Consider the following 115,343-nt stretch of genomic DNA (forward strand, 5'->3'; position numbering starts at 1 on the left):
AACGCGGCGTCGAAAAGCAGGTACAACGGCGCGCTACTCCGACGGCTTCTGCGCCTCGGGCGACTCCTGCGGCTGCGTCATGCGCACGTACAGGAGGCGATCGCCCGGCTCGACAGTCTCCGCCTCCGGCACATCGATGCGGTACAGCTCGCCGGAGCGCACCACGCCGAGCACGATGTCGGCGAGGTGGCGCGGGTTGGAGCCAACCTCATCGTCCGCGATCGGACGCTCGGCCACGGCGAAGCCTTCATCGGGGCTGAGCAGGTCCTCCATCATCTCCACCACGGGTGGGGTCACCGTGGCCAGGCCGAGCAGGCGACCGGTCGTTTCGGCGGACACCACGACGGAGTCCGCGCCCGACTGCATCAGCAGGTGCTGGTTCTCGCTCTCGCGGGCGCTGGCCACGATCATCGCGCGCGGTGCCATCTCGCGCACCGACAGGGTGACCAGGACGGCCGTATCGTCCGAGCTCGGAGCCACTACAACGGAACGGGCGCGGGTGATACCGGCAACCCGCAGCACGCCCGATTTCGTGCCGTCGCCGTGGACGGTGACCAGCCCGCGCTTCTCGGCGTGGCCCAGCGCGACCGGGTCCGTATCAATGACGACGATGCTGCTCGGCGCGGTATCGCCCGCGAGCAGGGCGTCGACCGCGGAACGGCCTTTCGTGCCGTAGCCGACCACAATGGTGTGATTGCGCACAGTTCTCCTCCACTGCTGAATCTGAAGTGTCTTGCGGGAATCCTCCGTCAGCACCGACAGGGTCGTGCCGACGAGGAGCATCAGGAACGCCACACGTGCCGGGGTAATCACGAAGATGTTGACCAGCCGGGCCCCCTGGGTGACCGGGGTGATGTCGCCGTAGCCCGTGGTAGACAGCGACACCGCCGAGTAGTAGAGCGCGTCGATAAACGTCAAAGGCTCGGTGTAGCCATCCGTGTCGAGGTACACGATCAGCGCCACGATGACCATGAGCATCGTGGCATAGGCGAAGCGCCGGGCGATGAGCGCCCACGGGGTGGTGCGTTCCTCGGTGGGGATGGTGATGACATCAAGGAGCGTATGCACCGGAATATCCGAGCGGTCCACGTCGTCGCGGACGCGGTCCCGCCAGGCAAAGGGGTAGCGCAGTCTCATCGCCTTGTGCTCCCTTCTACTCATGAGTGGCTTAACCCCGAAACACTAGCATCGCCCGCATCGAGCAGCGCTGCGAGACGGTCAGCATCGGGCAGCTGCGTCGGGGCATAGTCCTCGCCGGTGCGCACGTAGAAGAACACGGCCCGCACCGGTTTGCCGTCTGCCGCTATTCGACGCCACGCCTCTGCGTACACGGCGAGCTGCAGCTTTGCCGCTTCCATCTGCGCGGGCGCGGGTTTTTCCCCGGTCTTCCAGTCCACTACGACCCAGCCGCCATCCGGGTCACGGAACACTGCATCCATCCTGCCGCGCACGACCGATTCGCCCAGCGCGAGCTCGAAGGGGTGCTCCACATGCACCGGGCTGCGGCGAGCCCAGTGGCTGCGCTCGAAAGCACGCTTCAGGCGCTTGAGCGTCGCCGCGTCTACCTCCGCTTCGTCGCCGCCGGGCAGCTCGTCCTCGGTGAGCAACGGCTGCTGGCCGTAAAACTCTTCCAGCCACTCGTGGAAGGCAGTGCCGCGCTTGGCGTAGGTGTTCGGCTTGAACGGCACCGGCCGGCGGGCCCGGCGCGCGAACTGCTCCGGGTCGGCTCTGAACGCCACCACGTCGGAGGCGGTCAGCTCGGCGGGCATCACCACTGGCGTCGCCGGCGCAGCCGCGCGCTCGTGCTCTTCGATCAGCGCGGTGACGTCGCGCTCCCACAGCTCGAACAGCTCCCCTTCGGTCAGCGCCGGCAAATGGCTGCGTGCTTGCGTGACCCGCTCGGCGGCTGCCAGTGTTGCTGCTTCTGGTTCGAAGTGTGGCCAGGTGCCGGACGGTGCCGCGTCGGGCACCGCGGCAGGGTCTGTATCGGGTGTGCGTGTAGCGTCTCCCGCGCCGCTCGCCCACGCCACTGGTGCTTCGACGAGGTCGCGCATGGTGGCGAAGTGCGCGTAGGGTTCCGCCTCCCGCGCCACCTCGGGCTTCTTCCGCGACCCGGTAATCAATAGCTTGCGCTCGGCGCGTGTGACCGCGACGTAGAAGAGGCGGGCGGACTCTTCCGCCAGCTCGGCGCGCACCTGCTTGAGCCAGGCGGCGCCCGCTTTTTCAAACTGTGTCCGGTTTTCCACCTCGGCGAAATCCGGTAGGTACTCCGGGTCGCCGAAGGACGCGTCCGGCAGGTTGCGCACCCAGGTGAGGAAGGTTTCCGCCTTCGCCGCGTAGGTGGCGTTGTCGGCGTGTAGGACTGCCACGGTGTCCCACTCAAGGCCCTTCGCCTTGTGCGCGGTAAGGATTTGCACCCGGTCGGTGCGTGACACCACCGCCCCCGGTGCCAAACCGTCTTCGTGTTCGCGGGCGAGCGCGAAGTAGTCGAGCAAGCCTTCGAGGCTCGTGCCGGGGTACGACGCCACCGCGTGGAGGAGGCGCTCGAGGTGGACGGTGCCGGAATTGGAGCTGCGGGCGAGCACCTCGGTGCGGATGCCGAAGACGTCAATGATGTCGGTGACAAGGTCCACGAGCCGCTTACCAAGGCTCTGCGTACGCAAGAACCGCAGCTTCGCGGCAAGCTCACGCAGGCGACGCAGCCCCTCCTCGCTGTAGCGCTCCGGTTCGCCTAAATCCGCCACCGCATCAGCAAGCCCCGCAGGCGCTTCGGCTCCTGCGCTCAGGGCGGCGGCGCGGGCGCTAAGCTCCTCGAGCTGCGCAGCAAGTCGGGCAGCGGGATCCCCGCTCGCTGCCGTTTCCTCCGGCGCGGTGCCGCGCAGGTTGTTTGCCCGCGCGGCGAGCGCGGCGAGATCGGCAAGGCCAAGTCCTACCGCGGGGCCAGCGAGGATGCGCAGCGCGGCCGAAGAGTCCGCCGGGCGCACGAGCATGGTGGCCAAGGCCAGCGTGTCGGCCACTTCGGGGATGTCGAGCAAGCCGCCGACGCCGACGATTTCATAGGGCACGCCACGGGCAGCAAGGTACTCCGCAATCTCGGCGGAATGCTTGTTCTTGCGCACCAGCACCGCGGCGGAAAAGGGCGCGTCGTGCGCTTGCGCCTCCCGGTATTGCTCGGCGAGGTTGCCGGCCACAAACGCGAGCTCTTCCTCGTTCGTCTGGAAAAACCCGAGGGCGACTTCCCCGCTGTTCGCGCCCGGGCGAGCCGCAAGCGGTGCCACCGCCCGCTGCTTACCCGTGCCCAGCACCGCGTCGGAGACGCTGTTGGCCAGCGCGAGGATCTCTGGTGGGTTGCGCCAGGAGGTGGTGAGCTGCTTTTTCGGGGCGGGTCCGTCGCCCACGGGAAAGTCTTCGACGAAGGCGGCGAGGTTTGCTGCCGTGGCACCCCGCCACCCGTAGATGGCTTGCATGGGATCACCCACCGCGGTGACCGTCAGTGCTGGGTCCGCGCCCTGGCCAAACAAACTGCGCAAAAGGACGCGCTGGGCGTGGGAGGTGTCCTGGTATTCGTCCAGCATCACGACCCGGAAGCGCTGCCGCTGGGCGCGCCCGACCTGTTCGTGGTCGCGTGCCAGCGCCGCTGCGGTCGACATCTGCTCGTTGAAGGTCACCACCCCGCGTCGGCGCAGCTCCTCGTCGAGCTCGCGCGCCAGCGGTAGGTACGCCCGGCGTTCCTCCTGCGTATTACGCCACTGCCGCAGCTTCTGGGTGAACTCGGTGCGCGCACGCGGTGCCATGGGCAGCGCATCGGTCTCCGCCAAAAACGCCGCGGCCTGCTCGTCCACCTCCTGAGGTGTGGCCAGTTCGTTGCCCATCGAAGTCACCAGTGCAAGGACCTCCGAGACCACAGTGCCGACCGCCGGGTTCTTCCCCTCATGTGCGATGACCGGCCCCGGGTAATCGGTGACCACCTCGGTGGCGATCGCGTGGAGTTCCGCGTCGGTGATCAGCCGGGAGTCCGGCTCGACCGGCACCAACAGGCCGTATTCGCGCACGAGGTCGCCGGCGTACGCATCGTAGGTGGACACCGTCGGGGCGATGACCTGCAGCGCGTCCGCGAGCTCGCCGGAGGGATCCAAACGACGCACCAGGTCCGGGTTGCCCGCCAGGGTTGCCAGCCGGTCGCGGATGCGTTTGCCCAGCTCCTGGGCGGCCTTGCGGGTAAACGTCAGCCCGAGGATCTCGTCCGGGCGCGCATAGCCGTTAGCCACCAGCCACACCACGCGCGCGGCCATGGTCTCCGTCTTGCCGGCACCGGCACCGGCCACCACGAGCAGGGGCCCGGGCTCGGCCCCGATGACCGCGGCCTGCTGCTCGGTGGGTGGGAACTTCTGCCCAAGGTAGCGTGACAGAAGCGTCGGCGACATGGGCTGCGCACTCGTCTTAGGCACGGTAGATCACCTGTCCTTCCGGTTGTGTGGGGCACAGTGCGCGCACCGCGCAGTGCTCGCAGTGCGGCCCAGGGGTAGCGAGCAGCTGCGGGCCTGCCGTCCTTTCAGGCAGTGGGATCAAGAGTTCCGCAAGCTCCGCGAGCTCGTCCGGTGTCTTCGGCGCCTGCTCCCGTGTCGCCAACTTGGATTTGCTCGCGTTGGGGTACACCAGCACTGCCCCGCCGACGCGCAAGGGTGTTTCCCCATCGCGTGCAGTCACGACCGCCTCGCCGTCGAAGGTGCCCGCGGCAAGCGCGAGCTGGTAGGCGGCGAGCTGCATGTTCTCGGCCGTCGCGGCCTTGGTCGGCGGGGTAGCCCCGGTTTTCAAATCCACAATGTGGACCGCGCCGCTTTCCTCGCGCTCCAGCCGGTCAAGTCGCCCGGCGATACGCACGCCGCTGTCCAGCTCCACCCGCACCGGGACCTCCGCACCAAGCAGCGCAAACGTCCCGCGCGTCGCGGCCACCCAGTCGCTCAGCCGCTCGAGCAGGGCGGCGAAATCTTCCACATCGCGCGCCGTCTTCCAGCCCGGGCCATATGCCGCGTCACGCCGTGCCGCCGCAGTCGCTGCCAGGGCGTCCTCGGCGTCCATCCCAGCCCCGATAGCCTCCAGGTAAGCGTGCGCCATCGACCCATAGATCATCGCCAGGTTCTCTTCGAGCCCCACCATGCGCCCGAGCGTTTCGCGCATGGGGCACGCCAACAGTCCCTCGATGCGCGATGGCGACAGCGTCGTCGCGTGGCGCAGGGGCTCGCTTATCGACGCCCCCGTCGTCCCCCACCACTGCTCCGGCGCTGCCCCGGCGACCCCGGCCTCAGACAGCCGAGCCAGCTGCCGAGCCGCCTGGTTCCGAGTCGCCTCGTCCGAGGTTTCTGCAACGAGTGCTCGCCGCAACTCCGCGATCACCTCGTCGCGCGCCAGGAGGCGGACGCGGACGTGCTCGTCGTCATCCGCACCGCTGCGGGTTGTCTCGCCCGGTGGAGCAACCACGGTGTCCGGCTCGATGCCGAAATCCTCGCAGTACTCCTGGATGAACCTAGAGGGCACGATGAGTTCGTCACCGTCCTGGTCATCCACCGTGGTCACCAGCACGGCATCGCGCGCACGAGTCACCGCCACCCAAAACAGGCGACGTTCCTCGGCCAGCCGCTCCGCGGTGTGCGACACCGGCACCTTCGGGTCCACCCCGTTGTCTATCAGGTCCACCAGGTCCTCCTGACGGAACAGGGAGCCGGTCTCCCCCAGACTCGGCCACGAGTTTTCCTGGACGCCAGCAACGACAACGCGGGCGAATTCCTGGCCAGCCACACCGTGCGCGGTCAGAAGTGCCACCGCGTCCGGTGTCGCCGCCCTGCGATCGCGCACACCCGTGGGCAGCTCCTGGGCAGAAATCTCTGCAATGAAGCTCTCGACTCCGGCGGCGGCCCGGCGCTCTGTGAAGTCGCCGGCGGCGTCGAACAGCGCCATCGCCGCGTCGAGGTCGCGGTCGGCCTGGGACCCGCTCGCCCCGCCACGAAGCGCAACGGCGAGCAAGTGCTCAGAGAGGCCGGTGGCGTGCCACACCGCCCACAACACATCCTCCACGCTGCCGCCGTCGCGCTCGGCCTGCCGCCCCGCGTCCAACACCGCGCGGACACGTTCAAGTAACCCCCGCTCGCGGTCGGTGAGCACACTGCCGAAGTCTGGCAGCTCCTGCGTGCTGACCAGCAGCGCCTGCAGCGTCTCCTCAGCACGCGCGTCCGGCGCCCACCGGCGCAGCCCCCGCAGCAGTCGTCGCAGCGTGACCGGGTCAGTGCCGCCAACTGGCCCCAACAAGAGGTCTCGCCACTGAGCCGGGCTCAGCGCTTCGTGCAGCGCCCGCATACCGAGGAGCAACGCGGCCACAATGCGCTGCTCGCTCAAGACCACATCGGTGGGGTTGAGCATCACCGGCACTCCGGCTTGCAGCAGGCTTCGACGCACAGGTTCGATCAGCGACGTGGAACGCACCACGACAGCCATGTCGCGATAGGCCACGTCCTCCTCCAGGTGCGCGCGGCGCAACGCGTCGCACACTGCCGACAACTGGGTTGCTTCATCCTGCGCAATCGCTACCGTGCGGCGCGGCTGCCGGCGTGATTCCCCCAAGTCGATCACGTCGTGTGCCAACCCGCCGAGGTCACGGAAGAACCGCGGCGAGGCGCCGCGGAAGTGGTAGATGGACTGCGCCTCGTCACCGCCAACGACCCCGAGCTCCGCACACTCAAGCAAGCGGCGGATGAATGCTGCCGGGGCTGGGGCGAGATGCTGCGCATCATCGACGATCACGGTGTGCCACTGCGCGGGGATCTCCCCGCGGAGCACTTCGGACACAAGCTCTGAAGCCGAGAAGCGCTTTCCCCCGGTCAGCGCCATGACCTGCTGGTACTCGTGGAGGAACTCCGCAGCCGCACTCCAAATTTCGACCCCGTGGCGCTTACCAAGGGCAGCAAGCTGCGCGGGGTCGAGGCCACGCTCGACGGCGCGCAGCAACACGTCGCGAAGCTGGCGGGCAAAGCCCACCATCCCCATCGCGGGACGCAACTCCACCGGCCAATTCCCGCGGCCGTCTTCGACTTGGCCACGCAGGAGCTCGCGAATGACCGCATCCTGTTCCGCACCCGAAATGAGCCGGATCTCCTGCTCGTAGCGCTGGCGAAGCACGGCGAACGCCAGGGAATGCACCGAGCGCACCAGCGGCGCGCTGCTGACAAAACCGCTCGCTGCGAGGCGGTCCGAGATCTCCGCGCGCATCCGCGCGGCCGCCTCCTTGGAGGAGGCAAGCACGACGATGCCGCTTGCGTCTTCTCCGTTTTTTGCGGCACGGCCGGCGGCGGCCACCGCAGTATCGACGAGGAAGCTCGTCACGCCAGCGCCGGCCTCACCGACAACTTTCCACAGCCCGGCATCGGGCAGCGCTGTCGGCCACGTGCGCGCGGAAGTCTCACGCGTGCGCGGAACCAGGTAGGCCCGTGGGGTAAACGGAATCTGTGGTGCATTCATGAGCGCTAGTGTGCCAGGCTAGGCCGACATGAGGAGCTCACGCACCCGCCCCACACTCGAACCTATGTTCGTACGCGTCGCCTCACCTGTGATTTCACGATATTTCAGTGCGCGCTCGGCGAGTGCAAGCAAATCAGGAACGTGCGCCCACCGCCCGACCACGCCTGGGTCTACGGCCCGCAGCAGCAGCCCGTCGACCATCACCTGCGCGGCCGTGTAACCGCGCGGCCGCGGCTCCACCGAAGGCACCAACGTGCTCAGCACCGGAGCGTGCTTGTCCGAAAAAAGGCAGCACGCCAAGAAATCCATGTGCGCAGTGACGAGGCCACCGGCTGCCGTGTGCGCGTCAAAGTCCCGCCACGCGGCGCGCTCCGCGTCCGCCCACATCCCCGTGCGCGCAGCTGGGGAGGGCGGGGTGAATGGGGCCAACGCCTCGTCGAGAAGCAGGGCCCCAGCCATCGCCTCATCCACTCGCGCTGTGGGGGCTCCGGGTGAGAACTCATTGGCACAGAAACCGCCGACCACCAGGCGGCCGTCGGTGGCACGCACCGGGCGCGCGACGTGCAAACCGGTCACGGTATCTGCGAGCTTCTCGCGGGTCTTACCCGACCACGCGGCGGTCGCAGACGCGGGCGCGACGACGATGTTGCCGAATTTGCGGCCGAAATCCCATGGCGCGCCCACGGGGCTTCCCGAGCCCTCGAGCTGGAACGCGGCAACAACGTGCCCCGGAATCATGCAGATGCCCCCTTACTTCGATGCTGGGCGCGGGTACGGCCACGGATTCGTGCGGCAGCGCTTGTGGTCGTCCGGGTACGCCCCTTCCGAATCCAATGCGTGCAGCTGGGAGTTATCCAAGCTCAGCGTCTGCTGCATCATCACCGGAGCGAGCGCCCCGTCCTCGCGGCAGGCTTCGTGGGTGGCAAACCCGAGTGCATGGCCCACCTCGTGGTTGATCACGTACTGGCGGTAGCGCCCCAGATCGCCCTCGAAAGGCACGGCACCCCGCACCCAGCGGGCCTCGTTCAACAGCACCGTGTCCTCGCCGGTGATTGTCGTGCGGCAGCTGGTCTCCATATCCAGGTTTACCCCGCACAGCTCCTTCGTCGTCGCCTGCGACGTCAACCGGATCTTCACATCCGGCTCTTGGTCCAGCGTGACATGCTCGAAGCCGAAGCGCGGGTCGTTCGTCCAGCTGCGAGGATCGGCCAGCGTGGCGTCGATCATCTTGGCGAACGCACCGTCACCGCCATAGGAGGTGGTGTCCACGCCGTTTTCAATCTCCACGACGTAGCGCAACTTCAGCTCTTTGCCCTCCCCCACGTTCAAGCCAGGTTCGCCAACAGTGCGGTACGTGCCGTCACCTGCCTGGGTAAACGGACCGCCGGGCGGAAGCTCGTCCTCCCCGTGTTCGCCCTCCGGCAACACCGCGGGCGCTCGGCCCGCCTCATCGCCACTGTCTCCGCCGCCCGGGGCCGTTGCGGTGTGCGCGTCAGCCTCGCCGGCCGCTTCCACTACGGAAGAGCCGGGGTTTTGGAACATATTGACGAGCACAAACACGGTCAACACGGCAAGCACAGGCAGGGCGTACGCGCGCCACCCGTATTCACGGGCAAAGCGCACGAGACGACCCTCGCCGTCGTCGTCGCCCTCCCAGTCTCCGAAGAAATCCTCCGCATCATCTGCGCCCCAGTCCCCTGCCGGGTCCGCGGGCGCAGATGCTGCGGCACGCCTGTGCCTACTCGTCATAACCTCACAATCTATCGCATGAAGCCGACACTGCGTGCGGTGGTCGAGCCCTGCTCCACGTACGCGACTCGATCGGTGCGGATGAGGTAGGTCCGCTCCTTCTCATCGACGACCTTGACCGTGGCCTGGCCGGCATCGATCGCCTGCTCAATGGTGGAGATGAAATCGTTCTGGCCCTCCGGCAGCTTAATGACGAGCTCGCGCGGGGTATCGGCCAAACCAATCTTGATGTCCATGAGTTACGCTCACGTTCCTTTAAAACTTGAAGTGACTTCGTTGTATATGCATTAACGCTCATGACCGAGCAGTGGCCCCATTGTAACGGCCCCGGGCTAAGATGAGCGTGTGCGTAGATCAGCTGAGAGTGAACACCACGACGCGCCCACCTTCGCGGCACTGGGCGTGGCCGCCGAACTGCTCGACGCGCTCGCCGAGCAGTCCATCACCAACACGTTTTCCATCCAAGAGCTCGCGGTACCGCTGGCGTTGGAAGGCCGGGATCTCATCGGCCAGGCCCGCACGGGGATGGGCAAAACCTATGCCTTCGGCGTTCCCCTGCTCGACCGGGTCTTCGACGATGCCCGGATCGCGGAACTCGACGGCACGCCACGCGCCCTCGTCGTCGTCCCCACCCGAGAGCTGGCCGTGCAGGTCGGCGAGGATCTCCACCGAACAGCGAAATACACGCCGGTACGCTGCGCCACCATCTACGGCGGCACCCCCTACGATGAGCAGCTTAGCGAGCTTGAGCGTGGCGTGGACGTAGTGATTGGCACCCCGGGCCGACTGATCGACCTCCACGACCGGGGCGACCTCGATTTGGGGCATGTGGCGATCCTCGTGCTCGATGAGGCCGACGAGATGCTGGATATGGGCTTTTTGCCCGACATTCAGAAGCTGTGGTCGGCGCTGCCAGACTCGCTGCAGACCATGCTCTTTTCCGCGACGATGCCAGCGCCCATCCTCACGCTGGCGCGCTCCATGATGCGCACGCCAGTGCACATGCGTGCGGAGTCTGCAGATGCTTCGGCCACTCACGTCACCACGAACCAGGTGGTCTTCCAATCGCACCGCATGGACAAACCCGAAGTGTTAGCCCGCATTTTGCAGGCACGCGGGCGGGAGCGCACCATCATCTTCGCGCGCACCAAGCGCACCGCGGCCTCGGTGGCGGAAGACCTGGCGCGCCGTGGGTTCCTCGTCGGCACTGTGCACGGAGACTTGCGCCAAGAGGCCCGTCAGAAGTCGCTGGACGCGTTCCGCTCTGGAGAGGTAGACATCCTCGTGGCCACAGACGTGGCAGCCCGCGGCATCGACGTCGATGAGGTCACCCATGTGATCAACTACCAGACACCGGACGACCCGATGACCTACGTCCACCGCATCGGGCGCACGGGCCGCGCGGGGCACTCCGGCACAGCGGTGACCCTGGTCGGTTTTGACGAGGTGTACAAGTGGGAGCAAATCAACGATGAGCTTGAGCTCGCGCAGCCGACACCCCCGACCTGGTTCTCTACCTCGCCGGAGCTCTTCGATGCGCTAGATATCCCGGAGTCGGCTTCCGCCACCGTCGGGCGGCCGCGTAAAGTGCTCGGGAGCCGGCCGGCGAAGCAGCGCACGGCCAAGAGACCAAAGCAGGGAAGGAAACGTCGTTGAAAGCTCCGCTGCGACGCACCAAAGGCGACCTGATTGCCACCGCGGTGATTGCCGCGCTTTCTTTAGGGCTCGTCGGGACCGCGTATTTCACTGCTCCGATCCGCTCCTCCGAGCTGGTCTCCGCCTCCGAGGAGCACGAAAACTACGGCCAACTGGCCGTCGTGCCGAAAGGACTTAACGAGTCCTTCCGCCTGCCAGACACCTCCCCCGGTACGGCACCGCTCGTCGTCGATGGGATGCTCATCACTTACAACGAGGGCACGATCACCGCGACCACCCCAGAGGGCGACACGGCGTGGACCTACCACCGCAAAGAGGAGCTGTGTGGCCTCAGCGGCGCGTGGGGCAAGGTAGTCGCGAATTACCGCGGCAACGCCGGCTGCGGCGATGTCGTTGCCATCAACGCGTTCACCGGCGAGTACGCCTCGACGCGTTCCGCCCCCGGCCCGGAGCAGATCAGCACTGTGGCCTCAAACGATCACGTGGGCCAAGTTGACCGGAACAAGGTGGAGCTGTGGCGCTCGGACATGGTGCGCACCGTGGAATACGGCACGATTGAGGCCCCGCAGGAGCCGAACATGCAGCCCAACGAGTGCCCCATTACCTCGGCGTTGACCCGCACGGAGCTGCTGGCCGTAACTGAGGAGTGCAACGGCGAGACCTTCCTGCGCTTCCAAAAGACAACGCCCGAAGATTCCCGCGAGCCGGAGATGCACGCTTCGGTGCAGCTGCAGGATGGCGCGTACCTCGTGGGCATTTCCCAGGACGCCGCGGCGATCTACGACCCGGCCTCGTCGGAGGTCCGCTCCTACCAGATGGACGGCAAAGAGCTCACCTCCGCACAGATCCCGGACTTGGGCGAGCCAAGCTCGCTTGCCGACGGCACGCGGATCCTCCCCACCCAGGATCTCCCCCACCACATGAGCTACTTCCAAAACGACTACCTGGTGCTCATGGACCCTGCTGAACTGGGCGTGACCGGTGTATTCCAGGGGGCGCTGGGCACCGGTTTCTCCGCCGGCGACCGCCTTCTCTATGCTTCGTCGACGGGCGTTGCGGTGGTCAATTGGGACAAGAACTCGGTCGAGACCATTATCCCCGTCGACCGCGGCGACTACTCGGGCCCGATCTCCATTAACTCAGCGGGCCCGACCGTGGTGGAAAAGCGCGGCGAGGAAGTCGTCGTCCTCGCAATCGAGGAGTAACCCCCTAGCGCTCGGACTTGCGAATTTCGTAGCGCGCTTCGTTGTAACGGGCTGACTCCGGGTGAAACACCGTATACAGCACGAGTGCGGTAGACAGCAGCGTGGCAATTCCCAGCAGGATTGCGCCACCGGAGAACATATAGAAGGCCACGCCGGTCAAAATCGCCTCGATCAGCACGATCGCGCCTGTGCTGCGGGGTGTACCGCGCAGCGTGGACACCGCGACGAAGGCAACGAAGCCGAAAATGAGCAGCACAAAGATTGCGGTACCGAGCGAGACAAAGTTGGCTGCGGCCGACTCGGATTCAAGGGTGCTGTGGTCGACTCCCACCAGCTGGGTGTAAATGAGGCTGGCTGCGTAGCCAAACATTGCAAGACACTGCACGAGCACCACGATGGCGCCGAAGCGCATCAGCGGCGGCACCGTGGCGCTGATGCGCTGCGCGGTGTCGAGATCCATCGGCGAGTGCGGGGCGCGCGACCGCTTTCGCCGCGAGGAGTTGGTGGACTGGTTGTTTGAGTCTTTGTTGGTCACACTGCGTTAGTCTATCCGTCACTTTGGCGAATGCAGCAGCGGCGGCTCCTGCCAATCTCCCCCAGCTCGTCCGAGGAAAGTCACAGGTGGACGATTTGACCTTCTCCAGTACGTATGCGTGCACAAAATTCGCTGTTTCCGCAGTTCAACACCATAGTGCTCAGTACGAAAAATCATGGGCAATCCCAATATGAACTACCCGCGCAACAAATATTCGTATGATTCCTATCACAATTTGCGGTTTACCCCTAGCGGACATTGCTTTTTCATGCCATGATTCTCAGGTAGCAAAAACAACGGGCTGGTAACACAGCCCTTAACCCTAAGACACCACAGGGTTAACGCCAGGGAAACCGGCAGACGGAACTCGCAAGAGCACACCGCCCGGATCCTGGAATCAAACTTCGTTTGCAACTCGCCTCGCACCCCGGGGCGATGAAGTGGTGTGCGCAACAACTGTTCAACGCTTATGTGTAAGGAGTATTTCACCATGGATTGGCGCCACGAAGCAATTTGCCGCGACGAGGACCCGGAGCTCTTCTTCCCGGTCGGCAACTCCGGCCCCGCACTGTCCCAGATCGCCCAGGCCAAGCTGGTCTGCAACCGCTGCCCCGTCACCTCCCAGTGCCTGAAGTGGGCACTGGAAACCGGCCAGGATGCCGGCGTGTGGGGCGGCCTGTCCGAGGAAGAGCGTCGCGCCATCAAGCGTCGCAACAAGGCGCTGGCCCGCAACCGCGCACGCCTGTCGGCCTAAACCTCACCACCGTACGCGCACAGAATTTCCCTGTAGGCGTGTGTGAGCGATAAAGTGGAATACCTGTACTTTTAATCGCCCAATTCGAAGGAGGCCCCCATGAGCAAGCGTGGTCGTAAGCGCAAGGACCGTCGCAAGAAGAGCGCAAACCGCGGCAAGCGTCCTAACTCTTAAGCACAGCACAACCGCCCCCTGCCCCCGGAAGCAAAGTTTTCCGGGCAGGGGGCGGTTGCTTTTATGCATACGGGCGAGGGCCCCCACGCGAATTTCATCTAGCCTGGTTCGCATGGATTCCTCTCCACTGGATCTCCACACCTGTGCTACCGCCCGCGCCTTCGAACTCCCCGGCGCTACGTTGACGCACCCTTTCGGCCCTGATTGGGACGTTTTTAAAGTACGCGGCAAGGTCTTCCTCCTTCTCACCGCAGTTACTGGCAGCCAGCAGGCCATCCTCAAAGCCGAGCCCCTGGACGCTGAAGCGCTGCGCAGCGAGCACGCCTTCATCACGCCCGGCTACCACATGAATAAGCGACACTGGGTATCCGTACACCCCGATCCCCACCTCACCACAGAGCTTGTTCACGAGCTCGTGACGGACTCCTACCGCCTTGTGGTAGAAAAGCTCCCCCGCTCACAACACCCCATTAATCCGTCGGACTTTGGATCTCCATGACCCCAAACTTCCCCAGAGGAAACAGACTGTTCGTCAGAGAGAACGCACGCACAGAGAAAGAGACTTCATCGCCCTGTGGCCCTCAGCGCGCCCGACCCAAAAGGAGCTAGCTCCGTTTAGGACACGTTGAGGACACCCACACACCGAAAAGCAACCCGCCCGGTTCGAAGTAAACCGTGCGGGTTACCGTTTCTCGAAGGGTCTCTAGCCCAGCATCTCTAGCCCAGCATCCCCGAGCCAACGACACCCGCGATGCCGCCGATGATTGCCAGGAGGGCAACGATCGGGATGACAATCGCCGCGATGTTCGGGCCCTCAGCATTGGTAACAGCGCCTTGGTGCTCTGCCGCCGCCGGCTCTTGCTTCTCGACGGGCGCGACCGTGGTCATCTTCGCCGAGGTTTCCTTGGCTGCCTGCTGGCTAGCGGTCTGCGGGGCCGGCGCGGCAGTCTGGGCAGCGCCTGCCAACGCGTCAGACTTCGTGGCCTTCGCCTGGGGCTCTACCTCGACTGCGAAGCGATCCTCGAATGCGGCCGCACCCTTGCTGTTGGTCACTTTCACGTCGACCGGCATGACCGCCGCGTTGCCCGGGGTCACCGGCACCTTCACGGTCACCTCGTTCGTGCCTTCGCTGTCGAGCGCGCCGGCGAGGACAACGGTGTCGCTGAACTCATCGTTCGGGGTGATGACTCGAATGTCAAAGCGGTCCAGGTCCACGCCCGGGTTCTTCACGCGCAGGACGAGTTCGCCGGCCTTGCCTGCCTTCAGGCCCTTCGCGTCCAGCTCGACCTCGGCGGTGCCGTTGAGTGCGTCCGCGGCAGCGAACTGCGCGGCGCGAGCCTCTGCGGCCTGCAGTGCCTTACCGTCTGCGCCCTCCGCGCCACCGACACCTGCGGTGCCGACCGGCTGGCCAATGTGACCGGTGTTGATCACCAGGTTGTCCCAGTCAGCAGGCACTCGGTAGTCGCCGGTGTAGCAGTCCACACCAACACGGTTGCATTCCTTCGGCAGTTCGCCACCGGAGACCGCTTCCTCATCCGAGTAGTCAAAGTGGCTGAACTGGTACAGGTAGTTCATCACCGAGTAGTAGTTCGGCAGGTAGTCCGACTTCGGCACCTCGTTGGCAAACTTCGTGGAGCCGTTGTGGTCCAGCCCGAGGGTGTGGCCCAGCTCGTGCATGATCGTGTTGCGAAGCTGCTCGTCGGTGGTCATGCGGTCGTGGTTTGCAATGTAGAAGGCGTTATCGCCGACCAGGGACAGGCCGACCGAGTAGTTGCCCGGGCCCATCGCATCGCCGATCATGCCGCTGCGGAAGATGGCGGAACGGTCGCCGAGGAGCTCGTCGATGTTGTCCATCAGCTTCAGGCCAGGCATCACACCCTGGAAGTAGTAGGGGGCGAACTCACCGTATTCGCCACCGTGGCGATCTGCGTAGTTCGGGATGTTGCTGTAGGTCTCGCCAGCATCGATGTGCAGGTTGACGCCGTGCGCGTCGAACTTGTCCACCAGCTGCTGCAGGATATCAGTGTTCGGGCGGTAGCTCTTGGTGTTCGCCTTCGCGCATGCGCGCTGCTGGGGGTTATCCACACAGCCGAGCGACTCAAACTCGGAAGGCATCCAGTTCAGCTGCAGGAAGACATCGGGGCGGTTCGGATCAGCACCCCAATCGTTCAGCGGCATCGGCGTGCCGTCGGCAAGCGTGAGCCCCTGCTCTTCCCAGACGTCCGGCAGGCCGTCGCCGTCGGTATCGACCGCGCTTTCCTGGGTGTCCATCGTGATGGTGGCCTCGGCGGTAGCGGTTGCGCCGGCGGCGATCTCTTCAATCCAGCGGCCGCGCTGGAACATTGCGCCCGCCTCGTCGACGTAGCCAACCTGACCGGGATCGGTCGTCTCGTTGAAGCCGTTTGCCACGCCAGAGCTGTAGGCACCGTCGAAGGTCACCTTCGCGTCGTAGCCGCCGAACTCCGGGCCAACCGTAAACACACCATCGTCGTAGCTGCCCAGCATCTGACGGGCCGTGTTGATCTGGTTGGTCATGTCCAGCTGGAAGTACGAATCCTCAGCGCCGATGTTTTCAACCTCAACGCGGACGGTCACCGTGTTGCCATCAATCCGAAACTCGCGCGTCCACGCAACGCCGAGGAACGCGTCGCGGTGCTTCATCGTCACAACCTGCGCGTCGCCCTCAGTGCGGGTTGCCACAGCGGTATTCGCGCTATCGGCCACCACGCGCTGGCCGCCGAAGCGGAAGTCAATATAAAAGGAGGAATCCTGGGTTCCGCCAACCGACGCCGGGTCGGTGAACTTCAGCGAGGAGATACGCCCCTTATCCAGCTCCACGTCGTGGAAGAAGGGGCCAACCTCGTCCGCGGTGACCTTGACCACGGATGCCTCTTCGACAACGGCAGCCTCAGCAGGTGCCTGCAGGGCGGGAACGAATACAGAAAGCGCACACATTGCGGCAAGTGCTTTGCGGGCGATGGCGTTCATTTTTCGTATTCCTCTTCTCGTACTGCCTCCGTCGGGAACACCGGGAGGTTTTTCCTTTGTTCTGGCTCTAGTTTATGCAGAACGAGTATGCATTGTGAAGTGACAACAACAAACGTGATCTTTTTAACGAGTTTTACGGTGTTAATTGGTGATTGTTCAACACATTCAGCCCCACTGACTGCGCTTTAACCCTAAGAGAGGCCCAACGGAAGGATGATATCTAAGAGACATCCGGTAATATATGTCTACGAAAACCGAAGTGTTGAACGATATATGCTTATGTATATTATGCACCCTAAGAAATAGGTTACCGCTTGTTGTTTACCTCCCAACAAACATCCTGGGGTTTTCCCGAAAACGCGAGAATAATGCACGATTTCCTAAGAACCTCTATGTAAGAACTTTTAGACATAGGCACCCCACCCACACAAAGAGATAACCAATACGGGATTGTTCACCAGTTATCACCCCCGAAAATTACCCCCGTTTATAGTGTTGTTTCACCCCTACTGTGACACGCAGCCCACTATCGCCCCACTCCAGACACAAAAAGTCCCGCGGCCTGCGCAGCCGCGGGGCAAAAGCTGGACTAACGATACCGGATTTCGGTGTACGTCACCGAAGTCAGCGACGCAATGATGCGCTCGCGCAAAGGCTCCGGCGCATGCGCCTGCCCGCAACACGAACGGACAATCTTGCGTACCGCTTCCTCCGACTGCAGCTGCCCGAAGCAATGCGGGCACTCCTTCACGCGCACGCGGATCTCTGCCACACGCTCCGGCGTCGTCGAAGGGTCAAACAGCTCACACAGCAATGCGTGCACTTCGGTGCAGTCAGCCGCTTCGCAGTGGTTCTCTGGCGTGTCCATCACTTCTCCTCCGCGTGTTCTGAGCCATCAGTAGAGCCATCACTAGAGCCCTGCGCGCCATTCGCGCGCTCAAGCCCAATGCCCTGATCGTGTGCTACGTCTTTCAACATCTCGCGCAGCTGTTTTCTTCCACGATGCAACCGACTCATCACCGTGCCGAGGGGGATGTCCATCACCTCGGCGATTTCCTTATACGCCAGCCCCTCGACGTCCGCGTAGTACACCACCATGCGGTAGTCCTCGTTCAGCTCGTTGAGGGCCTCCGAGATACGTGAATTCGGCATAAGCTTCAGCGCCTCCACCTCTGCTGACTCGAGCCCGGTTGAGTCGTGCGAACTAGAGGTGTAGAGCTGGTTATCCGTCACCTCATCGGCCGAAGTAACCAGGGGGCGCCGCTGCTTTTTGCGGTAGGTGTTGATGTACGTATTCGTCATGATCCGGTACAACCACGCCTTCAGGTTCGTGCCCGGGGTGAACCGGTCAAAGGCCTTGTACGCCTTCAGGTAGGTCTCCTGCACGAGATCCTCCGCGTCCTGCGGGTTGCGCGTCATCCGCAGCGCGCCCCCGTAGAGCTGGTCCAGCAGCGGCATGGCCTCGTCGGTGAAGCGGTTTTTGAGATCTTGCTCGGGCATGCCAGCCATTGTAGGCCACCACGGCACGCGTAGGATCGGCTCGTACACCGAGCGAAAAAGGAGCCTCCCGCATGTCCGCGCGCACCCGCGCCATCGCCGCAGTCACAAGCGTGAAGCACACCGTGCTGGAATACACCGCGAGCCAGGATCACTTCGGGGAGCACTCCGTCGCCCAGCTGGGCGTCGATCCGGCCGCAACGCTCAAGACGTTGGTGGTGTGCAGCACCACCAACACGCGTGACATGGCGCTGTGCTGCGTGCCGGTAGCTGGCCACCTCTCGCTCAAGGCGGCCGCCAAGGCGCTGGGTTGGAAGAAGGCGCAGCTCGCGGAGCCAAAGAAAGCAGAGCACGCCACCGGCTACATCGTCGGCGGCATCTCGCCGCTCGGCACGCTGCAGAAACTGCCAGTGCTTATCGACGCCTCCGTCACCGACTTCCCCACCGTCATCGTCTCCGCCGGGCAGCGCGGGCTGTCGCTTTCGCTTTCCCCGCAGGACCTCGCCGCGCTTGCGCACGCGAAGCTCGCCGACATCTCCGCCAACTAGGAGTCTAGGGCCGCTGCTCGCCCAACGGGCCCTCGCCTACGAGCTCGGCGTACTCGTTGCGTGTGTTGCCCACCGCCGGGTCCGCCTCACGCCAGCGCAGCGTCTCCGCGACCCGGGAGGGCGCCAAAAGCTCCGCGGCCTCATCCGGGGTCCCCTCGACCCACTGGGCCACCTCGTCTGCGCCGAGGAACAGGGGCAGGCGGTGGTGTAGCCACGCCATGTGCTCGGCGGCGTCGGTGGTCACCATCGTGGTGGAAAGGCGCTCCGCCCCGGTATCCCACAGGGCGGCAGCGTACAGCATGCCCGATTCGGGGGCGACAAAATACGGTTGCTTCTTGCCGGCCGCGGTGGGGAGCCATTCGTAGTAGCCGTCGAGAAGCATGAGCCCGCGCCTGTGCGCGAAGGCGGAGCGGAAGGATGGCTTTTGCGCAACGGTTTCGGCGCGCGCGTTAAACAGCGGCGGGCCGGAGTCGTCCCGCTTCCACGACGGGAGCAGGCCCCAGCGTGCGGCGTCGATACGCGCGCCGGCCGCATCGAAGCGCACGAGCGGCACCTGCTGGGTGGGGGCGATATTGTAGCGCGGCGGCGGGGTGCCATCGGGGGCTTCGACGGTGCCGGCCCCGGGCAGCGCTGACACCGCGTCCACGAGTGCCTCGCCGGTGGTGAAAAGCACGAAACGTCCACACATGCCTCCATTATGATGGACGCATGACTCAACTGTGGCCAGCGCCGTACGCCCCCGCCCCCGTCTCGCACACGCAAGCCGTGCCGGGGTCAAAATCGATGACTAACCGCGCGCTCATCCTCGCCGCGCTCGCCGAAGGCGAATCCGTCATCGTCGGGGCGCTGCGCTCACGCGACACCGAGCTGATGGAAGCCGCGCTCGCCGCCATGGGCACCCGCTTCGAGCACCGCGGCCAGGAAATCCGCGTGACCCCGGGTGCGCTGCAGTCGGCGGAGGTGGACTGCGGGCTCGCCGGCACCGTCATGCGCTTCGTGCCGCCCGTAGCCGCCTTCTGCCACGGCCCCGTGCTTTTCGACGGCGACGTGCAAGCCCACGCCCGCCCAATGGGCACCATCCTCGACGCCCTGCGCGACCTCGGCGTGTCAGTCGCGGGCGACTCACTGCCCTTCACCGTGCACGGCACCGGTTCCGCACCTGGCGGTGCGGTGACGATCGACGCCTCCGGGTCCTCCCAGTTCGTCTCGGGGCTGCTGTTGGCCGCGCCGCGCTTCGAACGCGGTGTGCACATCACGCACTCCGGCGGCACGCTGCCGTCCATGCCGCACATTGAGATGACGGTGGACATGCTCGCGCAGGCCGGCGTACGCGTGCAGGCCGAGGGCCAGACCTGGAAGGTCGAGCCGCAAACAATTGCGCCCAACCGTTGGGTCATCGAGCCGGACCTCTCCAACGCCACGCCCTTCCTCGCCGCCGCGGCGGTGACCGGGGGCCGCGTCTCGGTACCGCACTGGCCGATTGCCACCACGCAGCCGGGCGACGTCATCCGCGACATCTTGGAGCGCATGGGCTGCGAGGTGGAACTGGTGGCCACCGGTGCCGATCACACCCTCGAAGTGCGCGGGCCGCAGACCGGCGGGCTTAAGGGCATCCGCATCGACATGAGCGACATTGGCGAGCTCACCCCCACCGTCGCCGCGCTTGCGGCCTGCGCATCCACGCCCTCTGAGCTCACCGGCATTGCGCACCTGCGCGGGCACGAGACCGACCGTCTCGCGGCGCTGACCGCTGAGCTCAACGGGCTCGGCGGCAACTGCGAGGAACTACCAGACGGGCTGCGCATCACCCCCGCACCCCTGCGCGGCGGCACCTGGCACTCGTACGCGGATCACCGCATGGCCACCGCGGGCGCGATTCTCGGGCTCGTGGTCGACGGCGTCGAGGTGGAAAATATCGACACCACCTCGAAAACGCTGCCGGGCTTTGCCACGATGTGGGCAACGATGGTGGAGCGCTAATGGCCCGCCGCGTTTCCAACTTCAACGATTACGACGAGTCCGACGTCCGCGTGCGCCCCGGCAAAGGCTCGCGCCCGCGCTCGAAGGATCGACCACGCCACAAGGACGCGCGCTTCGGCATGGTGGTCACCAAAGACCGCGGGCGCTGGGGCGTCGTGCTTGAGAGCGGCACGCTGGTCAACTGCGTACGCGCACGCCAGCTCAAGCGCACCAGCATCGAGATCGGCGACCGCGTCGGCGTCGTCGGTGACACCTCGGGGGCGAAGGATACGATGGCGCGCATCGTCAAGCGCGCCGATCGCACCTCGGTGTTGCGCCGCACCGCCGACGACACGGATCCGTACGAGCGCATCATCGTGGCAAACGCCGAACTCCTACTCATCGTCGTCGCGGCCGCCGATCCCCCGCCGCGCACCGGCTTTGTCGAGCGCGCCCTGATCGCCGCCTTCGTCGGCGGGGTGCGACCGGTGGTCTGCATGACCAAGTCCGACCTGGAGGACCCGGCAGAGTTCGAGCGCGAAATCGCCGACATGGACGTCACCGTGCTGCGCACCGGCACCGACGATGACTTGGCCACGCTGCGCTCGCTTATCGACGGCCACCTCACCGCCCTCATCGGCCACTCCGGCGTGGGCAAATCCACCCTGGTCAACCGCATCGTGCCGGAGGCGCAGCGCGCCACCGGCGAGGTCTCCGGCGTGGGCAAGGGCCGCCACACCTCCACCCAATCCGTCGCCTTCGAGCTCGACGGCCCAGACGGCGGCTGGATCATCGACACCCCAGGCATCCGCTCCTTCGGTCTCGCGCACGTGCAGCCCGAGCAGATCATCGACGTCTTCCCGGACCTGGCCGACGCGGCCGCGGACTGCCCGCGCGGCTGCACGCACCTGGGCCCGCCGGCGGATCCGGAGTGCGCATTCGACAACTTTGCCGCCGACTCGCCTGTGGGCAGACGCGCGGCGGCGGTGCGCCACCTTTTGGTAGCGCTGCACTCGAATAACGAGTGGGAGCTAAAGCAGCTCGATGAGAAAAGGTAGCTCGCTGGGGTCGAAGAAGGCCATGTAAAGGTCCTGCGCGTCCCCCACGGTCAGCTCCGCGTCCTCGTCTCCCAGGTCGGCCGCGTCGATGCACTCGATGGCCTTGGCGGTAGCCTCCTCGGCCTCGCGCACATCCACGTGCACCGCGGCAACATCCTTGAGCTCGACCGGCCCGGCGAGTTTCACCACGGACTCGCCCATGTCGGGCTCGCCGTGCGCCTCCACGTCGGCGGAGACCACCACGCGGCGGTGCGGGAAGCGCTCCTCGTCGCCGATGGCCAGCAAACGGATCGACGCCAAGGCGGCGTCGTCGAAGGCGATGGCCTCAATCTCTTCCTGGTCGCCCGAAGTGAAAAACTCGGTCAGCTCATCGGTGGCGGCGAAGCCCCAGCCGTTCCTGGCGTGCAGCACCCCCGTGTCATTCAAGCTTTCGAGCATGCCAAAGGTGGCGGGGATGTACACGCGCATTAGAACTCGCCCTCGACGTCAAACAGGGACTGAATCTCCACAGAGGTGCGCTCAAAGGCAGTGTGCAGGATGCCGATCATGCCGAACTCGACGGCCGCGCGGACGTTGACGATATCGTCGTCGATCATCACGCAGTCGTTGATGATCACGTCAATCGCGTCCGCCGCGGCTTGGAAGGCGGCGCGGTCCGGCTTGCCGATGCCGATCTCGCCGGAGAGCACCACCGCGTCGACGTCGCCGCGGAACTCCCACTCGCGGATCGCCTCCGCCATCGGGCTGTCCGCCTCCTCGTTGGAGAGGATGCCAACCTTGATGCCCTGGTCCTTAACCGCTTTGATCAGCTCGCGCCAGCGGTGCTCTTCCTCCTTGTCCTGGTCCAGTACCCCGGCGTAATCAAAAATCAATCCCTGCATGCGTGCTCGCCTTTCTCCGCCTGGTCAAACTTTCTCGTCCGCATCGAGTCTACGGGCGCTACGCCTGCGCCGCTTCCTCGTCCTGGCCTTCGAACTGCTTGCGCATCAAGAACAGCTGGCGCACCGTCTCCTCTTGGATCGCTTCGTTCATCGCCGCGAACATGTCGCCGCCCTCCTTCTGGTACTCCACCAGCGGGTCACGCTGCGCCATCGCGCGCAGGCCGATGCCCTCCTTGAGGTAGTCCATCTCGTAGAGGTGCTCGCGCCACTTGGTGTCGATCACCGGCAGGATCACTGCGCGCTCCAGGTTGCGCATCTGCTCCTCGCCGCCGATCTCGGCAACCTTTTCCTCGAGTGCGTCGTACTGGGCCTGCGCATCGTCGACAAGCGCCTGGCGCAGCTCGGAAGCGCTGATCTCGCCCGGGCTACCGTAGGTCGTGCCCTCGATGAGCTCCTCGGCGGTCACCGTCGGGCCATAGAGGGACTCGAGTGCGTGCCACAGCTCGCGCAGGTCCCAGTCCTCGACGTAGCCCTCGCGGGTCGCGCCGTCGACATACGCGCTGACCGTGTCGTCGATCATGCGGCGGACCTGGTCCTTGATGTCCTTCGACGCGAGGATCTCCTGGCGCTCGCCGTAGACCACCTTGCGCTGCTCGTTGAGCACCTCGTCGTACTTGAGCACGTTCTTGCGCATCTCAAAGTTCTGGTTCTCCACACGCGCCTGCGCGCCCTTCACCGCATTCGAGACCATCTTCGCCTCGATCGGGACATCGTCCGGCACGTTGAGGCGGTTCATCATGTTCTCCATGGACTGGCCCATGAAGCGCACCATCAGCTCGTCGCGCATCGACAGGTAGAACCGAGTCTCGCCCGGGTCACCCTGGCGGCCCGAACGGCCGCGCAGCTGGTTATCAATACGACGCGACTCGTGGCGCTCGGTGCCGATGACGTACAGGCCACCGGCCTCGCGCACCTCGTCGCCGAGCTGCTTCGAGCGCTCCTTCGCGGCCGGCAGCTGCGCGTTCCACGCCTCCTGGTAGCGCTCCTCGTCCTCGAAGGGGTCGAGACCCTGCTCCTGCAGCTTCGCGTCCAGCAAGATTTCCGGGTTACCGCCCAGCACGATATCGGTACCGCGACCAGCCATGTTGGTGGACACGGTCACACGCCCCGGCAGGCCCGCCTCGGCGATGATGCGGCCCTCCTCCTCGTGGTGCTTCGCGTTGAGCACGTTGTGCTTGACGCCCTTGCGGGTCAGCAGCTGGGAAAGGTACTCGGAACGCTCCACGGAGGTGGTACCCACCAGCACCGGCTGGCCCTTTTCGGAGTGCTCCGCGATGTCCTCGGCCACGGCCGCGAACTTGGCCTCCTGCGTCTTGTAGATCAGGTCGTCGCGGTCCTGGCGCTGGTTCGGACGGTTCGGCGGAATCTGCACCACGTCCATCTTGTAGATCTGGTGCAGCTCGGCCGCCTCAGTCTCCGCCGTACCGGTCATACCGGCCAGCTTGTCGTAGAGACGGAAGTAGTTCTGCAGCGTAATGGTCGCCAGCGTCTGGTTCTCGTTCTTGATCTCGACGTTTTCTTTCGCCTCGATCGCCTGGTGCATACCCTCGTTGTAGCGGCGGCCCGCGAGCACTCGGCCCGTGAACCCGTCCACGATGAGCACCTCGCCCTGGCGCACAATGTAGTCCTTGTCGCGCTCGAAGAGCTCCTTCGCCTTAATGGCGTTGTTGAGGTAGCTGACCAGCTGCGAGTGCTCCGGCGCATACAGGTTGCCAATGCCCAGCTGGTCCTCGACGAACTCCACGCCCTCCTCGGTGACGCCGATGGTGCGCTTGCGGCGATCCACCTCGTAGTGCTTGCCCTCGCGCATGCGCGGGGCGAGCTGGGAGAACACGGTGTAAAGCTGGCTCGAGCCGTCGACCGGGCCGGAGATGATCAGCGGGGTACGAGCCTCGTCGATGAGGATCGAGTCGACCTCATCCACGATGGCGAAGTTGTGGCCGCGCTGCACCATCTCGCTGACCGAGCGCGTCATGTTATCGCGCAGGTAGTCAAATCCGAGCTCGTTGTTCGTACCGTACGTAATCGCCGCCGCGTAGGACTTCTTGCGCTCATCGGGGCGCATCTCGGAGAGGATCACGCCAACGTCGAGGCCCAAGAAGTGGTGCACGCGCCCCATCATCTCGGCGTCACGCTTGGCCAGGTAGTCGTTCACCGTCACGATGTGCACGCCCTTGCCCGACAGCCCGTTGAGGTATGCCGGCAGCACCGAGGTCAGGGTCTTGCCCTCACCGGTCTTCATCTCGGCGACGCTACCGAAGTGCAGCGCCGCGCCACCCATGATCTGCACCTTGTAATGCTTCTGCCCCAGCACGCGCCAGGACGCCTCACGCGCGGTCGCAAACGCGTCGAGCAATATGTCATCCAGCGACTCCCCGTCGGCGATCCGCTGCTTAAACTCGTCGGTCTTTGCCTTGAGCTCCTCATCAGTGAGCTTCTCGTACTCACCTTCCAGCGCGATGACCTGGTCAGCAATCTTTGCCAAACGCTTGACGGTGCGCCCTTCACCGGCGCGGAGCAACTTGGAAAGTCCAAACACGTTCTGTGAATCCTTCGGTAGTTAGTGCAAGTCTGTGCAAGTGAGTGCAAAAGTACGAGCACGAAAAGCGTGACGTTTCTTAAGGTGTACCAACCCGCAATTGTACGCACAAGGTAGCGTGACGTGACAACCGCTGCCCTGCCCAAGCACGCACAACTTGGTGTGAATACGCCAAACGCCCGCCACGGCGCGCGGGGCGCACAACCGTGAGGGCGTTATTCCTGGTGCGAGGCTACTTCTCTGCTTCCTTCGCGCCCGCAGCGTCAGCACTCAGGGCGATCAAGCCGTAGTCGTAGGCGTGGCGGCGGTACACCACGGACGGACGGTTGGTCTCCTCGTCCACGAAGAGGTAGAAGTCGTGGCCAACGAGCTCCATCTCGGAGAGCGCATCGTCGACGCTCATCGGGGTGGCGGTGTGCTCCTTGCGGCGCACGATCTGACCCGGGACGACATCTTCGACAGTGCCCGCGTACGGATCAGCGTCGGTGTTCTCGCTTGCCTTCGCGCGAGCTGCCTCCGCCTCCTGCGCCAGCTCAGCTGCAATCTTGCCGGTGGACTTCGGCGCGCGGTGCCCGGAGCGCGCCACCTGGCGACGCACCTTCACCTTGCGCAGCGAGCGCTCCATCTTGCCCAGTGCAGACTCGAGTGCGGCGTAGAAGCTGTCCTCCTTCGCCTCGGCGCGGGCGAGGTGCCCCTTGCCGGTAGCGGTGATCTGCACGCGCTGTGCCTGCGCTTCACGACGCGGGTTGGGCTCGTGCTGCAGCTCCACGTTGAAGAAGGTGAGCGAGGGGTCAAGCTTTTCAATCTTTGCAAGCTTGGCGTTGACACGCTCTTGGAAGTGCTCTGGGACCTCGACATTTCGGCCGGTGATGGTCACCTGTGCGTTGGGGCTCAGGCTGTCGTTGTGCTCTGCAGAAGTCATCTGCTTCCTCCCTAGAGTAGTAGGAACTCGGTCTACCCCAACTATACAACTGGTCATAACCAATGTGTCGGTTTAGGTGAAGAAGTTCCTGCCAGTTTCCTGCCTCTCACGCCTCCGCGAGTGTGACGCACCCCGCCACGTCCACCCCGCGCGCGAGCAGCACCGCCACGCTCGCCTCAAGCGTCGCCCCCGTCGTGACCACGTCGTCGACCACCACCACGCTACCGGCGGGCACTCCGTGCACCCGCACCGCCCCCTCCAAGTTCGCACGCCTGCCGGCCTGGTCAAGCGCCGCCTGGTCCGCGGTTGCGCGCGCAAGCGACAGCACCGGGTTCGTCGCACGCCCGCTCGCCTCGCAGACCGCGCGCACCGGATCCCCACCGCGGGCGCGCGCGTTGGCTCTGCGCGTCGGCGCGGGCACCAGCGCTTCCGCGGCGGCGATATCCCCGCGCGCTTCCAGGTGTGTGAGCGCCGCGTCGAGAATCGCCCCGACATGCGCGCGCACCGCCAGATTATTGCGCTCCTTCATCGCCAGGATGACCCCGCGGTGCGCGCCGGCGTAGGGGCCGAGCGCAAAGACCGGGGCCGGCACGGCCACCTTGGGAAAGACCCGCTGCGGCGGCCGGGCGAGCTCGCGGCGGCACCGCATACACAGCACGGACCACCGCTCGGCGGGCTCGCCGCACCCCGCGCAGTAGCGCGGCAAAAGCAGGTCTGCAACCGCCCCCAACATCGCGCTAGTGCCGCGCCACGATCGGCAGTGCGCGCGTACCAAGCAGGCCCGGCACCTCGCGCCACAGCGGGTTGTCCGTCCCGGATACCGGCATCTGCAGCAGCGCATTCGAATCCGTGACGTAGAGCATGTTGGGCGAGGTCCCCACCGCGACCACCGGCGCGGAAATGTTGCCAGCGGACAAGGTGGTACTGCCGGAACCGTCCTGCTCGACCCGCATCACCGGCGAGACCGCGCTGGAGGTGCCGACGAGCAAAGACCCATCCGGCTGCCAGTCCGCGGAGATGACCGATCCGCCCAGTTCAGAGGCATACTCCATCACGTTGACCACGGATCGCTCACCGGTCGCCTCGCGTTTGACAATCCCGGTGTAAAGGCGACCGTCGACAACCATCACGGCGCGCGCAGCACTGCGCGAGAGACGCAACACCGAGATGTTGCCCTCGACGCCCTCCGGCAGCTCCACCTTCACCTCGCTGGTCACCACCTCGTTGGTCGCGCCCGAGTGGATGGTGCGCAGCACCCTCGTGCCGTCGGCCACGACCCACACGGCAGCGGCATTCGGCTCGAACGTGGGCCGGGAAAAGGTCGTGCCCTCAACCACGTCTTCCTCGCTCCCGCCGAACTCACCGACGCGGAACACGTCCTTCGCCTCCTCCGCGGCCTCGCCTTCCTCGTTGTTGCCGCCGGGCTCGCCGAAGACACCCGCCCAGTACTTCTCGCCGAAGATATCGGCGGTCAGCGCGTTACCCGCTTCGCCGAGAGCGCCTTCCACCTGGTGCGCGGTGCCCCCGCTCACGCGGGAGACGCGACCATCCACCAGCGAGTACAGGGTCGTCTCGCCGACCAGGTCCACCAGCGGGCTGAACTCGGCGAAGTCGTCGACGGTGAGGGCGTCGGCGCCGTCGAAAAGCACCTCGCCGTCGGCGCGCAGGCTGTACGGGCCGGTCACGCCCGCAGACGCGAGCGTCCACACCACCTGGGCCGCAAACTGCTTGCGGGCCTGCTCGTCGAGCCCGCCGAAGCCGGTGAAGGTGTACGCGCCGTCTTCCATCCCCGCGTACGCGATCGCGTCGTTGTCCCCCGTCAGGTGCGCGGGCGAAGACTCCTCGACCGCCGGGGAAAGCCGCTCGGACGGCCCTCCCGTCAACAGCGTCAGCAGCGCGCTCGGCAGCGACTCCCGGCGCGTGACCACCCACCGGCGGTCGGTGATCAGCTCGTCGCCCGCCGGGTCAAAGAAGTACAGGTTGTAGGGCTGGTAGTGGTCGCGCAGCTCCGCGCGCTCCAGCACCACCCCGGAGGGGAGGGAGGAGATGCGCCACTCGCCGTCGACAAGCTCGAGCTCCAAGGTGGCTTCGTAGCTTCCGTGCTCAGGCGTAAACGCGCCGCCGTCGTGGAGTTCGCCGACGACATCGCCGTGCACGCTATAGCTGCGCTTGGCCCCAGCGCCCCCGACCAAGGTGGTCACCCCGATGTTGTCCACCACCAGCACCTGCAGGCTCGGGTCCCACGCCGAGCGCGCGTCGCCGGTGAGGTAGGCGCGCGCCGCCTCGTAATCCGCGGCCGGCAGCGCCGAGGCCGCGTAGAAGTCGCGCAGCAGCAGGTCCGGTTCGCGACCCTCGATCGGTCGCGCGTCGGGCTCGGCCGCGGTCTGCGCGTTGAAGGTGTGCAGCACGTGCGGGTCGGTGTTCGAGGGCAGCGAGGTGCACCCCGAGGTCAGGGCGATTATCGACGCCCACGCCACCGCAGCCCGTACCTTCCTAGTCCCGCGCATCTGCCGCCTCCTCTTTTGTGCGTGCGACCAGCGGACGCTCTGCCGGCTGAACCGAAGGTGCGTCCTTGTCTGCGCTCGCGCCTTCCTCCACAGGCGCAGGCGTTGGTTCCTGCTCGCCCGGCGCAACCAGCGGCAGCGGGGCCGTGGTGTAGCCCTGCTCCGGGTGGCGCGGCAGCACGAGACGGAACTGGGCGCCCACGCCGGGCTGGCCCGCCGCGTCGAGCTGCCCGTGGTGCAGCACCGCGTCCTCGCGGGCGATCGCCAACCCGAGCCCGGTGCCGCCGGAGTGGCGCTTGCGCGATTTATCGGCACGCCAGAAGCGGTTGAACACGAGTTCCTCCTGCCCCGGCTTGAGCCCCACGCCGCCGTCGGTGACGGTGATGGCCACGGCCTCGTCATTGGCCCGCAGGCACACGGCGACGGGGTTGCCCTCCGAGTGGTCGATGGCGTTGGCGATGAGGTTGCGAACGATGCGCTCGATGCGCCGCGAGTCGCCCTCCAGCTCGACCGGTTCGTCGGGCAGGTCGAAGGTGACGTTCACGTCGAGCTCTTCGGCCAAGTGCCGGGTCTGCGCCCACGCGGACTCGATGGGGGTCTTCGCATCGATGGTGGCCAACGCCAGGTCCGCCACGCCGGCGTCGTGGCGCGAAATCTCCAACAGGTCCGCCAGCAAGGCCTCGAATCGGTCGAGCTCGCGGGTCATCAGCTGCGAGGCGCGCTGTGTCACCGGGTCGAGGTCTTCTTCATTGGCGGCGATCATGTCCGCGGCCATGCGCACCGTGGTCAGCGGGGTCCGCAGCTCGTGGGAGACGTCCGAGGTGAACTGGCGCTGCAGGTCGCCGTACTCTTCCAGGTGGTTAATCTGCTCGGAGATCTTATCGGCCATGTTGTTAAACGACAGCGCGAGCACGGCCATCTCGTCCTCGCCGTCGACAGGCATGCGCTCGCGCAAGTGCCCGCTGGCGAAACGCTCCGCGGTACGCGACGCCGAACGCACCGGCGCGACGATCTGCTGGGAGGCCAGCCACGCGATGCCCACCAGCAGCACGATGACGATCATCGCGGCGGAAGCAATGAGGCCACGCATGAGTGCGAGTGTCGACGCCTCGTTGTCCGTGTTCATGACCAAATACAGCTCGAGGTTCCGCAGCTCCGCGTTCGTCGGCGTGCCGATGATCAACGCACTATAGGTCGAGCGATCGGTGCGCTCCACCGAGGAGAACTGGTAGGCGACGTTGCCGTCGGCGACATACTGCTGCAGCTTCTCCGGGATGGAGTAGGACTCGGGAGAAGACGTCCCCGCGCCCGGGCCGCCGCTAACCAGCAGAACCGGGTCGTACACGTTAGCTGCCTCGGAGCTGCCCTGCGAACGCTGCGTGAGCGCCGCCCGCGCCGAGTTGAGCCGCACCTGCAGCGAGGAGGCGCTCCCGGTGCTGTTGATCTGCTCTTCAACCACCACGCGAGCGCGCTCGATCTCCACGCTCGCGGCGTCGAGCTTGCTCTGGGTGATGCGCTGGGTCACCACAGACGCCATGGCGAAACCCAACACAAGCATGACGATCGTGGACACGATGAGCACCGTGCCCACGAAACGCACCTGCAGCGAGGTACGCCACGACTCTGCGACGCGCTCTCTCGCCCGCCAGACTGCGTGAGCTTTTATTGGCTACACCCCCGGCTTGCCAGTCTTGTAGCCCAGGCCACGCACAGTGAGGATAATTTCCGGGTTCTCCGGGTCCAGCTCAATCTTGGAGCGCAGGCGCTGCACGTGCACATTGACCAGGCGGGTATCCGAGGCGTTGCGGTAGCCCCACACCGTCTCCAGCAGCTCATCGCGGGTGTGCACCTGGTTCGGCTTGCGCGCCATCTCCAGCAGCAGGTCAAACTCCAGCGGGGTCAACGCGATCTCCTCGTCGCCGCGGCTGACCATGTGCTGCGGCACGTCGATCGTCAGGTCGCCGACCTTGAGCACCTCTGCCGGCTCGTCATCGGCGCGGCGCAGGCGCGCACGAATGCGCGCAATCAGTTCCTTCGGCTTAAACGGCTTCGTGATGTAGTCGTCCGCCCCCGACTCCAGGCCCAAAACTACGTCTACGGTGTCGGTCTTTGCCGTGAGCATGACAATCGGCACCGCAGAGGTACGGCGGATTTCCCGGCAAATATCAATCCCGTTGACGCCCGGCAGCATGAGATCCAGCAGAATCAGGTCGGGTTCGTAGGTGTGAAACGCCTCCACCGCTTCCGCGCCGTCCTGCACGGAAGACGTGTCGAAGCCCTCGGCCTCCAGCACGATGGTCAACATCTCATTGATTGCTGGGTCATCATCTACGACGAGGATCTTCGGCTGCATCACGGCTCCTTCAACGAACGGCTTCCACTGCTTGCATGATAGTGCTTGCATCGGTGGTGCGGAGCCATTGGCTCGCCCACCCCGTCTCAGCGAGCTCCACGTACGCCTCGTAGGTCGCCTGCTGCAGCGAACCGTCTCGCTCGTAGCGATCGCGCGCCCTGGTCGCATCCGCCGCGGCCCGTTTCACCGCGCGCTCCTGCGCGACCGCCGGCGGAGTGTCCACCAGCACCTGCAGATCCGGCACCGGCAGCCCGAGCTGGCCAAACTCAAGGTCGGCGACCCAATCCACGATCGCTCTGTCGCCCGAGCGTGCCCACGAGTAGGCCGCGTTCGAGGCCACGTAGCGGTCCAACACGAGCACGCCATCGCCGGCCGCGGCCCCCGCGTACTCGGCAATCTGCGCCTTCGCACCACAGCGGTCCAGCGCAAACATGGTGGCCATCCCGTAAATCGAGTCGGTGAGGTCGCCCATCTTCCCGTGCAGCGCCTGCTGCGCCAGCTGCGCATGGATCGACGTTGCATAGCGGGGGAACGCGAGCGTGTGTGCCCCGTACTCACGCTGGATCGCCTCGACAATGGTGCGCTTGCCCGCCCCGTCGATACCTTCTACGGCAATAATCATCGTGGGTGTGCTCCCCTTACCTAGGCAAGCGCCTCGAGGAATTGGTCGAGGCTCGCCCCCGCTTCCTCCTCTTCGACGCCTTCCAGCACTGCCGCCGCGGCCTCGGCCGCCTCCTCGCTCACTTGGGCAGGGCGGTTGCGGATGAAGGCATAGGTATCGGCCACTTCGCCGGCAGAAAAAGGAGCCCCGGCCCAGATGGCGACGATCGTTGCGGCCGCGCGGGCGTTGAGCAGTTCGTCCTCGCTGACGGAATCGGGGTTTTGGTTGGCGGCCAACAACGCGGCGTCGATAATCGCCTGCTCGATCTCGTCCTCCTCGAGCGAGTCGAGCTCATCGAGAAAATCGACATTGGCTTCGACGGAGAAGATCTCCTCATCCCACGCGCTCATCGGCATCTCCTTTCCTGGTTGGGCGCTTTTTGCGCACTTGCCATAGGTCTACCATGAATTGCCGCCTGCCGGCGGGGAGCAATTGATGATGTGTTTGTGATCACTTAGGCAGGAGAATTCATAACAAGCGTGCTATAACAACTGCAGCAGAGTGATTGTTATAAGGTTGTGACAATTTCGCGTCGAGAAAGAAAGGGGGCGCTGTGGACAACCAGAAGCCGCGCGTCGGCATCTTTATGGCGGCAGGCATCGTCGCCGCCATCGTCATTGGTTTCGTCGTCTGGAACGCCTCCTCTTCCGACCGCTCCGCGCAAGCCGGTTACGTATCCGAAACGGAAACCAAGCGGGCGCAAGAGGAAAGCCCCGTGTCAAAGACCTCCAAGGTCACCTCCGAGGAGGACGACTCGACAGAGTCGCGCCGCGAATCGAGGCAGCGCTCCGACGCACCGCGCAACACGGCACCCCAGCCGCAGGTCAACCTCGCACAGCCCAGCAACGATGGCCAGGACGAGGCCTACAGCCTCAACTCCGACCCGTACGCACCGCAGCACGCGGTCGTCGGCACCGCGCAGCAGCAGGCAGCAACGCGCGTCTTCCGCCCCACAAACGTGGTGCCCACCACCGTCATCGCAAGCAGCGCCGCAAGCGCCCCGGCGACCGGTGACAACGGCGTGCAGAGCGTCGAGGGTTCCCCGGCCACGGAGACCCCGCAGGATACTGCGGCCCCGAGCACGTCGGGCGCGCCGGGCGAGTCCGACTCGACCACGGCGCCGGCACCCGCTACCGAGCCAACGCCTACGACGCCGAGCAGCGAGCAGCCCCAGGAGACACCGTCCGGGGCGGCCCCGATGCAGTCACCGAGCGCGGCCGCCGAATCGGCCGTGGAAAGCGCTGCGGATGAGGCGCACAGCCAGGTCGAACAGGGTGTCCAAAACTCTCCCGCGCCGGCCCCACAAGAGGCGAATACTCCCTTGCACGGCATCTCGTCTGAGGCGCAGCAGGCGTGGAACCGCTGGCTCGGCAATTTCCGCCGCTAGCACGCGACTGACATCTCGCGTCCCCTTCCCACCGCGCATGAAGTACCATGCGCTACTGAAGACTCTTTAAGGTCACTCCAAGCTGCCATCACCTTTGCACAGCTTTCCCATACGGAATGTCGAGCCGCGCAGAGGCGTCGCACCTTGCCTCACGTCCCGCCGTTAGCTTCAGAAAGGGAATTCCATGCGGCCGTTTTCCTCTCCCCGATCGCTCAACCTGCGTCCTGCACTCGCTGCGTCGATGGCGGCCACACTGGCGATTTCTGGCACTGCGGCGGTAAGCATCCCCGCGCCGACGGCGCTTGTCGCGCAGGCAGCAGAGGCAACCGGGGAGCTCAACGCGCAAACGCGCGCGGACAAGGCTTCCGCGTTGCCGGCGTACGAGGATGGCAAGCACATCGGCGTCGAGGGATACAGCGAATCGGTCCTCCCCTGGTTTCTGAGCTACCAGCCGACCTACGCGAATTACTACACCGCCTCCCCAGGCGAGGACTTCAGCATTGCCGCGCCCGAGTACTGGGAGTTTTACCCCGAAGCAGTCCGCCGTACGCCGCCTAAAGAGATCACCTACGAAAAGGGGGCGCCGAGTGACGACGCCCGCGTGAACCCGGACTGGGCGAGCGTCAACACCGACGGCAGCGTGGAGGGCACGGTACCCGCAGGCACCGCGCCCGGTGCCTACACGCTCCTGGTTAAAGCAACCGCGCCGAAGCGGGGCAGTTTCACAACCGACATCACTCTCTACGTCGGTGAGAAAGACGCCTTAAGCTACGACCAGCTTCCCGATTACGTCCGCTACCAGCCGAAGTTCCCCCGCCACCCGCTGGTCTTGCAGCCGGGAGAGACGGAGGAAATTGACGGTGTGGCGTGGAGTGATCTGATCCGCTACGGCGATACGGAAGAAGTCGACGCGAACGACCGGAACTTCGACCCGTCGAACCCCGCGCACGTGGACAGCCACTGGCCGCAGATGACCGACGCCAACGGCGACCCGCTGACCGAGACGCTCCAGATCGAAGGCAAGAAGCGCGCAGTGCCCGTCAACGCCCGCGCCAAGTTTGATACGCAGTTTGCCAACGATGAAAACAAGGCAAACCGCTTCTGCGATGCCAGTGCGTCGGACAGCGCGTGCGCAGACGGCGACCCCCAAATTCGCATCGAGTACAACCCATATGAGTTCCCCGTCAACAAGGACCCGGAGGCCGAAAAGCAGTACCGGATCTTTTCCGACATTCACATCACTGCTGGCAACGAACCGCTCGGCTACGTCGAGCTGCCGATTACCTTCAACTACTCTGAAGACGAATCTCGCCGTTCCTGGGACACAATCAACCTGCCGCTGTACATCGGCGCGGTAGACAACGCCGGGCAGTACAGTCCCGTGCTCGACGGTGCCGCCATCGTCGGGTTACACGGCAGCGAAACGGCCGACATCCCGCGCTTTGTCGACACGCTCGACCCCAAGCTCGAGGAGGTCGACGCGCCCGAGGGCACGCAGTTTTTCATCCCGAGCGTCCAGGGCGACGTGAACTTCCGCGAATGGGCGAGCATTGAAAACGTCGACGGCACACCCGTGATTCACCTCGAGCCGGGGGCGAACGAGGCGTTGCTCGGCGGCGAGTCGCACCGCACCCACTTCGTCCCCGTCCAGGCGCAGTTCGCCGACGGCACCACCTCCCCCGCCGTCTACCTCCCGGTGACCGTGTACCGGGAAAAGACCGTCTACCCGGGGCGCGGGCCGCAGCCTGCCGGCGTTGCCGTCGAGGAGGTCATTGAGGGCAAGACCGAGGTCACCGCGAAGGACGCTGCGGGCAACGACGTCGTCGCGAGGTTCAACGCCGACGGTGAGGTCGAACTTGCTCCGACTGACAAGGCCACGGGCCCGATCTCGGTCACTATTCACGACCCCAACCTCGGCACCGTGACCAAGAAAATCACCCTCGGTACCACCACAACCGTGGTCGCCAGCGGCGCCACTGTGTACCCGGACCGCGGCGAGCAGTCCGCGCGGATCCGCATCCACAATATCCACGACGGCCTGACCAAGGTCACCGCGAAGGACGCAGCTGGCAAGCCCGTGAGCCTCACGCTTGACGACGCAGGCTCGGTCCAGCTCAACCCCACCGCCGAAGCGCAAGGCCCGATCACCGTCACTGTAACCGACCCCAGCATCGGCACCGTGACCAAGGACGTCACCCTCGGCACCACCGCCGCTGTAACCGGCACGCCCAGCGCGCTCAACCCGAGCGAGGACTCGCAGCCAACGGGCCTGCGCGTCACCGGCGGGAAGCAGCCTCAGCTCAGCGCCACGTGGACGGATAAGGACGGCAATACCGGCACGATCCCAGCGAATGCGCTGAAGATCGACGCTGACGGCAACATCTCGGTTGCCCCGGGCAACGATGCCAAGGGCACTGTCACGCTCACCATCAGCGACGACTCGCTCAGCGAAGCACGCTCCTACGCACTGCCGGTCAATACGCTCGCGGACCTCAACGCTCCCGTCGCCCGCAAAGGACATAGCGTGACGGTGGGCAACGCCCTGGATGCTCGTCTGGCGCGCTTCCTCATCACGAACCTTGGTGAGCTCCCGAGCGGGACCACCGCGGACTTTGCGAAAGACGAGGACGACCAAGCGCCGCAGGCAAACGTGCCCGGCGACAAGGACGTCACCATCGTGGTGACCTACCCGGATGGCTCGCGGGACCACGTCAGCACCACACTCGTGGTGACACCGCGCCCGCTCAACGAGGTCAGGGAACCGGTCACGCGCCCCCTCACCCTCACGGTCGGCGACGAGCTCGAGGCCAGCGACGCGATCGACAACCCCGAAGAGCTCCAGGCACAGATCGAGTTTGTCGACAACGACGAAACCCCGGATACCCACACGGCCGGCACCTACTACCCCAGCATCAAGGTCACCTACAAGGACGGCACTACCGACGTGGTGAAGACCACGGTGAAGGTGCAGGAACCGCCTGCCGATAACAGCCTCTACCGCCCGAAGTACTCCTCGCCGCAGACCGTGAACCACGACACGCAGGCGTCGACAAACCAGCCCTTCGAAGGCGCCGCCCCGGACACGCTCACAGCGACCGTGCTTAAGACCCCGGCAGATGCCGTCGGCTGGACCTTCGACATCGACGGCGACGGAGTGATCACGGCGACTGCGCCGAGCCTGGAGGAGATGTCGCAGCACTACGCCCGCCTCACCGCTGCGACGGACGTGGACTGGGAGACCATCGAGACCGTGCTCCATTCGATGGCGCAACCCGAGGTTTTCGTGGACTTCGTCTACGAAGACGGCACGGTGGACACTGAAAGCGTCGTTTTCGAGCTCAATGCTCAGGACGATCGCCCGATCCTCGACCCGGATGGCGACGCCGACGGTGACACGCACGCCACCCGCAAGGAAGTCGAGCACCGTTCCAACCCCTTCGACCCGGAGGTCGTGCCGGAGGCGCCAGCACGCTGGGATGCACGCTACGTCAGCGAGGTCTACGCCGGCGAGTTTGTCACCGTGCCGAACGTTGGCGGCATCCCCGATCCCGGTGCCGTCGTTGTTGTGGAAGGGCCCGCGACCGCCGAGATGACCGAGTCCGGCGACCTGCGGATCACCGCAGAAAAGGACGCCGAGCCAGGCACCCCGATCACCGTGACTGTCCTCGATGGAGAGGCCAGGTACCTCGGCGCGGTGCGAGTAACGGTGAAGAAGGATCTGCGCACGCCCGCGCAAAAGCGCACCCCGTCCTTTGGCACAGACACCGTCCCGGTCAAGCCCAGCAAGAAAGCAACCTCGCCGCGCCCCTACGGTACCGATGCGATGCCAGAAGGCACCGAGGTACTCGGCGTCTTCCCGGACGATGCGCCGGGCTGGGCATTCAGCGTGGACGAGGACGCGCGCGTGCACGCCCAGGCCCCGAGCATCCGCGACCTGTCCAAGCACTTCGCCGAGCTCGCGAACACGGATACGCGCGACTGGGACACGCTGGTCGCCGCGCTGCGCCCCGTCATCGCACCCGAAGCGTCGGTACGCTTTAGCTACCCCGACGGCTCGAGCTACTTCGCCGACGTCACCTTCGAGATGGTCGACCAGTCCGGTACCTCCGTGACGTCGCCCGATGGGGACGCCGACGGCGACGGGATCACGAACGCGGACGAAATCTCCAACGGCTCCAACCCATTCCTCCAGGACGCGGCCAGCCCGAACTGGGACTTCACCGTTGATGACGGCCCGCTGACCCCAGGCGACAGCGTCCGCCTCCCCAACCGCGGCGGCTTCGTCCCGGAGGATCTGATTGTCGACGTCGATGGGCCCGGCGAGGCCCGCATCGACGACGGCGGCAACCTCATCATCGTGGTGCAGGAGCAGGCCATTCCCGGCGACCTGATCGTCACAAAGGTCAAGGACAGCGCGGGTGGCGTGATCGATACTGTCACCATCGAGGTCGCGGCGAAGGACACGCAAACCCCGCCGGCCAAGATTGATACCGGCAAGTGCATCGCCACCGGCGTGGGCTTTGGCCTGCCGCTTTTGGCGCTGATCCCGCTCGGTATCGCTACCCAGACCGCTATCCCGGGTTTGAGCGACATCGCGGAGCAGGTCTCGCGCCAGCTGGAGCTGGCGAACACGCAGCTGCAACAGCAGCTGGGCATCCTCAACCCAGCCCTGGCCGAGCAGGCCGCAGCGCTGAACGCGCAGCTGCGGAATGCCCGGATGAACCTGGCGAGCCTGGCCGCTGGGGTCGCACTCATCGCCGCTGGGGTCACCGCCGCCGTGGTCATCTACGACGCCTGCGCCCCCGGCGAGCTCGGCAGCTCAACGTAAGAAGTAGGGCGAGGCTAAACGCTGGCGTAAAACAGCTCCGCCTGCCCGCCTTGGCGGGCGCGGAACTCGGGCCGCGGGTCGCTGGCGGGGATCCACACCGCCTCACCGGGGCGGAGCGCGCACGTCGCTCCGCCGGGCGCGCTGCCCTCGGCCTCGCCGCTGGTGCACAGCACGATCGCAGGCCCGTCGGTCTCTACCTTCAGCGTCGCCTCCGCGCTCAGGCGGTGGCGGCTGAGACGGAAGTCCTCGATCGGCAGCAGAAACTCCTCGCCGGTCGCATTGGGCTGCGTCTGCGGGCGCGGCGAGGTGAGCGCGGAAAATTTCAGGACCCGCACGAGTTCGGGCACGTCCACGTGCTTTGAGGTCAGGCCGCCTCGCAAGACGTTGTCGGAGTTCGCCATAATCTCGACGCCGAGCCCGTGCTGGTAGGCGTGCAACTGGCCCGCGTCGAGGTACAACGCCTCACCGGGCTGCAAGTTGAAGTAGTTGAGCAAGAGCGCCGCAAGCGCGCCGATATCGCCCGGGTAGGCCTCGACCAGCTCCAGGTACATCGCCAGCACGTCGTGCATCCAGTCTGCGAGGCGCGCAGGACGCGCTTCCACCAGCACGCGAGCCTTGTGCTCGACCTCCTCCACGAGCGCCACCGCCGCCTTCCGCGGCAGGGAAACCAGGGTGGTAAACAGCGCCCGCAGGCTCGCCTCTTCGTCCGCGGGATCCACCATCGCGGTGTACCGGTTCAGCCCCGGGGCATCGAGGACCTCGAGCAGCTCGGCGGTCTGGGTGAAGGGGCGGAATCCCGCCAGCGCCTGGAAGGGCGTGAGCGCCACGATCAATTCCGGCTTGTGGTTCGGGTCCTTGTAGTTGCGGCGCGGGTCGTGCAGGTCGAGACCGCTGTCCTCTTCCCGCTCGAAGCCCGCGCGGGCCTGCTCCTTCGACGGGTGCGCCTGTAGCGACAGGGGTGCCCCGGCCGCCAAAAGCTTGAGGAGGAAAGGCAGCTGCTCGCCGAACTTTTCGACGACACGCTCACCCAGCGCCGCGCGCGGATCGTCGGCAATGCGCTCGTCCAGGCCACGACCGTCGATGGTGGACGGAGCCGCCGGGTGTGCGCCGAACCACAGTTCCGCCTCCGGGTTCGGGGCGGGGGAAGCGGTGCCGCGCAGGTCTGCGAGCAGCGTGCGCGAGCCCCAGGTGTAGGTGCGCAAGGCCCCCTGTAGGTGCTCCATCGGTGGTCGTGCCTCGTTTCTGTCGGTTCCTGTCGTATGTCTCTTATGTGCGCGTGACGCTTAGAGCGCCGGGTCATCGAGCGCGGTCACGGCGTAGGCGCGCGCCAGCAGTCGCAGCGCCGCGGCGGATTCTCCGAGGTGCTGCGAGGCGACGGTCTCGGCGCGCATATTGGGCCCGGCCGGTGCTGCGTCGTCCGGCTGCGCCCAGCAAACGACCTTCAACGGTACCAGTTCCACCGGGCCATCTAGGAATGGATCGTGGAAGAGATCGTCTACTGCGGGGTCTGCTGCAGCACGCGAACCGCGCGCGAGCTCGAGGGCCTGCGGGAGTTCATCGGAGCTGACGACGCCGCTCGCCAACCCACGGCACGACCACAACGTGGCAACCAATTGCGCAAGCGCTTCCCCGTGGGGTGTCAGGCCGGTGTGAACCACGCGCGCGTCGCGAACGAATGCGCGCAGCTGGCGGGCGGCGTTGACGTCTTCGTCGCGCTCCGGGGAGACTGCGGTGAGCTCGGCGTCCATCTCATCTGCGAGCACCTGGTAGCGCTGCACGAGGACGTCTGCGTCGACCGCGCGAGCTGCGAGCGCGTCGAGGACTGCGGCGACCACAGCGATCGTGCGCGCAGGCGAAGGCCCCATCGTGGTGGGCAAAGCGGGCACGACCACGGTGGAGCGCGGTGCCTCGTCCACGATCGGCCCGCGCGCGGGACCGGCGAGGATGGTTGCGGCACCGCGCTGGTCGGCGGTGACCAGCGCGCGCAGGTCGGCATCGCGTTCAGCGGCGTCACCGACCACCACGACCACGTCGAGCGCGCCCACGTAGCCCGGCAATGTATCGGTGACCACCACCGGCAGCGGCAGCGTCGCGCGGACCTGTACTACCGCGTTCGCAGCAGCGCGCGCGATCTGGTCGGTCGTGAGCACGACCAGGCTGCGCGGGTGGAGTCCGTGGAGTCTGTCCAGTGACCCGAACACGTCGATAACCGCCCTGACCTGCGCACCCTCGTGGGCGATGTCGAAAAAGCGGACGGTTTCGCGGTCGTAGTTGCCGGCACCCTCGTAGTAGTCGCTCATACCCCGCGATCTTACGCAGCCAAGCTTCAGGCGCGGATGATTCCCAGGATCTCCTCAACTAACGCATCGACTTCTGCCGCGGTCTCCGCCTCGACGTTCAGCCGCAGCAGCGGCTCCGTGTTGGAAGCGCGCACGTTAAACCAAGCCTTGGTGTCTTTCAGCCACACGGTGACGCCGTCGAGGCGGTCGAGTTTGGCGGTGCGTGCGGCGAAGGCGTCGATGACGCGCTGCGTTGCCGCCTCCTGGTCGCTCACCTCCGAATTGATCTCGCCGGAAGCTGCGTAGCGGTTGTACTCGGCCATCAGCTCGCTCAGCGGCGCGTCCTGCTCCGCGAGCGCGGCGAGCACGTGCAGCGCCGCGACCAGCCCGGAATCGGCGTTGAAGAAGTCGGCGAAGTAGTAGTGCGCGGAGTGCTCGCCGCCGAAGCGAGCGCCGGTGCGCGCCATCTCGGCCTTGATGTAGGAGTGGCCAACGCGGGTGCGCACGGGGGTGCCACCGTGCTCAGCGATGATCTCAGGCACCGCCTGCGAAGTGATCAGGTTGTGAATAATCGTCGCGCCCGGGTGCGCGGCCAGTGTGCGGCGCGCGATCAGTGCGCTTATCGACGACGCACTCACCGGCTCCCCGCGCTCATCCACCACAAAGCACCGGTCCGCGTCCCCGTCGAAGGCCAGACCGATGTCCGCGCCCTGCTCCACGGTGAACTTCTGCAGGTCGACCAAGTTCTTCGGGTCCAGCGGGTTCGCCTCGTGGTTGGGGAAGGTCCCGTCGAGCTCGAAGTAGAGCGGCCGGATATCCATGTCCTCCAGCACGGCCGGCACGGTCAGCCCGGCCATGCCGTTGGCCGCGTCGACGGCGACGACGAGCGGGCGGCGCGTGGGCACGTCGACAAGCTTGCGCAAGAACGCGGCGTAGTCGGCGAGCACGTCTTCCTCCGTGATGGTGCCGCTGGTGGCGTCGGTGTCCGGGACGCCGTCGAGAAGCATGCGGGAGATCTCGCCCAAGCCAGTGTCCGTGGAGACCGGGGTGGCGCCCGCGCGGCACAGCTTGATGCCGTTGTACTGCGCCGGGTTGTGGGAGGCGGTGAACATCGCGCCGGCGCAATTGCGGGTGCCGGCGGCGAAGTAGAGCTCGTCCGTGCTGGTCAGACCGAGCATGCACACATCGAGGCCCTGCGCGGTCGCGCCTAAAGCGAAGGCCTGCGCCAGCTCAGGCGAGGACGGGCGCATGTCGTAGCCGACAGCGATCGTGGTCTCCCCCTCGCCGCGCAGGATGTGGGCGAAGGCGGCGCCGACGGTGCGGACAAAGTCGGCGTCGATTGTCTCGCCGATCACGCCGCGCACGTCGTACGCCTTGATCACGTTCTTCAGGGATGCTTCGGTATGTGCAATTGCCATGCGCGATATTCTACGCGCTGGCTACTCCTGTTCAGTGTCTGGCACAGTGTCAGGCACGACCCGCAAATGCGCGCGCCGCTGCGCCTTGTGCGCCGCAACGTGGGCCTCGATCCGCTTCGTGCGGTGCACCGGGTGGTTCGAGGTGGCGGGGTCGTTGAAGTCGTGGGCTGCGGAGTACTCGATGGGGTCCGCGGAGGTGTCCACCAGCCCGGTAGTGACGCGGCCCGCCTCGCGCACCGCCTCGGCGAGCGCCGTCAGCTCCGATTCCTCCAAGTCGTCGAAGTGTTCGTCGGGCGTCTCGGCCTCGGGTTCTTCTTCGATGTCGACGCGCTCGACGCGCACCATATCCCACCCCACGGGTGCCGTGATGTGCGCGGAGTGCTTCTCGCACAGGTCCCAGGCGTGCGGGTCCTTTTCCACCGCGAGCGGGCCAATCACGGCTGTAGATTCCGCGTAGGCGTAGATCAGGGTGGCCACGGCGGGGCGACCGCAGCCAGGACGACAGCAACGACGGAATGTATTCACGCCGCCCAAGTCTAAACCCCTCCTTGAGGTTTGTGAAGTGCAACGCGGCGCGCCCCTCCATCCCCCGCCCCCACTGACCCTAGGATGTGGAGCCATGAACGGTTCTTCCCGGCCCGCCGCGCCCCTGCATCTGCGCGCCGCCCGCGACCGCCACGGCCGCGGGCCACAGGGTCCACTGCTCCCCGTGGGGGTACCGCGCTACCGCACGCGCCAGACCGCCTTCGACCAGCTCGTACTGGAGACCTACGCGCCGCTCCACAACGCCTACGCGGAGCAGCTGGCCGGCGTGGACCTCGCGGTCGACACCATCCCGCGAATGCGCCTGCGCGCCAATATGACAGTGCTTCCCGACGAGGTGGTCGCCGACGGCCCTGTCCCCCTCGGCCGCGTGCTGCCGGCCGGGGTCGATCGCCACGGGGCACCCACCCGCCCTCGCCTGGTCGTCTTCCGCCGCCCGGTCGAGCGCCGGGCGAAGACAGCACAAGAGCAGTCAGAACTCCTAAACTGGGTGCTGACTGCTCTTGTAGCGAACTATCTCAATTTGGACCCGCGCGATATCGACGACGCGTTTCCCTTTTAACCGATCTGCTTCTTCAGGCGGCGGCGCTCACGGTCCGAGAGCCCGCCCCAAATGCCGAAGCGCTCGTCGTGCTCCAGCGCGTATTCAAGACACTCGTCGCGCACGGCGCAGGCCTTGCAGATGCGCTTCGCTTCTCGAGTAGATCCGCCCTTATCCGGGAAGAATGCGTCCGGATCAGTCTGCGCGCACAGCGCTTGGTCCTGCCATTCCTTCTCGACAGCGCCAAACAACTCCTCGAGGGTCATGCCGTCCGCGGTCGCACCACGAACGTTGGCGTTATTTGCCTTATTTTCCACGCCTCCCCCTCCTTCCGTTGTTGTCCTACCTGTATTTCGGGGTGTCACGCCCCCTCCCGGACGGCCTCGGGCGGGGGCGCAGTCATCAACTCACGTCGATGTGATTACACAAGCGATTACACACTGAACCCCTAAATAGCCGCAACATAATCCGGCAACTCGGAGGCGACTTCGGCACATTGCCCACGTCATTCGCCACACGAGTCACACACGCAACACGACCGACGGAATGGGGGTAATTCGCGGGGGTACAACATGTAGTAGGCACCACGGCTGTGGGTAACTAGTTGCACAAAACCGCGTGTCGCTCCCCTGCCGAAGGCGCCTTAGGCGTCCGGCGAAAAACGAATCCCCGAATCCGGGATGTTCACCCCAGGCCACAGGCGCATACCCGCCTGCAACTCGCAGCGGGCGCCGATCTGCACGCCCTCGCCGATAACGCAGTCGGTAATCCGCGCGTTCGCGCCGATGCGCGCACCGGAGGCAATGATCGAATTCCGCACTACCGCGCCAGGCTCGATCGTCACCCCGTCAAAGATCACGGAAGCGTCGACGCGCGAGCCGGCACCAATCTCCGTGCCGCGCCCCACCGCCGTGCCGCCGATCAGGATCACGCCACCGGCAACACCGGCAGACTCGTCCACGAAGGACTCACCCGTGTGCCCCTCGAGCAGCGGCGAGTAGGCAATGCCGCGCACCATGTCGGAAGAGCCCTCGACAAAGTCGTCCGGGCGGCCCATATCGCGCCAGTAGGAGGAGTCGACGTGCCCGACGACTTTCGCCCCGTCGGCAAGCAGGCCCGGGAAGACTTCGCGCTCCACTGACACCACGCGCCCGGCAGGAATCGTGTCGATCACGCTGCGCTTAAACACGTAGCAACCCGCGTTGATCTGATCGGTCGGCGGGTCCTCCGTCTTTTCCAAGAACGCCTCGACGTTGCCCTGTGCATCCGTCGGCACCGAGCCGAAGGCGCGCGGGTCGGGCACCCGCACCAAGTGAAGCGTGACATCCGCGTCGTGCTGCGCGTGCGTGCCCAAGATCGCGCTCAAGTCCGCGCCCGAGAGCACATCGCCGTTGAAAACCATCGCGTTGTCGTAGCGCAGCTTCTCCGCCACGTTGCGGATCGCGCCGCCGGTGCCCAGCGCCTCTTCCTCCACGACGTACTCGATCTCCAGCCCGAAGTCCGCGCCGTCGCCGAAGTACTCCTCGAAGACCTCCGCCTTATACGACGTCCCCAGCACCACGTGCCGCATCCCGGCCGCCTTAATGCGTGCCAGCAGGTGGCTCAAAAATGGGTAGCCGGCCGTCGGCAGCATCGGCTTCGGCGTGTTTACCGTGAGCGGTCGCAGTCGCGTGCCGCGACCGCCAACCAGGATGACCGCGTCCGTATTCTCCGGGTGTGCTTCAACGTGTTCCATGGTTTTCATCCTTCACTTCCGTGTTGTGAGGTCGTGCGGTTGTGCGGTTGTGCGCCGCGCGAACGCAGCTGCAACGCACTTCGCAGCTTCAAACCGACCCACAGTCCCCACCGCAGCGGTGCCTGCCACCACTTCGGGTGCCGGTCCCGCTGGAACCGGTAGGCCGACACGTGGTGCGCCGGCACGGTCACCCTGCGGTGCTTGTGCGCCACATGGCCTTGGTCGTGCAGAATTACCGACGACGGGCAGTACAGGTTGCTCCAGCCAGCGCGCGCCAACCGGTCCCCGAAGTCGATGTCTTCTAAGTACATGAAGTAGCGCTCGTCGAAGCCGCCGATTTCCTCGAATGCCTCCCAGCGAACCAGCAAGCACGCGCCAGAGAGCCAACCCGCTTCGCGCTGCACCTCCATATCCGCCTCGGCTAAGTAGGCGGTGCTGAAGGGGTTGGACGGCCAGGCGTCGTAAAGCAAGGCGTGCCCGATGCCCACCGCAAGCCCCGGCACCTGGCGCGCGCTGGGGTACGCCGAACCATCGGCCTCCTCGATCCGCGGGCCGGCCGCACCCGCGCGCGGCGTCGCATGCAGGCAGCGTATAAGCTTGTCGAGGCTGCCCGGACGGAACTGCACATCGGGGTTGACCACCAAAAACGCCTCCGGGTCGATCTCCCCGCGCGCCCGCCTCGGCCGCAAGGCGCGCGCGGCCGCGTTGATCGCCGCGCCGTAGCCGATATTGCCGCCGGTAGGGAGAAACTCCACGTGGGAAAAGCGCTCGGCCGCCGCCTGCGGCGCCCCATCGGTCGAGCCGTTATCGGCGCACACCAGCAGCACCTGGCGGCCGGTCGCCTCCTCCAGCGAGGCCACGAGCTGTGTCAGGTGCTCGCCCGGTGAAAACGTCACCGTCACCACGGCCAAAGCAGGTTGGCGTCTTCCTTCGTCGTTTCTCACAATGCGCTCAGCATACCGACTGCCGCGCCGAAAACCGGGTACGGCGCACGAAGCCGCGCATTCAATGCCGCAGCCATGACGTATAATGCTGCCCGTGAACGACAACCCCAGGCGCGCCCGAGACATCCAGCCGGCCCCCTCCCGTGCGAGGGATCTGAAGCAATCGGGCCACCCCGTAGCCAAGGGGGTACTCGCGGCTGCCTCCGCGATTGCGCTGCTCGTCTCCGGTGTGGGGTATTTCACCGTCGGCCAGCTCGACAACCAGCTGTCTGCCTCCGAGCTAAATATTGGCGGCAAGAAGCGCAATAAGGAAGAGGTGCTCGACGGCGCGGTCGACATCTTGCTGGTGGGCTCGGATTCGCGCACTGACGCGCAGGGCAACCCGCTTTCTGAAGACGAGCTCGCGCGCCTGAACGCCGGCGAGGCCGACGGCGAGATCAACACCGACACCATCATGATCATCCGCGTGCCCGAGGACGGCTCGCGCGCCACCGCCATTTCCATCCCGCGCGACACCTACGTCCACACGGATGACTACGGCAACATGAAGATCAACGGCGTCTACGGGGCGCACGCGGGCGAGAAGCGAGAAGCGCTGCTTGCCGACGGCGCCTCCGAGGACGCCCAGCTCGAGCAGCAAGTCGCGCGCGCCGGCCAGGAGGGGCTGATCGACGCGGTCGCAGACCTCACAGGCGTCGAGGTCGACCACTTCGCACAGGTCGGCCTGCTCGGCTTCGTGCTGCTTACCGACGCCGTCGGCGGCGTCGACGTCTGCCTCAACGCCGCCGTCAACGAACCGCTCTCGGGCGCGAACTTCCCCGCCGGCGAGCAGACACTCGACGGCACCCAGGCACTGTCGTTCGTCCGCCAGCGCCACGACCTGCCGCGCGGCGATTTGGACCGCATCGTGCGCCAGCAGGCCTACATGGCCTCGCTGGTGCAGAAAATCCTGTCGGCCGGCACGCTGACCAACCCGGCGACGTTGCGCGAGCTGTCGAATGCGGCGGAGCGCTCGGTCACGCTGGACCGCGGCTGGGACGTCGTCCGCTTCGCGCAGCAGATGTCTGGCTTGGGCGGCGGCAACGTCACCTTCACCACGATCCCGGTGACCTCGGTCAACGGTACGGGCGACTACGGCGAATCCATCGTCACCGTGGACCCCGGCCAAGTGCACCGCTTCATGGAGAAGATCGTCGAGCCGGAGGAAGAAGAAACAACCACCAGCGAAACCGAGGATCACAGCAGCGAAGGCACCGCCGCCGGCTTCGAGAACCTGAGCCTGTACATCCTCAACGCCGGCGCAGGCACCGGCCAGGCCGGCGCTGTCGGCGACTACCTCACCGACGAGGGCATGCGCGTCGCCGACGTCTCCAACGCGATGGACGGCGTGTACTGGGAAAGCCAGATCGTCGCCGCGAACCCGGAGGACCCGGCCGCACGTCAGCTCGCCGAGCGCCTCGGCGGCATCCCCGTCACCGCAAACGCGAACGTGGACGCGGGCAGCCTCATCGTGGTGATCGCCGCGGATTACGCAGGCCCTGCCCTACTTAGCCCGGAGGAGCGCGAGGAGGCCAGCTCGGATGCGCCGGTCGGCACGCCTGGCGAGGACTTCGGCGCCGCGGAAACCGGCCCGGAAATCGACGCGGGCGGCGATGGGCCGCGCTGCGTGAACTAGCTCCACGTATGATCGGCGGGCATGAGCATGCTCTCGCCCCTTCTTCGCACCGACCCTGCCAGCCCGCGCCTGACCGTCTACGACGAGGCGCGGGGCGCACGCATGGAGTTTTCCGCCCAGACCTTGGACAACTGGGCCAGCAAGGTCGCCAACCTGCTCGACGAGGAGTTTGAGCTGGGCGCCGACACCCCCATCGCCATCGACCTGCCAACCTCGTGGCAGTCGGCCGTCATCGCGCTTGGCGCGTACAACTCCGGCCGGGTGCCCGTGTTCACGCCCGAGCTGCTTGCCGACGCCACCCCCGCCGTCGTTTTCACCACCGTCGATAATGCCGCGCGCTGGGCCGAGGTGCCGGACTGCGTCGTCGTTTCCGACGATCCCTTCGGCCGCGGCGTCGTGGAAGCCGGCGGCGAGCTGCCGTTCGGCACCGTCGACTTCGGCCCCACGGTGCGCTTCTACGGCGACCAATACTTCGGCGCCTCCCCGGAGCTGACCGACTTCGCCACCCCCGACTTGGGGCCTGAGAGGTACTGGGTTCCCGGGTGGCGCACCGCAGCCGAGTTCCGCGACTTCGTGCTCGCCCCGCTCGCCGCAGGCGGCTCCGTCTGCGCCTCGGCTGGCCCCATTTCTGCAGACAGGCGTGAAGAAATCATGCGCACAGAGAAGATCGACCGCGTCCTCGGCGAGAGCTAGGCCACCTACCCCCGTTGGTGGGAAAAACCGGAAATTTCCGTGCACGGTACGGGTGCGGCTTATACATTGTGAGAAACCAGTAACTACGAAAGGTTTCCGTATGCACTTCACCGCTTCCCGCAAGACTGGTGCCGCACTGTGCGCGATCGCACTCGCCGGCGCGTCGCTTGCCGCATGCTCGAACGATTCCGCAGATTCCACGGACTCAACCGAGGCTGACTCCACTGCGGCCGAGTCCAGCGACGCGGCCGAGGGTGAGGGCCGCGGCCCGATCACCTTCGCGATGGGCCGCAACGACACCGACAAGCTCATCCCCATCATTGAGAAGTGGAACGCCGAGCACCCGGACGAGGAGGTCACGCTGAAGGAGCTCGCCGGTGAGGCGGACGACCAGCGCGACACGCTCGTACAGTCACTGCAGGCCGGCAACGACGACTACGACGTCATGGCGCTCGATGTGGTCTGGACCGCCGACTTCGCCGCCAACCAGTGGCTTGAGCCGCTCGAGGGCGACTACGAGGTCGACACCTCCGGCCTGCTGCAGTCCACGGTTGACTCAGCAACCTACGGCGGCAAGCTCGTCGCGCTGCCGCAGAACACCAACGGCCAGCTGCTCTTCCGCAACACCGACCTCATCGAGGAAGCGCCGGACACCTTCGACGACATCCGCAGCGCCTGCGAGGCCGTCGAGGGCGACACCGACTGCCTGACCACCCAGCTCAAGCAGTACGAGGGCCTGACGGTCAACACGCTCGGCTTCATCAACGGCTGGGGCGGCGACGTCATCGACGAGTCGGGCGAGCCCACCGTCGAGTCCGATGAGGCAAAGGCGGGCCTCCAGGCGCTTGTCGACGCCTACGCGGACGGCACCATCGCCCAGTCCTCCACCGCCGCCACGGAGGAGGAGACCAACCTCGCGTTCACCGAGGGCAAGACGGCCCTGGCCATCAACTGGCCGTACATGTACGCCAACGCCGAGGAGGCAGGCCTGAACTTCGAGGTCCAGCCGCTGGTCGGCAAGGACGGCGTCGGCGTGTCCACGCTGGGCGGCTACAACAACGGCATCAACGTCAACTCGAAGCACAAGGCGACCGCCCTGGACTTCATGAAGTTCATCATCAACGAGGAAAACCAGCTCTCCCTGGCGGAGAACTCCTTCCCGCCGGTGCTCGCCTCCATCTACGACGACGAGGCGCTGATCGAGGAGCACCCGTACCTGCCGGCGTTGAAGGAATCCCTGGAGAACGCGAAGCCGCGCCCGGTTTCCCCGTTCTACCCGGCGATCTCTAAGGCCATCCAGGACAACGCGTACGCGGCGCTGACCTCCGGCAAGAGCGTCGACGACGCGACGAAGGACATGGCCTCTGCCATCAAGCAGGCCTCCTAAACACCTCGTCGCTCACGCCCGCCACCGTTTACACTACGGTCGCGGGCGTTTTGCCCGCGTATGCCCGAAAAAAGAACTGGAGTGTGGTTCATGACTACCGCTTCCCCCACCCGAGCGCGAAAGCCCCGCGGCGACGCGGGCAAAGCCGCCGCGCTCGTCGCACCCGCGCTGGTCGTGCTGGCCATCGTCATCGGCTACCCGATCCTGCGCGCCATCTGGCTCTCCTTCCAAGCCGACAAGACACTCGACCCCGCAACCGGCCTGTTCACCGAAGGCGGCTTCGCCGGCACCGAGCACTACCTGTACTGGCTGACCAACCGCTGCATGACCGCCTCCGGCGAGGTCGGCTCCTGCCCGCCCGGCGTGCTCGCCACCGACTTCTGGCCCGCCGTGCGCATCACGCTGTTCTTCACCGTCGTCACCGTCGTGCTCGAAACGGTGCTCGGCATGGCGATGGCGCTGGTCATGAACCACCCGTCGAAAATCCGCGCGCTTATCCGCGCCGCCGTGCTCATCCCGTGGGCCATCCCCACCGCCGTGACGGCAAAGCTGTGGCAGTTCATGTTCGCGCCCGCAGGCATCGTCAACTCGCTGCTCGGCGCCAACATCGCGTGGACCACCGACCCCACCGCCGCCCGCCTGGCGGTCATCGTCGCCGACGTGTGGAAGACCACCCCATTCATGGCGCTGCTCATCCTCGCCGGCCTGCAGATGATCCCCAAGGACGTCTACGAGGCCGCGCGCGTCGACGGCGCCTCCACCATCCAGTCGTTTACCCGCATCACGCTGCCGCTAGTGCGCCCGGCGCTCATGGTGGCCGTGCTCTTCCGCACCCTCGACGCGCTGCGGATGTACGACCTGCCCGTCATCATGATCTCCGGGTCCTCCAACTCGCCCACCGCCACGATCTCCCAGCTCGTCGTCGAGGACATGCGCCAAGGCAACTTCAACAGTGCCTCCGCCCTGTCCACGCTCATCTTCCTGCTCATCTTCACTGTCGCCTTCGTCATGATTCGCTTCCTGGGCGCTGATGTGGGAGGCAGGCAGGCGTCGAAAAGCAAGAAAGGCTCGCGATGAAAAAATTCTGGCACTACGCAGGCGTCATCTTCATCATGTTCTGGGGGCTCGCCCCCTTCTACTGGATGCTGATCACCGCACTGCGCGACAAATCGCACACCTTCGACACCACCCCCTGGCCCACGCACGTCACGCTGGAGAACTTCCGCGACGCGCTCGCCACGGACAAGGGCAACAACTTCCTCGGGGCGATCGGTAACTCGCTGTTGATCTCGCTGACCACCACGGCGCTCGCCGTGCTCGTCGGCGTGTTTACCGCGTACGCCTTGGCGCGGCTCGATTTTCCTGGCAAAGGCATTGTCACCGGCATCATCCTGGCAGCCTCCATGTTCCCCGGCATCGCGCTGGTCACGCCGCTGTTCCAGCTGTTCGGCGACCTCGGATGGATCGGCACCTACCGCGCGATGATCATCCCCAACATCTCGTTCGCGCTGCCGCTGACCGTCTACACGCTCATCTCCTTCTTCCAGCAGCTACCTTGGGAGCTCGAGGAGGCCGCGCGTGTCGACGGCGCAACCCGCGGCCAGGCATTCCGCCTCGTGCTGCTGCCGCTGGCGGCGCCCGCGATTTTCACCACCGCGATCATCGCGTTCATTACGACGTGGAACGAGTTCATGCTCGCCCGCCAGCTCTCCACCACCGCGACCGAGCCGGTGACCGTCGCGATCGCGCGCTTTTCGGGACCGAGCGCGTTCGAGTACCCCTACGCGGCGATCATGGCGGCCGGCTCGCTGGTGACGGTGCCGCTGATCATCATGGTGCTGGTGTTCCAGCGCCGCATCGTCGCAGGCCTGACCGCCGGCGGCGTCAAGGGCTAGCATGGACCAGCGCAAGGACCTGATGTGGCAGGCGATCATCGGTTTCGTCGGCTTCTTCGCGCTCGTGGCGCTGGTGCAGGGCCTGGTCAACCTCTTTCGCGCCGAGCCAGCGATCTGGCCGGGCCTGCTCGCTGGGGCTTTCGCCCTGGCCGAGTGGTGGCTCGTTCGCCGTTGGCTTGCGTGGCGCGACAGTGAAGCGTTGTGAGTCTTACCCCGGTGGTCCTGTTGCTGGGGTGTGTGCAAGCCGGGCGTGTCGGCGTGTGGGGTCGGTGTGGCGTGTGCCTCTGGGTGAGAGGTAGCCTTTGGGGCTTTGCCACATGATCTGCCCGCCGACGCGCTGCATCCGCCCGCGTTTCGGCCGCCCGTTTTGCCGATTGTGATAGGTGCACAACCAGCACATATTCCCAATCTCGGTCGCCCCGCCTTTCGCCCACTCCTTGATGTGGTGCGCCTCCGAGAAGTCCGCCGGCTGGTTGCACCCCGGCCACGCACACGTGGTGCCATCCGCGCTCATCAACGCGCGCAACTTACCGCTTGCGTGGCGCTCAAGGCGCACCGGGTAGAGGTTGACCGGCCCATCCGTGGCGGAGATCAGAGCGATATAGCCTGAGGCGTGCAGCTTCCGGTTGACCAACTGCGCACCAGTAAGCCACTCACCATTGGTCAGCTGGACTTCGATCTCTCCGTCGCCGTCTTCGCGCATGCGCCACTGGGCGAAGTCGCCGATGTCCATGTTCAGCACCGTGGTCAACGACGCGTCGCCGGCGCTGCGGGTGTCGTTGAGCCAGGCTTGCGGGTCGTTGTTGGCAGCCCGGTAGACCGGCAGCACATCCGTGGTGCGCCCGGTGATGTGCACCGTCGACCACCCTTGGTCGTGGAAGGTCACCGAGGCCTTCGGTACGCGCGGGGCGGGCGGTTTCAGTTGCTTTTTCAGCGCTTTCGCCCGGTTGATCACGCGGCGCATGTCGCCTTGGGTTTCGCATAAGGTTTGGCGGTAGTGCCACCGGTCTGTGTCGGTATCCAGCGACCGCGATGAGCGTGCGATATAGGCCAGGGTGTCGAGGCGGTGCTCGTTGTCACGTGCTGCGGCCACACACGCCGCCTGCGCCGCCTTGTTGCGCACCGGGCCGAAGAAGACTTCAGCGGCACCACAAAGTTGTTCGGCGCGGTCTGGGTCCATGCCACGGGCAACGAGCTCGTCGACGCTTGCCGAGGCCGCGTCGGCAACGATGGCGATGCCGGCGCGGTCCTGTGCGATCAATGCGTCTACGAGTGTCATGGCACCCACGATAACCACCCGTGAGCTGCGCAAACAAGCGTGTGTGAGAAGTATTGCACTTTCAGCCCAAAACGGAACCGAAGCGACACCACACGCGTCTAATAGGGATATGGTTTTTCGCCGGTGCTAGAAGTAGAAGTATGCAAAAGACTACGAAAACGTTCGCCGCCGCCGCGACCGCAGCGGCCATGCTCGCCACCGCGCAGCCCGCGGTCGCCGAGACCACCGCAACCGCCGAGACCAACGACACGAACACCGTGATCAACGTCCAGGTTTCTACCGACAGCGACAACACGCCGGCCCGCGCCAAGGCGGCCACTGAAACCACGCAGGTCAACGTCGGTACAGGCCTCGACGTGCTCGCCACGGTGCTGGGTCTCATCGCCATTGTCGGCGCGCTGCTTGCTGGCTGGTTCTACGCCGCCCAGCCCCTCGGGCTCGCGCTGCCCTTCTAAGCCCACCAGAGGCGCTGTGCTAGCGTCACGATTGTGACACGGGGTGCACCCACCGAGGTGCTGAGATGAGACCCGTCGAACCTGCTCTAGCTCGAACTAGCGAAGGGATGTCCCAATGCATACTGCTCCTGCCCTGCCACGCGTACTCACCATCGCCGGCACCGATCCGACGGGTGGCGCGGGCGTGCAGGCCGATATCAAATCTATTCAGGCCGCCGGCGGCTATTCCTACAGCGTGGTGACCTCGCTTGTCGCCCAGAATACGAACGGCGTGCAGGAGATCTTCACCCCGCCGACCGAGTTTCTGCGCACGCAGCTGCGCTCGGTCACCGACGACGTGGCCATCGACGCCATCAAGATAGGCATGCTCGGCACCACCGAAATCATCGAGGTGGTGCGCGACTTCCTCACCGCACACGCGCGCGACTGCGCGGTGGTGCTGGATCCGGTGATGGTGGCGTCGTCAAGCGATAGGCTCCTGACGCCGGAGGCGGAAGGGGCGCTGCGCGAGCTCGCCTCGCTTGCCGACGTCATTACCCCCAACCTCCCTGAACTCGCAGTGCTTGCCGACGAAGACCCGGCCGAGAACTGGGACACCGCCATCGCGCAGGCGCAACGGCTGGTGCGCGAGCTGGGCACCGCCATCATTGTCAAAGGCGGGCACCTGTCCGGCCCCCGCGCAGACAACGCCGTGGTCACGGCCGCAAGCGTGCACCGCGTGCCGGTGACTCGCGTGGACACGAAGAACACGCACGGCACCGGTTGCTCGTTCTCCTCGGCGCTGGCCACGCGCCTGGGCGCCGGCTTCGACACGCCCGCGGCGACCGAGTGGGCGTCGCGCTGGCTGCACGAGGCGATCGCGCACGCCGATGCGCTCGGCGTCGGGCACGGGCACGGCCCCGTCGACCACGGCCATGTGGGCCGCCGCATGCAGCGCGCCGCCGATACTCGCCCGGAGCACTTCCTGCTTCTCGACGCCCCACCCACCCCACCGCTGGCCCAACCGGCCGGCCCGCACACCCAGGCGCTGTGGGACGCCTCGGCACCGTACCTCACCGCGATTATGCAGCTGCCGTTTATCCGCGCGCTCGGCGACGGCACGCTCGACCGCGCTGACTTCATGTTTTACCTCGAGCAGGATGCGTACTACCTGACCAAGTACGCGCGCTCGCTGCACGCGCTCGGCGGCGCGTGGGCAACGGATGCGGACGCCGCGATCGCCGACGAGCAGGAGATGCAGCGCACCTGGCTGGCTGAGCTGGACCGCGAGACGCTACCCTCGCCGGTCACGCGCGCCTACACCGACTTCCTGCTGGCCTCCACGCTGGGCGAGCCGGCCGCGATCGGGCAGGCGGCGGTGCTGCCCTGCTACTGGCTCTACTACGAGGTCGGCGCGCGGCTGGCGGAGCGCAACCACGAGGCGCACCCCTACCGCGATTGGCTGGCCACCTACGCCGGCGACGGCTTCTACGAGGCGGTGCGCGGCGCGATCGAGCGCTGCGAGGCCACGCTCGCGGCCAATCCTGACTCGCTGGATGCGGCGGTGCGCGCGTGCGCGGTCGCCTCGCGCTACGAGCTCGACTTCTTCGACCAGGCCGACCGCGCGTGGGTGGTGCGCGATGTCTAAGGAGCTCGACCTGCGCTGCTACTTCGTCACCGGCCAGCCTGCCGCGGATGTCGCGCGCGTCGCTGCTCGCGCCGCCGCCGGCGGGGCTGGCGTGGTGCAGGTGCGCAGCAAGCCGATCGCAGATGACGCGCTCGAGGCGCTTGCCTGCGAGGTCGCCGACGCCGTCGCCTGCGCGAACCCGCGCACGCGCGTGCTCATCGACGACAACGTCCCCCTCGCCGCCCGCCTCATGCAAACCCACCACGTCCACGGCGCGCACATCGGCCAGGACGACATGGACCCGCGCGCCGCCCGCGAGCTGCTTGGGCCCAACGCGATCCTCGGGCTGACCACCGGCACGCTTGCCCTCGTCGAGGCGGCGAACGCGTACGCCGACGTGATTGACTACGTCGGCGCCGGCCCCTTCCGCCCCACCCCGACGAAAGATTCGGGCCGCGCGCCGCTCGGCGTGGACGGCTACCCGCCGCTCGTGGCTGCTTCAAAGGTACCGGTCGTGGCGATCGGCGACGTGCACGCCTCGGATGCCGCCGCGCTCGCCGCCACGGGCGTGGCCGGTGTGGCGATTGTGCGCGGGTTCATGCGCGCCGAGGACCCGCGCGCGATGGCGGCGGGCATCGTCGAGGATTTCGAGAACGCGCGATGAACACCTACCAGCACGTCATCGTCGGCGCCGGCATCATCGGGCTTTCCACCGCCTTCGAGCTCACGCGCCGCGGGGTCGACCCGCGCCAGATCGCGCTGGTCGACCCGGCCCCGGCAAGCGGCGCAACACACGTGGCCGGTGGCATGCTCGCCCCGGCCGCGGAGGTGCAGTACCGCCAGGAGCCGCTCTACCCGCTCATGTTGGAGTCGGCGGCGCTGTACCCGTCGCTGATCGCGGACCTGCCCGGTTCGGACGTCGGGTACCGCACCGAATCGACCTTCGTCGTGGCCGCCGACCGCGCCGACGCCACCCACCTGCGCGAGCTGACCGAGCACCAACACGCCCACGGCATGGACGTCCACCGCCTCACGCTGCGCCAGGCGCGTGCGCAGGAGCCGGGTTTAAGCCCGCAGCTGGCCGGCGTGGTGGAGATCCCGGGCGACCACCAGGTCAACCCGCGGATGTTCGCCGCCGCCCTGCTGCGCAACCTGCAATCGCGCGGCGCAACGCTCGTGCGCGAGCAGGCCACAGCATTGCGCTGGGAGGGCGACACCTGCGTCGGCGTCGACACCGACACCCGCAGCCTGAGCGGCGACACCGTCTACGTCTGCAACGGCCTGGGCGCCAGCGCGCTCGACTTGCCGCTGAACCTGCGCCCGGTGCGCGGCGACATGCTGCGTCTCGCCGGCCGCGCGCCGGTCGGCCGGGTGGTGCGCGCCTTCGTCGAGGATCGCCCCGTCTACATCATTCCTCGCACCGACGGCACCATCGCCGTGGGCGCGACCAGCCGCGAGGACGCGCGCGAGCGCCCCGCGGTCGATGGCGTGTACACGCTGCTTCGCGACGCCATCCGCGTCGTCCCCTCACTCGAGGACTGCGAGCTTGTGGACGCGCTCGTCGGTAATCGCCCCGGCACCCCCGACGACCTGCCCTACCTGGGCCTGCGCGGCGAGAACCTGGTGGTCTCGACCGGCTATTTCCGCCACGGGATCCTGTTGGCGGCGCTCGGCGCGCGTGTCGGCGCTGACCTCGGGCTCGAGCGAAAAACCGCCGTCGACATCGCCGCCTGCGACCCCGCCCGCCACGAACTCTAAAGGAGCATCATGCGCATCACTCTCAACGATCAGCCCCGCACCTTCGACACCGCGCCGACCGTGCAGGCGCTCGTCGACGAGGTCGTCGGCCACTCTAAGGGCGTCGCCGTCGCGGTCAACGGCAAGGTCGTGCCCGCAAGTCGCTGGGGCCAATCGCTTGCCGACGCCGACACCGTCGACATCCTCACCGCCGTCCAAGGAGGCTAGACGTGCTAAAAATCGCCGACAAGGAATTCGACTCGCACCTGATCATGGGCACCGGCGGGGCGACCAGCCAGCAGCTGCTCGAGGACGCGTTGGTGGCCAGCGGCACGCAGCTGACCACCGTGGCGATGCGCCGTCACGCCGCGCGCTCGGACGGCGGCGAGAGCGTCTTCGAGATGCTCAACCGCTTAGGCATCGACCCACTGCCGAATACCGCGGGCTGCCGCACCGCCCGCGACGCGGTGCTCACCGCGCAGCTGGCGCGCGAGGCGCTCGGCACGAACTGGGTCAAAGTCGAGGTCATCGCGGACGAGCACACGCTGCTGCCCGATGTCGTCGAGCTCGTCGACGCCTGCGAGCTGCTCGTCGCCGAAGGCTTCGTCGTGCTTGCCTACACCACCGACGACCCTGTCGTCGCTGCGCGGCTGGAGCAGGTCGGGGTGCACGCGGTGATGCCGCTCGGCTCGCCCATCGGCACCGGCCTTGGCGTCTTGAACCCGCACAACATCGAGCTGATCTGCGCGCGTGCGCAGGTACCTGTGCTTCTCGACGCCGGCGTCGGCACCGCCTCCGACGCCACCGCCGCCATGGAGCTGGGCTGCGACGGCGTGCTGCTCGCCAGCGCGGTCAACCGTTGCCAGGATCCGGTCGCGATGGCGCGCGCGATGCGGCACGCGGTGGAGGCGGGCCGGCTGGCCCGGGGTGCGGGCCGGATTCCGCGGCGCACGCATGCAGAGGGGGCGTTGGCGTCGTCAAGCTTTGCGGGCCTGGCGAGCTGGGCGGATGAGGTCCTATGAGCCTGCCCCATGCTGAGCTGCGGCGCACCGCGCGACAAACCCTGCTGCCGGGCTTCGGGTTAGAAGGCCAGGAGGCGCTGAACCGGGCGCGGGTGCTGGTCGTCGGCGCGGGCGGGCTCGGGTGCCCCGTGATGCAGGCGCTGGTGGCCACCGGTGTCGGCACGATCACGGTGATTGACGACGACGCGGTAGACGATACGAACATCCACCGCCAGATCCTGTTCAGCGCCGCCGACGTCGGCCGGCCGAAGGTGGAGGTGGCGGCCGAGCAGCTGCGGCGCCACCGCGCGGACGCCACGATCGTGCCGTTGCGCGAGCGCCTCAACACTTCCAACGCGCCCGAGCTCTTCCGCGAGCACGACCTGGTCATCGACGGCTCGGATACGTTTGGTACCAAGTTCCTTTCCGCCGACGCCGCTGAAATCACCGGCACGCCCTTGGTGTGGGGCTCGGTGCTGCGCTTCCACGGCGAGCTCGCGCTGTGGCGCTCGGGTCCGGAGGATCGCGGGGTGGGGCTGCGCGACCTCTACCCCACTCACCCGGCGCCCGAGGACACGCCGGACTGCGCCACCGCAGGCGTGCTCGGGGTGACCACCTCAGTCGTTGGCGGGCTGATGGCCACGGAGGCCGTGAAGTACCTCGCGGGCATGGACGCCGAGGTCGGCGTGCTCCACGTCTACGAGGCGCTCGCCGGGACGGTGCGGCGCTTCGAGGTCGCGGCCGACCCGCAGCGCGAGCTCGTCACCGAACTGCACGCCAAGGCCGCGTCGTGCGCGCTGCCGCCAGACGGCGAGAAGGCGCGCCTGCTCGCAAAGGTCGCGGAGGGCAGTGCCACCGCGCTGGACGTGCGCGAGCTTGGCGAGAAAGCGATCACGGACCTGCCGCACGCGTCCTTTCACTTGCCCGCCTCGACGTGGCGCGAAAACTCGGACGCCGCGCTCGCGCTGCTCGACGAGCTTCGCGGCGCGGGCGACGTCGTCGTCTACTGCGCCTCCGGCACACGCTCCGGCGACTTTGTGGCGCGCTTCGGCGAGGCCGCGAGCGCGCGCGGGGTCACGCTGCGCAGCCTGCCGGGCGGGCTTTAGCGGCTGCTATCGGCGCTGCGCGGCCGCCATCTCGGACGTGTTCTGCGCCGTCTTGATCGCTGAGACCATGAACTCGAGGGTCACGCGCGCGCTGATCAGCGAGAACAGCGCCGCCACTGTCCCGACGATGAGGAAGCCGAGCAGTGCGAACAGGCCGGTGCCGAAGCCGTCGCTAAACGCGGCGAGCGACGCGAGCAGACCAAAGACCCAGCACAGACCGATGAGCACGGCGGAGATCAGGTAGATCACGCGGGCGAACTTCAGGGTGATGTACTGGGAAAAGGAGAAGTCGAAGAGTGCGGAGAAGAAGCCGTCGGCGGTTTGCTTGCTTTGCGCGGCGTTGAAGTTGGAAGTCATGGGTATTCCTTTACAGTCGTACTACAGGTGCACTACGAACTTATACCCGGTTTTGCGCTCCCCCGCGCCTTTTCATTACTCAGTCAGCACGCTTTCGCCTTTGGCTTCGAGGCGTTGTTCCATCTCGTGCATCTCAGCGGTTTGGATGTCGACCATTTGCTGGGCGAGGTCCACAAGCGGCTGATAGCCTCCGTTGTCGATTTGGTCTTGGGTCATGGCAACGGCACCTGCGTGATGGAAATGCATCAGCTGGAGGAACCGGGTGTCTGCGTCCTCGCCCGAAAGCGTTTCCAGCTGGTCCATCTGTTCTGGAGTAATCATGCCATTGGCAATGTGCGGGGCGTGATGTGCCATCAAGTCACCCTGGTTCCATTGCTCAGCCCAGTCGACCATGGTGTCGATTTCTTCTTGTTGCCCGGTTTTAATCCGTTCGGCCAAGTCCGCGGTGGCTTCGCTGATGCCATCGGCGGCCAGGATGATCTCGCTCATGTCCACGGCTTGTTGGTGATGTGGTGTCATCATCGCGAGAAAATGCAAATCGACCCCATTGACTTCTGCGGGTTGGTTGGCCCCGGCAGTCACCGCGGTACCGTCCTTGTCGGTCTGCGGCGCGTTTGTGGCGTCTTGGCCATCTCCGGCGCATGAGGCCACGCTGGCCCCCAGTACTGCAACGGTGATCAAGCCGGTGATGCGGCGCTGTAAGTGTGTCATGAATGGAGCCCTCCTAGGCCTGAAGTACATAGCTCCAAAAGTAGCACCATCGGATGTACTCTAGCGCATTTTGTGCCTAAGACGTCGCCACACAACCCGCGCTGCGGAGTGCGGCAGCGCAACGAGCTCGCGCGCGTAGTTCTTCGGCCGGGAGCGGCGCGGAGTGCGCGCGGGCACCATCTCCACCGGAATGCCTAAGTGCCAGGCCCACACGCGCGTGCGGCGCACGTGGAAGTTACTCGTCACCACGATCAGCCGCGGCGCGTGCGGGAACAGCGCGCGGGTGCGCTCGAGGTTTTCGTTCGTCGACGAAGCGTGCGGCTCCTCCACGATCAGTTCGCGGGGCACGCCGCGCTCGGCAAGCCAGCGGGCCATCACGGCCGCTTCCCCACGGCCGGTGACCACGATGGTGCGCCGTACGCCAGCACGCGCGTCGGTGCGCCAGCGGATCAGCGCACTACAGAGCCGGGCGTGCAGCATGCGCGACGGGTGGCCGTCGACAATCCGCGCGCCCAGCACCACGATGGGGCTGCTACTCACCCAGCAACCTGCTGCGCAGCGCCTCGTCCTTCTTTTCGACGGCCGCCGCCATGTCCTCCTGGTAGCGCACCATCTTCTCCTGCAGCTGCGCATCCGCCGCGCCCAGGATGCGGGCGGCGAGCAGGCCGGCGTTCTTCGCACCGCCGATGGACACGGTGGCAACCGGCACGCCGCCGGGCATCTGCACGATGGACAGCAAGGAATCCATGCCGTCGAGCGTGTCGAGCGCGCGCGGAATACCGATGACCGGCAGCGGGGTCGCCGCCGCCACCATGCCGGGCAGGTGCGCGGCGCCGCCGGCGCACGCGATGATCACGCGCAGACCCCGCTCGTGCGCCTGCTTGGCGTAGGCGAGCATCTTCTCAGGCGTGCGGTGGGCCGAAACCACGCCGACTTCGAAGGGAATGCCGAACTCGGCGAGTACTTCAGCGGCGGGTTCGACGGTGTCCCAGTCGGAATCGGAGCCCATAATCAGGCCGACGAGGGGTGCGGGCATAGGTGCAAAAGCCTTTCTAGTTCCAGCGGGCCGTAATCATGTACTTCGCGGCGTGCTCCGCGATCTTGCGCGTGGTCACCACGTCGTAGCCGGTCACGTTCACGTGCCCGATCTTGCGGCCCGGGCGCCACGCCTTGCCGTAGAGGTGGATCTTGGCCTCCGGGTAACGCAGCATCACTTCCGCGACGCGGCGCTCCATCGGCATCTCCGGGTCCGTTTCGCCGCCGAGGATGTTGACCATCACGGTCACCGGTGCGACCGTCTCGGTCTCGCCCAGCGGCCAGTCCAGCACGGCGCGCAGGTGCTGCTCGAACTGGGAGGTCAGCGAGCCGTCCTGGGTCCAGTGGCCGGTGTTGTGCGGGCGCATCGCCAGCTCGTTGATCGCAACCGCGGTGCCCGTCTCCGTCTTGTATTCGAACAGCTCCACAGCCATTACGCCGGTGACGTCCAGCTTGCGGGCGATCAGACGCGCAAGCTTTTTGCACTCGCGCGCGAGGCGCGACGGCAAATCCGGGGCGGGCGCGATAGCGACACGGCAAATCCCGTTGTCCTGCCGCGACTCCACCGTCGGCCACACGCGCATCTCGCCGGAGCGGGAACGCGCGACCATAATCGACAGCTCGCGGACGAAGTCGACCTTCTCCTCCGCGTAGATCCCCATGCCGCGATCCAGCAGCTCTTCGACCAGGTCAAGCAGCTCGCCTTCGGAATCGGGGAACCACACTCCCTTGCCGTCGTAGCCACCGCGCGTGGTCTTCAGACAGACGCGGTGCTCGTGCTGCTCCCAAAATGCGCGGGCCGCCTCCACGGACTCGATCGGGGCGTACTCCGGCACGGGCACCCCCAGCTCGTCGAGCTTGCGGCGCTGCGCCAGCTTGTCCTGGGCGTAGAGGAGCGCTTCGGGGCGTGGCTCGACGTTCACGTTGGCGTCGAGAAGCTGCTCTAAGTGCTCGTTGGGCACGTGCTCGTGATCGAAGGTCACGGCCGCCGCACCGCGCGACACCTCCTTGAGATCCTCCAAGTTGGTGTAATCGCCGAGGCGCACGTCGCCATACACTTGGGCGGCAGATGCGTCCTCACTCCCCGCAAGCAGTCGCATGCGCAGACCGAGCTCGATCGCCTCGGTGTGCATCATGCGGGCGAGTTGGCCGTCGCCGACGACCACGACAGTTGGCATTTCATGTGCGTCTCTCACACTCCACACCTTACCCTGGTCCTATGTCCACGAACTTTCAGGCAGTTTCGCGCCACACCATTTTCCAGAATTCGCTCATGACCGCGCTCCTCGACGGCATCTACGACGGCGAACTGACCATCGGCGACATCCTGGCAAAGGGCAATTTTGGGCTCGGCACCTTCGATGGGCTCGACGGCGAGATGATCATTCTCGACGGCACCTGCTACCAGCTCACCAGCGACGGCAAAGCGCGCATCGCGGACCTCGACCAGCGCACGCCGTTTACGGTGGTGACGAACTTCGTGCCGCGCATCACCGTCGACGCGCCGCAGGGCATGCGCCGCGGCGAGCTGTCCTCCTTCATCGACTCGCTCGAGCCCAGCCGCAACTTCTTCTACGCCGTGCGCATCACCGGCACCTTCGACGAGGTGGTCACCCGTACCGTGAGCAAGCAGGAAAAGCCCTACCGCCCCATGACCGAAGCAATTAACGACGACGCCGAGCACCACTTCGAAAACGTCACCGGCATCATCGGCGGCTTCCGCACCCCGGCCTACGCCAAGGGCATCAGCGTGCCCGGCTGCCACGTGCACTTCATCGACGAGGCGCGCACCTCCGGCGGCCACGTCCTCGACTACACGGTGCGCGACGCCCGCATCGAGCTGTGCCCCGGCACCGACATGGACCTGCACCTGCCGGTCACCGCCGAGTTCCAGCAGGGCGACCTCACGCCGGAGGACCTGGACAGTCAGCTGCACGACACGGAGATCAAGGGCGCGCAGATCAATGGGTAGCGCTTCTTCACCTTTGGTGCCGGAGCCGATTGACTACGTCTTCTGGGGACTGACGGCGCTGGCATTTGTTCTGGCAGTCGTGGCACTCGTGCTCATTGCACGCGACGAGCACACAACGAAATCGGGGGTGGTGTCGCTTCTCGTGGTGCTGCTGCTCCCGTTGATAGGGCCGATCATGTACTTCGTGTACCGGAAGCGTTAGCGCAGCTCGCCGCGAAGCGCTTTCTGCAGCGCCTTATCGACGGCGCGCGCCTTGCCCACCTGATCGAAGACCAGCGGGCGGTCGTAGCCGTAGACCGCCACCGAGATCCCGCCCTTGACGCGGCGCGCGGAGTGGATCTGCTCTAAGGGGATCGAGTCGACCGCGCCGCGGCGCCCGCGGGCGAGGATGCGGCGGTCGGTGAGCATGAAGCGCCGGCGTCTCGAGGCCACCAGCGGGCCGACGAAGCGCCACAGTGCGAGTAGCGCCCACAGCGCCACGGCGAGGTTGCGCAGCGCTGGGTCGATGCCCGGGGTCACGTCCATCCAGCCAATCGCGATCCAGGCCACGCCCGTGATCACGATGAGCTCCATCAAGGGGAAGGTGAGGGTGGAAAGGGGTGCGCAGACGTCGACAAGCACTTGCTCGCCGTCGTGAGTTTGAAACCGCACCTTTTTTGACACGCGACCAGGCTACTGTTTCGGGCGCAGGTGATGCACATCGCCGACGGAGTAGGCGGTGCCGTCGATGATGACTTCGCCGTTATCGTTGATGCCGTCGACGATGCCGTGGACGTCGCGGTCGTGCAGCTCCATGCGCACGGTCTGTCCGATGGTCGAGCAGACCTTGCGGTAGTCGGTGAGCAACTGCGGGTCGCCGTCCTGCCACTGCTTCAAGCGGCGGCCCATGGCGCGCAGGATGTCGATGGTGAACTCGTCGAAGTCGACGTCGATACCCTCGAGGTTGAGCGCGGTCGCGGTGTCGACGGGCAGCTGCTCGGGGCGGAAGTTGACGTTAATGCCGATGCCCACGACCACGTTCGGCAGCGCGAGGTTGGACAGGATGCCCGCGATCTTCTTGCCGCCGATCTGCACGTCGTTCGGCCACTTGAGAACCGCCTGCGGGACCACGTCGGTCACGGCCACGCCCGGGGCGATGGACAGCAGGCCGTAGTGATTGGGCTCCTCGCCCGCGTCGATGACCATGCTCATCGCCAGCTGCGCGCCCTTCGGCGTGACCCACGTGCGGTTCAGGCGCCCCTTTGACGCGGTCTGCTCGTCGGCGATGAGCACCATGCCCGCCTCGCCAGCTTTGACCATGTCGGCGTTGGTGGAGCCGGTGGTCTCGACGTAGCGCACCTTCGGCCAATAGGAGGCGACGGCGTCTTGAATGCGGGCAAGGTCTGTGACTGTCATGCCGCCAAGTTTAAGCGGTGGCGACAAGGCAGGTGGCAGTGGCGTAGTCGCCGTCGTGGCTCAGCGAGAGCGACACAACCGCCGGTGCACCCGCAGCAGCAAGCTGCGAACTCACTGCGAGGGTGGGGCGCGAGTAGGCGTCGGCAAGCACTTCGAGCTGGCGGAAGTCGATGGCCTCGAGCGCGGGCGGGCGGCCGAAGCGAGCGCTTCCCCACGCTTTGACGTAGGCCTCCTTGGCGGCCCAGCGGGCGGCGAGTGAGGCGTCGCGGTCGGTTTTTAAGGCACAGTCGCGCAACTCGCGGTCGGTGAAGGCGCGGGCGAAGGTGGTGCCGGGCGAGGCGAGCTGCTCGCGGAAGGTGGGTATGTGGACGAGATCGGTGCCGATGTACACGCGCGGCCTCCTTAAGCAGCGACAAAGTGATCAAACTCACAGTTGGACGTTCTCCCACCTTAAACGGGCGGGCACACGCCCCGGAACCTACCGAAGCGTAGGTTATTCATGTTTTGCCTAGCTAATTATTAGCACGAAAGCTTATGCTTCCCCGCATGACAGTTTCAGCGAAGATGTCGCCTACGACACAAACCACCGCAGAAAAACTCGCCGACCTGCGCGCCCGCCGCGCCGAAGCCCACGTGCCCATGGGTGAGCAGGCGCACGCGAAGGTGCGCGACGCCGGCCGCCTTACCGCCCGCGAGCGGCTCGACTACATCCTGGACGAGGGCTCGTTCGTGGAAACCGACATGCTCGCCCGCCACCGCACGCACGACTTCGGCATGCACGCCAAGCGCCCGGTCACCGACGGCATCGTCACCGGATGGGGCACCATCGACGGCCGCGAGGTCTGCATCTTCTCCCAGGACGGCACCGTCTTCGGCGGCGCGCTCGGCGAGGTCTACGGCGAAAAGATGATCAAAATCCAGAAGCTGGCTATTACGACAGGCCGCCCACTCATCGGCCTCTACGAGGGAGCGGGCGCGCGCATCCAGGACGGCGCGGTCTCGCTCGACTGGATCGCCCAGACCTTCTACCAGAACGTGCAGGCCAGCGGCGTGGTCCCGCAGATCTCCGTGATCCTGGGCGCCTGCGCAGGCGGCAACGCGTATTCGCCCGCACTCACCGATTTCGTGGTGATGGTGGATAAGTCCTCCAAGATGTTTGTCACCGGCCCGGACGTGATCAAGACCGTCACCGGCGAGGAGATCAGTCAAGAGGAGCTCGGCGGGGCGTGGACGCACATGGCCACCGCGGGCAACTGCCACTACGTCGCCGAAACTGACCAGGAGGCGCTCGACTGGGTCATGGATCTGGTGAGCTACCTGCCCGCCAATTGTCGGGAGAAGGTGGGCACGGAGTCGTCGATAAGCAACGAGCCCAAAGAGGCGCTTGACACCATTATCCCCGACTCCCCCAACACCCCCTACGACGTGCGCGAGGTCATCGCTGAGCTTGCCGACGACGCCGAGTACCTCGAGATCATGGAGCAGCGCGCCGAGAACGTGGTCACCGCGTTCGGGCACATCGACGGCCAGGTCGTCGGTTTTGTGGCGAACCAGCCGCAAGTCTTCGCCGGCTGCCTCGACATCGATTCTTCCGAGAAGGCCGCCCGCTTCGTGCGCACCTGCGACGCCTTCAACATCCCCATCGTCATGCTCGTGGACGTGCCCGGCTTTTTGCCCGGCGCGGGCCAGGAGTACGGCGGCATCCTGCGCCGCGGTGCGAAGCTGCTCTACGCCTACGGCGAGGCGACCGTGCCGAAGATCACCGTGACCATGCGCAAGGCCTACGGCGGTGCCTACTGCGTCATGGGCTCGAAGGGCCTGGGCGCGGACGTGAACCTCGCGTGGCCGACCGCCCAGATCGCGGTGATGGGCGCGGCCGGTGCCGTCGGGTTTATCAACCGCAAGGAGATCAAGGCCGCCCGCGAGTCCGGGATGGAGGAGCAAGAAATCGCCGAGCTGATCGCCAGCTTCGAGCGCGAGTACGAGGACACCATCTTGAACCCCTACAACGCCGCCGAGCGCGGGCTGATCGACGCGGTGATCCTGCCCTCGGAGACCCGCGACGCAATCGCCGCGAACCTGCGCCTCTACCGCGACAAGACTGTCGCCCGCCCCGCCCGCAAGCACGGCAACATGCCGCTGTAGACCTCCCACCAGCTGAGAAGGAAAACCATGACCCTTACCCCCATCGCCGCGCTCAACTCCGCCCGCCCCGCACTCGTCTTCCAGGGCCAGGGCAGCGATTGGCAGCGCGCCCTGCACGATGCCGCCTCGCCCACCGCGCACGAAACGCTGCGCTCGCTTCTCGACGCCGCGCTTTCCCTCACCGGCCCCGTCGCCCGCCCCTTAGCGTCTGCGGTGCCCGGCGCGGTCGACCGGCTCGGCGCGCTGCTCGGCACCGACGAGGATATTTCGCCGGTGCCCATGGATGCGCACCCGGCGGTCTCGGTGCCCGGCATCGTGCTCGCCCAGCTCGCCGCGGTGCAACAGCTGCGCGACCTCGGTCTCGAGCTGGATACCGACAACGTCCGCCTCGCCGGCCACTCGCAGGGCGCGCTCGGCGTGGCCGCGGTTAAGCACCCGGAGCACGCGCTCGCCTTCGCCATGATCCTGGGCGCGGCCGCCTCGAGCGCCTACGGCGCGCGCGATGCGGCCCCGCGGATGCTCAGCGTGCGCGGCATCCCGGTCCCGGCACTTTCCGTCCTGCTCGCCGAGCAGGACGCAGACAAGCTGCTGTCCGTGGTCAACGGTCCGCGCCACGCAGTGCTTGCCGGCGAGCCCGCCGAGCTTGAGCGCGCCCGCGAGGCCATCGAGGCGCATGCCGCAGCCTTCAACGCCAAGCTTGAGGCGGCCGAGTTCGGCGGCTCCGAGCTGAACCCCGTCTTCGACGAGCTGCCGGTGGCCTACCCCTTCCACCACGCAAGCGAGGCCAACGCGCGCGCCGTCGAGCTTGCCGCCGAGTGGGCCGAGCAGTGCGGCCTGGACCTCGGGGAGGATTCCCCGCGCGCGCTCGCGCAGGCCATCCTGGTCGACCGCCACGACTGGCCCGCCGCCGTGCGCGGCCTGCTCGACGGTGGTACCACGCACATCGTTTCGCTCGACTCGGCGCTTAGCGGGATGACGTCGAAGCTCGTCGCCGGCTCCGGCGTGCCCGTCGTGACGGCCGAGAACGCCCGCGCCCGCGACGCGCTTGCCACCCCGGGCACCGAACTTCCGCAGGCGGTGTCCTATGCAAAGTTCGCCCCACGCCTGGTGCGCCTGCCGGACGGCAAGGTCTACACACAGACCCGCTTCTCGCAGGTCACCGGCCTGTCCCCCATCATCCTCGGCGGTATGACGCCCACCTCCGCGGACGGCGAGATCGTCGCCGCCGCTGCCAACGCCGGCTACTGGACGGAGCTGGCCGGCGGCGGCATGTACTCCGAGGAGGTGTTCAACCAGCACCGCGACACGCTCGCTACACACCTCGCGCCGGGGCGCACCGCTCAGTTCAACACCATGTTCTTCGACCGCTTCTTGTGGAACATGCACTTCGGCCAGACCCGCATGGTGCCCAAGGCCCGCGCCGCGGGTGCCCCGTTTAACGGCGTGTGCATCTCCGCAGGTATTCCGGAGGTCGAGGAGGCCACCGAGATCATCGAGGGCCTGCGTGCCGACGGCTTCCCCTACATTGCGTTCAAGCCGGGTACGCCCGCCCAGGTCCGCGACGCGCTCGCCATCGCCGCGGCCAACCCCAAGGTGCCGGTGATCCTCATGGTCGAAGACGGCCACGCCGGCGGCCACCACTCCTGGGTGGATCTGGACGACATGCTGGTGGCAACCTACGCGCAGGTCCGCGAGCACGACAACGCGATCCTTACCGTCGGCGGCGGCGTGTACTCGCCCGAGCGCGCCGCCGAGCTGCTCACCGGCGCGTGGGCGCAGCGCTTCGACTTGCCGCACATGCCGGTCGACGCCGTCTTCTTGGGCACCGTCGCGATGGCCACCAAGGAGGCGAAGGCCACCGATTCGGTGAAAGACCTGCTGGTCAATACGAAGGGGCTCAGCCCCGCGGACAACGGTGGTTGGGTTGCGCGTGGTTCGGGGCGCAACGGCGTGGCGTCGTCGCAAAGCCACTTGCTCGCCGACATCCACGACCTGGACAACTCCTTTGCCAAGGCCTCGCGCCTGATTACCAACATGCCGGCCGATGAGTACCCGGCGCGCCGCGAGGAGATCATCGCTGCGCTGGCCAAGACCTCCAAGCCGTTCTTCGGCGACATTGAGGACATGACCTACGCCGAGTGGGTCGAGCGCTTCGTCGAGCTGGCGCACCCGTTTGTCGACGCCTCGTGGGACGCCCGTTTTACCTCCACGCTGCGCCGCATCGAGGCGCGCCTGAGCCCGCAGGACAGCGGCGAGCTGGTCAGCCAGTTCGCCGACGGCCCGCTCGACCCGCACACCGCGCTCGCCCGGCTTATCGAGGCCTACCCCCAGGCCCGCGAGATCCACGTCTCCCCGCGCGATGCCGCCTGGTGGATCTCGCTGCACTACGAATACCCCAAGCCCATGCCGTGGGTCCCGGCGATCGACGGCGACCTGAAAATGTGGTTTGGCAAGGACACGCTCTGGCAGGCGCAAGACCCGCGCTACACCGCCGACGAGGTCCGGATCATCCCCGGCCCGGTCGCAGTCGCCGGCATTACCCGCAAGAACGAGCCGGTCGCAGAGCTCCTCGGCCGCTTCGAGGCCGCCACGACGCAGGCGCTTCTCGACGCCGACGTCACCCCCACCGACCGCTTCGCCCGCTTGGCCGACGCCGTGAGCGTCGAGGAGTACCTGCGCGCCGCCCCCACCCTGTTCTGGCACGGGCACCTGATGGATAACCCGGCCTACACCATGGACGCGTCGAGCTTCGAGATCGTGCACGACTTCTACGGCTCCGAGGCCTCCGACGCCTCCGACGGCGAAGGCGGGCTCGCCATCCGCATCCACACCGACTCCTACTGGGACGACCTGCCGGAGAATCAGCGCCCCTTCTACGTGCGCGAGGTGACCATCCCGATCACCCTGCCCGAGGGCGTGCACACCGGCGCCTCCCCGGTCGTCGACGACGCGCGCCTGCCGAAGGCCGTGTTCGACCTGCTCGCGGGCCTGGCCGGCGTGGGCTCGGTGTCCGAGGCCGGCGATACGATCACCGAGTTGCCGTCGATTATCGCAGGCTCTGCAGACGAGGCGCACCCCTTCGGGCTTGCGCGCACCAGCTTCCACTTCCCCGCCTCCCTGCTGCAGGCACACACCGCGGTCACCGGTGCCGCCCTGGGCACCGATGTGCCCGACGGCACGCCGGACGCGCTGGTCGGACCGTGCTGGCCGGCGATCTACACCGCGCTCGGTTCGGCCACGCTTGCAGATGGCTACCCGGTCATCGAGGGCCTGCTCAACGCCGTGCACCTCGACCACGTCATCGCGCTTGAACCCGGCGCGGACCTGCACGCGCTTGCCGACGGCCGCGAGCTTGCCGTCACCTCCTGGTGCAGCGGCATCGAGGAGTCGGTCTCCGGGCGCATCGTCACGGTTGAGCTGCTGATTGAGGACGGTGAGCGCGCCGTCGTGAAGCAAATGCACCGCTTCGCTATCCGCGGCCGGGCGACCACCTCCACCCCGCCGAGTACTGCGCCGGAGTTTGGCGGCGTCGACGCGGCAATCGAGGCGACCCCGCGCTCCTTTGTCGATCGCGCAACCGTCACCGCACCAGCCGACATGACACCGTTCGCACTGGTCTCGGGCGACTACAACCCGATCCACACTTCCTACAACGCCTCCGGGCTCGTCGGTCTCGCAGCACCACTGGTGCACGGCATGTGGCTGTCTGCCACCGCGCAGCACCTCGCCGGGCGCCACGGGCGCGTGAGCGGCTGGACCTACTCCATGTACGGCATGGTGCAGCTTGGCGACGAGGTCGAGCTGACCGTCGAGCGCGTCGGCCGCGCCGGCATCCGGCCCGCGCTCGAGGTGACCTGCCGCATCGCCGGCGAGGTCGTCTCGCGCGGCCAGGCGCTGCTCGCACAGCCGGCCACCGCCTACCTTTACCCGGGCCAGGGCATCCAGTCCGAGGGCATGGGCGCCGGCGACCGCGCGGCCAGCCCCGCCGCCCGCGAGATCTGGCGGCGCGCCGACGCGCACACCCGCGACAACCTTGGCTTTTCCATCCAGCGCATCGTGGATGCCAACCCGACCGAGCTCACCGTGCGCGGCGAGGTGTTCAAGCACCCGGAGGGCGTGTTGCACCTGACCCAGTTCACGCAGGTCGCCCTCGCCGTCGTCGCGTACGCGCAGACCACGCGGCTTCGCGACGCGGGCGCGCTGGCCACCGGTGCCATGTACGCCGGCCACTCGCTGGGCGAGTACACCGCGCTCGCCTCGCTGGGCAACATCTTCGACCTGGAATCCGTCATTGACGTGGTCTACTCCCGCGGCTCGTCTATGGGTTCGCTGGTCCCGCGCGATGCGGAGGGCAACTCCGACTACGGCATGGGCGCGCTGCGTCCCAACATGATCGGGGTCTCCGACGCTGAGGTCGCCGACTACGTCGCCAAGGTCTCGGACGACACCGGCGAGTTCCTGGAGATCGTCAACTACAACATCAAGGGCCAGCAGTACTCCGTCGCCGGCACGAAGCGCGGCCTCGCCGTCCTGTCCGAGCGCGCCAACGCCGTGCGCGAGCGCGCCTACGTGCCGGTGCCCGGCATCGACGTGCCCTTCCACTCTCGCGTGCTGCGCTCCGGCGTGGCCGACTTCGCCGCCAAGCTCGACGAGCTTTTGCCCGCGCGCATCGACGTCGACGCCCTCGAGCACCGCTACGTACCCAACTTGGTCGCGCGCCCCTTCGAGCTCACGCAGGACTTCATCGACGCCGTACGCGCCGAGGTACCTGCCGACGACCACGCCTCCCAGGCAGCACTCGCCGCGCTCGACCCGGCCACCATGGACCGCTCCGACCTCGCCCGCGTCCTGCTGATCCAGCTTTTGGCCTGGCAGTTCGCCTCGCCGGTGCGCTGGATTGAGACCCAGGATCTCATCTTCGGCCGCGTCGAGCAGGCCATCGAGGTGGGCCTGGCCTCCGCGCCGACCCTGACCAACCTAGCCAAGCGCGAGATGGCCGTGACCGGCCACCACATCCCGGTAGTCAACGCGGAGGCGAACTGGGAGCAGGTCACGCTCAGCGACACCGTCGCCGCCCCCGAGCCGGAGGCCACGGAAGACGCAGCGGAAGCCGCCGAGGCAGAGGCACCCGCAGAAACCACGCCTGCCGAGCCCGCACCGGCCGCACCTGCAGCACCGGCAGCCGCTCCCGCCCAACCCGCTTCCGACCTGCCGTTTCACGCCGCCGACGCGATCAACGTGCTGTTTGCCTTCCAGAACAAGATCCGCCCCGAGCAGATCACAGACACCGACACCATCGAGGAGCTCACCGGCGGGGTCTCCTCGCGCCGCAACCAGCTGCTCATGGATATGTCCGCCGAGCTCGGCGTGCCCGCCATCGACGGCGCCGCCGAAGCCGACGTGGTCACCCTCCGCGAGCGCGTGAACACCGCCGCGCCCAGCTACGCCCCCTTCGGCTCCGTGCTCTCCGAGGCGATTGGCGCGCGCCTGCGCCAGGTCCTCGGCGCCGCAAGCCTCGCACCCTCCCACGTCGCCGACTACGTCACCGGCACCTGGGCGCTGCCCGCCAGCTGGGTCCCGCACGTCGAGGCCGCCGTCCTGCTCGGCACCCGCGAGGAGGACTCGGTCCGCGGCGGCACCCTTGCCACCCTGCCGCAGGCCAGCTCGAAGGCCGAGGTGGCCACGCTTCTCGACGCCGCCGTCGAACTCGTCGCCGCCAACCACAACCAGGAAGTCGCCAAGGCATCCGCCTCGGCCTCCTCCGGCGGCGGAGTCGTCGACTCCGCAGCACTCGACGCCTACCGCGAAGAGGTTTCCGACACGCTCGTTGCCACCGCGCGCACCCTGCTGGACAAGCTCGGCGTGGAGTCCGCGGCCGCAGACGCTTCCGCCGACGCCGAGGCAGCCGCCGAGGCCCGCACCGTGCTTGACACCATCGAAGCCGAGCTCGGCACGAACTGGGTCTCGCAGGTCTCCCCTGTCTTCGACGCCCGCCGCGCCATTCTTTTCGACGACCGCTGGGCCCAGGCCCGCGAGGACCTCGCCCGCATCGCCACTGGTGATACCGGCGCAGACTCGGATGCAGCCCGCTTCTCACCCGAGCGCTTCACCGGCACCGGACAGACGATCGCCGACCAGGCACGCTGGTACGCCGCGCACACCGAAGGCGCACCGCGCAAGGTCTTAGAGGAGATCGCGGCCAACGCGCTTGAGACCCCACAGCTCGAGTACGCAGGCGACGTGGCGCTTGTCACCGGTGCTGCGCCCGGCTCCATCGCCACCGCCCTGGTCGAGCGCCTGCTCGAGGGAGGCGCGACCGTCATCATGACGGCTTCCCGGATCACCCAGTCCCGCAAGGAGTTCGCACGAGCTCTCTTCCGCGACCACGGCACCCCAGGCGCCGCCCTCTGGCTCGTTCCGGCGAACCTGTCGTCCTACCGCGACGTCGATGCGCTCATTGACTGGATCGGTTCTGCCCAGCGCGAGACCGTGGGCAACGAGGTCAAGTTGATCAAGCCCGCCCTGGTGCCCACGCTCGCCTTCCCCTTCGCCGCACCGGGTGTGTCCGGCTCGCTGGCCGAGGTCGGCGGGAACACGGAGACCCAGGCGAGGCTCCTGCTCTGGTCGCTGGAGCGCACCATCGCCGGTCTGGCCCGCCTCGCGCAGGACGCGGACGTGCCCACCCGCGCGCACATCGTGCTGCCGGGCTCGCCGAACCGCGGCACCTTCGGTGGCGACGGTGCGTACGGCGAGGTCAAGGCCGCGCTCGACGCGATCGTAAACAAGTGGAACGCCGAAACCGGTTGGCCGGACGGTGTGACCCTGGCCCAGGCGCGCATCGGCTGGGTCGCGGGCACGCACCTGATGGGCGGCAACGACGTGCTCATCCCCGCCGCGCGCGAAGCCGGCATCCACGTCTGGGACCCGAAGGAGATCTCCTCCAAGCTCATGGGCCTGGCAAGCGCCGAGTCGCGCGCGAAGGCGCAGGAGCGCCCGCTGGACCTGGACCTCACCGGTGGGCTTGCAGACTCCGGCGTGTCGATCGCCGAGCTCGCCCGCGCGGCGAACATCGAGGCTGCCCCGGCGCAAGCGAACACCCCAGACACCGACGCCCCGCGCATCAAGGCACTGCCGAACCTGGCCAACCCCGCCCAGCCCGACGGCTCGGCCATCGGCCAGCTCGGCGAGGTCACCTGCGCGCTGGACGACATGATCGTCATCGCCGGCATCGGCGAGGTCTCCTCCTGGGGCTCCGGCCGCACGCGCACGGAGGCCGAGTACGGCATCCAGCGCGACGGCACGGTCGAGCTCACCGCCGCCGGTGTGCTCGAGCTTGCCTGGATGACGGGCCTTGTCCGCTGGGCCGAGGACCCCACCCCGGGCTGGTACGACGCCGACGGCCAGGAGGTCGCCGAGGAGGACATCGCGGACCGTTTCCGCGACGAGGTCATCGCGCGCGCTGGCGTGCGCCGCTTAAGCGACAAGTACTTCCTCACCGACGGCGGTTCTGTCGATCTCACCGAGGTTTTCTTGGACCGCGACGTCACCTTCTCCGTGGCCAACGAAGCCGAGGCCCGCGAGTTCGCCAAGGCCGATCCGGACAAGACCCGCATCACCTGCACCGACGGCGAGTGGCAGGTCACCCGCCTCGCCGGTGCCACCGCGCAACTGCCGCGCAAGGCCACGCTTTCTCGTTCCGTCGCCGGCCAGATGCCGGAGGGCTTCGACCCCGCCAAGTGGGGCATCCCCGCCCAGATGGTGGACAACATGGACCGCATCGCGGTGTGGAACCTGGTCACCGCGGTCGACGCGTTCATCTCCGCGGGCTTTAGCCCCGCCGAGCTGCTGCGCGCGATCCACCCGGCGGATGTCGCGTCCACCCAGGGCACCGGCATCGGCGGCATGGAGTCCCTGCACCAGGTCTTCGTCTCTCGCTTCATTGGCGAGGAGCGCCAGTCCGACATCCTGCAGGAGGCCCTGCCGAACGTGGTGGCCGCGCACGTGATGCAGTCGCTGGTCGGCGGCTACGGCTCCATGATCCACCCGGTCGCCGCCTGCGCCACCGCCGCGGTGTCCGTGGAGGAGGCCGTGGACAAGATCAAGCTTGGCAAGGCCGACTTCGTCGTCGCCGGCGGTATCGACGATGTCCAGGTCGAGTCGCTCCAGGGCTTCGGCGACATGAACGCCACAGCCGAGACCGCGAAGATGACCGCGCAGGGCATCGACGACCGCTTCATCTCTCGCGCGAACGACCGCCGCCGCGGCGGCTTCCTCGAGGGCGAGGGCGGCGGCACCCTGCTGGTGGTGCGCGGCTCGCTCGCCGCGGAGCTGGGCCTGCCGGTGCATGCGGTGGTCGCCTACGCCGATTCCTTCGGCGATGGCGCGCACACCTCCATCCCGGCACCGGGCCTGGGCGTGCTCGCCGCAGCTCGCGGCGGCGAGGCCTCGCGCCTGACCCGCAGCATCACCTCGCTCGGGCTTTCGCTTGACGACGTCAACGTCATCTCCAAGCACGACACCTCCACCAACGCCAACGACCCGAACGAGTCCGAGCTGCACTCCCTGCTGTGGCCCGCGGCCGGCCGCGACCCACACGCACCGATGTACGTCATCTCGCAGAAGTCGCTCACCGGCCACGCCAAGGCGGGTGCCGCCCTGTTCCAGATCGGCGGACTGCTCGAGGTGCTGCGCACCGGCCGCCTGCCGCAGAATGCGTCGCTGGACTGCGTCGACCCGCTGATTGCGCCGAAGGCCACCAACCTGGTCTGGCTGCGTGACACCCTCGACCTTGGCGAGGGCGCGGTGAAGGCCGCGGCGCTGACCTCGCTCGGCTTCGGCCACGTCGGCGCGCTCGTCGTGCTCGCCCACCCGGGCGTGTTCGAGGCGGCGCTCGCCGCCGAGGGCCGCGACGTCGAGGCCTGGCGGGCTCGCGCCACCGAACACCTCCGCGCCGGTGCCGACCGCCTGGAGGCCGGCATGGTCGGACGCGCCGCCCTGTTCGAGCAGGTGCACAACCGCCGCTTCGCGGAAGGCCACACACACGACAGTGAGATCGCCCTCCTGCTGGACGCGGACGCCCGCCTGGGCGAGGACGGGACCTATCCGGTCGCGCCGTAATCCCACCGGCGGTGTGCGCCGCCGGTAACGCCACCCAGACTTGCAGGAGATATACCTGCTGCAGACGTCAGCGGGGTGGGCCACTTCCCCGGCCCACCCCGTTGGTGTGTGTTGGCCCCGAAAAGCCTTTCGCAAATCCGCCCGCTACGATTGTCTGTTACCGTTCATAGGCATGAAACGTGGTGGGGGTAATGCAGATCCGGGCTCAACCTGGGTCAAAGATTTTCTTATCATCATTTTGTTCCTGTTCGCAGGGCTGTTTTACGCTGCATTAGTCGTCAAAGATCCAGCGACACGAGAGGCTGTCCTCAACCTCGGTGCCAAAGTGTTAGGGCCTTCAATTCCAGCGGCGGTGGCTTTTTACGGAGTCATGAAAACACTTGAGAACACGCGAAAACAAGATTTATTTAAAGAATGGCACTCTAATCTGCGCTGGGCGACGGACCTTTGCGCATCAAAAGATCCAGAAGTTGTCGCTATCGGAGTCGCTGCCATCGATGCCCTTGATGACGCGCCCTTCCTAGGCGATAATGAAAATGACCTTGTCGATTCTTTAATCAAAGAAATTACCAAGAGTTGGGACTCCGAGAGCAGGTGAAATACATGGAGAAGCACCGTACCCCTAATAAGGAGACTTACGTCCCAAAGACTAATGTGCCCCCGAACGCCGGGCAGATCGCCGCAGCCAAGCTCATTATGAAGCGCCACCGCGAGGGCAAGGGGCGTGTAGAGATCACGCCGAAGATCCGCTACCTCGCGAGCTACGGAGACTAGGTATGTTTCGAAGTCCTGCGTTCAAAGGTCGTTTTTGTGCCGACTCCTAAGCCTGATCGCCACGCGTAGAATCGTGGCCACACGCACCGAAAGGATTCGGCATGAAAGCAGTTCGTTACTACGGCAAAGAAGACCTCCGAATCGACGACATTGCAGAGCCCGAGGTACGCCCAGGCACCGTCAAAATCGCTCCTGCCTACACAGGCATCTGCGGCTCGGATGTCCACCTCTACTTCGACGGGCCTATGCCTCCTGCCCCATCCGAGGAACAGCCCCATCCCATCTCCGGCGAAACGCTGCCTGTGGTGATGGGCCACGAGTTTTCCGGCGTTGTTGAAGAGGTCGGCCCGGACGTCACTGAACTCAATGTCGGTGACCACGTCGTTGTTGAGCCTTTCATGGTTGACGGCACTTGCCCCTCCTGTAAGCGCGGCGACTACCACCTGTGCGACCAGATGGGGTTCATCGGTATTTCCGGCCGCGGCGGCGGCCTGGCAGAGCGCATCGTTGTGGAAGAGCGTTGGGTGCACCCCACCGGCAGCATTCCCCTCGACCAGGCCGCGCTCATCGAGCCGCTCGCAGTGGCACACCACGGCATCGCCCACGCTGGCTACGCCAATACCGACCACCAGGGTGAGTGGGCGCTCGTCGGCGGCGCAGGACCCATCGGTCTGCTCACCGGCGCAGTCCTCAAGGCGTATGGGATGAACGTCATCATTTCGGAACCGTCTGGCGCGCGTCGTGACAAGGCACTCGAAGCCGGAGTCGCAGACCACGTGGTGAACCCGCTCGAAGAAGACCTCCACGAAAAGGTTGCCGAACTCACTGACGGTGAATTGGTCTCCGTGTCTTTCGACGCGGCGGGCGTTCCCCAGGTCCTTCACGACCTCATTCATGCGACACGCCCGGCGGGCCGGGTTGAGGTCCTGGCCATCCACGTGCACCCCTACTCCATGGATGTCATGGGGGATCTCACGATGAAGGAACGTGTCATGGGTTCTTCCATCGGCTACTGCAACGATCACTCCAAGGTGATCAAGCTTGTGCAGGACGGAAAAGTCGATCTTTCACCGTTCATCACGTCCAAGATCAAGGCGGAGAACGTTGTTGAGGACGGGTTCAACGCACTGCGGAACCCGCAAGAGGTCAAGATCCTGGTTTCGATGAACTAGCGCTTGGCTACTCCCCCGCAGGCTGGTGGGCCAGCATGAATTCGACGACCGCGTGGATTGCCGCGCGGTCGTCGCCGTAGATGTAGGCGCGAGCGAGCAGATCGTGGAACGCGGACTCGATCTCGCCGCTTGCTTCTGCGTCGTGCGGCACGACCAACACAGTGTCTTCGGGGAGTAAGGCGTTGGCCGCCAGGATCGCGGTGCGCTTGTTGCCGTCCTCGAAGGGCTGCGCCTTAGCCAAGCGAACGAAGAGTAACGTTGCCTGCACAAGCATTGAGTCGGGCTCAAAGGACTCAGTCTCGCTGTCCTCCACAAGCGCCCGCAGCTTTTCCATCGTGAGCGCCGGAGGCATGTGGTCGCCGTAGGCCGTGCGCACACCGATGCGCTGCTCTGCTCGGCGCAGTTGTCCCGGGTGCAGCGCCGCAGAGCGCGTCATCGCGGCATTGAGTGCGCACACAAGCTCGGCGGTCACTGGCTGCCGGTCGTGTTTCGCGCACAGCGTAATTCGTGCAGCGTCCTGGAGATCTTGGAGCAGCTGCAGGTCGGCCCGCGAGGTGATTCCGTCGGTGCTGCCGTTAGACAAGAACTCCTCAGTAGCAAGCCGTCTAGTACGGAGGTTGTCGAAAACTTTGCCCGCCGAATAGATGACCGGGGCAAACGCAACCATCCGCATCATGGGCTGCAGTGTAGTGCTTGGGCGCTGCGTAGCGTCGGCAAGCAGGCACTTGTATGGACGCATACCCCGGCGGTTTCGACTCTCACCCACCCCCGCCCCGATAGGGTTGGTCACATGACGCCCTCCCCCTACGCCACCGCGCTACTCTCTGCCGTCGACACCGCCCAAGCCGGCGACCCGCTCGCCCCGGTCACCGTGCTGTGCCCCACGCCCGCCTTCGACGACGTGGTCGCAACCATCGCCACCGGCGGGCCGCGGCTTGGGGTCGACGTGGTCACACTCGATATGCTGCTTGCCCGCGCCGCCCGCGACCAGGAGTCCCGCACGCTGCTGCAACGCAGCGACGTCGCCGCCTTCGTCGCCGGCGTGCTTGCCGAGGGTGCGACGCCAACGCCCTTCCATGAAGCGCAGCTACACACCTCCGCAGCCACGCACGAGGCGCTGACGGATGCCCTGTTCGCACTCCTCAACAGCCCCGCCGAATGGCGCACGCAGCACGGCGGGGCAAAGCTGCCCGAGATCGTGGCGCAGCTCGCCGAGCGTGCCGACGCGCACTTTCACGACACCCACTTCACCTTCCCGGACGCAGTAGACGCGGCCGCCGCCTCCCACCGTGGGGCGCTTGTCACCGTGGGCGCGTGTGCCCACGACGCCCGCACCGAGTGGGCGCTCGCCCAGTTCCCGGATGCCACACCCGTGGAACTACCGGACCTGCGCGAGCACACCGAACGCATCTCGCTGATCTCCGAGCCGGACGAGGCGGCTTACGTCACCGGCCGCATCCTCGACGCCGTCGCGGACGGCACTCCACTACACGCCATCGCGGTGGCCTACTGCGAGGACGCGGAGCTGCCCTTCCTCACCCACGCGCTCGATGAGGCGGGCGTCCCCTACCACGCGCCCGCGCGCGAAGTGTGGGCGCAGCACAACGTGTTTCGCGCGCTACGCGCTCTACTCACGCTGCGCCCCGAGGAGATGCACCGCCACCAGCTCGTGGAGCTGCTCTCCACCGGGGAGGTTAAAGACTCCCCCGGCCTACGCGCCTTTGACGCCGGTGCGCGCGACCGCCTCGGCACCGCGCTGACCGGCCGCGACTGGGACGCAGTCCTTGCCACGGCCGCGCGCCAGACCGAGGACGCTACCCCGGATCGGGAGCGTGTCCCCGAGCGCAGCATCACCGCCGCCCGCTGGGTTGTAGGCCTGCGCGAGGTGCTCACCCCACTCTGGGAAACGAAGAGCTGGGAGACATTCGCCGACGCGTTCCAAGACGTGGCAGGCGCAGTACTCTCCGACCAGTCCCAGCTGGCCTCCTTCCTCGACCCCCTGTGCGAGCAGCTCGCCGCCCAGCAGGGCACGCCAAATCGCGAGCGCGCACTCGAGATCGCCAGCACCTTTGCCGCCCGCCCGGCGCGCGCCACCACCACGGGCGTGCTCACGGTCGGCCCGCTGGAAAGCCTGGACGGGCGCAACCTCCAGCTCGCCTTCATCACCGGCACCACCGACGCGGCGCTTCCGGGCACGCTGCACCCAAGTGCGACGCTGACGCAGGCGCAGCAGCAGACCACCCCGGAGCAGTTTCTGGCCAGGAGGCGGGTCACGCTTGCGGCGGCGCTTGAGGCGTCGAGAAGCATTGTGCTCACGCGGGCCCGATCCGGCATTGCCGGCAGCGGGCTGACCGAGCCCTCGACCTGGCTCGACGGTGAGGAGGTGCCCATCAACGCGCTGCACCCGGCGCTCGCGAGCGGCGAGCGCACGCCCACCAGTCACGCGCAGCTTGCGCTGGCGAACGCGCTGGCAGGTACCCCGAGCGAGCGGGCGGCGCGCTACGCACAGATCATGCGGGCGCGACAAGCTGGCGAGGCCGGCGAGTTCACCGGTTTTATCGGCTCCGATGTTGGCCTGCGCACGCTGACAAAACCGATCTCCAGCTCCGCACTGGAGGGCTTTACTAGGTCTCCGCTGGCGTTTTTCATCGAGCGTGTCACCGGCAACTGGGTGCTGGCCGACGACGCGGCGGAGATGGAAGTCGCCGCCGCAGATACCGGCACCATCCTGCACGCCGTGTTCGAGCGCTGGACCAACGAAGTGTGGCTGGACAACCCCGCACGCCCCGCGCGCTACGCCGACCTGGACTGGGACGGTAAGGCCCGCGCCGCGCTCGAGCGCATCCTCAGCGAGGAGCTCGCCGCGCGCCGCACCGACCAGGTCAACCCGCTGGTGTGGGAAACTTTCGCCGAGCAGGCGCTTGTCGACGTGCGCACCTGGCTGAAGGCCGAACGAGGCGAAGCCGAGGACGGGTGGACCCCACTGGCGACCGAGTTCGCCTTCGGCAACACCGAGGACGAACCCGCCGCGTCGCTTCCGCTGCCCGAGCTCGGCGTGGAACTTCCTGTCAAGGGCTACGCCGACCGCGTGGACTACAAGGTAGAAGACGGTGCCGTCACCCTGCGCGTGACCGACTACAAGTCGGGCAAGGGCAAGACGACGGATTCGTACGTGGGCCAAGAGACGCCGACCGGGCAGGTCAAAGACGGCGCACCGCACTACTACTTCCAGCTCGCCCTGTACGGCTACATCGTGCGCACCCTCGCCGCCACCGGAGATCCGACCGAGCTCTTCCCCGGCGGGCCCGGCGTGTGGCCCTGGGACATCGCCGGAGTGCAGGCGCGCTACTGGTTCTTCCGCGACCCGAAGGATTCGCACGTAAACATCACCGTCGACGACGGCGCGGTCGCGACGCTGCAAACAAACCTAGGCAACGTCTACCGACACATCCAGCGCGGCGCGTTCCCGCCGCACGCCATCCCGGAGCGCTGGGCGAGCGACGAACGCCTCCGCCTCGGCGTGTCCAACTACAACGCGCTGACCGCCATCCTCCCGCCGTTGGACTTCGACCAGCCGCTGACCACTGAGTACACAGAACCCACCGAGCCCGCCGACGCTTAGCCCGCGAGAGGAACACCGAAAATGACTACCGCACAGTTCGCCGACCGCCTCGCCGAGGACGAAGCCAACCGCGAATTCATCCAGAACCAGGTCGGCCTTTCCTGCTTCGTCGAGGCAGGCGCCGGCTCCGGCAAAACCGTCATGCTCATCCAGCGCCTACTCACGCTCATCATCGAGCACGGCGTGCGCATCGACGAGATCGCCGCCATCACTTTCAACGAGGCCGCCGCCGCGGAGCTCACCGCCCGTTTGCGCCGCGCACTCATCCAAGTCTGCGACACTGGCGAGTACACGCTCGGCAACGGAGCGCCCCGCACCTTCCCCGACGCCGCGCTGGCGAAAACCCGCGCCACCCAAGCGCTCGAGGGGCTGCCCGGCGCGGCGCTCGGCACGCTGCACTCCTTCTGTCTGCGCGTGCTCAAGCAGTACCCGCTCGAGGCGGGCCTTCCGCCCAAGGTCGACGGCGTCGACGACCTCGCCGCCTACTTCTCCCCCGCCCAGCACAGCGAGGCGATCATTGAGACCATCACCGCGCTGTTCGAGGGCAACGAGGAAGCCGCAGCAGCTATCGACGCCCTGCCGACGGACATCACCGCAGCCGAATTCCTTGCCCAACTGCAGTTCCTCCTAGGCGAGGGCGTGACCTTCCAGCACATACAGGAACTGGCTGAGTGGATGGATGCGCACTGGGGCGAGCTCGACGCCACCATCGCCGCGCCCGCCTTCGAGGCCCCGTCGGAAGACGAGCTCCGCGCCAGCCTGCACAAAGAGCTGCGCCTGATTCGCGACCGCGCCCACACCTCTGGCGTTTCCGACAAGCTCCTCGCGTTCTTCGACGATCGGCTGGCCGAGCTCGACGCGGCCAGCTCCCTCGCCGAGCTCAAGCTCGGCAAACCGGGCAACACCGGCGGCAGCAAGCCGGAAGCCAAGCAGGCCAAGGATGAGTACAAGGCCTTCCTCGCGCAACTCGAGGCGTTTGGGCTCTACGCCGGGTACGCGGCGACGTCGACAATCGCCCCCGTGCTCGCAGCGCTTGTGCGCGAAGCCGCCGACGCCCGCTGCCGCACCGGTGTGCTCGAGTTCCACGACATGATCTACCTGACGCAAAAACTCGTAGACAACGACGAGGTGCGCGCGAAGCTGCACGAGCAGTACCGCGTCATCTTCGTCGACGAGTTCCAGGACACCGACCCTGCGCAGCTCGACATCGTCACCGCGATCGCCCGCGGCCCACACGATACCCCGCAGCCCGGCCGCCTGTTCATGGTCGGCGACCCGAAGCAGTCGATCTACAAGTTCCGCAACGCCGACATCGACACCTACGTCGCCGCTCGCACCAGCGCCGCCGCCCGCGACGCCGACCACGGCGTCAAGCAGCTCTCGCGCAACTTCCGCTCCTCGCAAGCCGTCGTCGCCGCCGTCAACGAGCTCTACGGGCAGCTTTTCGACGCCCACGCGGCCTCCACCAACGGCCCCGCCCAAGCCCACTACGTGCCCATGCTCCCCCAGGACGCAACCGACGGCCGCGAGGGTGCGTTCATCGTCCTGCAGGATCCGGACGCGCAGGACCTCACACCCGCCGAGCTGCGCGAGCGCGAGGCCGCGGACGTCGTCGCGCTCATCCGTGCGGCGGTTGCAGGGGTGGATCCCCGCTTCGTCCACCACAGCGGCGCTCATGCTGGCGCGCCCATGCGCTACTCCGACATCGCCATCGTCGTACCCACGCACAACGATGCGCTGCGCCTGATGCAGGTGCTTGATAGCGCCGCCATCCCCTGGGTCTCCGAAGGCTCCGGGGCGCTGTTTGCCACCCCGGAACTCAACGACCTGTTCACCGTGCTGCGCGCAATCGCCGACCCGGCCGACGACTTCACCCGGGTTGCCGCCCTGCGCACCGCGCTAGTGGCGTGCTCGGACGCGGAGATCGCGCGCTGGGCGCAGCAGGATCCGACCGCAACGCGCGTTGTGGAGGCCGAGGCACAACTGCGACGACTAGCCGGGGAGGCGCTGCGCGTCGACGCGGCAAGCATGGTGCGCAGCGTCGTTTCCGAATTCGGGCTCGCGGAGGCCTACGCCGCCAGCGGCCACCCAGACCACCTCCCGCGCGTGGAGACGCTGCTCGCGCTGGCCGACCGCTTCTCCGCTGCCACCGGGCTGGGCCTGCGCGAATTTGTCCGCTGGTCCGACGCCCAAGCTGAGACCAACCAGGGTGTGACCGAGCCGCTCCTCGACACCGGCACCGACGCTGTCCGCTTCATGACGATCCACAAGTCCAAGGGCCGCGAGTTCCCCATGGTCATCGCCGCCGGCATGTCCGGGCACACCACGGGCAGCCGCGCCGTCCGGGCTTTCTCCCGCGAAAACCGCACCGCGCAGTTCAAACTCAAGGACGCCCAGACCCCCGACTACCTTTTGGCCAAGGCCTTCGACGACGAAGCCGACGCCAACGAACTGACCCGCCTGCTCTATGTCGCCATGACGCGCGCCAAGTCCGTCCTGGCCATCCCGCTGCAGCTGAAGAAGAATAATCCCCGGAAGAAGGGCGGGCCGCGCGACTACGCCAAGGCGCAGCGTGGCGCGAAGCTCGCCGCGGTTATCGACGACTCCACCCAGTACGCCCCCATCACCCGCGAGGAGCTGCCCGGCTTCGACGCCACCGCCGCACCCGCAGCCCCAAACGCCACCCCCGGCGCACCTGCCGCCGAACGATTCAGCACCAACGCGGCAGCACTCGCTGAGGCAACCGGTATCACCCAGCGCATGGGGGTGACCGCCATCGCGCACGCCGCCGATCAAACCGACGACACCCCACGGCACACGCGCCTGACCGGCACCCGCCTGCGCGCATCCCTCAACGAGCAGGTGGCACGCGCAGGCTACCCGGCGCGCCAGATCACTACCGGGCTGTTCCGCGATAACGCGGGAACCGAATTCGGCTCCGCCGTCCACGACGTGATGGAGCATCTGCCCGCAGGCGGCGAACTCGAGCAGATCGCGGCCACCGTCACCTCGCTCTACGAACTGCCGGACGGGGCGGCGAAGGAGGTGGCGCGCGTCGCTGACTGCTTCGCGCAGTCCGCCCCGTACACGCGCAGTCTTGAAACGGAGTCGCACCGGGAGGTCCCCGTCATCGGCACTGTCGGCGGCACCGCGGTCAACGGCTACATCGACCTGCTGTACAAGGACGGCGACAGCTGGGTCATCGCTGACTGGAAGACCGACGTCACCGCTACGCCGCAGACGGTGACCAGCTACTTTCTGCAGCTCGACATCTACGCCACGTTCCTCGAGGAGGCGCTTGGGCGAAAGGTGATCCGCCTCGAGCTCATCTTCGCGAGCGCAGAGGGACCGCAAGTCGTGGTGCACGAGCGGGACGCGTAGCAACGCCCCCGAAACACCCGTGCCCGATCGGACGATAGGGTCTGTGGTTTCATCTTTGTTGCACAACAGATAGGGGCATAGACTGAAGGCTTATGGGCGAGAAGACTGCAAAACCCGATTTGAAGACCACTGCGGGCCGCATCCAGGATCTGCGGAACCGTCTCGACGAGGCGCGCACCCCTGCCGCCGAGCGCACGGAGGCGCCGACCGAAGGCACGATGACCGCCCGCGCGCGGGTGGAAGCGCTCCTCGACGACGGCTCCTTCGTTGAGACCGACGCACTGGCGCGCCACCGCGTCGAGGCCTACAAAATGGACCGCACCAAGCCCGCCACCGATGGCGTCATCACAGGCTATGGGCTTATCGACGGCCGCCGGGTCTGCATCTTCAGCCAAGACCCCGAGATCTTCGACGGTGCCGTAGGCGAGGTCTACGCCGAGAAGATGCTCAAGCTGTATGAGCTGGCCACCAAGACCGGTGTGCCGATCGTGGGCATCTACGACTCGGCGGGCCCGCGCTGGCAGGAGGGCATCGTCACCGCGCACATGCAGGCGAAATTGCTGCGCGCCGCGACCCAGGCCTCCGGGCTGGTGCCGCAGATCGCGCTGATCGCCGGCGACGTAGCAACCCTTGCGGCGACCACAGTGCCGCTTGCCGACGTCACCGTGATGGTCGAGGGCGCGAGCCTGCACCTGGCGGACACCGACATCGTCGGCGAGGTCTCCGGCACCCCGACCACGGCCGAAGCGCTCGGTGGCGTGGGCGTCCACGCGACCGAGACCGGCCTGGCCCAGGTCGCCGCAGCCGATATGGCGGGCGCGCTCGACGCGGTCCAGCGCATCGTGGGCTACCTGCCGCTGAACAACCAGGCGGCCTCCCCGCTCGGCACGGACGCCGCCACCTCCGAGACGGACCTCGACGCGATCATCCCGGACGACGACGCGCAGCCCTACGAGGTCGCCGACATCATCGCCGCGGTCACCGACGGCGACTTCTTCGAGCTCGGTGCCGCCCACGCCAGCAACGTGCTCACCGGCTTTGCGCACGTCAACGGCCGTGCCGTCGGTATTGTCGCAACGCAGCCGAGCGTGCTCGCCGGCTGCCTGACCGCGGCGGGCGCGCGCAAGGCCGCCCGTTTCATCCGCACCTGCGACGCCTTCAACCTGCCCATCGTGCAGTTCGTGGACTCCCCCGGCTTCGTGCCCTCCGAGGACGAGGAGCGCGCCGGTGCCTCTTCCGGCGCCGCCGCCCTCGCCTACGCGTTCGCCGAGGCCCAGGTCGGCACCATCACCGTGATCACCCGCAAGGCGCTCGGCACCGCCTACACCGTGCTCGGCTCCAAGGGCCTGGGCGCTGACCTGGTGTTCGCGTGGCCGACCGCGCAGATCGCGCTTGCCGACGCCCCCACCGCCGCCTCCCACCTCGACGTCGACGCCGAGGCCTACGCCGCGGAAAACATCAACCCGTATGTGGCGACGGAGCGCGGCCTGGTCGACGCGGTCATCCCACCCTCGGCAACCCGCCACCACGTCCTCGAAGGCCTACGCCTGTTGGAGCGCAAGGTGGCCTACCCGGCGCAGAAGAAGCACGGCAACATTCCGCTGTAGCCGCTACACTTTTGCTACACTAACTACTTTCTCGCCGGAAGGAGCACCATGACCGCACCAACTGCCACGCTATTCACCGTCACCAAGGGCAACCCCACCGAGGAGGAACTCGCGGCCCTCACCTCGGTCCTCGCCGACATGCAGGCCGCCGCCAAGGCGAAGCAGCAGCCCGCGGACCGCAACCGCTGGGGCGCGCCCACCCTGCCGCAACACCAGCACGTGGTGTTTAACCCGCACGCCTTCGCCAACGTCACCTACTTCTAAGACCGATGCGTCTCGTCCTCGCCTCCCAGTCGCCCTCGCGCCGCATGCTGCTCGAACAGGGCGGCATCACCCCCGTCCTCCGCCCCGCCCATATCGACGAGGACGCCATCATCGCCGAACTCGGCGAGGCGAAGCCGCGTGTGGTCGTCGAAAAGCTCGCCCAGGCGAAGGCCGCCACCGTCGCGGACGACTTCCCTTCCGACGTGGTCGTCGGCTGCGACTCGATGCTGCTTCTCGACGGCAAACTGCTTGGCAAACCCCACACCCGCGAGCGCACCATCGAGCGCTGGAGGGCCCAGCGCGGCAAGGAGGCACACCTGCTCACCGGCCACGCCGTGGCCCACAAGGGCGAGTGGGTCGTGGACACCGTTGCAACCGCGATCCGCTTCGGCGACGTCTCGGACGCAGACATCGCCGCCTACGCCGACTCCGGCCAGCCGCTCGAGTGCGCAGGCGCGTTCACGCTCGAGGCGCTCGGCAGCTGGTTCATCGACTCCATCGACGGCGACCCCACCAGCGTCATCGGCCTGTCCATGCCGCTGCTGCGCCGCTGCCTCTACCGCTTCGGGCTCAACGCCTCCGACTTCTGGGACTAGTACCCGCGAGCCTGGAGGAACTCGTCGAGCACATCCAGCTTGCCGGGACGCCCATCCACGTTCATGCGCAGCCACCCGCCGATGGTATTGACCGGGTTGTGCACATTCGACGGCGCACTCAAATCGAGCTCCTCTGCGCCGAAGAGCGCCTCGTAGAGCCCGCGGCGCTGCTCGTCATCATCCACTCGGATCTTGATGGCCATCTGCACGGGCACATCCCCACGGCGCTCGCGGAAATTCACGTCCGCGCCGCCCTGAACAAGCCTTTTGACCAGCGTCCCGTCACCCGCGCCGAGATGGCGGTGCCGACCAAGCAGAATGGTCAGCGCGTTTTGCCCGTATTCCGTGCGGGCCGCATCCGCTCCGCGGTCCAACATGTCGTTGCAGATATTCGCGCGCGCCTCGGGGTCATCGTTGGTCAGTGCTGCGAACAGCATGTCGGTCACGTCGTTTTCTTCCGCGTCGAAGACCTCGCAGAACTCTTCGTACGTTCCAGTCTTCGCAACATAGAGTGGGCTAGCCATTTGCGACTCCTTCGCTTGAGGTTGCGAACCACTGTAAAGCACAATGTGAACGCCGGCACGTCGAAAAGCGCAAACTGCTAGCCTGGCGCCATGGAAATCAACGACATGCTCGCACCCCCGCCCCTGCACCTGCCCGACGATCCGGCGAAGGGCAAGGACCTCCTCGACCGCGAGACCGCGCTCGCGCACCCGGACTCGCCTGCCGTGTGGGCCGCCCGCGCCGAGGCAGAGCTCGACAGCGGCGACGTGCTTGTCGCCTACGCGTACGCGCGCACCGGCTACCACCGCTCGCTCGACCGCCTGCGAGCCAACGGCTGGAAGGGCTGGGGCCCTGTCCCGGCCTCGCACGAGGCGAACCTGCCGGTGCTCAAGGCCATCGCGATGCTCGCGCTTACCTCGAAGGCGATCGGCGACGACGCCGAGTACGACCGCTGCCGCCAAATGCTTTCCGACGCCGACCCGGCCAGCGTCGACGAACTCCTCTAAACAGCCATGCGACGCATCGTTCCGGCCGCCGCCCTCGCGGCACTTTTGCCGCTCGCCGCCTGCAGCACCGAGCCCGCCGCCCCACCTTCCGTGACCGTTACGCAAACCACCGTGGTGGAAGCACCGCCGCCGGAGGACGACGCCGCGCCGCCGGCCCAGCCCGACACCACCGACGCGTGCGCGCAGCTGCCGAAGGACCCCCGCGAGGCCTATCCCTCCGGCTCCGCGCCCGGGCGCATGCCCGCCGACGACGGCAGCGACTACAACTACTGGATCGAGGACATCGACAACGCCTACGACCCGTGCGCGCCCCTGAGCTGGATCGTCTTCCGCGGCTCGCTTGGCGACGAGCACCACCGCGCTGGCACCGCAGCCTCAGTCGCCGACGGGCTGGCGCTCTACATCAACGGCGAACCGGCCGGAGAGATGAAACTCTTCGGCCGGATCGACAACATCACACCGCTCGACGGCGGCGGCGCCGCGATCGAATGGTCGGAGCGCGGCCAGTACACCGCAGACGGCTACGTCAACCACTACTCCGCGGAACTTCGCGCCACCGGCGGTGCGATTACCGCCGTTGCCGGTGACGCCGCGAAGTTCCACGAGAGCTGGGACTACCCCATCAGCTACCTGCTCGGCACGTACGACTAGCCGTGCCTAAGCGAACTTCTTCTCAATTCGGCTGATGGCCTCCTTGGCCACCATCTCCTGGATGCCCATGTCCAGCTCCGAGGTGAAGCCGACACACGAGCAGTTGATCTCGCCGAGCACGTAGGTGTCCTCGCCGGTCTCGTCGTCGTCGGCAAGCATGAAGTCCGCGGTCCAGATCAGCGGGATGTTGTCGCCGCCGAGCTTCTCCGCGATGACCGGGCGGGCCTCGGCGAACATGTCGATGAGTTCCTGCCACTCCTCCGGCTTGTTGTAGGTGTACTTCGCGCCGGAGAACAGGGTCGCGGAGAACGCGTCGCCGCCCTCGGCCGGCTTCTTGTGCACCACGAAGACGGGGTGCGGGCCGACGAGCAGGATGCGGATTTCGCCCTCGGTGATGCGCGGCATAAACCGCATATCGACGAGCATGCCGTTGTCGCCCACGATGTACTGGTCGCAGAAGTCCATGAATTCGCCCAGCTGGCGGACCTCGGTGTGGTTGTCCACGGCCTCGGTGCAGCGCAGCTTGGTGTCCAGCGGCAGCGCGGTGCCCGGCTCGACGTTGGCGGCGGCCTCCTCATCGTCGAGGCGCACGCGCCAGATGCCGGAGCCGGTGGAGCCGCGGTTCTGCTTCAGCACGCGCTCGCCGTAGGACAGCGAGGTCGGGAAGGTCTTGTGGAAGGTCTCCACATCGTAGTAGGCGGCGGTATCAGCCGGCACCAGGTCGGTGTCGTTGAGCTTGACCAGGGCGTCCTTGGCGCCGTATGCCATCATCTCGCCCGGGGTGGACATGCCGACCAGGCCGGCGACCGACAGGCTGGTCAGCAGCTGGAAGTAGCCCTGCTCGCCGCCCGGGATGTTGCCGGGGTTGACGCGCGAGATGTAGCCGTCGAAGTTCTCGCTGACGTAGGTGTAGATGTCCTCGCTCCACTCGGGGCGGTAGTAGACCACCTCGGCATGCCAGCCGGCGTCCTTGATGGCGTTGACAATGGGCATGGTGTCTTTGCGGTGACCGTCAAAGTACTTGTCAGATCCGCCCTCGACCTCGAAAACTACGATTGCTTTGTGCACGGGGTAGCCCTTTCTCTCATGGCCCGGTGTTGCTCCAGTGGCCAGTCAGCTCTTACCCATCAAATTTTAAGGGCAGCAATGAGGATTCTCTCCGCGAGACGGCCCCAAGTGGGCAAGTTCACACCCGCGGCACTCCCCCTGCGTACGCCGATGCCACACCAACCCCGCGCGAGTGTTTTGCCTCGCAGCCGGCGGAATTTCTGTAGGGTTGGGCGGGGAAAACCGACGTGTGAGCGTCGGTAAGCACGCACATGAAGGGGAGCAACCATGGCTATTGAGCTCGACGATCACCCGAAGTTCAAAGACTTCGCGCACCCGGAGAAGTTCGTCTCCGCGGCGTGGCTATCCGCGCGCCTGGGCAAGCCGGGGCTGCGCGTGGTGGAGAGCGACGAGGATGCCTACCTCTACGACATCGGGCACATCCCGGGCGCGGTGCGCATCGACTGGCACCGCGACCTCAATGACCCGGTCACCCGCGACTTCATCGACGGCGAGGCCTTTGCCAAGCTGATGAGCGAGCGCGGCATCTCCCGCGACGACACGGTCGTCGTCTACGGCGACAGGTCCAACTGGTGGGCCGCCTACACCGCCTGGGTCTTCGAGCTGTTCGGCCACCCCGACGTGCGCCTGCTCGACGGCGGCCGCGACGCGTGGATGGGCGAGGAGCGCGACACCTCGTTTGCCGTGCCCGAGTACCCCGCCACCGAGTACCCCGCGGTTGAGCGCCAGGACAAGCCGTACCGCACCTTCGCCACCGACCTGTTGCAGCACACCCCCACCCAGCTCATCGACGCCCGCCCGGCCGACCAGTACGACGGCACCGCCGAAGAGCCCACGGACCGCGCCCCCGGCAAGTCGCCGTCCACGCTCCGCCAGGGCCACATCCCGGGCGCGGTAAACGTCACGTGGGGCCGCTCCCTGTTCCCCAACGCGCTGTTTAAAGACCTGTCGGATATCAAGGCGATCTACGAGGACTTCGACCCGGACGCCGAAACTGTCGTGTACTGCCAGCTCGGCGAGAGCTCCGCGCACACCTGGTACGTGCTCAACCACATCCTGGGCTTTAGCAACATTTCGCTCTACGACGGCTCGTGGGCCGAGTGGGGCAACATGGTGCGCGTGCCCGTTGAGCAGGGCCCGGGCGCCTAGCCCGCTTTTCGACGTCGCGTTGGCCGCCCGCCTCCGCGACGTTTTTTCATGCGCCCAAAGTGTGAGAACTCGCTGGGATCTACCGGCGAGTTGTAACATTGGGCATCGAGAACCGATATAGTTTGGCATCACTAATCGCTTGCAAGAAAGACGGGATGTTTTCGTGCCTACTTCAAACGACGCTTCTACCGCTGTCGCCGAGAACTTGAGCCACTCGCTGACGAAGGTGCTGGTGGCCAACCGCGGCGAGATTGCCGTCCGCGTGATCCGCGCGGCGAAAGACGCGGGCATCGCCTCCGTTGCCGTCTACGCGGAGCCGGACAAGGATGCCCCCTTCGTCGCGCTCGCCGACGAGGCTTTCGCCCTCGGCGGTGCCACGGCGGCGGAGTCCTACCTGGACATGGACAAGCTTCTCGACGCCGCGGCGAAGTCCGGCGCGGACGCCATCCACCCCGGCTACGGCTTCCTGTCCGAAAACGCCGACTTCGCCCAGCGCGTCATCGACGCCGGCCTGACCTGGATCGGCCCCTCGCCTGCCGCGATCGCCGCGCTCGGCGACAAGGTCACCGCCCGTCACATCGCCGAGGCGGCCGACGCCCCGATGGCGCCGGGCACGAAGGACCCCGTGGCCAGCGCCGAGGAGGTCCTTGCGTTCGCTGACGAGCACGGCCTGCCGGTGGCCATCAAGGCAGCCTTCGGCGGCGGCGGGCGCGGCATGAAGGTCGCCTACACCCGCGAGGAGATCCCGGAGCTGTTCGAATCCGCCACCCGCGAGGCCACCGCCGCCTTCGGCCGCGGCGAGTGCTTCGTTGAGCGCTATCTGGATAAGGCCCGCCACGTGGAGGCCCAGGTGCTCGCCGACCAGCACGGCAACGTCGTGGTGATGGGCACGCGCGACTGCTCGCTGCAGCGCCGCTTCCAGAAGCTGGTCGAGGAGGCCCCTGCCCCATTTTTGACCGACGAGCAGCGCGAGCGCATCCACACCTCGGCGAAGGCGATCTGCCGCGAGGCCGGCTACTTTGGTGCCGGCACCGTGGAGTACCTCGTCGGCTCGGACGGGCTCATCTCGTTTTTGGAGGTCAACACGCGCCTGCAGGTGGAGCACCCCGTCACTGAGGCCACCACCGGCGTCGACCTGGTGCGCGAGCAGTTCCGCATCGCCCGCGGCGAGAAGCTGCGTTTTGACGCCGACCCCGCCCCGCGCGGCCACGCGATCGAGTTCCGCATCAACGGCGAGGACGCCGCGGCGAACTTCATGCCGGCACCGGGCACCGTCGCCGAGTACGCCGAGCCGGCCGGCCCGGGCGTGCGCGTCGACTCCGGCGTGCGCGCCGGCTCGGTGGTCGGCGGCCAGTTCGACTCCATGCTGGCCAAACTGATCGTCTACGGCGAGACCCGCGAGGAGGCCCTGCAGCGCGCACGCCGCGCGCTCGACGAGTACGTGGTCAAGGGCCTGCCCACCGTGCTCCCCTTCCACCGCGCGATCGTGGACGACCCGGCCTTTGTCGGCGACGGCGAGTCCTTCGGCGTCTACACCCGCTGGATCGAGGAGGAGTGGGTCAACGATCTGCCCGCCGCCGACGCAGATACCGAGACCGACACCGAAACGGATGACGCCCGCACCTTCGCTGTGGAGATCAACGGCCGCCGCATCGAGGTCGCGCTGCCTTCTTCCCTGCTGCTCGGCGGGGCGCAGCGCAAGCGCCCGAAGAAGCGCCGCTCCAGCGGCACGAAGGCGGCCGTCTCCGGCGATGCCGTGGCCGCGCCGATGCAGGGCACCGTGATCAAGTGCAACGTGAGCGAGGGCGACACCGTCGAAGAGGGCGACGTCCTGGTGGTCCTGGAGGCCATGAAGATGGAGAACCCGGTCAAGGCGCACAAGGCCGGCACGGTCACCGGCTTGGCCGCCGAGGAGGGCGCCCAGGTGAACAAGGCTGCCGTCCTGATGGAGCTGAAGTAGGAGCTAGCGCGGCAGCAGGCCGTCGATGCGCCACTGCGCCACGGTCTGCAGAATTTGCCCCAGCACCGGCGCCGAGGCCGCCAGCACCCCGACGACGATGATCGCGATAACCGGCAGCGTACCTTCGTCCAGGTCACTGCTGGCCTCGATGCGCCGCGCGGAGCCCGCCGCCGAGCCGCTCAGCGCGTCGTCAGGCAGTTCCGCCCGGTGGTCGTTGACCTGTGGGGCGCGGAAGTAGTCGGCGATGAGCCTGATCTCTTCGTTGGCGGTCACAGCGTCGCCGTTGTTGGGCACGGACGCGCGCGCAAGCCGGTGTTCCCCGCCGCTTTTCGTCGAAATGATGCTCACACCCGAGTAGACGCCAAGGAAACCGCGCCGCGGCGACCACACCGGCCCGCCGGAGTCGCCGTGCTGCCCGCTCGCCCCGTCGAAGTAGAAGTTGTTGTCGATACTCCCGGCAAACCTCCCGCACTTCACTTCGCGCGAGGCCACCCCGAAGGTGCAGACTTGCTCGCCAGTCGCCATCTCGCTTAACGACGCCACCGTGTCCCCACTCCGGCCATTCGCCCCCACCCGCACGCCCGGGTCCCAGCGAATCGCCGCCCAGTCGTTGCCGGTCTCGTTACCGTCGCTCTCCCACCGCGAAGACGGGTAGAAGGTGCCGATCTCGCCGGAGGTCGACCCGTCGGCGCGCTTGAGGCGCACCCGCTCACCGGTGAGCCCGCAGTGGGCGGCGGTGTAGCTGATGCCTTCGCCGCGGTCGTTGAACGCGATGGCGCATGTCGACGCGTCCGCGACGACGATCTGCGAGCCCTGCTGGACCACTTCCTCCGCGTGTGCGACGGGAACGGCGTACATGGCGAGGATGCTGGCACAGGCTGCGGCGCGGCGAGTGACGGTATGCATGGGCCAAATAGTACAACCGGTGCCCTTGGTAATGTTGGGCACATGGAATTTCACTTCCGCAGAGCAAAAGAAGCCGACCGCACCTACCTGCAGCGCCTGAACTTCCTCACTGAAGTCTTTGGCGACGAGACTGCGCCGATGGGACCAGACGAGCGCGAAGGCATCGTCGCGGGCGTGCACGAGTACATCTACGGCTGGGACCCTGACGCGGATGGTGGCATCATCGCCAGCGATGCATTCCACACCCCGGCCGGCGGTATCTGGTTCCGCTACTGGTCGTCGCCTGAACAGGGCCACGCGAACCTGGGCCCGGACATCCCGGAGCTCGCGATCGCCGTGGAGGGCCGCTACGCCGGCCACAGGCTCGGCGCGCTTTTGCTCGAGCAGGCCGTGCTTCTGGGGCAGGAGCAGGGCGCCGAGCGCCTCGCCTTGTGGGTCGACCCGGACAACCCGCGCGCCCGCCACCGCTACGAGCAATTCGGCTTTGACGACGTCAAAGGCAACGCCAACGTCATGGCGCTCGACCTTTAGGTTGCGGGGGTTTGTGGCCTGCGCTAGGTTGTGGGCCTATGGGGGAACAACATGAACTTCGGGCTTTTCTGGCCTTCAAAGCAGGGGGAATCGCCGCACTCCGACTTGTCTACGAGACAGGCCTCGATGCGGATACGCTCATCGGGATGGGCGCGGCCGACGACTACGCCGAGACACTCGTACGCCTCGCGCGCAGGTTTTTCCGGCCGACCAGCCACTCACGTGTTCAAGCAGAGGCACGCAGTGCGGCAGAAGCCAACCGGCACTGCATCGAAACCCTAGAACTCATCGAGCGCACCGCCAGGCGCATCACCAACCCCACCAAACGCTGGGAATACACCGCGCAGCTATGCGCCACCGCAGGCGACACCACCACCATCAGCAAACGCGCCGCCCGGCTGCGCAAAACCTACCTGCCACCGCGCGTGCCACAAGACGGGGTGCGCATCCAACGCAGCGAAACACACGACAAATTCATCATCCGCCTCACCGGCCCCACCAACGACCTCCAAGATCTGGTCACCACATTCGAGACCCCCGACGACAACGGACAACCCATCGACCCGATCGACTGGCTGGTCAACAACCGCCACATCGTCCAAGCACCCGTGGCAATCCACGCCATTATCACCGACAAGGACATCGACCATGTCCTTTCCGGCACCGACGATTCACCCGACCAAGAACCAGTAGTGGTGACCAATACCGGGGTGAGGATGACCACCAGCCAAATCCTGCGCCGGCATATCCTGCCCGACGGCTATATCACCCTGGCCGCACCACACTTAGGCCCGATTAACACCCACCGGGCACGCCTTGCCTCACCCGTGCAACGCCTGGCACTGGAGGCGGACTCGCCGACGTGCTGCTGGCCGGACTGCACCACACCGATCTCGAAGTGCCAGGCGCACCACCTGACCGACTACGCCCACGGTGGCGAGACCCACCCGGCGAATATGTGCTGGCTGTGCCCGCACCACAACGCCGTCAACGGCCAACCCGACCGCGGCCGGATGACACGCATCAACGGACGCATCGCCTGGATCGGCCCCAAATACACCACACCGATATTCACCGGCCGCGACTACACCGACACCGACACACCCATCGGCGGACCCGCCCAAGGCGCACCGACCTAGAGCACCAGGTTGATCACCACGGTCAACAACGCGACGACGCCGATCAGCGCCGCCATGTACCAGGAATCCCCACCGGGTTCCTGGGCTGCGTTGTCCTCGGCGATGACGACACCCGCCGCCGTCGGCGGGGGCTTCGGCGCGCCCGCCTGCGCCCGGTGAGCGGAGAAGTAGTCGAGGAAGGCGTCCTCCACCTCCTCCTGAATGTCGCCGCCGTCGGCCGTCGTTGCGCCGAGCAGCATGGTCTTCGTGGCACCGGTGTCGTTGTTGCGCCCGGACACCGTCGCGGAGTGCACGCCGAGGAACCCGCGCCCCGGGATCCACAGCGGCCCGCCCGAGTCGCCGCCCTTGCCCGGCGCGATGTCGACGAGGAAGGAGTTGCCCACCTGCGCGTGGAACGTGCCGCAGGTCGTGGCTCGCGTGGACCAGCCGTAGGTGCACACCTGCTCGCCGCGTCGCACAGTGTCTAAGGCAACGACCTCGTCGCCGCTGTACTCGTTAGGCCCGAGCGCGACGCCCGCGTCCCAGTCGATGCGCGCCCAGTCGTTCGTCGTGCCCTCGCTCGCAGCGGAGTTGGTGAGGGTGCCGGCTTCTGGGGACAACGTGCCGTCGGCAAGCAAAAGGCGCACCCTGTCGCCACTTTCCCCGCAGTGTGCTGCGGTGTAGCTGGATGCGCCTTGGTTGAAGCCGACGGTACACGCGGAACCATTCACGACGATCGCGTCGCCCTGGTCCACCACCATCGGCTCCGCTGCGGTCGCTGCAGTGTGAGACAGCGCAAGCGCCGTTACACCGCAGGCCACAACGAGTTTTTTCACCCTCCCGAGTCTACTCGAGCGCTCGGGCGGGCAAAAACGCCGCTAGGAGATGACGACCACCAGGTCGCCGCCCTCCACCTTGGTCGGCTGCGTGAACGCGAGGCGCTCGATCGTGCCGTCCTGGGTGGCGGAAATACCGGCCTCCATCTTCATCGCCTCGATCGTAGCGACTTGGTCGCCGGCCTTGACCTCGTCGCCGACCTTCGCGGTGACGTTGACTACGCCCGCGAACGGTGCGGCCACGTGGCCTGGGTTCGAAGGATCGGCCTTCTCGGCCTCCGCGACCGTGGACTCGGCGCTCTCGTCGCGCACCAGCATCGGGCGGATCTGCCCGTTGACGGTGAGGATGACCTGTCGCATGCCCTTCTCGTCCGGCTCGCCGACGGCGTCGAGGCGCACGGACAGCGGCGGGCGCTGCTCGTCGATCTCGCCGTACCAGATCATGGTCTCCTCGCCCTCGACCAGACCGTAGAAGAAGGTCTTGTCAGAGAGCTGGTCGGTCACACCATAGGTGCGACGGTGCTCGAGGAACTCCGCGTACTGCTTCGGGAACAGCAGCTTGTCCAGCGCCGCGCGGCGGGTGGTGTGGTCCTCGGAGGCCAGGTCGCCCTCGAGCTCGGCCGGCACCTCGACGGTGTGGTCGACGGGGCTGCGGTCGGCGAGTGCGGCGTCGCGAAGCAGCGGCCAGCCGCCCGGAGGCGTACCGAGCTCACCCTGCAGGAAGCCGATGACGGACTCAGGGATGTCGTACTTGCGCGGGTTGGCCGCGAAGTCCTTCGGGTCCACGCCCGCGCCCACGAGGTGCAACGCCAGGTCGCCGACGACCTTCGACGACGGGGTGACCTTGGTGGGGCGGCCGAGGATCTCGTTGACCGCGGCGTAGTAGTCCTCGATCAGCTCGAAACGATCGCCCAGGCCCAGGGCGTTGGCCTGCGTACGCAGGTTGGACAGCTGGCCGCCCGGGATCTCGTGCTTGTACACGCGACCGGTCGGGCCGGGGATGCCGGACTCGAACGGCGCGTAGACCTGGCGCACGGCCTCCCAGTAGGGCTCCATGTCGGAGACTGCCTGCAGCGAGATGCCGGTGTCGCGCTCCGTGTTCGCAAACGCGGCAACGAGTGCGGACATCGACGGCTGCGAGGTCGTGCCGGCCAGCGGCGCAGATGCCACGTCGACGACGTCCGCGCCGGCGTTGGCGGCGGCGAGGTAGGTGGCCAGCTGGCCGCCCGCGGTGTCGTGGGTGTGCACGTGGACCGGCAGGTCGAAGCGCTCGCGCAGCGCAGAGACGAGCTTCGCCGCCGCGCCCGGGCGCATGAGGCCGGCCATGTCCTTGATGGCAAGGACGTGCGCGCCGGCGTCGACAATCTGCTCCGCCAGCTTGAGGTAGTAATCCAGCGTGTAGAGGTCCTCGTTCGGGTCGAGCAGGTTGCCCGAGTACGCCATGGCGACCTCGGCGACGGTGGTGTTGGTCTCCAGCACGGCGTCGATGGCCGGGCGCATCTGCGAGACGTCGTTGAGCGCGTCGAAGATGCGGAAGATGTCAATGCCGGAGTTCGCAGCCTCCTGCACGAAGGCGCGGGTCACGGAGTCCGGGTACGGGGTGTAGCCGACCGTGTTGCGGCCGCGCAGCAGCATCTGGATGTTCACGTTCGGCATTGCCTCGCGCAGCTCGTCCAGGCGCATCCACGGCGACTCGTGCAAGAAGCGCATGCCCACGTCGTAGGTCGCGCCGCCCCAAGCCTCCACGGAGGTCAGCTCCGGGGTGAGGTGGCCGACATGCTTCGCCGCCGCGACCAGCGTGTTCGTGCGGATGCGGGTGGCCAAAAGCGACTGGTGCGCGTCGCGGAAGGTCGTCTCGGTCACGCCGAGCGCGGTCTGGTTGCGCAGCTTCTCCGCCCACTTTTTCGGGCCGAGCTCGAGCAGCTCGTCGCGGGAGCCGCGCGGCATCTCACCGTAATCGGTGGTGGGCAGCTTCTTCGACGGGCGGATTTCCGACGGGCGCGGGCCGTTCGGCTGGTTGACCGTCACGGAGGCGAGGTAGTCGAGGATCTTGCCGGCGTCGTCGGCAGCCGGCGGGGCCTCGAGCAGGAAGGGGTGCGCGGCGATGTAGCCGGTGTTGATGCGCTCCTTCTGGAAGTCCTGCTGCGACAGCAGCGCGCGCAGGAAGCCGATGTTGGTGGAGACACCGTTGACGGCGAACTCGTTGAGCGCGCGCAGGGCGCGGTCGACGGCAACCTGGAAGTTGCGGCCACGGCAGGTCATCTTGACCAAAAGCGAGTCGAAGTTCGGGGTGATCACGGTGCCCACGGCCACGGAGCCGTCGAGGCGCACGCCCGCACCGCCCGGGGAGCGGTAGCCGGTCACGGTGCCGGAGTCCGGGCGGAAGCCGTTGTTCGGGTCCTCGGTGGTGATGCGGCACTGCAGGGCGGCACCGTTGACCTCGATGAGGTCCTGCTCCAAGTGGATGTCCGCGAGCTTGGCGCCCGCGGCGATGTACATCTGGTTCTTCACGATGTCCACGCCGGTGACCTCCTCGGTCACCGTGTGCTCGACCTGCACGCGCGGGTTCATCTCGATGAAGACGTGGTTGCCGTCCTCGTCCACGAGGAACTCGACGGTGCCGGCGCCCTCGTAGTTGATCTCTTTACAAAACGCCACGGCGTCGGCGCAGATGCGCTGGCGCTGTTCCTCGGTGATGTGCTGCGCGGGCGCGATCTCGACGACCTTCTGGTGGCGGCGCTGCAGGGAGCAGTCGCGCTCGTAGAGGTGAACCACGTTGCCGTAAGCGTCGGCCATGACCTGCACCTCGATGTGCTGCGGGTTGATCACGGCGCGCTCGATGTAGACGTTCGGGTCGCCGAAGGCGGCCTCCGCCTCGCGGGATGCCTCGGCGGCGAGCGCCTCGACGTCCTCGGGCTTCTCAATAAAACGCATGCCGCGCCCGCCGCCACCGGCAACGGCCTTGACGAAGACGGGGAATTGGAAGTCCTTGGCGTACTCGGCCAGCTGCTTCGGGTCGGCCGAGGGCTCGGAGTCCTTCAGCGTGGGCAGGCCGGCGCGCTCGGCGGCGTGCACCGCGGCGGACTTGTCGCCGGTCAGGTCCAGGGTCTCCGGGGTCGGGCCGATGAACTTAATACCGTTGGCGGCACAGGCGCGGGCGAGATCGGCGCGCTCGGAGAGGAAGCCGTAGCCCGGGTACACGGCATCGGCACCGGTTTCCTTCGCGGCGCGGATGATCTCGTCGATGTCGAGGTACGCCTTGACCGGCTGGCCTTCGGTGCCGATCTGCACCGCTTCGTCCGCGAACGGCCGGTGGAAGGAGTTGCGGTCCTCCCGGGGGTAAACGGCGACCGTTTTCGCACCGGTTTCGAACGCGGCACGGAACGCTCTCACGGCGATCTCGCCGCGGTTCGCAACGAGGATCTTCTTGAATGCGGGTAGGTCGTTAAGAGGAAGCGTGTCCACTGAGGGTAAGTCCTTTCGCTTTTGTGCAAGAAGCGCGCGGTTCGCATGTCGAACACAGCAGGTCGATCATACCGCTTTTCCGCTCCGTAATGGTCATTTTTATGTAGGAAATGTGTGAAACGGGGGTGGTCCCCCACGGCCCTTGACGCACCGCAGCCCGCCGGCGGTGAGGCCGGCGGGCTGCGGGCAGCGGGGCGTCGGAAAGCGAAGAGCGCTTAGAGGTGGCGCTCCTCCGGGCCGTTGTAGGCGGACAGCGGGCGGATCAGCGAGTTGTTCTCGTACTGCTCGATGATGTGGGCGATCCAACCGGTGATGCGCGACATGACGAACAACGGGGTGAAGAACTCGATGTCAAAGCCCAGGATGTAGTAGGACGGGCCGGACGGGAAGTCCAAGTTGGGCTTGATGTTGATGGAGGTGTTCTCGTACATCGTCTTCGCCATGATGTCGTAGATCTCCACCCACTTCTGGGAATCCTTCTCCGGGTGCTCGGCGGCGAGCTTCTTGAACGCGGCCTCCATGGTCGGCACGCGCGAGTCGCCCTTCTTGTACACGCGGTGGCCGAAGCCCATGACCAGTTCCTTGTTCTTCAGCTTGTCCAGGCACCACTGCTCAGCGTTCGCCGGGTCGCCGATCTCCTCCATGTGGTGCATGACGAACTCGTTCGCACCACCGTGCAGCGGGCCCTTCAGCGCGCCGATGGCAGCGGTGATAGCAGACCATGCATCGGCCTGCGTGGAGGTCACGGTGCGGGCGGTGAAGGTCGAGGCGTTGAAGGAGTGCTCCGCATACAGGATCATGGTCTTCTCAAACGCTTCGATATCCGACGGGATGGTTGCCGGCGAGCCTTCCTCGTCACCGAAGACCATCCACAGGAAGTTCTCGCTGAAGCTCTTGTCCTTGGTCGGGGCGATGTAGTCCTTGCCCTGGCGGCGGCGGATGTCGGTGGCCACGACGGTGGGCAGCTTCGCCAGAAGCTGGGTGCCGATCTTGCGGATGTGCTCGGAGTTCGGGGTGAACTTGTACTCGTCGCGGGTACCCAGGAAGGACACTGCGGTGCGCAGCACGTCCATCGGGTGGCAGTCCTTCGGCAGGAAGTTGATGACCTGGATGAGTTCCTCGTCGATGTCGCGGTTGGTCATGCAGCCTGTGCGGAACTCTTCGCGGCCCTGCTCGTCCGGCAGCTCGCCGTGCCACAGCAGGTAGGCGACGTCCTCGAAGCTGCACTTCTCAGCCAGCTCGTGCACCGGGTAGCCCTGGTAGAGCAGTGAGTTGGTCTCCGGGTTGACCTTGGAGATAGCGGTGTAGTCGGCGACGACGCCGGCGAGGCCCTTGCGGATTTCCTGATCAGACATGGTGTGTACTCCTTGTTGGATTAATGGGTGAGGGATGGGGGTGCTGCCTACTCGAAGGTCGGCTTGTAGCTGTCCTTCGAGTAGGTAAAGACCGACTGGTCGAACTGGTTGTACTCGTTGTAGCGGACCAGCTCGTAGAGGCGCGAGCGGTGCTGCATCTTGTCCAACCATTCGGTCTGGGTGCCGGTTGCCGCGATGTCGCGCAGCATGGCTTCGGTCTGGCCCATGGCGATGCGGAACGTGGTCACCGGCCAGATCACGGCGTTGTAGCCGAGGTTCTGCAGCGTGTTGGCCGACAGGAGTTCGGTCTTGCCGAACTCCGTCATGTTGGCCAAAAGCGGGGTGTCCACGGCGGCGCGGAACTTGGCAAAGTCTTCCTCCGAGTACAGGGCCTCGGTGAAGATGAGGTCCGCACCGGCGTCGGCGTAGGCCTTCGCCCGCTCGATGGCCTCGTCGATGCCTTCGATGCCGGCGGCATCGGTGCGGGCGCAGATGACGAACTGGTCGTCGGAGCGCTCGCGCACCGCCGCGGTGATGCGGCGGACCATCAGGTCGCGCGGCACGACTTCCTTGCCGTCGAGGTGCCCGCAGCGCTTCGGGTTGACCTGGTCCTCCAGGTGGAGGCCAGCCAGGCCAACCGCCTCGAACTCGGCGACGGTGCGGGCGGCGCTCATGGGCTCGCCGAAGCCGGTGTCGGCGTCGATGAGCACCGGCAGGTTGGTCGCGCGCGCGATCTGGCCGCCGCGGTTGGCCACCTCAGACAAGGTGGTCAGCCCGATGTCCGGCAGGCCCAGATCGTTGGCCACCACCGCGCCGGAGACGTAGGCGCCTTCGAATGCGCCGATGTCCTCGATCAGGCGGGCGGTGAGCGGGTTGAACGCGCCCGGCAGCTTCGTGATGGTCTCCGCGTTCAGCGACTCGCGCAGTGCTTTGCGACGCTCATGCGGCGTCTTTTCTGGCGCAAACATTTAGAAAATACCTCCTGGGATTTCGGGTGCGTTCGCCTTCGCCTCGTCGCTGACCGCGACGTTGAGCTCGGACAGGTCGGTGAGGTTTTCCAGGTTCTGCACGGCCGCGAGGAAGCGGTCCTGCTCCTCCGGGGTGACGATGCCCTCGGCGAGGGTGCGGAACTTGGTGATGTAGTTTTCGCGCTCGAACGGGCGGGCGCCGAACGGGTGGGCGTCGGCGACGGCCATCTCGTCTTCGATGACGGTGCCGTCCGCGAAGGTGATCACGGCGCGGCAGCCGAAGGCCTTCTCGTTCGGGTCCTGCGAGTGGTAGCGGCGGGTCCACTCCTCGTCTTCGACCGTGGAGATCTTGTGCCACAGCTCGACGGTTTCCTTCCGGCCGGCGCGCTCCGGGGTGTAGGAGTTGACGTGGTGCCAGGTGCCGTCCTCGAGCGCGACGGCAAACATGTACATGATTGAGTGGTCAAGGGTTTCGCGAGATGCGGTGGGATCCATCTTCTGCGGGTCGTTCGCGCCGGTGCCGATGACGTAGTGGGTGTGGTGCGAGGTGTGCAGGACGATGGATTCGATGTCGGCGGTGGACTTGCCAGCATCGGCGATGGTCTGCTTCATGCGGCGCGCCAGGTCGATCGGGGCCTGCGCCTGGTACTCGGCGGAGTGTTCCTTGGTGTAGGTCTCCAAGATGGCGCGCTTGGCCTCGCCGTCGGCCGGCAGCGGGACGATGTAGGTGCGCTCCGGGGAGTGCAGCATCCAGGCGATGAAGCCGTCCTCGCCCTCCCAGATCGGGGCCGGGGCACCCTCGCCGCGCATGGTGCGGTCGACGGCCTCGATGCCCATCTTGCCGGCGAACGCCGGGGCGGAGGCCTTCCAGGAGGAGATCAGGCCCTTGCGGGACTGACGGGTTGCGGTCGTGGTGTGCAGCGCCTGGCCGACGGCCTGGTAGATGGTGTCCACGTCCAGCTCAAGCATCGTGCCGATACCGGCAGCAACCGACGGGCCAAGGTGCGCGACGTGGTCAATCTTCCACTCGTGCAGGCAGATGCCCTTGACCAGGTTGACCTGGATCTCGTAGCCGGTGGCGATGCCGCGGATCAGCGCCTTGCCGTCGAGGCCCTTGTGCTGGGCCACCGCGAGGATCGGCGGGATGTTGTCGCCCGGGTGGGAGTATTCGGCGGCGAGGAAGGTGTCGTGGAAGTCGAGCTCGCGCACGGCGGTGCCGTTGGCGAAGGCGGCCCACTCGGCGGAGAACGAGCCGTCGATGCCGAAGATCTGCGCGCCGCCCTCCGCGACCGGGTGTGCTTCGGCCATGGCGCGGGCCGTGGCGACGGGGCGGCGACCGTAGGAGGCGACTGCGACCGACGCGTTGTCGATGATGCGGTTGATGATCATCTCGCGGGTCTCCTCCGGTACCTCGACCGGGTCGGCCGCGACCTTGGCCACCTTGTAGGCCAGGTGCTCTTCGATGGGGAAGTCGTCGGCGGACTTCCGGGTGCGGACTTCGTGGTTGATCATGTGGTGTGCAACTCCTCGGCGTGTGTGGGGACGAGTGGGCGTCGATAAGCGAGCGCCCTGTTGTTGCAACTCATACTAGGGGCGCGAATGTGGCCCACGTCATTGTCCAATCTGTGGAATTGAGTGTCATGACTACGCACTTTTTGTAAACTTTGTAAAAACACAGTTCAGGGCACGGAAGCAAAGGCGAGACGCAATGAGCAAACACTACGCGGGGGCACGAATTCACACGCTGCGCGCGACCGAGGGGCTGACTCAGGTGGACATGGCGCGCAAACTCGGCATCTCCACCAGCTACCTCAACCAACTCGAAAACGACCAGCGGCCGCTGACCGTCACCGTCCTGCTGCAGCTGACCCAAGTCTTCGGCCTCGACGCCAGCTACTTCTCCCCCGCCGCCGAACAGCGCCTCGCCGGTGAGCTCGCCGAGCTGCTTCCCGACGTCCCCGATGCCGACCTCGCCGACATCGCCCTGCGCTACCCCGCCGTCGCCGAAGGCATCAAGGCGCTGCCCGGGCTCATCTCGGGCACCGCGAGCAACCCCCACATCGTGGTCCGCGACTTCTTTCAGCAGCACAACAACTACTTCCACGACCTCGACTGCGCCGCCGAGGACTTCGCCGCCGACGCGCACACCCGCCAGCTGCGGCTGACCAGCATCGCCGGCACCCTCGACCGCGACTACGGCTACACCGTGCGCTTCAACCAGCCCACCGGCGGCGAGCGCTCACTCGCGGATGCCGCCAGCCGCGAAATCCGCGTCCGCACCGGCCTTTCCGAGGCCCAGCAGTGCTTCGAGCTGTCCTACCACTACGCCTCCATCGCACACCGCCAGCTTCTCGACGCCCACACCTCCCCCATCACCACTCCCCGCGCCCGCCAACTCGCCCGCCACGGACTTGCGCAGTATTTCGCGGCCGCCGCCACGATGCCGTACTCGCTCATTCTGGAGGCGGCGGAGGAAACCCGCTACGACATCGACGTTATCTCCGCCCGCTTCGGCACCGGCTTCGAGTCGACCTGCCAACGCCTCGGCACGCTGCAGCGCCCCGGCGCGGCCGCGATCCCCTTCGTGTTTATCCGCACGGACCGGGCGGGCAATATCTCGAAGCGGCAGTCCACCACCTCGTTCCACTTTTCGCAGCGCGGCGGCACCTGCCCGCTGTGGGTGGTCCACCGCGCCTTCGAAACGCCAAACCGCGTCACCCGGCAGGTCTCCGTCATGCCCGATGGGCGCACGTACCTGTGGGTGGCGCGGATGGTGCAGGGCCCGGCCGTGGAATTCGGCGCGCCCCGCAAAGAAAACGCAGTGGCGCTCGGCTGCGATGCAGCCCACGCCGACCGCATGGTCTACGCCGACGGGCTCGACCTCTCGCCGGACTCCGCCACCCCGATCGGGCCCGGCTGCGAGACCTGCCCGCGGCGCGAATGTCCGCAGCGGGCTTTCCCGGCGCTTTGAGCTAGTCCAGGTCTGACTTCTTGACCAGGCGGCGCGCGGCTTCGGTCACCGAGCCGGACAGCGACGGGTAGACCGCCATGGAGTTGGCCAGCTGCGCGACGGTGAGATTGTTCGCCACCGCGATGGTCAGCGAGTGGATGAGCTCGGAGGCGGTCGGCGCGACGATCACGCCGCCGACGACCTGGCCGGAGCCCTTCCGAGCGAAGATCTTGACAAAGCCGTGCTGCAGCGAGCGCATCTTCGCGCGCGCGTTGGTGGCCAGCTCGAGTTTGTACACGTCGGCGGCGATCTTGCCGTCCTTGATCTCCTGCTCGGTCACGCCCACCGCGGCGATCTCCGGGCGGGTGAACACGGCGTTGCCCACGGTCTTGATGCGCAGCGGTTTGACGCCCTCGCCGAGCGCGTGGTCGACGGCGATGCGGCCCTGCTGGGCAGCAACAGAGGCCAGCGGCATGAGGTCCGTGCAGTCGCCCGCGGCGTAAATACCGGCGACGTTGGTGCGCGAGACGCGGTCGACGTGGATGTGGCCGGACTGGGTGGTCTCTACGCCGGCGGCCTCCAGGTTCAGGTCCGCGGTGTTCGGGATCGAGCCGATGGACATCATCACGTGCGATCCCTCGATGGCGCGCCCGTCGGTGGTGTGGACGATCACGCCGTCGCCGGTGTTTTCCACTCGTTCCACGCGCGCGTCCTTTTCCAGCTGCACGCCGAGGTTGCCCAGGACGGTCTCGAGCACGTCGGCGGCATCCGCGTCGTCGTGCGGCAGGATGCGGTTGCGAGACGCCACCATCGTAACCTTCACGCCCAGCTCGGCGAAGGCGGAGACGAACTCCGCGCCGGTCACGCCGGAGCCGACCACGATGAGGTGGGTCGGCATCTCGATGAGGTTGTACATCTGGCGCCAGTTGAGGATGCGCTCCCCGTCCGGCTCGGCCCCCTTGAGCACGCGCGGGCTCGCACCAGTACAGACGAGCACCATGTCGCAGGTGATCTCCTCGGTCGTGCCGTCGGCAAGCTCGACCTCGAGGCTGTGGGTGGTGTGGCCCTTCTGCTCGTCGTTAAAGCGCGCTCGCCCGTCGATAAATCGCACGCCCACGCGGTCGAGCTGCTCGCGGATGTCGCGCGACTGCTCGGCGGCCAGCGCCACCACGCGGTTGTTCAGCGCGCTCAGTGCCAGCTTCGCTTCGCCCAGGCCGTGGTTGAGCCCCATGTCGTCGGCGCGGCGCAAGTCCGTCTTAATGTTGGCGCCCGCAATGAAGCTTTTCGACGGCACCACGTCCTTCCGGATCGCCGAACCGCCCGCACCCTGGTCCTCGACCACGATGATCTCTGCACCGTAGTTCGACGCGACCAGCGCCGCCTCGTAGCCCGCCGGGCCTCCACCAACAATGACGATCTTCTTCGACACCGAGTTCTTCTCCCCTTAGTGCTTGTACGTAGTTTTTCCTGCGCTAGTCTACCGGCCGGCTGCTGGCGGCGCTGGTTGCGCGTTGAAGTACTGCTCCACCACCGAGCCGAAGAAGCGCACGCCGACGGCGATGGCGCGCTCATCGATATTCAGGTTGCCCTGGTGCAGGTCGAACTTCTCGCCCGCCCCGCTCCACGCGCCGAGGCGCACCATCGCACCGGGCACGTGCTCGAGGTACCAGGAAAAGTCCTCCCCGCCGGACGACTGTGGGGCCGTGACGATGGCGTGCGGGTCCACGGCGCGGCCGGCGGTGGCGGCAAGGGCGGTCGCCGCGTCGTCGTTGAGCACGGGCGGCACCCCGCGCACGTAGTCGAGGTGATAGGTGCAGCCCGTCGGGGCGACAACCAGGTCGATGAGGTCCGTGAGCAGGTCCTCCAGCCCGCGCCACGTGGTGATGTCGGCGGTGCGGATCGTGCCCTCGAGCACGCCCGCCTTCGGGATCGCGTTCGGCGCATCGCCGGCGTCCACGTGCCCGAAGACTAAAACGGTGCCGGTGCGCGGGTCCACGCGCCGCGACAACAACGCCGGCAGCTGGGTGATCAGCGCGCCGAGCGCGTAGACCACGTCCGCGGTCAGCTGCGGGCGCGAGGTGTGCCCGCCCGGGCCTTCGACCCGCAGGCGCAGCACGTCGGAGGCCGAGGTGATCGCCCCGGCGCGCACCCCGACCTGGCCCACGCGCAGTTTCGGCTCCGCGTGCAGCGCGTAGATGGTGCGCACGCCTTCGAGCCCGCCCCACTTGATCACGTCGAGCGCCCCGCCGCCCATGACCTCTTCGGCCGGCTGGAAGATGACGCGTACGCCGTGGGGCAGGTCGACGTCGGCAAGCGCACAGGCGAGCGCCAGGGCGACGGTGGTGTGCACGTCGTGGCCGCAGGCGTGGGAGACCCCCTGCACGGTCGAGGCGAAAGGCAGACCGGTCTGCTCGGTGACTTTCAGCGCGTCAATGTCTGCGCGAAACGCGAGGCGCTCCCCCGTCTCCGGGCCGATGTCCACGTACAGGCCCGTGCCGGGAAAGGGCACTGGCTGCAGGCCGTGCGCGACCAGCACGCCGTGCAAAAACTTGGTGGTCTCGACCTCTTCGTCGGACAGCTCCGGGTGCGAGTGCAGATGGCGACGCCACCCCAAAATCTCCTCGTGGTGCTGCGCCACCCAAGCGTCGACGGCCGCCGCGATCGATGCCGTTTCTGCCACTGCGCCTCCTTCTGCCTCGCGTATTTCGTGTTGAACGTGTTAAGTCTACGCGCCCCCTTACAAGTCAATATTGCGCGGGCCGTAGAGACGGTCGCCCGCATCGCCCAGGCCCGGCACGATATAGGCCTGCTCGTTGAGCCCCGGGTCGATCGCGGCAGTGATCAGCCGGACCGGCCCGCCGTGCGCTTTGAGCTTGTCGACGCCCGGCTGCGCACTCACCATGCACACGCACGTAATATCGTCCGCCCCGCGCGCGACCAACAGGTCGATCGCATGGATGAGCGAGCCGCCGGTGGCCAGCATCGGGTCCACCAAAAACACCGGCTGGCCCGACAGGTCCTCCGGCAGCGCCTCGAGGTACGGCACCGGCTGGTGCGTTTTTTCGTCGCGCGCCATGCCGATGAAACCGACCTGTGCATCCGGGATCATCGACAACGCCGGGTCGATCATGCCGAGACCGGCGCGGATGATCGGCACGATAATCGGCGGGGTGCGCAGCCGGGAACCGCGCGCGGTGGCCACGGGCGTGATGGTGTCGAAGGTTTCCACCTCGAGGTCGCGGCAGGCCTCGTAGATGAGCATGGCGCCTAAGTCCGCGAGCGCTGCGCGGAAGGCGGCGTTGTTACTGCGCTCGTCGCGCATGATGGTCAAACGGGAGGCGGCCAGGGGGTGTTCCACAACGGTGATGTCCATAGGGCCCAATGGTAGACGAGGATTTCGCCCTCGCTTCAAGCTTTTTCACATTCAGAGGGAACCGGAGGGGTGTTGCGTGCGTCTAACTACGCATGGACGTATTTGAACTTGAAGCCTCGCTCGTGAATTCGCACACCGACTCACTGCGCGCTGATGCCGGCGCGCTCAACCACCTTTCCCACCTACCCATCCCGGAACTCGGGCCCGTGGCCAACTTCGCCCGCGCCGTCGATGACGCCATTGCCTGCGCCAACGGCAAGGCCGACGAGCTGTGTGAGGCGGCCCACCGCATCGCCGGCAACATGGACTTAACGGCCCGGGCGGCCAACTTGGTCGACGAGTCCACCGGACAGTGTCTGGAGGCGGGACTGTGAACACGCAGACACTCGGCACCGCGCTGACCCAATTCGCTCAGCACCCCACGGTGGACGCCACGCTCAACGTGGCCAAGGGCTCACCGATCGACCCGATTTACGCGATGGGCAAGATCCTCGGGGCCTGCCCCGAACCGATCCCGACTTTGCCGCCGTTTTCCACGCCCGGTTTTGACGACTTCGCAGCACTCGCCGGCATGGTCGGCGGTGACCCGCAGCGTTTCCAGGAGGCCGCGGTGTCGCTTGCCGCGCAGCGCGACGAGATCAGCGACCTGGTCGTCGCCGGCGGTGTGTACGTCACCACGGCGGTCGCCGAGCTGGTTTCCACCGCGAATTCGATGGTTCGCAACGCGCTTGCCGCCGCCGGCGCGGCTACGGCCGGCGGCCCGCTTGCCCAGCTCGCCGCGGCCGCGCCCGTCGTCGCTGCCGGGCTGACCCGCGCTGGGCTGATCCTGGACTCGCTCGGCAAGGACCTCGACAGCCTGGCGCATAAGCTCAACGAAACGACAGCGGCGCGTCAGGGACAGCAGGCGCTCAAGGCGTCGCCAATTGCCCAGCAGGCCGAGCACACGCTGCGCTCGCTTGCCGACGCCCCGCAGGTCACCCCCACCAATGCCTCCGCAGATGTCGCCCCGCTGGAGCCGAACCACCCGGTCTCCGGCGAGCTCGACGAGCGCCCCAACGCCGCGGGCAACGCCGCAGTGCAGGCCGCGAAGTCGCAGCTGGGCACCCCGTACGTGTGGGGCGGCAGCCAGCCGGGCGGATTCGATTGCTCGGGGCTGACCTCGTGGGCGTATAACCAGGCCGGGGTGGACATTCCGCGCACCGCCGCGGAGCAGGCAATCGGCCAGCAGGTTGCCTACGAGGACCTGCAGGAAGGCGACCTGGTGGTGTGGGACGGGCACGTGGCCATGTACGCCGGCGACGGGATGATGATCGAGGCGGGCGACCCCGTCCAGCTCAACCCGGTGCGCACCGAGAACATCGGCATGCCGTTTCGCGGCTTCTGGCGGCCGACGGCCTAGCGCGCGGGTTGGGTGTGGTGCGCGCGCTGGGTTTTAGTAGAGTTTGCGTTCATGAGCACGCGCGCAATCCTCCCCGTGAAAATCTCGCTGACCCAGGGCGACTTCTACACCCTGTGGGCCCCTACTTGGAAGGAACACGGTGCCGAGTGGCAGGCGTTCCTGGGCGACGACGAGTCCGTGTTGGTGTTCGACTCGCCGGCCGAGCTGTTGGCCTACCTGAACACGCACGCCAAGCACGACCTGAGCGATCACCCGAAGTGGGCGGCGTTTAGCGCCCAGGGCGACGACCGGGTCGTCCCGGACGACAAGCACACCTTCGACATCATCGGCGCGCCCGAGTATCTCGCCGGCCGCCCCAGCCACGTGAACGTGTCGTCATTAAGCGGCGTGCTGCAAATCGCGCGCTCCCTGGCTGATGTGGCGAGCGCCGAGCACGCGCAGATCTTCTTCGCTTCCCACTCCGTGCTGGGTAACGTCGCCCGCGGCTCAGAGCACTACTCCGGCGACAACGGCATGGACGAATGGTCCGGCCTCGGCCACATCGTGCTGGCGAATTGGAAGGACGTTGTCGCCTCGCTGGATTCCTCCGTGCGTCGTGTCCCGGCGAGCGAGCTCGACGCGGCCGCGGTGAGCGCCGCCACCAGCGCCATCGAGTCCGCCCAGACGGCCCGCGCGCAGGCGAAGCAGGACGAGGAGACCAAGGCGAAGGAGCAGGCGGCGGCCGCGGATCCTTACGACTCCACGCTGTGGGCCAGCGCCGGTATCGACCCGGTCAAGATCTCTGTGCAGGGCAAGAGTGTCTACACGCTGCGCACCTACCTGGGCTCTACCCCGGTATTTCTGGGCAAGTTCGGCGAGATCTTCACCTTCCCCACCGGCAAGCACTTGGCCCGCTGGATTCTCGAGCACGACGACCACGACCTCGGCGGCGTGTCCACCTGGCCGGATGTGGTCAGCGCTGCGAACGCCGGCACGTTGAAGGTCGAGGTCCACCCGGACAACTCCTATTCCTTCAACGGCCTGTCCGAGGACATTGCCAAGGGCATCGATGCCGTGGATACCCAGCAGATGGCGAAGGCCTACGAGCTGCTTGCCGACGCCGCGGACTGGGCCAAGGACGATTCCCTCAATGAGTTCCTGCTGGCCAACCCGCGCTTCCAGGACTACCTGGCGTACATGCTCGGCTCCACCGAGGCCGCCGGCTACGTGCCGTCGGCACCGTTTACGGACAAGGCGCAAAGCTGGCGCGAGATGGAAGATCAGCTGATCAAGCGTTTCTCCAAGTTCTAGGCCATACTCATCTCTCTTTACCACTGGTCATCTCTTAGAATGTGGTGCTATGACTGCCGACCAAGTCGATCCGCTCATCACCGCTATCTACCGGTGGTTTGACGTCTCCGGCGTGCTGCTGATGGGCGTCATCGGCGGCACGCTCGCGCGCCACCGCGGCTACGACATCATTGGCTTCTTCTTCATCGCCATGCTTTCCGCCCTCGGCGGCGGTATGCTTCGCGACGTCCTGATCAACGAGGGCACCGTCGCCGCCATGAGCCAGCCGGAGTACCTCATCCTGGCGTTCACCGGCGCGCTCATCGCCCGCTTCACCTACTTCAAGGGCAAGGCCTGGGAGTTTCTGCAAAGCCACGGCGACGCGCTCGTCTCCGCGCTGTGGGCAGCGACCGGCGCGTCGAAGGCAATCCAGTACGGGCTGCCGATTTTGCCCACCATCATGATGGGCGTGTTCACCGCAACCGGGGGCGGCATGCTTCGCGACGTCGTCACCGGCGGCGTGCCCTCCATCTTCGGCGACAACCAGCCCACCGTCATCCCCGCGGTCGCCTGTTCGCTGATCACGCTGCTCGGCAGCGCCACCGGCTACATGGCGCTCGGCATGATCGTGGGGCCGGTGGTGAGCTTTGCCCTCTTCCTGATCGGTTACTACGGCAACTGGCGCGTCTCCACTAACCCCGAATACGCCCCGGTCAACCAGGGCGCGGCACAGGTGGCCACGCTGGCGAAGAAGGCGGAGCACCGCTCCCGCGCCGTCGCCCGCGAGCTGGAGCCGACGCGCGTGCGCTCCTGGCGCCACCGCCAGATGGAAAAGGCCCTGCAGCGCCGGATTGAAAACGAGGTGAAGAAAGGCAAGCGGCGCTCCACAGCCCAGCACGAGGCGAACGATTTTCTGGAGGACTTCACCACCGAGTTCGCCGCGATCGACCCGTCGATGCTCCCCGAGGGGGACTCCCCGCAGGAGAAGGAGGAGAGCCTTTTCGACGGCCTCGGCGTCGATCTCGCCGGCGACTCCTACGACGACTACGACGCGGATCCGCGCACCGGCCAGTTCGAGGCCGTCGACCCGGAGACGGTGGCGATGCACAACGACATGTTGGATACGATCCTCGCCGACGAGAAGCTCACCGACGAACTCATCGAGCGGCTCGCCGCCCGCTACGCCAAACGCGATAAGGAAACGTAGCGCATCCCCGGCCGCGCGCGTGCCGCGCCACTGTCGCACCGAAGCGGCGGCGTACCATCAGTCGCTGTGCCCAGAAACTCTCGTTCGTATGTCTCTCGCCTCTGCGCGTTGCTGTTGACCGCGCCCCTTGCCGTCGGTAATCCTGCCCTCGCGCAGGAGCCCACCGAAGCGACCGAGAGGACTTTGGAACCGGCCGAGGGCTACTTCGCCGACACCGGCGAGTGGATCCCGCCGGTGCGCATCGAGGCACCGAACACCGACAACTGCCCGAACGCGGAGCACCCGCCCCGTGCCGTGTCCACCTCCGAGCGCCTCGCACCCGGCGTCCCCGCGCCCGCGCCCCTCCCGCAAGATTACGACGGGCCGTGCGGCGTCATCACCCCCGAGGGCTACGCCGTGCCTGACGACGTCTACGCCTCCGCCTGGCTCGTCGCCGACGCGGACACCGGCGAGGTTGTCGCGATGAAGGACCCGCACGGGCGCTACCGGCCGGCGTCGGTGATCAAGGTGCTGCTCGCGCTCGTGGCTATCGACGAGCTCCCGCTGGACAAGCAGGTCACCGTCTCCGCGGAGTCTGCGGAGCAGGAAGGTTCGCGCGCAGGCCTCGGCGCGGGCGGTACCTACACCGTCGACGATCTGCTCCACGGGCTGCTCATGGCTTCGGGCAACGACACCGCTCACGCGCTTGCCCAGGAGCTCGGCGGCGACGAGGAGACGCTGCGCAAGGTCAACGCGGTCGCCCACGAGCTGGGCATGCGCGATACCTTTGTCGCTTCCTACTCCGGGCTCGACGCGCCCGGGATGTCGTCGTCTGCGTGGGATCTGGGCCTGGCCTACCGTGCTGCCTTCCGCAACCCCGTCTTCGCAGCGACGGTCGACACGGAGTCGTACCCCTTCCCCGGTTTCGACGACACCCCCGGCTTCGAGATGTGGAACGACAACCAGCTCTACTTGCAGGACCCGGACGGCATCGGCGGCAAGACCGGGTTCACCGACGACGCCAATCACACCTTCGTCGGTGCCGTCGACCACGACGGCCGCCGCCTTTTCGCCGTCGTCCTCGATACCACCATTGGCGAGCGCCGAGCATGGGGCCAGGCGCAGGAGCTGCTCCACGCCGCCTACCCCATCGAAGCAGGAAAAGGCGTCGCCTCGCTTATCGACGCCGCGCCAACCCCCACCACCGCGCCAAACCCAGCCCCGACCCCTGCCCCCACAACAGAAAACACACCGGCGACGCCCCCGTGGCTGTCCATCGGGATCGTCGCCGGTGTCACCGTGCTCGCGCTTGTGGCGCTTGTGCTTAGTCTCGGGTCAAGAGGGAAACGACCCCGACACCGAGCGCGCCAATAGCGGCACCAACGCCAACCGCCTTGCCGGTACCAGTATTGCGCGACTCCTGGCGTGCGGCGCCCGCGCGTACGTTGATCACCGCAGGCTCCGGCAGCTCGGCGGGAGCCAGGCGCAGGCTCTCCTCTGTCGTTGCCGTCCACGCGGAGACGTAGAGGACCACGCGCCAAATCAGGTACAGCACAATCATGAGCGAGATCAGCGGTCCGAAAATCGCGCCGGCCGGGTTGCCCGTCATCGCGCCGATGATCACGCCAGCGAACTGCTTAATCACCTCGAAGATAATTGCGCCGAGCAGCGCGCCCTTCATACCCGACTTCACCGGCACCTTCGTGCGCGGCAAAAACATCACGACCCACAGCATGACCAGGAAGTTAGCCAGCACGCCTACGAGCAGGCCCACGACCCACACCAGCACGCGCGCGCCCGGCATCTCGCCGAGACCGACATAGTCGAGCAAGCTATCGGTCCAGCCGGATACGCCCAGCGCGGTGACCGCGAAAGCGACGACGAACAGGACAATCAGGCCGATCAAGCCCAGCAGGTCCCACAGCTTCTTCGTCACGAAGTTGCCGCCCTCGTCCGCGTCCAGGTTCCACATCGCGGAGACACCGACGCGCAGGTTGTTCATCCAGCCCAACCCCGACCACAAAGTGGTGAGCAAACCGATGCCGGCCACGGCCCCGCGCTGGTCGATCGCGGACTGAATCAGGTCGTTGACCATGCTGCCCATATCGCCTTCAAGGCTTTCGGTGACCTGGTCCTGGATCTGCTGCATCAGGTCAGGCCGCGCGTTGAGGAAGAAGCCGAGGCCCGCGAACACCAGCATCAAAAGCGGGAACAGCGACAGCACAGAAAAGTACGTAATTCCGGCGGCGAACTGGTTGCCGCCCTGCGCGCCAAAGCGCTCATTCATGCGCATCAGGTGGTCGACGGCAGGTGCCTTCTGCGCGAGCCCGTCGTCACCGCCTTGCTGTTGCTTGGTTGCCCGTTCGATGCCATGGTCGTCGGTGTACGCCTTGGCTGGCGACGTCGATGTTGCCATACGGCAGTCCTTCCTGAAGTCAGTGAACTGGTGTCAGGCACTCAATCGTAGAGGAAAGCTGCAGGCGCGGATACGTGAGCGTCTAGGCGCGCTTGAGAAAACCAGTCTTCTCGTAGACTTCGGCCAGCAGCGGCGCGGCTACTTCGCGGGCGCGATCGGCACCGCGCGCCAGAATCGCCTCGAGCTCCGCGCGGTCCGCCATCAGCTCCTCATAGCGTGCGCGCAGCGGCGTGGTGAAGGCCTCGAGCGCATCGGCGGTATCGACCTTGAGCGCGCCGTAGCCCTGCCCCTCGTAGCCGGCGACCAGGTCATCGATAGACTTGCCCGTCAGCGCCGACTGGATGACCAGCAGGTTCGACACGCCAGGTTTGTTCTCCTTGTCGTACGCAATCACGCCGTCGGTGTCGGTCACGGCGGAGCGGATGCGCTTTGCCGACGTCTTCGGCTCGTCCAGCAGGTTGATCAGACCCTTCGGGTTCGCGCCCGACTTGCTCATCTTGGAGGTCGGATCCTGCAGATCGTAAATCTTCGCCGCGCCCTCCGGGATGAAGCCCTCCGGCACCACGAAGGTCTCGCCGCGCTTGGCGTTGAAGCGCTCCGCCAGGTTGCGCGTCAGCTCCAGGTGCTGGCGCTGATCCTCACCTACCGGCACGAGGTGCGGCGAGTAGAGCAGAATGTCCGCGGCCATCAAGACGGGATAGGTAAACAGGCCCACCGAAGTGCGGTCCTGCCCCTGCTTCTGGCTCTTGTCCTTGAACTGTGTCATGCGGCTGGCCTCGCCGAAACCGGTCAGGCACTGCAGTACCCAGGTCAGCTCGGCGTGCTCAGGCACGTGCGACTGCACGAACAACGTGGATTTCTCCGGGTCGATACCCAGCGCGATCAGTTGCGCGCAGCCGGCGATCGTACGCTGCCGGAGCTCCTCCGGGTCCTGCTCCACCGTGATCGCGTGCAGGTCAGGGATGAAGTAGAACGCCTCATAGTCGTCCTGCAGGTCGATCCACTGCTTGAGCGCACCCAGGTAGTTACCCAGGTGGTAAGAGTCGGCGGTGGGCTGGATTCCGGAAAGGACGCGTTTCATACACCACATATTAACCCGATACGCAATCGAGGGGACCGGGGGTTCTTTATCGCTACGATGAAGCCGCTCGCCCCCTCCTCTCGGCGCGCAACTGCTCGCCTTAAGTGTCCGCTGCCCCATCCATGCAATGTGTCTCGGTTCCATTGTGTCGGTGCAGTTGCACCCCAGATGTTGCTGGTCAGTGGGTGCATACAGCGGTTACGGAGCCGCCACCGGCACCCAAGAGCTCTCGCTTCACGACGACCATCTCGCCCATACCGACAATACCCTCGACACCAGCCCCACCCGGCGCGTTGAAAAAATTTGGGGTTGACACGCCAGCCTTTTCGGTTATATGGTTACCCACATGAGTGGCAAACCCATCTACCAACAGATTGCCGATGAGTTACGTGACCTCATCGGCGCTGGCACCCTCGCCCCCGGCGACCGGGTGCCGTCCACCA

Annotated in this window: 100 protein-coding genes and 1 riboswitch (2 of these 101 cut by a window edge); of the genes, 48 read left to right on the forward strand and 52 right to left on the reverse strand. The window is 66.5% G+C overall.

All coding sequences use genetic code 11. The annotated features are described in order from the left end of the window. The 7 genes in view from M3G14_RS03745 to M3G14_RS03775 are tightly spaced (at most 20 nt apart) and all read right to left on the reverse strand, a layout consistent with a single transcriptional unit that may run on beyond the window. Positions 1-26 carry the 5' end (the start) of an NAD(+) diphosphatase gene (locus M3G14_RS03745; RefSeq protein ID WP_259924749.1) on the reverse strand. It extends 709 nt beyond the left edge of the window, so only the first 26 of its 735 coding nucleotides appear in the window; the start codon lies at positions 24-26; its stop codon lies off the left edge, out of view. 7 nt (positions 27-33) lie between these two features. After that, on the reverse strand, positions 34-1,137 hold the full coding sequence (locus M3G14_RS03750; protein WP_259924751.1) for a TrkA family potassium uptake protein: 1,104 nt from the start codon (positions 1,135-1,137) through the stop codon (positions 34-36). Between the two features lie 20 nt (positions 1,138-1,157). Continuing rightward, positions 1,158-4,424, reverse strand: a complete 3,267-nt coding sequence (locus M3G14_RS03755; protein ID WP_259924962.1) for a DEAD/DEAH box helicase — start codon at positions 4,422-4,424, stop codon at positions 1,158-1,160. Between the two features lie 16 nt (positions 4,425-4,440). After that, complete coding sequence (locus M3G14_RS03760) at positions 4,441-7,509, reverse strand: ATP-dependent DNA helicase (protein WP_259924753.1); 3,069 nt, start codon at positions 7,507-7,509, stop codon at positions 4,441-4,443. 18 nt (positions 7,510-7,527) lie between these two features. After that, entirely contained in the window at positions 7,528-8,247 is a 720-nt protein-coding gene (locus M3G14_RS03765) for a hypothetical protein (RefSeq protein ID WP_259924754.1), read from the reverse strand. A 12-nt stretch (positions 8,248-8,259) separates the two neighbouring features. Then, positions 8,260-9,258, reverse strand: a complete 999-nt coding sequence (locus tag M3G14_RS03770) for a DUF3152 domain-containing protein (RefSeq protein WP_259924755.1) — start codon at positions 9,256-9,258, stop codon at positions 8,260-8,262. An 11-nt stretch (positions 9,259-9,269) separates the two neighbouring features. Then, on the reverse strand, positions 9,270-9,494 hold the full coding sequence (locus M3G14_RS03775; protein ID WP_259924756.1) for a DUF3107 domain-containing protein: 225 nt from the start codon (positions 9,492-9,494) through the stop codon (positions 9,270-9,272). Between the two features lie 109 nt (positions 9,495-9,603). Here M3G14_RS03775 and M3G14_RS03780 point away from each other — a divergent pair, with 109 nt between their 5' ends. After that, entirely contained in the window at positions 9,604-10,914 is a 1,311-nt protein-coding gene (locus tag M3G14_RS03780) for a DEAD/DEAH box helicase (protein ID WP_259924757.1), read from the forward strand. Further along, entirely contained in the window at positions 10,911-12,119 is a 1,209-nt protein-coding gene (locus M3G14_RS03785; RefSeq protein ID WP_259924758.1) for a hypothetical protein, read from the forward strand. The genes M3G14_RS03780 and M3G14_RS03785 overlap by 4 nt, the downstream gene beginning before the upstream one ends. Positions 12,120-12,123: 4 nt before the next feature. Here M3G14_RS03785 and M3G14_RS03790 read toward each other — a convergent pair whose 3' ends face one another. Further along, positions 12,124-12,654 (reverse strand): hypothetical protein, encoded by a 531-nt coding sequence (locus tag M3G14_RS03790; RefSeq protein WP_259924759.1) that lies wholly within the window; start codon positions 12,652-12,654, stop codon positions 12,124-12,126. A 490-nt stretch (positions 12,655-13,144) separates the two neighbouring features. On the opposite strand from M3G14_RS03790, the gene M3G14_RS03795 reads away from it, so the two are divergent. The 3 genes from M3G14_RS03795 to M3G14_RS03800 all read left to right on the forward strand — a co-directional run bounded on the left by M3G14_RS03795 (position 13,145) and on the right by M3G14_RS03800 (position 14,081). Then, on the forward strand, positions 13,145-13,408 hold the full coding sequence (locus M3G14_RS03795) for a WhiB family transcriptional regulator (protein WP_038588872.1): 264 nt from the start codon (positions 13,145-13,147) through the stop codon (positions 13,406-13,408). Positions 13,409-13,507: 99 nt separating this feature from the next. Beyond that, positions 13,508-13,582: a 50S ribosomal protein bL37 gene (locus M3G14_RS11690; RefSeq protein WP_095066802.1), complete on the forward strand. Its 75-nt coding sequence runs from the start codon at positions 13,508-13,510 to the stop codon at positions 13,580-13,582. Between the two features lie 112 nt (positions 13,583-13,694). Continuing rightward, positions 13,695-14,081 (forward strand): MmcQ/YjbR family DNA-binding protein, encoded by a 387-nt coding sequence (locus M3G14_RS03800; RefSeq protein ID WP_259924760.1) that lies wholly within the window; start codon positions 13,695-13,697, stop codon positions 14,079-14,081. Between the two features lie 218 nt (positions 14,082-14,299). Here the strand turns inward: M3G14_RS03800 and M3G14_RS03805 are convergent, their stop codons facing one another. From M3G14_RS03805 to M3G14_RS03815, 3 genes are all read right to left on the reverse strand, one after another. Next, positions 14,300-16,570, reverse strand: a complete 2,271-nt coding sequence (locus M3G14_RS03805) for a zinc-dependent metalloprotease (RefSeq protein ID WP_259924762.1) — start codon at positions 16,568-16,570, stop codon at positions 14,300-14,302. Positions 16,571-17,159: 589 nt separating this feature from the next. Continuing rightward, positions 17,160-17,438, reverse strand: coding sequence for a mycothiol system anti-sigma-R factor (gene rsrA / locus M3G14_RS03810; protein WP_259924764.1), 279 nt, complete (start codon positions 17,436-17,438; stop codon positions 17,160-17,162). Then, entirely contained in the window at positions 17,438-18,070 is a 633-nt protein-coding gene (locus M3G14_RS03815; RefSeq protein ID WP_259924765.1) for a sigma-70 family RNA polymerase sigma factor, read from the reverse strand. Before M3G14_RS03815 ends, rsrA begins: the two co-directional genes overlap by 1 nt. A gap of 71 nt (positions 18,071-18,141) precedes the next feature. Between M3G14_RS03815 and M3G14_RS03820 the strand changes: the two genes are divergently transcribed. After that, positions 18,142-18,615, forward strand: coding sequence for an aminoacyl-tRNA deacylase (locus M3G14_RS03820; RefSeq protein ID WP_259924766.1), 474 nt, complete (start codon positions 18,142-18,144; stop codon positions 18,613-18,615). A gap of 4 nt (positions 18,616-18,619) precedes the next feature. On the opposite strand, the gene M3G14_RS03825 is transcribed toward M3G14_RS03820, so the two are convergent. Continuing rightward, positions 18,620-19,303, reverse strand: coding sequence for an SOS response-associated peptidase (locus M3G14_RS03825; protein WP_259924767.1), 684 nt, complete (start codon positions 19,301-19,303; stop codon positions 18,620-18,622). A gap of 20 nt (positions 19,304-19,323) precedes the next feature. On the opposite strand from M3G14_RS03825, the gene aroA reads away from it, so the two are divergent. Further along, the gene (gene aroA / locus M3G14_RS03830) at positions 19,324-20,595 is read left to right on the forward strand and encodes a 3-phosphoshikimate 1-carboxyvinyltransferase (protein ID WP_259924768.1); all 1,272 of its coding nucleotides are present in this window, start codon (positions 19,324-19,326) and stop codon (positions 20,593-20,595) included. Then, complete coding sequence (gene rsgA / locus M3G14_RS03835; RefSeq protein WP_259924771.1) at positions 20,595-21,632, forward strand: ribosome small subunit-dependent GTPase A; 1,038 nt, start codon at positions 20,595-20,597, stop codon at positions 21,630-21,632. Before aroA ends, rsgA begins: the two co-directional genes overlap by 1 nt. Here the strand turns inward: rsgA and M3G14_RS03840 are convergent. From M3G14_RS03840 to M3G14_RS03885, 10 genes are all read right to left on the reverse strand, one after another. Next, positions 21,606-22,100, reverse strand: coding sequence for a DUF6912 family protein (locus tag M3G14_RS03840; RefSeq protein ID WP_259924772.1), 495 nt, complete (start codon positions 22,098-22,100; stop codon positions 21,606-21,608). The genes rsgA and M3G14_RS03840 overlap by 27 nt on opposite strands. Further along, positions 22,100-22,513 carry an HAD family hydrolase gene (locus tag M3G14_RS03845; protein ID WP_259924773.1) on the reverse strand — a complete coding sequence of 138 codons (414 nt, stop codon included), beginning with the start codon at positions 22,511-22,513 and terminating at the stop codon, positions 22,100-22,102. The genes M3G14_RS03840 and M3G14_RS03845 overlap by 1 nt, the downstream gene beginning before the upstream one ends. Positions 22,514-22,571: 58 nt before the next feature. Further along, on the reverse strand, positions 22,572-25,112 hold the full coding sequence (gene secA / locus M3G14_RS03850) for a preprotein translocase subunit SecA (RefSeq protein WP_259924774.1): 2,541 nt from the start codon (positions 25,110-25,112) through the stop codon (positions 22,572-22,574). Positions 25,113-25,344: 232 nt separating this feature from the next. Continuing rightward, entirely contained in the window at positions 25,345-26,034 is a 690-nt protein-coding gene (gene hpf / locus M3G14_RS03855; protein WP_259924776.1) for a ribosome hibernation-promoting factor, HPF/YfiA family, read from the reverse strand. A gap of 106 nt (positions 26,035-26,140) precedes the next feature. Continuing rightward, entirely contained in the window at positions 26,141-26,767 is a 627-nt protein-coding gene (locus M3G14_RS03860; RefSeq protein WP_259924777.1) for a ComF family protein, read from the reverse strand. Between the two features lie 4 nt (positions 26,768-26,771). After that, the gene (gene lpqB, locus M3G14_RS03865) at positions 26,772-28,541 is read right to left on the reverse strand and encodes an MtrAB system accessory lipoprotein LpqB (RefSeq protein ID WP_259924778.1); all 1,770 of its coding nucleotides are present in this window, start codon (positions 28,539-28,541) and stop codon (positions 26,772-26,774) included. Beyond that, positions 28,528-30,204, reverse strand: a complete 1,677-nt coding sequence (gene mtrB, locus M3G14_RS03870; RefSeq protein ID WP_259924964.1) for an MtrAB system histidine kinase MtrB — start codon at positions 30,202-30,204, stop codon at positions 28,528-28,530. The genes lpqB and mtrB overlap by 14 nt, the downstream gene beginning before the upstream one ends. Positions 30,205-30,207: 3 nt before the next feature. Continuing rightward, positions 30,208-30,891, reverse strand: a complete 684-nt coding sequence (mtrA, locus tag M3G14_RS03875; RefSeq protein ID WP_259924780.1) for an MtrAB system response regulator MtrA — start codon at positions 30,889-30,891, stop codon at positions 30,208-30,210. Between the two features lie 10 nt (positions 30,892-30,901). Beyond that, positions 30,902-31,513, reverse strand: a complete 612-nt coding sequence (locus tag M3G14_RS03880) for a dTMP kinase (protein WP_259924781.1) — start codon at positions 31,511-31,513, stop codon at positions 30,902-30,904. A gap of 20 nt (positions 31,514-31,533) precedes the next feature. Next, positions 31,534-31,902, reverse strand: a complete 369-nt coding sequence (locus M3G14_RS03885) for a DUF4259 domain-containing protein (RefSeq protein WP_259924782.1) — start codon at positions 31,900-31,902, stop codon at positions 31,534-31,536. Positions 31,903-32,105: 203 nt separating this feature from the next. Between M3G14_RS03885 and M3G14_RS03890 the strand changes: the two genes are divergently transcribed. Then, entirely contained in the window at positions 32,106-32,939 is an 834-nt protein-coding gene (locus M3G14_RS03890) for a hypothetical protein (protein WP_259924783.1), read from the forward strand. Between the two features lie 184 nt (positions 32,940-33,123). After that, entirely contained in the window at positions 33,124-37,767 is a 4,644-nt protein-coding gene (locus tag M3G14_RS03895) for a Rib/alpha-like domain-containing protein (RefSeq protein WP_259924784.1), read from the forward strand. Between the two features lie 14 nt (positions 37,768-37,781). Here M3G14_RS03895 and manA read toward each other — a convergent pair whose 3' ends face one another. From manA to M3G14_RS03915, 4 genes are read right to left on the reverse strand one after another with little or no spacing between them, the layout of a single operon-like run. Then, a complete protein-coding gene (gene manA, locus M3G14_RS03900) occupies positions 37,782-38,990 on the reverse strand; it encodes a mannose-6-phosphate isomerase, class I (RefSeq protein ID WP_259924785.1) in 1,209 nt (402 codons plus the stop codon). Positions 38,991-39,050: 60 nt separating this feature from the next. Continuing rightward, positions 39,051-40,067 (reverse strand): hypothetical protein, encoded by a 1,017-nt coding sequence (locus M3G14_RS03905; protein WP_259924786.1) that lies wholly within the window; start codon positions 40,065-40,067, stop codon positions 39,051-39,053. A 26-nt stretch (positions 40,068-40,093) separates the two neighbouring features. Next, complete coding sequence (locus M3G14_RS03910) at positions 40,094-41,464, reverse strand: phosphomannomutase/phosphoglucomutase (protein WP_259924787.1); 1,371 nt, start codon at positions 41,462-41,464, stop codon at positions 40,094-40,096. 21 nt (positions 41,465-41,485) lie between these two features. Then, complete coding sequence (locus M3G14_RS03915) at positions 41,486-41,989, reverse strand: DUF3499 domain-containing protein (protein ID WP_259924789.1); 504 nt, start codon at positions 41,987-41,989, stop codon at positions 41,486-41,488. A gap of 94 nt (positions 41,990-42,083) precedes the next feature. Here M3G14_RS03915 and M3G14_RS03920 point away from each other — a divergent pair, with 94 nt between their 5' ends. Continuing rightward, positions 42,084-42,569, forward strand: coding sequence for a metallopeptidase family protein (locus M3G14_RS03920; RefSeq protein ID WP_259924790.1), 486 nt, complete (start codon positions 42,084-42,086; stop codon positions 42,567-42,569). Here the strand turns inward: M3G14_RS03920 and M3G14_RS03925 are convergent. The 3 genes from M3G14_RS03925 to M3G14_RS03935 form a co-directional block, all read right to left on the reverse strand. After that, positions 42,566-42,865: a WhiB family transcriptional regulator gene (locus tag M3G14_RS03925; protein ID WP_038588811.1), complete on the reverse strand. Its 300-nt coding sequence runs from the start codon at positions 42,863-42,865 to the stop codon at positions 42,566-42,568. The two genes, M3G14_RS03920 and M3G14_RS03925, sit on opposite strands and share 4 nt — an antisense overlap. Before the next feature lie 326 nt (positions 42,866-43,191). Beyond that, the gene (locus M3G14_RS03930; protein WP_259924791.1) at positions 43,192-44,283 is read right to left on the reverse strand and encodes an NDP-sugar synthase; all 1,092 of its coding nucleotides are present in this window, start codon (positions 44,281-44,283) and stop codon (positions 43,192-43,194) included. 5 nt (positions 44,284-44,288) lie between these two features. Continuing rightward, positions 44,289-45,227: a glycosyltransferase family 2 protein gene (locus tag M3G14_RS03935; protein ID WP_259924792.1), complete on the reverse strand. Its 939-nt coding sequence runs from the start codon at positions 45,225-45,227 to the stop codon at positions 44,289-44,291. 85 nt (positions 45,228-45,312) lie between these two features. Between M3G14_RS03935 and M3G14_RS03940 the strand changes: the two genes are divergently transcribed. From M3G14_RS03940 to M3G14_RS03965, 6 genes are all read left to right on the forward strand, one after another. Continuing rightward, entirely contained in the window at positions 45,313-46,902 is a 1,590-nt protein-coding gene (locus M3G14_RS03940; protein ID WP_259924793.1) for an LCP family protein, read from the forward strand. Between the two features lie 21 nt (positions 46,903-46,923). Beyond that, a complete protein-coding gene (locus M3G14_RS03945) occupies positions 46,924-47,595 on the forward strand; it encodes a TIGR03089 family protein (RefSeq protein WP_259924794.1) in 672 nt (223 codons plus the stop codon). Between the two features lie 100 nt (positions 47,596-47,695). After that, positions 47,696-48,982 carry an ABC transporter substrate-binding protein gene (locus tag M3G14_RS03950; RefSeq protein ID WP_259924797.1) on the forward strand — a complete coding sequence of 429 codons (1,287 nt, stop codon included), beginning with the start codon at positions 47,696-47,698 and terminating at the stop codon, positions 48,980-48,982. A 90-nt stretch (positions 48,983-49,072) separates the two neighbouring features. Beyond that, a complete protein-coding gene (locus M3G14_RS03955) occupies positions 49,073-50,059 on the forward strand; it encodes a carbohydrate ABC transporter permease (protein WP_259924798.1) in 987 nt (328 codons plus the stop codon). Beyond that, positions 50,056-50,877: a carbohydrate ABC transporter permease gene (locus M3G14_RS03960; RefSeq protein WP_070789818.1), complete on the forward strand. Its 822-nt coding sequence runs from the start codon at positions 50,056-50,058 to the stop codon at positions 50,875-50,877. The genes M3G14_RS03955 and M3G14_RS03960 overlap by 4 nt, the downstream gene beginning before the upstream one ends. Before the next feature lies 1 nt (position 50,878). Then, positions 50,879-51,082, forward strand: coding sequence for a hypothetical protein (locus M3G14_RS03965; RefSeq protein WP_259924799.1), 204 nt, complete (start codon positions 50,879-50,881; stop codon positions 51,080-51,082). Positions 51,083-51,085: 3 nt separating this feature from the next. Here M3G14_RS03965 and M3G14_RS03970 read toward each other — a convergent pair whose 3' ends face one another. Next, positions 51,086-52,156 carry an HNH endonuclease signature motif containing protein gene (locus M3G14_RS03970; protein WP_259924800.1) on the reverse strand — a complete coding sequence of 357 codons (1,071 nt, stop codon included), beginning with the start codon at positions 52,154-52,156 and terminating at the stop codon, positions 51,086-51,088. 140 nt (positions 52,157-52,296) lie between these two features. Here M3G14_RS03970 and M3G14_RS03975 point away from each other — a divergent pair, with 140 nt between their 5' ends. The 7 genes from M3G14_RS03975 (at position 52,297) to M3G14_RS04005 (ending at position 58,061) form a co-directional block, all read left to right on the forward strand. Next, on the forward strand, positions 52,297-52,611 hold the full coding sequence (locus M3G14_RS03975; RefSeq protein WP_259924801.1) for a hypothetical protein: 315 nt from the start codon (positions 52,297-52,299) through the stop codon (positions 52,609-52,611). Positions 52,612-52,640: 29 nt separating this feature from the next. After that, positions 52,641-52,736, forward strand: a riboswitch (TPP riboswitch). Continuing rightward, positions 52,727-54,238 (forward strand): bifunctional hydroxymethylpyrimidine kinase/phosphomethylpyrimidine kinase, encoded by a 1,512-nt coding sequence (locus M3G14_RS03980; RefSeq protein WP_259924802.1) that lies wholly within the window; start codon positions 52,727-52,729, stop codon positions 54,236-54,238. (Overlaps the previous riboswitch by 10 nt.) After that, positions 54,231-54,881 carry a thiamine phosphate synthase gene (locus M3G14_RS03985; protein WP_259924803.1) on the forward strand — a complete coding sequence of 217 codons (651 nt, stop codon included), beginning with the start codon at positions 54,231-54,233 and terminating at the stop codon, positions 54,879-54,881. The genes M3G14_RS03980 and M3G14_RS03985 overlap by 8 nt, the downstream gene beginning before the upstream one ends. Continuing rightward, positions 54,878-55,975 carry a glycine oxidase ThiO gene (gene thiO / locus M3G14_RS03990; RefSeq protein ID WP_259924804.1) on the forward strand — a complete coding sequence of 366 codons (1,098 nt, stop codon included), beginning with the start codon at positions 54,878-54,880 and terminating at the stop codon, positions 55,973-55,975. The genes M3G14_RS03985 and thiO overlap by 4 nt, the downstream gene beginning before the upstream one ends. Before the next feature lie 9 nt (positions 55,976-55,984). Beyond that, on the forward strand, positions 55,985-56,182 hold the full coding sequence (gene thiS, locus M3G14_RS03995; RefSeq protein ID WP_259924806.1) for a sulfur carrier protein ThiS: 198 nt from the start codon (positions 55,985-55,987) through the stop codon (positions 56,180-56,182). A gap of 2 nt (positions 56,183-56,184) precedes the next feature. Then, entirely contained in the window at positions 56,185-56,976 is a 792-nt protein-coding gene (locus M3G14_RS04000) for a thiazole synthase (RefSeq protein ID WP_259924808.1), read from the forward strand. Next, positions 56,973-58,061: a ThiF family adenylyltransferase gene (locus M3G14_RS04005; protein ID WP_259924809.1), complete on the forward strand. Its 1,089-nt coding sequence runs from the start codon at positions 56,973-56,975 to the stop codon at positions 58,059-58,061. The genes M3G14_RS04000 and M3G14_RS04005 overlap by 4 nt, the downstream gene beginning before the upstream one ends. Positions 58,062-58,067: 6 nt before the next feature. On the opposite strand, the gene M3G14_RS04010 is transcribed toward M3G14_RS04005, so the two are convergent. The 5 genes from M3G14_RS04010 to M3G14_RS04030 form a co-directional block, all read right to left on the reverse strand. Beyond that, positions 58,068-58,418, reverse strand: coding sequence for a DUF4282 domain-containing protein (locus M3G14_RS04010; protein WP_259924810.1), 351 nt, complete (start codon positions 58,416-58,418; stop codon positions 58,068-58,070). Between the two features lie 75 nt (positions 58,419-58,493). After that, positions 58,494-59,129, reverse strand: coding sequence for a DUF305 domain-containing protein (locus M3G14_RS04015; protein ID WP_259924811.1), 636 nt, complete (start codon positions 59,127-59,129; stop codon positions 58,494-58,496). A 60-nt stretch (positions 59,130-59,189) separates the two neighbouring features. Further along, on the reverse strand, positions 59,190-59,669 hold the full coding sequence (locus tag M3G14_RS04020; protein WP_259924812.1) for a YdcF family protein: 480 nt from the start codon (positions 59,667-59,669) through the stop codon (positions 59,190-59,192). Beyond that, positions 59,662-60,165 (reverse strand): 5-(carboxyamino)imidazole ribonucleotide mutase, encoded by a 504-nt coding sequence (gene purE, locus M3G14_RS04025; RefSeq protein ID WP_259924813.1) that lies wholly within the window; start codon positions 60,163-60,165, stop codon positions 59,662-59,664. Before purE ends, M3G14_RS04020 begins: the two co-directional genes overlap by 8 nt. Before the next feature lie 16 nt (positions 60,166-60,181). Further along, a complete protein-coding gene (locus M3G14_RS04030) occupies positions 60,182-61,342 on the reverse strand; it encodes a 5-(carboxyamino)imidazole ribonucleotide synthase (RefSeq protein WP_259924965.1) in 1,161 nt (386 codons plus the stop codon). Between the two features lie 41 nt (positions 61,343-61,383). Here M3G14_RS04030 and budA point away from each other — a divergent pair, with 41 nt between their 5' ends. Both budA and M3G14_RS04040 read left to right on the forward strand, forming a co-directional pair. Beyond that, positions 61,384-62,136 (forward strand): acetolactate decarboxylase, encoded by a 753-nt coding sequence (budA, locus tag M3G14_RS04035; RefSeq protein ID WP_259924814.1) that lies wholly within the window; start codon positions 61,384-61,386, stop codon positions 62,134-62,136. Next, positions 62,129-62,338 (forward strand): PLDc N-terminal domain-containing protein, encoded by a 210-nt coding sequence (locus M3G14_RS04040; protein WP_259924815.1) that lies wholly within the window; start codon positions 62,129-62,131, stop codon positions 62,336-62,338. Before budA ends, M3G14_RS04040 begins: the two co-directional genes overlap by 8 nt. On the opposite strand, the gene M3G14_RS04045 is transcribed toward M3G14_RS04040, so the two are convergent. Genes M3G14_RS04045 through M3G14_RS04055 form a run of 3 tightly spaced genes read right to left on the reverse strand, consistent with a single transcriptional unit; the run spans position 62,335 to position 63,922 of the window. Next, positions 62,335-62,799: a hypothetical protein gene (locus tag M3G14_RS04045; protein ID WP_311201347.1), complete on the reverse strand. Its 465-nt coding sequence runs from the start codon at positions 62,797-62,799 to the stop codon at positions 62,335-62,337. The genes M3G14_RS04040 and M3G14_RS04045 overlap by 4 nt on opposite strands. Positions 62,800-62,808: 9 nt before the next feature. Further along, positions 62,809-63,531, reverse strand: a complete 723-nt coding sequence (locus M3G14_RS04050; protein ID WP_259924818.1) for a biotin--[acetyl-CoA-carboxylase] ligase — start codon at positions 63,529-63,531, stop codon at positions 62,809-62,811. A gap of 10 nt (positions 63,532-63,541) precedes the next feature. Then, positions 63,542-63,922, reverse strand: coding sequence for a holo-ACP synthase (locus M3G14_RS04055; RefSeq protein ID WP_259924819.1), 381 nt, complete (start codon positions 63,920-63,922; stop codon positions 63,542-63,544). 155 nt (positions 63,923-64,077) lie between these two features. On the opposite strand from M3G14_RS04055, the gene M3G14_RS04060 reads away from it, so the two are divergent. The 4 genes from M3G14_RS04060 to M3G14_RS04075 all read left to right on the forward strand — a co-directional run bounded on the left by M3G14_RS04060 (position 64,078) and on the right by M3G14_RS04075 (position 76,739). After that, positions 64,078-65,676: an acyl-CoA carboxylase subunit beta gene (locus M3G14_RS04060; RefSeq protein WP_259924820.1), complete on the forward strand. Its 1,599-nt coding sequence runs from the start codon at positions 64,078-64,080 to the stop codon at positions 65,674-65,676. A gap of 27 nt (positions 65,677-65,703) precedes the next feature. After that, complete coding sequence (locus M3G14_RS04065) at positions 65,704-74,793, forward strand: type I polyketide synthase (protein ID WP_259924826.1); 9,090 nt, start codon at positions 65,704-65,706, stop codon at positions 74,791-74,793. A gap of 172 nt (positions 74,794-74,965) precedes the next feature. Continuing rightward, positions 74,966-75,391 carry a hypothetical protein gene (locus tag M3G14_RS04070; RefSeq protein WP_259924827.1) on the forward strand — a complete coding sequence of 142 codons (426 nt, stop codon included), beginning with the start codon at positions 74,966-74,968 and terminating at the stop codon, positions 75,389-75,391. A 277-nt stretch (positions 75,392-75,668) separates the two neighbouring features. Further along, on the forward strand, positions 75,669-76,739 hold the full coding sequence (locus tag M3G14_RS04075; protein WP_259924828.1) for a 2,3-butanediol dehydrogenase: 1,071 nt from the start codon (positions 75,669-75,671) through the stop codon (positions 76,737-76,739). 7 nt (positions 76,740-76,746) lie between these two features. Here M3G14_RS04075 and M3G14_RS04080 read toward each other — a convergent pair whose 3' ends face one another. Then, positions 76,747-77,415: a Fic family protein gene (locus tag M3G14_RS04080; RefSeq protein WP_259924829.1), complete on the reverse strand. Its 669-nt coding sequence runs from the start codon at positions 77,413-77,415 to the stop codon at positions 76,747-76,749. A gap of 114 nt (positions 77,416-77,529) precedes the next feature. On the opposite strand from M3G14_RS04080, the gene M3G14_RS04085 reads away from it, so the two are divergent. From M3G14_RS04085 to M3G14_RS04105, 5 genes are all read left to right on the forward strand, one after another. Further along, a complete protein-coding gene (locus M3G14_RS04085) occupies positions 77,530-80,361 on the forward strand; it encodes a PD-(D/E)XK nuclease family protein (RefSeq protein WP_259924830.1) in 2,832 nt (943 codons plus the stop codon). Positions 80,362-80,382: 21 nt separating this feature from the next. Beyond that, on the forward strand, positions 80,383-83,742 hold the full coding sequence (locus M3G14_RS04090) for an exodeoxyribonuclease V subunit beta (RefSeq protein ID WP_259924832.1): 3,360 nt from the start codon (positions 80,383-80,385) through the stop codon (positions 83,740-83,742). Between the two features lie 92 nt (positions 83,743-83,834). Then, positions 83,835-85,349: an acyl-CoA carboxylase subunit beta gene (locus M3G14_RS04095; protein WP_259924833.1), complete on the forward strand. Its 1,515-nt coding sequence runs from the start codon at positions 83,835-83,837 to the stop codon at positions 85,347-85,349. Between the two features lie 48 nt (positions 85,350-85,397). Beyond that, the gene (locus M3G14_RS04100) at positions 85,398-85,613 is read left to right on the forward strand and encodes an acyl-CoA carboxylase subunit epsilon (protein WP_259924834.1); all 216 of its coding nucleotides are present in this window, start codon (positions 85,398-85,400) and stop codon (positions 85,611-85,613) included. 5 nt (positions 85,614-85,618) lie between these two features. Further along, on the forward strand, positions 85,619-86,209 hold the full coding sequence (locus tag M3G14_RS04105) for a nucleoside triphosphate pyrophosphatase (RefSeq protein ID WP_259924835.1): 591 nt from the start codon (positions 85,619-85,621) through the stop codon (positions 86,207-86,209). Here M3G14_RS04105 and M3G14_RS04110 read toward each other — a convergent pair. Next, on the reverse strand, positions 86,206-86,733 hold the full coding sequence (locus M3G14_RS04110; RefSeq protein ID WP_259924836.1) for a hypothetical protein: 528 nt from the start codon (positions 86,731-86,733) through the stop codon (positions 86,206-86,208). The genes M3G14_RS04105 and M3G14_RS04110 overlap by 4 nt on opposite strands. A 90-nt stretch (positions 86,734-86,823) precedes the next feature. Here M3G14_RS04110 and M3G14_RS04115 point away from each other — a divergent pair, with 90 nt between their 5' ends. Continuing rightward, positions 86,824-87,219 (forward strand): DUF3151 domain-containing protein, encoded by a 396-nt coding sequence (locus tag M3G14_RS04115; RefSeq protein ID WP_259924837.1) that lies wholly within the window; start codon positions 86,824-86,826, stop codon positions 87,217-87,219. Positions 87,220-87,225: 6 nt separating this feature from the next. Next, positions 87,226-87,870: a hypothetical protein gene (locus M3G14_RS04120; protein WP_259924838.1), complete on the forward strand. Its 645-nt coding sequence runs from the start codon at positions 87,226-87,228 to the stop codon at positions 87,868-87,870. Between the two features lie 6 nt (positions 87,871-87,876). On the opposite strand, the gene M3G14_RS04125 is transcribed toward M3G14_RS04120, so the two are convergent. Continuing rightward, positions 87,877-88,938, reverse strand: a complete 1,062-nt coding sequence (locus M3G14_RS04125; protein ID WP_259924839.1) for a Cj0069 family protein — start codon at positions 88,936-88,938, stop codon at positions 87,877-87,879. Between the two features lie 267 nt (positions 88,939-89,205). On the opposite strand from M3G14_RS04125, the gene M3G14_RS04130 reads away from it, so the two are divergent. Then, complete coding sequence (locus M3G14_RS04130) at positions 89,206-90,087, forward strand: sulfurtransferase (RefSeq protein WP_259924840.1); 882 nt, start codon at positions 89,206-89,208, stop codon at positions 90,085-90,087. 163 nt (positions 90,088-90,250) lie between these two features. Continuing rightward, on the forward strand, positions 90,251-92,047 hold the full coding sequence (locus tag M3G14_RS04135; protein ID WP_311201348.1) for an acetyl/propionyl/methylcrotonyl-CoA carboxylase subunit alpha: 1,797 nt from the start codon (positions 90,251-90,253) through the stop codon (positions 92,045-92,047). Positions 92,048-92,050: 3 nt separating this feature from the next. Here M3G14_RS04135 and M3G14_RS04140 read toward each other — a convergent pair whose 3' ends face one another. Further along, positions 92,051-92,953, reverse strand: a complete 903-nt coding sequence (locus M3G14_RS04140) for a S1 family peptidase (protein WP_259924841.1) — start codon at positions 92,951-92,953, stop codon at positions 92,051-92,053. A gap of 42 nt (positions 92,954-92,995) precedes the next feature. On the opposite strand from M3G14_RS04140, the gene M3G14_RS04145 reads away from it, so the two are divergent. Continuing rightward, positions 92,996-93,484, forward strand: coding sequence for a GNAT family N-acetyltransferase (locus tag M3G14_RS04145; protein WP_259924844.1), 489 nt, complete (start codon positions 92,996-92,998; stop codon positions 93,482-93,484). 38 nt (positions 93,485-93,522) lie between these two features. Then, positions 93,523-94,623, forward strand: a complete 1,101-nt coding sequence (locus M3G14_RS04150) for an HNH endonuclease signature motif containing protein (RefSeq protein ID WP_259924845.1) — start codon at positions 93,523-93,525, stop codon at positions 94,621-94,623. On the opposite strand, the gene M3G14_RS04155 is transcribed toward M3G14_RS04150, so the two are convergent. The 5 genes from M3G14_RS04155 to prpD all read right to left on the reverse strand — a co-directional run bounded on the left by M3G14_RS04155 (position 94,620) and on the right by prpD (position 102,738). Beyond that, entirely contained in the window at positions 94,620-95,438 is an 819-nt protein-coding gene (locus M3G14_RS04155) for a S1 family peptidase (RefSeq protein ID WP_259924847.1), read from the reverse strand. The two genes, M3G14_RS04150 and M3G14_RS04155, sit on opposite strands and share 4 nt — an antisense overlap. Before the next feature lie 42 nt (positions 95,439-95,480). Next, entirely contained in the window at positions 95,481-98,903 is a 3,423-nt protein-coding gene (locus M3G14_RS04160) for a pyruvate carboxylase (RefSeq protein WP_259924851.1), read from the reverse strand. Between the two features lie 215 nt (positions 98,904-99,118). Next, the gene (locus tag M3G14_RS04165; RefSeq protein WP_259924852.1) at positions 99,119-100,258 is read right to left on the reverse strand and encodes a bifunctional 2-methylcitrate synthase/citrate synthase; all 1,140 of its coding nucleotides are present in this window, start codon (positions 100,256-100,258) and stop codon (positions 99,119-99,121) included. 47 nt (positions 100,259-100,305) lie between these two features. After that, a complete protein-coding gene (prpB, locus tag M3G14_RS04170) occupies positions 100,306-101,226 on the reverse strand; it encodes a methylisocitrate lyase (RefSeq protein ID WP_259924853.1) in 921 nt (306 codons plus the stop codon). After that, a complete protein-coding gene (gene prpD, locus M3G14_RS04175; protein ID WP_259924854.1) occupies positions 101,227-102,738 on the reverse strand; it encodes a 2-methylcitrate dehydratase PrpD in 1,512 nt (503 codons plus the stop codon). A 196-nt stretch (positions 102,739-102,934) separates the two neighbouring features. On the opposite strand from prpD, the gene M3G14_RS04180 reads away from it, so the two are divergent. Then, positions 102,935-104,197, forward strand: coding sequence for a short-chain fatty acyl-CoA regulator family protein (locus tag M3G14_RS04180; RefSeq protein WP_259924855.1), 1,263 nt, complete (start codon positions 102,935-102,937; stop codon positions 104,195-104,197). A gap of 1 nt (position 104,198) precedes the next feature. On the opposite strand, the gene M3G14_RS04185 is transcribed toward M3G14_RS04180, so the two are convergent. Genes M3G14_RS04185 through upp form a run of 3 tightly spaced genes read right to left on the reverse strand, consistent with a single transcriptional unit; the run spans position 104,199 to position 107,549 of the window. Continuing rightward, positions 104,199-105,605, reverse strand: coding sequence for an NAD(P)H-quinone dehydrogenase (locus M3G14_RS04185; protein WP_259924856.1), 1,407 nt, complete (start codon positions 105,603-105,605; stop codon positions 104,199-104,201). Positions 105,606-105,653: 48 nt separating this feature from the next. Then, complete coding sequence (locus tag M3G14_RS04190) at positions 105,654-106,856, reverse strand: amidohydrolase (protein WP_259924857.1); 1,203 nt, start codon at positions 106,854-106,856, stop codon at positions 105,654-105,656. A 57-nt stretch (positions 106,857-106,913) separates the two neighbouring features. Continuing rightward, positions 106,914-107,549 (reverse strand): uracil phosphoribosyltransferase, encoded by a 636-nt coding sequence (gene upp, locus M3G14_RS04195; protein WP_259924858.1) that lies wholly within the window; start codon positions 107,547-107,549, stop codon positions 106,914-106,916. A gap of 92 nt (positions 107,550-107,641) precedes the next feature. Between upp and M3G14_RS04200 the strand changes: the two genes are divergently transcribed. The 5 genes from M3G14_RS04200 to M3G14_RS04220 all read left to right on the forward strand — a co-directional run bounded on the left by M3G14_RS04200 (position 107,642) and on the right by M3G14_RS04220 (position 112,777). After that, a complete protein-coding gene (locus M3G14_RS04200; protein WP_259924859.1) occupies positions 107,642-107,923 on the forward strand; it encodes a hypothetical protein in 282 nt (93 codons plus the stop codon). Then, the gene (locus M3G14_RS04205) at positions 107,920-108,948 is read left to right on the forward strand and encodes a C40 family peptidase (RefSeq protein WP_259924860.1); all 1,029 of its coding nucleotides are present in this window, start codon (positions 107,920-107,922) and stop codon (positions 108,946-108,948) included. Before M3G14_RS04200 ends, M3G14_RS04205 begins: the two co-directional genes overlap by 4 nt. A 51-nt stretch (positions 108,949-108,999) precedes the next feature. After that, positions 109,000-110,238, forward strand: a complete 1,239-nt coding sequence (locus M3G14_RS04210) for a hypothetical protein (RefSeq protein ID WP_259924861.1) — start codon at positions 109,000-109,002, stop codon at positions 110,236-110,238. A gap of 49 nt (positions 110,239-110,287) precedes the next feature. Next, on the forward strand, positions 110,288-111,424 hold the full coding sequence (locus tag M3G14_RS04215; RefSeq protein ID WP_259924862.1) for a trimeric intracellular cation channel family protein: 1,137 nt from the start codon (positions 110,288-110,290) through the stop codon (positions 111,422-111,424). A 66-nt stretch (positions 111,425-111,490) separates the two neighbouring features. Next, positions 111,491-112,777 carry a D-alanyl-D-alanine carboxypeptidase family protein gene (locus tag M3G14_RS04220; protein WP_396122187.1) on the forward strand — a complete coding sequence of 429 codons (1,287 nt, stop codon included), beginning with the start codon at positions 111,491-111,493 and terminating at the stop codon, positions 112,775-112,777. Here M3G14_RS04220 and M3G14_RS04225 read toward each other — a convergent pair. After that, the gene (locus tag M3G14_RS04225) at positions 112,728-113,819 is read right to left on the reverse strand and encodes a YhjD/YihY/BrkB family envelope integrity protein (RefSeq protein ID WP_259924868.1); all 1,092 of its coding nucleotides are present in this window, start codon (positions 113,817-113,819) and stop codon (positions 112,728-112,730) included. The two genes, M3G14_RS04220 and M3G14_RS04225, sit on opposite strands and share 50 nt — an antisense overlap. Before the next feature lie 82 nt (positions 113,820-113,901). Further along, positions 113,902-114,909: a tryptophan--tRNA ligase gene (gene trpS, locus M3G14_RS04230; RefSeq protein WP_259924870.1), complete on the reverse strand. Its 1,008-nt coding sequence runs from the start codon at positions 114,907-114,909 to the stop codon at positions 113,902-113,904. Positions 114,910-115,246: 337 nt separating this feature from the next. Here trpS and M3G14_RS04235 point away from each other — a divergent pair, with 337 nt between their 5' ends. After that, positions 115,247-115,343 carry the 5' portion of a GntR family transcriptional regulator gene (locus M3G14_RS04235; protein ID WP_259924872.1) on the forward strand. Its footprint extends 257 nt past the window's final position, so only the first 97 of its 354 coding nucleotides appear in the window; it begins with the start codon at positions 115,247-115,249; its stop codon lies beyond the right edge, outside the window.

Origin of the sequence: Corynebacterium sp. p3-SID1056 (assembly GCF_025152525.1) — a bacterium.
GTDB lineage: Bacteria > Actinomycetota > Actinomycetes > Mycobacteriales > Mycobacteriaceae > Corynebacterium.

What these genes read in the sequence shown, in the direction of transcription:
- M3G14_RS03750 (WP_259924751.1), bottom strand. Translation starts at nt 1,137, where the DNA reads ATGAGACTGCGCTACCCCTTTGCCTGGCGGGACCGCGTCCGCGACGAC.
- M3G14_RS03755 (WP_259924962.1), bottom strand. Translation starts at nt 4,424, where the DNA reads ATGTCGCCGACGCTTCTGTCACGCTACCTTGGGCAGAAGTTCCCACCC.
- M3G14_RS03760 (WP_259924753.1), bottom strand. Translation starts at nt 7,509, where the DNA reads ATGAATGCACCACAGATTCCGTTTACCCCACGGGCCTACCTGGTTCCG.
- M3G14_RS03765 (WP_259924754.1), bottom strand. Translation starts at nt 8,247, where the DNA reads ATGATTCCGGGGCACGTTGTTGCCGCGTTCCAGCTCGAGGGCTCGGGA.
- M3G14_RS03770 (WP_259924755.1), bottom strand. Translation starts at nt 9,258, where the DNA reads ATGACGAGTAGGCACAGGCGTGCCGCAGCATCTGCGCCCGCGGACCCG.
- M3G14_RS03775 (WP_259924756.1), bottom strand. Translation starts at nt 9,494, where the DNA reads ATGGACATCAAGATTGGTTTGGCCGATACCCCGCGCGAGCTCGTCATT.
- M3G14_RS03795 (WP_038588872.1), top strand. Translation starts at nt 13,145, where the DNA reads ATGGATTGGCGCCACGAAGCAATTTGCCGCGACGAGGACCCGGAGCTC.
- M3G14_RS03800 (WP_259924760.1), top strand. Translation starts at nt 13,695, where the DNA reads ATGGATTCCTCTCCACTGGATCTCCACACCTGTGCTACCGCCCGCGCC.
- M3G14_RS03805 (WP_259924762.1), bottom strand. Translation starts at nt 16,570, where the DNA reads ATGAACGCCATCGCCCGCAAAGCACTTGCCGCAATGTGTGCGCTTTCT.
- rsrA (WP_259924764.1), bottom strand. Translation starts at nt 17,438, where the DNA reads ATGGACACGCCAGAGAACCACTGCGAAGCGGCTGACTGCACCGAAGTG.
- M3G14_RS03815 (WP_259924765.1), bottom strand. Translation starts at nt 18,070, where the DNA reads ATGCCCGAGCAAGATCTCAAAAACCGCTTCACCGACGAGGCCATGCCG.
- M3G14_RS03820 (WP_259924766.1), top strand. Translation starts at nt 18,142, where the DNA reads ATGTCCGCGCGCACCCGCGCCATCGCCGCAGTCACAAGCGTGAAGCAC.
- M3G14_RS03825 (WP_259924767.1), bottom strand. Translation starts at nt 19,303, where the DNA reads ATGTGTGGACGTTTCGTGCTTTTCACCACCGGCGAGGCACTCGTGGAC.
- aroA (WP_259924768.1), top strand. Translation starts at nt 19,324, where the DNA reads ATGACTCAACTGTGGCCAGCGCCGTACGCCCCCGCCCCCGTCTCGCAC.
- rsgA (WP_259924771.1), top strand. Translation starts at nt 20,595, where the DNA reads ATGGCCCGCCGCGTTTCCAACTTCAACGATTACGACGAGTCCGACGTC.
- M3G14_RS03840 (WP_259924772.1), bottom strand. Translation starts at nt 22,100, where the DNA reads ATGCGCGTGTACATCCCCGCCACCTTTGGCATGCTCGAAAGCTTGAAT.
- M3G14_RS03845 (WP_259924773.1), bottom strand. Translation starts at nt 22,513, where the DNA reads ATGCAGGGATTGATTTTTGATTACGCCGGGGTACTGGACCAGGACAAG.
- hpf (WP_259924776.1), bottom strand. Translation starts at nt 26,034, where the DNA reads ATGACTTCTGCAGAGCACAACGACAGCCTGAGCCCCAACGCACAGGTG.
- M3G14_RS03860 (WP_259924777.1), bottom strand. Translation starts at nt 26,767, where the DNA reads ATGTTGGGGGCGGTTGCAGACCTGCTTTTGCCGCGCTACTGCGCGGGG.
- lpqB (WP_259924778.1), bottom strand. Translation starts at nt 28,541, where the DNA reads ATGCGCGGGACTAGGAAGGTACGGGCTGCGGTGGCGTGGGCGTCGATA.
- mtrA (WP_259924780.1), bottom strand. Translation starts at nt 30,891, where the DNA reads ATGCAGCCGAAGATCCTCGTCGTAGATGATGACCCAGCAATCAATGAG.
- M3G14_RS03880 (WP_259924781.1), bottom strand. Translation starts at nt 31,513, where the DNA reads ATGATTATTGCCGTAGAAGGTATCGACGGGGCGGGCAAGCGCACCATT.
- M3G14_RS03885 (WP_259924782.1), bottom strand. Translation starts at nt 31,902, where the DNA reads ATGAGCGCGTGGGATGAGGAGATCTTCTCCGTCGAAGCCAATGTCGAT.
- M3G14_RS03895 (WP_259924784.1), top strand. Translation starts at nt 33,124, where the DNA reads ATGCGGCCGTTTTCCTCTCCCCGATCGCTCAACCTGCGTCCTGCACTC.
- manA (WP_259924785.1), bottom strand. Translation starts at nt 38,990, where the DNA reads ATGGAGCACCTACAGGGGGCCTTGCGCACCTACACCTGGGGCTCGCGC.
- M3G14_RS03905 (WP_259924786.1), bottom strand. Translation starts at nt 40,067, where the DNA reads ATGAGCGACTACTACGAGGGTGCCGGCAACTACGACCGCGAAACCGTC.
- M3G14_RS03910 (WP_259924787.1), bottom strand. Translation starts at nt 41,464, where the DNA reads ATGGCAATTGCACATACCGAAGCATCCCTGAAGAACGTGATCAAGGCG.
- M3G14_RS03920 (WP_259924790.1), top strand. Translation starts at nt 42,084, where the DNA reads ATGAACGGTTCTTCCCGGCCCGCCGCGCCCCTGCATCTGCGCGCCGCC.
- M3G14_RS03930 (WP_259924791.1), bottom strand. Translation starts at nt 44,283, where the DNA reads ATGGAACACGTTGAAGCACACCCGGAGAATACGGACGCGGTCATCCTG.
- M3G14_RS03940 (WP_259924793.1), top strand. Translation starts at nt 45,313, where the DNA reads ATGCTGCCCGTGAACGACAACCCCAGGCGCGCCCGAGACATCCAGCCG.
- M3G14_RS03945 (WP_259924794.1), top strand. Translation starts at nt 46,924, where the DNA reads ATGAGCATGCTCTCGCCCCTTCTTCGCACCGACCCTGCCAGCCCGCGC.
- M3G14_RS03950 (WP_259924797.1), top strand. Translation starts at nt 47,696, where the DNA reads ATGCACTTCACCGCTTCCCGCAAGACTGGTGCCGCACTGTGCGCGATC.
- M3G14_RS03955 (WP_259924798.1), top strand. Translation starts at nt 49,073, where the DNA reads ATGACTACCGCTTCCCCCACCCGAGCGCGAAAGCCCCGCGGCGACGCG.
- M3G14_RS03960 (WP_070789818.1), top strand. Translation starts at nt 50,056, where the DNA reads ATGAAAAAATTCTGGCACTACGCAGGCGTCATCTTCATCATGTTCTGG.
- M3G14_RS03965 (WP_259924799.1), top strand. Translation starts at nt 50,879, where the DNA reads ATGGACCAGCGCAAGGACCTGATGTGGCAGGCGATCATCGGTTTCGTC.
- M3G14_RS03970 (WP_259924800.1), bottom strand. Translation starts at nt 52,156, where the DNA reads ATGACACTCGTAGACGCATTGATCGCACAGGACCGCGCCGGCATCGCC.
- M3G14_RS03975 (WP_259924801.1), top strand. Translation starts at nt 52,297, where the DNA reads ATGCAAAAGACTACGAAAACGTTCGCCGCCGCCGCGACCGCAGCGGCC.
- M3G14_RS03980 (WP_259924802.1), top strand. Translation starts at nt 52,727, where the DNA reads ATGCATACTGCTCCTGCCCTGCCACGCGTACTCACCATCGCCGGCACC.
- M3G14_RS03985 (WP_259924803.1), top strand. Translation starts at nt 54,231, where the DNA reads ATGTCTAAGGAGCTCGACCTGCGCTGCTACTTCGTCACCGGCCAGCCT.
- thiO (WP_259924804.1), top strand. Translation starts at nt 54,878, where the DNA reads ATGAACACCTACCAGCACGTCATCGTCGGCGCCGGCATCATCGGGCTT.
- thiS (WP_259924806.1), top strand. Translation starts at nt 55,985, where the DNA reads ATGCGCATCACTCTCAACGATCAGCCCCGCACCTTCGACACCGCGCCG.
- M3G14_RS04005 (WP_259924809.1), top strand. Translation starts at nt 56,973, where the DNA reads ATGAGCCTGCCCCATGCTGAGCTGCGGCGCACCGCGCGACAAACCCTG.
- M3G14_RS04010 (WP_259924810.1), bottom strand. Translation starts at nt 58,418, where the DNA reads ATGACTTCCAACTTCAACGCCGCGCAAAGCAAGCAAACCGCCGACGGC.
- M3G14_RS04015 (WP_259924811.1), bottom strand. Translation starts at nt 59,129, where the DNA reads ATGACACACTTACAGCGCCGCATCACCGGCTTGATCACCGTTGCAGTA.
- purE (WP_259924813.1), bottom strand. Translation starts at nt 60,165, where the DNA reads ATGCCCGCACCCCTCGTCGGCCTGATTATGGGCTCCGATTCCGACTGG.
- M3G14_RS04030 (WP_259924965.1), bottom strand. Translation starts at nt 61,342, where the DNA reads ATGCCAACTGTCGTGGTCGTCGGCGACGGCCAACTCGCCCGCATGATG.
- budA (WP_259924814.1), top strand. Translation starts at nt 61,384, where the DNA reads ATGTCCACGAACTTTCAGGCAGTTTCGCGCCACACCATTTTCCAGAAT.
- M3G14_RS04040 (WP_259924815.1), top strand. Translation starts at nt 62,129, where the DNA reads ATGGGTAGCGCTTCTTCACCTTTGGTGCCGGAGCCGATTGACTACGTC.
- M3G14_RS04050 (WP_259924818.1), bottom strand. Translation starts at nt 63,531, where the DNA reads ATGACAGTCACAGACCTTGCCCGCATTCAAGACGCCGTCGCCTCCTAT.
- M3G14_RS04060 (WP_259924820.1), top strand. Translation starts at nt 64,078, where the DNA reads ATGACAGTTTCAGCGAAGATGTCGCCTACGACACAAACCACCGCAGAA.
- M3G14_RS04065 (WP_259924826.1), top strand. Translation starts at nt 65,704, where the DNA reads ATGACCCTTACCCCCATCGCCGCGCTCAACTCCGCCCGCCCCGCACTC.
- M3G14_RS04070 (WP_259924827.1), top strand. Translation starts at nt 74,966, where the DNA reads ATGAAACGTGGTGGGGGTAATGCAGATCCGGGCTCAACCTGGGTCAAA.
- M3G14_RS04075 (WP_259924828.1), top strand. Translation starts at nt 75,669, where the DNA reads ATGAAAGCAGTTCGTTACTACGGCAAAGAAGACCTCCGAATCGACGAC.
- M3G14_RS04080 (WP_259924829.1), bottom strand. Translation starts at nt 77,415, where the DNA reads ATGATGCGGATGGTTGCGTTTGCCCCGGTCATCTATTCGGCGGGCAAA.
- M3G14_RS04085 (WP_259924830.1), top strand. Translation starts at nt 77,530, where the DNA reads ATGACGCCCTCCCCCTACGCCACCGCGCTACTCTCTGCCGTCGACACC.
- M3G14_RS04090 (WP_259924832.1), top strand. Translation starts at nt 80,383, where the DNA reads ATGACTACCGCACAGTTCGCCGACCGCCTCGCCGAGGACGAAGCCAAC.
- M3G14_RS04095 (WP_259924833.1), top strand. Translation starts at nt 83,835, where the DNA reads ATGGGCGAGAAGACTGCAAAACCCGATTTGAAGACCACTGCGGGCCGC.
- M3G14_RS04100 (WP_259924834.1), top strand. Translation starts at nt 85,398, where the DNA reads ATGACCGCACCAACTGCCACGCTATTCACCGTCACCAAGGGCAACCCC.
- M3G14_RS04105 (WP_259924835.1), top strand. Translation starts at nt 85,619, where the DNA reads ATGCGTCTCGTCCTCGCCTCCCAGTCGCCCTCGCGCCGCATGCTGCTC.
- M3G14_RS04110 (WP_259924836.1), bottom strand. Translation starts at nt 86,733, where the DNA reads ATGGCTAGCCCACTCTATGTTGCGAAGACTGGAACGTACGAAGAGTTC.
- M3G14_RS04115 (WP_259924837.1), top strand. Translation starts at nt 86,824, where the DNA reads ATGGAAATCAACGACATGCTCGCACCCCCGCCCCTGCACCTGCCCGAC.
- M3G14_RS04120 (WP_259924838.1), top strand. Translation starts at nt 87,226, where the DNA reads ATGCGACGCATCGTTCCGGCCGCCGCCCTCGCGGCACTTTTGCCGCTC.
- M3G14_RS04130 (WP_259924840.1), top strand. Translation starts at nt 89,206, where the DNA reads ATGGCTATTGAGCTCGACGATCACCCGAAGTTCAAAGACTTCGCGCAC.
- M3G14_RS04140 (WP_259924841.1), bottom strand. Translation starts at nt 92,953, where the DNA reads ATGCATACCGTCACTCGCCGCGCCGCAGCCTGTGCCAGCATCCTCGCC.
- M3G14_RS04145 (WP_259924844.1), top strand. Translation starts at nt 92,996, where the DNA reads ATGGAATTTCACTTCCGCAGAGCAAAAGAAGCCGACCGCACCTACCTG.
- M3G14_RS04150 (WP_259924845.1), top strand. Translation starts at nt 93,523, where the DNA reads ATGGGGGAACAACATGAACTTCGGGCTTTTCTGGCCTTCAAAGCAGGG.
- M3G14_RS04165 (WP_259924852.1), bottom strand. Translation starts at nt 100,258, where the DNA reads ATGTCTGATCAGGAAATCCGCAAGGGCCTCGCCGGCGTCGTCGCCGAC.
- prpB (WP_259924853.1), bottom strand. Translation starts at nt 101,226, where the DNA reads ATGTTTGCGCCAGAAAAGACGCCGCATGAGCGTCGCAAAGCACTGCGC.
- prpD (WP_259924854.1), bottom strand. Translation starts at nt 102,738, where the DNA reads ATGATCAACCACGAAGTCCGCACCCGGAAGTCCGCCGACGACTTCCCC.
- M3G14_RS04180 (WP_259924855.1), top strand. Translation starts at nt 102,935, where the DNA reads ATGAGCAAACACTACGCGGGGGCACGAATTCACACGCTGCGCGCGACC.
- upp (WP_259924858.1), bottom strand. Translation starts at nt 107,549, where the DNA reads ATGGACATCACCGTTGTGGAACACCCCCTGGCCGCCTCCCGTTTGACC.
- M3G14_RS04200 (WP_259924859.1), top strand. Translation starts at nt 107,642, where the DNA reads ATGGACGTATTTGAACTTGAAGCCTCGCTCGTGAATTCGCACACCGAC.
- M3G14_RS04210 (WP_259924861.1), top strand. Translation starts at nt 109,000, where the DNA reads ATGAGCACGCGCGCAATCCTCCCCGTGAAAATCTCGCTGACCCAGGGC.
- M3G14_RS04215 (WP_259924862.1), top strand. Translation starts at nt 110,288, where the DNA reads ATGACTGCCGACCAAGTCGATCCGCTCATCACCGCTATCTACCGGTGG.
- M3G14_RS04225 (WP_259924868.1), bottom strand. Translation starts at nt 113,819, where the DNA reads ATGGCAACATCGACGTCGCCAGCCAAGGCGTACACCGACGACCATGGC.
- trpS (WP_259924870.1), bottom strand. Translation starts at nt 114,909, where the DNA reads ATGTGGTGTATGAAACGCGTCCTTTCCGGAATCCAGCCCACCGCCGAC.